The organism is Microbacterium sp. KUDC0406 (assembly GCF_021582875.1).
GTDB lineage: Bacteria > Actinomycetota > Actinomycetes > Actinomycetales > Microbacteriaceae > Microbacterium.
Map to the genome: position 1 here is coordinate 1139151 of NZ_CP091138.1, position 114178 is coordinate 1253328.

The following is a 114178-nucleotide window of genomic DNA, read 5'->3' on the forward strand; positions in this document are numbered from 1 at the left end:
GACGCATCCAGACGTCGATGCCGTCGTCCTCCTCGACCATGAAGCCGTGACGGGCGTAGAGCCGCTGAGCCGGTGAGCCGACCAGCACCTGCAGACGCAGTGGCGCAGCCGTCTCGGCCAGTACCGTCGTCAGGACAGAGGTGCCGAGGCCGCGTCCCTGGTGATCGACATCGAGATAGAACATCTCGAGCCAGACGTCCTCGCCCTCCGGGCGAAGGGTGATCGTGCCTGCGGTCCGCCCGTCGACCAGGATCATCCGGGTGTGCGCGGGCGAGAAGTGCTCGAGCACGCGCGACCGGGACTTCTCCGCATTCCAGCCGAGCAGGCGTTCCAGGTCGGCGCGCAGCACCCGCTCCTTGAGCGCGATGACCGTCTCGAGGTCGTCCTGCGTCGCCGGGCGCAGGCGCACCTCCTCAGGCATCACGCGTCGATCGACTCGCGGCTCAGCCTGTCGCTGGAGCTCATGATGAACTCACGACGCGGTGCCACGTCGTTGCCCATCAGCAGCTCGAAGGTGCGCACCGCGGCATCCGCCGCCTCGGCATCCTCGACCGTGACGCGACGCAGCAGCCGGCCGGACTTCTCCATCGTCGTGTTCGCCAGCTGATCGGCATCCATCTCGCCGAGGCCCTTGTACCGCTGGATAGGGTCCTGCCAGCGCTTGCCGGCCTTCTGCAGCTTCGTCAGGAGTGCGTGCAGCTCCGCCTCGGAATAGGTGTAGATCGTCTCGTTCGGCTTCGACCCGGGATTCATGACGATCACCCGGTGCAGCGGCGGCACCGCCGAGAACACCCGCCCGGCCTCGACGAGCGGGCGCATGTACCGGAAGAACAGGGTGAGCAGCAGGGTGCGGATGTGCGCGCCGTCGACGTCGGCGTCGCTCATCAGGATGATCTTGCCGTAGCGGGCCTGGCTCAGGTCGAAGCTGCGCCCGGAGCCGGCCCCGATCGTCGTGATGATCGCGGCGCACTCGGCGTTGCCGAGCATGTCGCTCACCGATGCCTTCTGCACGTTCAGGATCTTGCCCCGGATCGGCAGCAGCGCCTGGAACTCGCTGTTGCGCGCGTGCCGCGCGGTGCCGAGTGCCGAGTCGCCCTCCACGATGAACAGCTCGGACTGCGTGACGTCGCTGGAACGGCAGTCCACGAGCTTCGCAGGCAGAGAGGAGGACTCCAGCGCGTTCTTACGACGCTGCGTCTCCTTGTGCGCCCGCGCGGAGACGCGGGCCTTCATCTCGGCGACGATCTTGTCGAGCAGCTGAGCCGCCTGGCTCTTGTCATCGCGCTTGGTGGAGCCGAACCGCGCGGCCAGATCCTTTCGGACGACCTGCGAGACGATCGAGCGCACGGCAGGAGTGCCCAGGACCTCCTTGGTCTGGCCCTCGAACTGCGGTTCGGGTAGGTTCACGGTGAGCACCGCGGTGAGCCCCGCCAGCACGTCGTCCTTCTCGAGCTTGTCGCTGCCGACCTTGAGCCGCCGCGCGTTCTGCTCGACCTGGCCGCGCAGCGACTTCAGCAGCTCCTGCTCGAATCCCTGCTGATGCGTGCCGCCCTTCGGCGTCGCGATGATGTTCACGAACGACCGCGTCGTGGTCTCGTATCCGGTGCCCCAGCGCAGCGCGAGATCGACGGCGCAGACGCGCTCGACCTCGGTCGCGACCATGTGCCCGTCGGGCTGCAGCACCGGCACGGTCTCCTTGAAGGTCCCCTCGCCCTGGATGCGCCAGGTGTCGGTCACCGGCGCGTCGGCGGCGAGGTACTCGACGAACTCCGAAATGCCGCCCTCGTAGTGGTAGGAGGTCTCGTTCACCTCCTCCGCCCTGTCGTCGCGGACGACGAGCTCGAGGCCAGGCACGAGGAACGCGGTCTGGCGAGCACGGGTCTCCAGCTCGCCGAGCTGGAACGCGGCATCCTCGGTGAAGATCTGGCGATCCGCCCAGTACCGGATGCGGGTGCCGGTGGCCCCCTTCGGCGCCCTGCCGACGATCCGCAGCTCGCTCTTCTCCTGGAACGGGGTGAACGGCGCATCGGGGCGCTTCTCGCCGTCGTCGGAGAACAGGCCCGGCTCACCGCGGTGGAAGGACATCGCGTAGGTCTTGCCGCCGCGATCCACCTCGACGTCGAGGCGCTCGGACAGCGCGTTCACGACGGAGGCGCCGACACCGTGCAGACCGCCGGACGCCGCGTACGAGCCGCCGCCGAACTTGCCGCCGGCGTGCAGCTTCGTGAAGACCACCTCGACTCCGGTGAGGCCGGTGCGCGGCTCGACGTCGACCGGGATGCCGCGACCGCGATCGTGCACCTCGACGCTGCCGTCGGAGTGCAGGATGATGTCGATCTTCGCGCCGTTGCCGGCGACGGCCTCGTCCACGGCGTTGTCGATGATCTCCCAGAGACAGTGCATGAGCCCCGGGGAGCCGTTCGACCCGATGTACATGCCGGGGCGCTTGCGCACCGCTTCGAGCCCCTCGAGAACCTGCAGATGGTGGGCGGAGTACTCGGCTGTCACAATCCTCGATTCTATTCGTCGTCCGGCCCGCACACCGTCCGACACTCCCCCATGCACGCGCTCCGACGCGGACCAGTACGCGCAGAGCGAAACACGCCGTCCAGCGGGCATTGCTCACAGGTCTGCGTGGTTGTATTGAGCACGACCACACAGACGTCCGAGACCGAGGAGGAACCGAGATGAACGCTACGACCGAACGTGACACGTCCACCGTCGAGTACCGCCTGACGGCCGTGGACCGGTGCGACTCCTGCGGTGCGCAGGCCTACATCGCCGCTGAGGTGAACGGATCCGAGCTGCTGTTCTGCGCGCACCACGGTCGCAAGTACGAAGAGAAGCTGCGCGCCGTCGCCACCAGCTGGCACGACGAGACCGCACGGCTCGCCGACGCGGTCTGAGCACCGGGTCGGCGTCAGTCGACTTCGACCCGCTGAACACGCGGCGTCAGCCGCAGCAGGATCTCCTCGCCCACGGTGCCGATGCGCTCGGCGAGAGAGGTTGCGTCCTGCTCCCCCTGCGAGCCGCGTCCGAACACCGTGACCCGATCCCCCTCTGAAGCACCCGGCCACGTCTCGACGAAGCTGCTCATCGCGCCGATCTCGCGCAGCATCCGCGCCCCGGCGGGCGTGCCGATGTCGGCGCCCGCCACGGTCGACGGAAGCCCGTCGAAGGCCCCGATCCCGATCTCCGCGACATCGCCGCGCACGGACAGCACGTCCGCGCACAGCTCGGCCACCGGGACGACGCCCGGGATCTGCGGTCCGTCCGCGGAGCGGATGCCGTAGCAGAACGCCCCGACCCGGCTCAGCGTCCCTCTCAGCTCAGGCCGCCACCATGATGCGGCGGAGGCTGTGAGGTGCAGCGCCTCGGGTTCTCCGCCCACGTCACGGAGCGACTGCACCGCCGCGCGGAACTCCAGCGCGGCATCATCGTCCTCCGCGTCGCTCGCCTCGGCGAGATGACTCCACACGCCGACGACGGCGAGGACCCCCCGCCGCTCCGCGGCGCGGGCCTCCGCGACGAAGGCCGCCCAGTCCTCCGGTCGCACGCCGTTGCGATGCAGCCCGGTGTCGATCTTCAGGTGCACCCGGGCCGCTGCTCCCAGCCTCTCCGCCTGCGCGATCACCCGGCGCAGGTACGGCAGCGTGCCGACGCCGAGGTCGATGCGCGCCTCGATCGCCTGAGCGGTCTCGGCATCCGTCGACGTAGCCCAGGCGTAGACCCGGGCGTCCTCGCGCCGCGCACGGATGCGCAGGGCGGAGGCGATGTCGTAGGAGCCGAACCAGCTCACGTCGGATGCCCCGTCGACGGTCCACTCCACGCCGTGCCCGTAGGCGTCGTCCTTCATCACCAGCATCAGCTCGCTCGGCGCGATCTGCGCCCGCACCGCGGCGATGTTGCTCTGCAGCACCGCGCGGGAGATCTCCAGCACCGGCACGTTCATGGCTGCCACTCCCGTCCCGAGCTCATCCCGGCCACGGTGATGAGCTCACCGACGGTGAGCCCGGTGATCCGCGTCCAGTCCGCCAAGGCATCCCTGGCCGGGCCCGTGCCGCCGAAGTAGACGACCTCGGTGCCCTCGGCCGCATCCGCGCCCTCAAGATCGACGACACAGACGTCCATGGCCACCCGCCCGATGATCGGGCGCAGCGCGCCGTCGATCTCCGCACGCCCGTGGTTGCCCAGGGCGCGCACGATGCCCTGGGCGTAACCCCCGGTGACCAGCGCGACGGTGGTGTCGGCAGTGGCGCGGTGCGTGTACCCGTAGGAGACCGCGTCGCCAGGATGCAGCTGCTTGGTCGACATGACGGTGCCGACCAGACGCATGACAGGTGTCCTGCCGGAGCCGGGCAGGCCGAAGAGCAGATACGGGTCGACGTCAGGCGCTCCAGCAGTCACCGCATCGATCCCTGTGCTCCGAAGGCCCAGCGCGATCTCCTCGTCATCGACGAGCGCCTGAGGGATGCCGGCATCCGCGATCGCATGCGCGACCTCGATCACTCCGTGCCCCCAGGCATCCCTGCGCAGGTCCGCGCAGGTGCCGCCGGCCGCGACCGCCGCCTCGGCAGCAGTCGTCAGCGCGGCGCGGGAGAGTACAGCACGCGGCAACGCGCTGTTCGTGGCGGAACTCACCGGATGCACTCCGTCACACCTTGATGGTCTTGAAGCCCTTGTCGCGGGTCGGGCGCATCAGGATCTTGGTGCGCGCGGCCTTGGCGTACTCGTCCAGAGGGCTGTGCGCCGCAGGGGCGAGCGTCACTCCTCGTCGCGCGGCCGCCGCGTCCACGAGCACGTCCGTCAGCGCGGGGTTCAGCGGCAGCACGGGGCCCTGCACATTGCTCGCGAAGGCATTGCCCACGCGCACGAACTCGCCGCCGGCCCTCTCCTCGCGCGTAACTGCCCTGACCGTCGCGGACCGTGCCGTACGCGGCATCCGCATCGGCCAGAGTCCACTCCGAGGCGTGATCCTCGAAGCCGACCACGGGGCCATCCGGGGTGTCGACGATGATGTAGCCGACGCGACGATCGCTGACACGTGCGACGCGGTAGGGCAGCACACCGATCCCGGCGAGCCTGTCACCGTCGGGAGCGTCCAGGCCCTCTCCGAGCAGCTCCGCGGAACCTCCGACCGAGAACAGGACGCCGCCGTCGGCGACGAACGCCGCGATGCGCTCCTTCCGGCCCATCAGATCGGCGTGCACGCCGCGCAGTGCGGACAGCGGGCCATTGCCGATCACGAGCACGTCGATGTCGGCGGGAAGCTCCTCGCCGGGGGTGACGAGCACGGTGGCGGTCTGCACGCCACGCGCAGCGAAGCGCGCCTCGACCGCGCGCACGTTGCCGCGGTCGCCGGTGACGCCGAGCTCGACCGGGTACAGCTGTGCGATGGTCACCTGCGTCATCGGCGCGTCTCCTGCTCTTCGCGGCCGAGTATGCGACGGCCCGTCATCATGAGCTCGTAGTTGACGAACCAGATCTGCCGGCCGGACGCCGTCTCGGGGAAGGAGCGCATGATCTGCACCGCCTTCTCCATGTCGGGCTCGACCGCGCCGATCTGCACGCCTGCATAGGCGAGCGCGAGCGCGAGCTGGTGCGCCTTCTCACCGGTGACGACGTCGACCCGCGGCAGCGCGGCGAAGTCCACGTCGTACAGCCACGAGACGTCGGGAGTGCCGTCGTCGATCGCGATGAGCGTGCGCTCGGGAGTGCCGTCGAGGGCGTCCAGGTTCATCTGCAGGCTCGGCGCGTTCTTGAACATGACGAACTCGACCTGTTCACCGGCGGTGTTCCCGCGCAGCGGGATGACCTCGCCGCGGCCGTACGCCGGCGCCATCGTGGCGAACCCGGCCGCCGCGCGACCCGGGTCGAACTCCTCGCCCAGCACGCGCGCGGCGACGGTCAGCGCCGCCGCCGCGTCGGCTGCGTAGTGCAGACCGCGCGCGGGCAGGGTGATGCGGGCATCCGTGCCGTCGACGCTCACCACGATGTCGCGGCCGGATACCTCACGCACCTCGGCGAAGGCGTCCCGCGGGGTCGTCCCGGCGGTGCCGCTGCGCGTGTCCGCCGCGTTGGACAGCCCGTGCGCTGATGCGGCGACGATCTCCTCGGAGATGCCGAAGAACGACACCGGCGCCCTCATGGCCGAGGTGTCGATCTTGGAGAGGTACGGGTCATCCCGGTTGACGACGACATGACCGGACGCACGGGTCGAGGCATCCAGCATCATGTCCGCCACGCGCTCGGTCTCGAAGAACCGGAACAGCTGATCGACCTGCACGTTCAACGACAGGATGACCGACGGCGAGAGCCGATCGGCCAGATCCGCGGCGTACCCCTCATCGATCTCGAGCACCGCGACGTCGGCCTTGATCCGGCCGGTGGGCGAGGCGTCCGCGAGCAGAGCGCTCGTCACGCCCTGCGGCAGGTTCGCCCCGGTCGGGTTCGTGAAGACCTTCAGACCGTGCGCGCGCAGCACCTCGCTGACCATGTGCGTGGTCGTCGTCTTGCCGTTCGAACCGAGCACGAAGATCACGCCGTAGCGGAACTGGTCGGCGAGCGTCGGCAGCAGGGTCGGCGCCATCCGGTTGGTGAGGTACCCCGGGAACGCCGAGCCGCCGCCGCGCAGGCGCGTCGCGAAACGCGCGAGCTTGCCCGCCAGAACCGGAACGATGTACCGGGGCCCCGCCGACCGCGCCTGAGGGGCGGCCGCCATCATTCGAGGTAGTCCCGCAGCGACTGCGAACGGCTCGGATGACGCAGCTTCGCCATCGTCTTCGACTCGATCTGACGGATGCGCTCACGCGTGACGCCGAACGTGTCGCCGATCTGGTCGAGGGTCTTGGGCTGACCGTCGCCGAGACCGAAGCGCATCCGGATCACGCCGGCCTCGCGCTCGGAGAGCGAGTCGAGCAGCTGCTCGAGCTGACGCTGCAGCATGGTGAAGCCCACGGCATCGGCAGGGACCACCGCCTCGGTGTCCTCGATGAGGTCACCGAACTCGCTGTCGCCGTCCTCGCCGAGCGGGGTGTGCAGCGAGATCGGCTCGCGGCCGTACTTCTGCACCTCGATGACCTTCTCGGGGGTCATGTCGAGCTCGCGCGACAGCTCCTCCGGAGTGGGTTCGCGGCCCAGGTCCTGCAGCATCTGGCGCTGCACACGGGCGAGCTTGTTGATGACCTCGACCATGTGCACCGGGATGCGGATGGTGCGGGCCTGGTCCGCCATGGCGCGGGTGATGGCCTGACGGATCCACCAGGTGGCGTACGTCGAGAACTTGAAGCCCTTGGTGTAGTCGAACTTCTCCACGGCGCGGATGAGACCGAGGTTGCCCTCCTGGATCAGATCCAGGAACTGCATGCCGCGGCCGGTGTAGCGCTTGGCAAGGCTGACCACGAGGCGCAGGTTGGCGCCGAGCAGGTGGCTCTTCGCGCGCTGACCGTCACGGGCGACCCATTGCAGGTCGAGACCCAGCTGGCTGGTCTTCTCGGCCGCGGTCATCGCCGACAGCTTCTCCTCGGCGAACAGACCCGCCTCGATCCGCATCGCCAGCTCGACCTCTTCGGCCGCGTTCAGCAGCGCGACCTTTCCGATCTGCTTCAGGTAGTCCTTGACCGGGTCGGCGGTGGCGCCGGTGATCTGCGTCGAGTAGACGGGGACGTCGTCCTCGTCGTTCGAGGTGATGACGATCGCTCCGGTGGGCAGCGGCTCGGTGAAGGCGGGCTTCTTGTCACCCTCCTCCTCGTCCTCGGCGGTGTCGTCGGCGTGGACGTCCTCGGCGGTGTCGTCGCCCTCGTCGGCGTCCTTCTTCTTGGCACGCTTGGCGGCGGGCTTCTTCGCAGCCGTCTTCTTGGCGGGCGCGGCCTTCTTCGCGGGGGGCTCGGTTGTCTCGACCGCGTCGACCTCTGCGGCCTCGGCCTCGGCAGGGGCCGTCTTCTTGGTCGTCCGGCTCTTCTTGGTCGTGGCTTGAGTCACGTTTCGCCTTTCACGGGGCGGTGCGCACGCCCCGGGAGATTTCGGACACTAGTAAGACCCTTGTCAAGTCCGCTCGCGGATACGATGGTTGACAACGGGTCGAATGTCCATTATCACACACCCGAGAGCATGCGGATGCCGCTGAAGGGGATTTCCGCGCTCAGCCGCGCTTTCCGTCATCCTCACCGGTGGGACGAGAAGCGAGATAGCGCTCGAGCTCCGCTGCGATCTCATCGGCGCTGGGCAGATCCCGCTCGTCGAATCCGCCCTCGTCGGCATCCTCGGGATCGCGGCCCGCCATGTACGCGTCGTACCGGCGCTCGAGCGTGTGCACCATCTGCATCAGCTCGTCGTTGCCGTGCACCTGCTCGCCGACCCGGGCGAGATAGTCCTCCCGCCCCTCCTGCACCTCATCCATGCGGAGCACCAGCCCGGTGGCGGCCATGAGCCGGTCGGCGGCGGTGATCACCGCATCCGGATACTCGGTGTCGGCGAGGTAGTGCGGCACGAGGAGGACGAACCCCGCGACGCGGCTCCCGTGCTGGGAGAACCGGTACTCGAGCAGGTGTCCCGCCGTCGAGGGCACCTGGGTGCGCGGGCGCCACACCGAGTGCGCGACGATCAGGTCGCGCCGGTTGCCGCTCACCGTCGTTCCGATGGGGCGGGTGTGCGGGACCGGCATCGCGATCGAATGCACCCAGGACACCCCGGAGACTTCGAACTCCGCCGCGAGATCGAGCACGGCATCCGAGAACGCGTTCCATGCGAAGTCGGGCTCGTAGCCGGCGAGCAGCAGGAAGCGCTGCCCGAGGGCATCGTGCGCGAGCGAGAGCTCCAGGCGCGCCGGGCGGAACTCGGTCAGATGATCCTGATCGAACGAGACGACGGGGCGACGGGCCCGGTAGTCGAGCAGCATGTCGTTGTCGAACACGACGATCGGCCGCGGATCCGTGGTCTCCTCGAGGTGATCGATCAGGCCCGACACGGCATTGCCCGCATCGGTGAAGCCGGTGAGCAGGATCACCAGCGGAAGACCGGTCGGCACGACCGGGGCGTTCGCGACGCGTTCGTGGACGTCTCCGGTGAAGGGCATGACTCCATGCTACGAGCCGGTCCCGGCACGGAGGCCGTGGGTCTCAAGCTGAGAGCGAACACCTGCGCCGTCGTGCCGCTGCCGGCCTGAATAGGATGGGGGCATGACGCTACCCGCGCTCTCGCACACGACCGAAACGTTCCCCGAAAGCGCTGCAGACGCCGCAGTGCTCGTGATCCAGGACCCGGAGGTCGCGCCAGAAGCGCTCACCGCGTACCCGGGTCTCGCGGACTTCCTCACCGGCGTCGGCTTCCGCGGCTCCGCCGGCGCGCATGCCCGGGTGCACCTGCCCGAGATCACATCCCTGCCGCTGACCGTCGTCAGCATCGGCAAGGAGCAGAGCGCCGCCGCGGTCCGCGACGCCGTCGCCACCGCCGTGCGCACGCTGACCGGCTTCGCCCGCGTCGCGATCGGCTTCGCCCCCGGCGCCGATGCGCACGCGGCTGCCGCCGCAGAGGGCGCCGTGCTCGGCGGCTACCGTTTCGACGACTACCGCAGCGACCGCGGTCCCTCGCGCGCCGAGGAGGTCGTGCTGCACGCTGAGCTCGGCGAGGGCGACATCGCCCGCGCCGTCGCCGTCGCCGAGGCAGTGGCCCTGATCAAGGATCTGGTGAACGTCCCGCGGAGTGGCAGAGTCCCGCCCGGCTCGCGGACAGCGCCGCCGAGGCTGTGAAGGATCTCGGCGTCTCGGTGGAGGTGCTGGATGAGAGGCAGCTCGAGGAGCAGGGGTACGGCGGCATCCTCGGCGTCGGCCGCGGTTCGGACCGTCCGCCGCGCCTCGTCCGCCTGGACTACTCCCCCGCCGGTGCGACCCGGCACATCGCCCTGGTCGGCAAGGGCATCACATTCGACACCGGTGGTCTCTCGCTCAAGCCGGCTGCGAGCATGGTCGGCATGAAGTTCGACATGGCCGGCGCCGCGACGGCGCTCGCCGCGGTCCGGGCGATCGCCGCGCTCGGACTGCCGGTGCGGGTCACCGCCTGGATGTGCATCGCCGACAACATGCCCTCGGGTCGCGCCACGCGTCCCGGCGACGTGCTGCGGATGCTGGACGGCCAGACCGTAGAGGTGCTGAACACCGACGCGGAGGGACGTCTGGTCATGGCCGACGGCCTGGTCGCGGCGAGCCGGGAGAACCCCGACGTCATCATCGACGTCGCCACACTCACCGGCGCGATCATCGTCGCTCTCGGCATGCGCCACACGGGCGTGATGGGCAGCGACGACGCCGTCGCGGAGTATCTCGCCGCCGCCGAGAGCGCGGATGAGCTCGCCTGGGCGCTCCCCCTTCCCGAGCACATGGAGGAGTCGCTCGAATCGCCGATCGCGGACATGATCAACTCCAATATGGGCGACCGTTCCGGCGGGTCGCTGTTCGCCGGGCTGTTCCTGCGCCGCTTCGTGGGCCGCACGTCGGATGAGGCGGATGCGCCGCGCATCCCGTGGATCCACCTCGACATCGCCGGCTCCGCGGAGCACAAGGGCTCGGCGTACGGCTTCACCGAGAAGGGCCCGACCGGGGCCGCCGTCCGTTCGCTGATCGCGTTCGCCGAAGCATCCGCAGAGGAGGCATGATGACCACGCACACCTTCGATGTCGTCATCCTGGGCGGTGGCAGCGGCGGCTACGCGGCCGCCCTGCGGGCGGCCGAGCTGGGCAAGAAGGTCGCGCTGATCGAGAAGGACAAGGTCGGCGGCACCTGCCTGCACCGGGGCTGCATCCCGACCAAGGCGCTGCTGCACGCGGCAGAGGTCGCCGAGCACGTCCGCGACGCGGCGTCGGTCGGCGTGACCGCGACACTCGAGGGCGTCGACGCCGCGGGGTTCGCGCCTACCGCGAGGGCATCGTCGCCAAGAAGTTCAAGGGACTCGAGGGACTGATCAAGGCGCGTGGCATCACCGTGGTCACCGGAGCCGGTCGTCTGGACACCGACCGCGCGGTCCTGGTCGGCGAGGACCGCTACGTCGGCGCCGACGTCGTGCTCGCCACGGGTTCTTACAGCCGCTCGCTGCCCGGCCTGGAGATCGGCGGCCGCATCCTCACCAGCGAGCAGGCGCTCGCGCTCGACGAGGTGCCGGCACGGGTGCTGGTCCTGGGGGGCGGCGTGATCGGCGTCGAGTTCGCGAGCGTATGGCGCTCGTTCGGCGCCGAGGTGACGATCGTCGAGGCACTGCCGCGTCTGGTCCCGAACGAGGACATCGCGCTGAGCAAGGGCCTGGAGCGTGCGTTCCGCCGCCGCGGCATCGCCTACTCACTCGGTGTACGGTTCCAGTCGGCCGCGCAGACGGCGGACGCCGTGACCGTGACGCTCGAAGACGGCAAGACGCTCGAGGCCGACTACCTGCTGGTCGCCGTCGGCCGAGGCCCGGCCACCTCCGAGCTCGGCTTCGAAGAGGCCGGAGTGACGACGGACCGCGGTTTCGTGATCGTCGACGAGGAGCTGCGCACCGGCGTGCCCGGGCTCTGGGCCGTCGGCGACATCGTCCCGGGGCTCCAGCTCGCGCACCGCGGGTTCCTGCAGGGCATCGCCGTCGCCGAGCGCATCGCCGGGCTGAGCCCTGCACCGATGCCTGAGGCCAACATCCCCCGCGTGACCTACTGCAGCCCGGAGGTGGCGTCGGTCGGCATCACCGAGGAGGCCGCGGTGGCCGCGCACGGCGCGGATCGCATCATGTCGTACGACTACAACCTCGCCGGAAACGGCAAGAGCGAGATCATCGGCACCGGCGGCCTGGTCAAGGTCGTCCGACTCAAGGACGGGCCCGTGCTCGGCGTGCACCTGCTCGGCGATCGCGTCGGCGAACTGATCACCGAGGGCCAACTGGCCGTCGCGTGGGAGGCGCACCCCGAGGACATCGCTCCGCTGATCCATGCCCACCCCACTCAGAGCGAGGCTCTGGGCGAGGCCTTCCTGGCTCTCGCCGGGAAGCCTTTGCACGCAATGTGAAAACTTTTTCGCGCATTGTGGAAGTCTGCTTCTGTCTCTGCGTCGTCAAGGCCACTAAGCTGAACACCACACGAACATCCTGAAGGAGACTCCGACATGAGCACATCCGTGGTCCTCCCCGCTCTCGGAGAGAGCGTCACCGAGGGTACGGTCACCCGCTGGCTCAAGCAGGTCGGCGACACCGTCGAGGCTGACGAAGGCCTCCTCGAGATCTCGACCGACAAGGTCGACACTGAGATCCCCGCACCCGTCAGCGGCGTGCTCGAGGAGATCCTGGTCGACGAGGACGAGACGGTCGAGATCGGCGCGCTGCTCGCCCGAATCGGCGACGGATCCGGCGCCGCTCCCGCTGGCGAGGCACCCGCCGCCGCAGAAGCCCCCGCCGCAACGGCGCCCGCCGCAGAGGCGCCCGCCGCAGAGGCGCCCGCCGCTCCGGCCCCTGCCGAAGCACCCGCCGCCGAGACTCCCGCAACGGCGCCGGCCGCTGAGGCACCGGCCGCGCCCGCGACCTCCGGCGATGCGACCGACATCGTGCTGCCCGAGCTCGGCGAGAGCGTCACCGAGGGCACGGTCACCCGCTGGCTCAAGCAGGTCGGCGACAGCGTCGAGGTCGATGAGGCGCTCCTCGAGATCTCGACCGACAAGGTCGACACCGAGATCCCCTCGCCGGTCGCCGGCGTGCTGCAGGAGATCGTCGCCGCAGAGGACGAGACCGTCGCCGTCGGCGCCGTGCTCGCCCGTGTCGGCTCCGGTGCTCCTGCCGCAGCCGCGCCTCAGGCCGCACCGGCACCCGAGGCCGCAGCACCGGCACCCGAGGCCGCTCCGGCGCCCACCGCAGCCGCACCGGCACCCGCACCGGCTCCGGCACCCGCCCCGGCTGCTGCGCCTGCTCCGGCTGCTGCGCCTGCTCCGGCTGCTGCGCCTGCTCCGGCTGCTGCGGCTGAGGCCCCGGGTTCGGACAACGTCTATGTCACCCCTCTCGTGCGTCGCCTGGCCGCCCAGCAGGGCGTCGACCTCGCCGCGGTGCAGGGTTCGGGCGTCGGCGGGCGCATCCGCAAGGAGGACGTCCTGAAGGCCGCCGAGGCCAAGTCGCAGGCTCCGGCCGCCGCGACCGCCGCACCGGTCGCCGCAGCACCGGCCCCGCTCGAGGTGTCGCCTCTTCGCGGCACCACGCAGAAGATGTCGCGTCTGCGCAAGGTCGTCGCCGAGCGAGCCGTGGCGTCGATGCAGCAGACCGCGCAGCTGACCACGTTCGTGGAGATCGACGTGACCGCCCTGGCCGCGTACCGCGACAGCGTGAAGGTGTCGTTCCAGCAGAAGACGGGCGACAAGCTCTCCTTCCTGCCGTTCTTCACCCTCGCCGCTGCTGAGGCTCTGCAGGCGTTCCCGATCATCAACTCGACGGTCGACGGCGACAGCATCGTCTACCCCGCCACCGAGAACATCTCGATCGCGGTCGACACCGAGCGTGGCCTGCTCACGCCGGTCGTGCGCGATGCGGCGACGAAGAACCTCGCTCAGCTGGCGCACGAGATCGCCGATCTGGCCGCCCGCACCCGCGACAACAAGCTCAAGCCGGACGAGCTCGCAGGAGGCACCTTCACGGTGACCAACACGGGTTCGCGCGGCGCGCTGTTCGACACCCCGCTGGTGTTCCTTCCGCAGTCCGCGATTCTCGGCACCGGCACGGTCTTCAAGCGCCCCGGCGTCGTGACCGTCGACGGTGCGGACGCGATCGCCGTGCGGTCGTACGTGTACTTCGCGATCTCGTACGACCACCGGATCATCGACGGCGCCGACGCAGCCCGCTTCCTCGGTGCGGTCAAGGCCCGCCTCGAGGCGGCGGACTTCGCCGCGCAGCTGGGAGCGTAACAGTCACGAAGGCCCTGGCTGGTCCGCGACGGCATAGACGTCGCGGACCAGCCATTCGTCTTTCTGGCGGAGCAGCACGAGGATCTGCTGCTCCTGATCCGGTGCGCCCAGGCGGATGACCGCGATGTCGCCATAGGAATCCACGAGTGAGGCCGAGTCACCGGCGTCGGCATCCTCGACTGCGGTGAGCACGGCCGAAGCCGACCCGTCGACGACTGCGGAGCTGCAGCGATCGTCCCGATCGCGCACGCATCGCTCGATCCGTTTCACAAGAGCCGGCGCCGCCTCGACGGGATCCTCGGTCCTCACCGTCTCCGACGGCGCCGCCGAGGCCGTCGGAACGACACTCCGCTGCGCCTCGGCGGTCTCACGAGCACCCTGAGCGGATGCGGGCGCATCGCCGTCTGCGGCCGGCCACAGCAGACCGGCGCCCAGCACGATCGCCGCGGCGGCCGCACCGATCAGGAGAGGTCGCCGTCGCGTGGGACGCCCCGTTCCGGCATCCCGTCCGACCATCCGTCGCTCACCCGTCGCGCGGCCGCGGCGTCTCCGCGACGACAGGCTTCTCCTCAGGGCGCCCACGCGCTCGGTCGCGAGGGCGAACCGCTCCGCCATCCGCGCGAGACGTCCCGCGCCGTCGTCGTCCTGCAGCTCGGCGGCCGCCGGGAACCGCTCGGCGACGACGGTCCCGGCGGCCGTCGGCGCGAACACCTCGCGCCGCAACGGCCGCGGGGCGGCGAGCTCGGTCAGCTCGGACTCCCATCGTTCGATTCGTCGAAGTGCCGCACGAGGATCCGCCAGACCCGACTCGATCTCGGCCAGCACCCGCTCCAGACCGCGATCGGCTGCACCGGCACGGACGCGTGAGATGAGCGCACTCGCTCCCTCCGCCGCCGGTCTCGCCGGCGCCGAGGACGAACACCGGCCGGCCGCCGTCTGTCACCCACCAGGAACCCGGAAGCGGGCTGCCGCCCAGCTCGACCAGACCACGCAGCAGGCTGCCGACGAGGGTGACGCTCTCGCCCGTCGTCAGCGGCTGCTCGGCGGCGGCTCGTCTTCCCAGGAAGATCCCGATGCGCTCGGTGCACCACGGCAGCAGAAGATCCGTCCCGCCGGCGCGGCGGACGAGATCGAGTGGGGCCGCGACATGCTCCGCACCGCTGTACGTCCAGATGGGATCGCCGGCGAAGCCGCCGGCGTCCGCTCTGACCCGCACCTCATCGCCGTCGGCGACCAGCTCGCCGGCGAACGGGCCCTCGGTGCCGTCCAGCATCCGTATCCGTCGATGCACGCCTGCGACCAGTTCGTCGGAGGAGCTGTTCTCGGTCATGCCCCCATCACAGCGCAGCGCCGCATCGCTCTGCCGCCGGATTCCCCGTCCTGTGGAGGGATCGCGCCTCTCCCGGGGCTGTGGACGCCGAGTGACGGCGACTGCGGAGCCCACGCGACCGGTAGGCTGGTACCCATGGCAAAGCGTGATTCCGCACCCGAGAAGCGACCCGGGTTCTTCTCCCAGCTGAAGTCCCTGTTCCGCTTCACGCGCGAGATCTACGGCTGGCTCCCCTGGGCCCAGGCCGCGATCGTCGTCGGTGGCGTGCTGATCGGTCTGATCCTCGGCTACCTGATCCCGCCGGGAGGCGTGTTCGCGATCATCCTCTGGGGCGTCACCGGCCTGATGCTCGGTCTGCTCGGCGCGATGATGCTGATGACACGGCTTTCCACGAGCGCGATGTATCAGAAGATCGACGGCATGCCCGGTGCGAGCGGCCACGTGCTCTCCACCAGCCTCGGGCGCAACTGGCAGGCCTCCGACACTCCGGCCGGAATCAACCCCAAGACCCAGGAAGCCGTCTACCGTGCAGTCGGCCGTGGCGGCGTCGTCGTCGTCGGCGAGGGCGCCCGCGGACGTCTGACGCGCCTCGTGAACGAGGAGCGCTCCAAGGCCCAGCGCGTGGCGACCGGCGTTCCTGTCACTGTGCTCTACGTCGGGCACGGCGAGGATGAGGTGCAGATCAAGGATCTCGCGAAGACCATCAAGAAGCTGCCGAAGAAGATCGACAAGGCGACCATGGCCGCCGTGATCAAGCGCATCGAATCGGTCTCGCAGTCCGTCACATCGCTGCCGATCCCGAAGGGCGTCGATCCGATGAAGGCCCGCGCGCAGCGTCCGCGCTGAGCGCTCCGTCCGCCCGCGGACGCGGAATCACGAGGAAGGCACCGTCTGCGGACGGTGCCTTCCTCGTGTCACTCTCCGAGCGGCTGCTTGGGCAGGCGGCGCACCTTCGCCCGCCGGCGGGGGCGCTCCGGGATCATGGAGCGCATCTCGTCGAGCCTGCCGAAGCACAGCAGCCGGTCCTCCGCCTCCAGCACGACGTGCTTGCGCGGATTCGGGATCACGTTCACCCCGCGGTGCAGGGTGAGTACGGTGATGTCGCGATCCCACAGTCCGAGGTCTCCGAGCGGCTTGCCGACCTGCTCCGCCCCCGAGTGCATCACCAGTTCGGCCACGCCGTAGCCGGTGGAGACGCTCAACCGCTGCCGGACGTCGATGTCCGGGAAGGCCACCTGCTCGGAGATGTAGTCGATGATGGCACCCGCGACGTCGAGCTTGGTCGCCGCCTCGATGCCCTGCAGACCGGGTGATGAATTCACCTCCATCACCAGCGGGCCGTCATCGCCCTCGAGCATGTCGACTCCGGCGACCCGCAGGCCCATGATCTGCGCGGCGCGCACAGCGGTCTGCTCGTACACGGGATCGAGGGTGACCGGCTCCACCCGCCCGCCGCGGTGCACGTTGGAGCGGAACTCGTCGCCGTCGGCGACGCGGCGCATGGCAGCGACCACGCGTCCGCCCACCACCAAGGCGCGGATGTCGCGCCCGCGCGACTCCGCGATGAACTTCTGGATCAGCACGTTCTGCTTGGTCGAGTGCAGCGTCTCGATGATCGCCTCGGCCACCTTCACCTGCGGCGCGAGGATCACGCCGATGCCCTGGGTGCCCTCCAGCAGCTTGATGACCACCGGCGCACCGCCGACCCGCTCGATCGCCGGACGCACGTCGGCACGATTGCGCACGAACGCCGTCGCCGGCATGGCGATGTTGTGCCGGGAGAGGATCTGGTTGGCGCGCAGCTTGTCCCGGGCGCTGGAGATGCCGTTCGCCGTGTTCGGCGTGTACACGTCCATCTGCTCGAACTGGCGCACCACGGCGGTGCCGAAATAAGTGATCGAATTCCCGATGCGCGGAAGGATCGCGTCGTAGTCGCTGAGCTGTCGACCCCGGTAGAACAGGTCGGGCGTCTCCGCCGTGAGGTCGATGGCGAAACGCAGGGTGTTGAGCACCTTGACGTTGTGTCCGCGCTGCTGCGCAGCCGCGCGAAGACGCTGGGTGGAGTACGACTGCGGCGCACGGGAGAGGACGGCGATCTTCAACGGGGATTCCTGCCAGGATGTAGGGATGGGTCGGTCTTCTCATTCAAACACGCTGACCGGGTGGCGTGAATGGATCGGCCTGCCCGACCTCGGAGTCGAGTGGATCAAGGCGAAGATCGACACCGGCGCGCGGACCTCGTCACTGCACGCCTTCGACGTCGAGGAGTTCCGGCGCGACGGTGCGGACTGGGTGCGGTTCCGGGTGAATCCCTGGCAGGACACCTCGGCCGACGCGGTGCTCGCCGAGTGCCCGGTGCACGACCGCCGTGAGGTGCGCAGCTCGTCGGGGCACGCCGAGACGCGTCTGGTCGTCAGACTGCGTGTGCGTCTGGTCGACCACGAGGTCACCGCTGAGGTCACGCTGACCAACCGCGATGAGATGGGCTTCCGCATGCTCATCGGCCGAGAGGCGCTGCGACGCGGGTACGTCGTCGATCCGGCACGGTCCTTCCTCGGCGGACGAGCGCCCAAGGAGACGCGCCGACGCAACCGCGGCAAGGACTGATCAGGTGCGGATGAGAACCAGGCCGGATGCCTTGTCGTGCAGACCGCGCTGATCCGCATCCCAGATCACCGCAGGGATGACCAGGACGAGCAGCACGGTGCGGACGATCGGGCGCCAGAAGCCCGGCCAGCCGCCGCCCAGCCGCATCACGCGCATGCCGAGGATGCGGTGCCCCGGGCTCCCGCCCGCGGTCGGGATGAAGACGATCTGCAGCACGGCGAACACCATCATCGGCGCGAACTGGCGCCATCCGGCCTCGGCCGGCAGCTGGAACTGGTCGTAACCGAGGAAGCCGACGGCGATGATCGTCGCGGCCGCATAGTCGATCAGCAGCGCCCCGATCCGTCGTCCGACGCGAGCGATGCTGCCATGCCCCGTCTGCGGCATTCCGAGGCGCTCGCCGGGGTACGTGTTCACAGCATCCGTCACGCTTCCAGCCTATTGCCGGCGCATCCGGCGGGACGAACCGAGGCTCAGGTGCCGCCTGTAACATGCTCGAAACACGGCAGACACGGCGGGGAAACCGCCCCTCCGTAACCTGCCTCGTGGGCCGAGTCCCCCGAAATCCCTTCCACAGGAGTGCTACATGTTCAGTGAACCGTCCGAGCTGCTCGCGTACATCAAGGAGAACGACGTCAAGTTCCTTGACATCCGCTTCACCGACCTGCCCGGTGTGCAGCAGCACTTCAACATCCCGGCCTCCACGGTCGACGAGGACTTCTTCCGGGACGGACAGCTCTTCGACGGCTCCTCGATCCGCGGCTTCGCCTCGATCCACGAGTCCGACATGCAGCTCATCCCCGACGTGACGACCGCGTACATCGATCCGTTCCGCGAGGCGAGCACCATCGTCATGGTGTTCGACATCTACAACCCGCGCACCGGCGAGATCTACAGCAAGGACCCGCGTCAGGTCGCGAAGAAGGCCGAGAAGTATCTGGCTTCCACGGGGATCGCCGACACCGCCTACTTCGCCCCCGAGGCCGAGTTCTACATCTTCGACGAGGTGCGCTACTCGGTCACCTCGGGCGAGAGCTTCTACAAGGTCGACTCCGAGGAGGCCGCGTGGAACTCCGGCCGCGAGGAAGAGGGCGGCAACCTCGGCAACAAGACACCCTTCAAGGGCGGCTACTTCCCGGTCTCCCCCGTGGACAAGACCGCCGACCTGCGCGACGACATCACGCTGCGCCTGATCGACGCGGGCTTCCACCTGGAGCGCTCGCACCACGAGGTGGGCACCGCAGGTCAGCAGGAGATCAACTACCGCTTCGACACCATGGTGCACGCGGCCGACGACATCCTGAAGTTCAAGTACATCGTCAAGAACACCGCCGAGGAGTGGGGCAAGACCGTCACGTTCATGCCGAAGCCGCTGTTCGGCGACAACGGCTCGGGCATGCACACGCACCAGTCGCTCTGGCTGGAGGGCAAGCCGCTGTTCTTCGACGAGAACGGCTACGGCCAGCTCAGCGACACGGCGCGCTGGTACATCGGCGGTCTGCTCAAGCACGCGCATGCCGTGCTCGCCTTCACCAACCCGACCCTGAACAGCTACCACCGTCTGGTGAAGCATTTCGAGGCGCCGGTGAACCTGGCCTACTCCGCCGGCAACCGCTCCGCCGCGATCCGCATCCCGCTGACCGGTTCGAACCCGAAGGCCAAGCGCATCGAATTCCGCGTTCCGGATGCCTCAGGCAACCCGTACCTCGCGTTCGCCGCGCAGCTGATGGCCGGCCTGGACGGCATCCGCAACCGCATCGAGCCGATGGAGCCGATCGACAAGGACCTCTACGAGCTGCCGCCGGAGGAGGCCAAGAACATCCCGCAGGTGCCGAACTCGCTGCTGGACTCGCTCGAGGCGCTCCGCGCCGACCACGACTTCCTGCTCGAGGGCGGCGTGTTCACCCAGGAGCTCATCGACACCTGGATCGACTACAAGTACAACAACGAGATCCTGCCGATGGCCCAGCGCCCGCACCCGTACGAGTTCGAGCTCTACTACGGCGTCTGAACGCCGCTCGGATCACGCGAATGCCCTGCCTCCCGCTCGGAGGCGGGGCATTCCCATAGGGTCGTCTAGGAGGAACATATGACAGCTGAACACCGTCCCGTGCGCATCGGCGTGCAGATCCAGCCGCAGCACGCCACCTACGAGAAGTTCCGCGACACAGCGGCCGCGCTCGAAGTCCTCGGCGTCGACGTGCTGTTCAACTGGGACCACTTCTTCCCGCTCCGCGGCGAGCCGAACGGTCTGCACTTCGAATCGTGGACGATGCTGGCGGCGCTGGCCGAGCAGACCAGCCGCGTCGAGATCGGCGCCCTGGTGAACTGCAACAGCTACCGGAACGCGAACCTGCAGGCCGACATGGCCCGCACGATCGACCACATCAGCGCGAAGGGCGGTCAGGGGCGATTCATCTTCGGCACCGGATCGGGATGGTTCGAGCGGGACTACGACGAGTACGGCTACGAGTTCGGCACCGCGGGTAGTCGCCTGGACGCCCTCGCCCGCGACCTTCCGGTGATCGAGGACAGATGGGCCAGGCTCAATCCTCCGCCCACCAGGCGCATCCCCGTCCTCATCGGCGGCGGCGGCGAGAAGAAGACGCTGCGGATCGTCGCGCAGCACGCCGACATCTGGCACTCGTTCAGCGATGCGGCCACTCTGGAGCGGAAACTCGGCATCCTGGCTGAGCACGGCCGTGCCGTCGGTCGCGACACGACTCAGATCGAGATCTCCACCGAGATCGGCAACCGCAGTCTCGACGAAGTCGAGCAGCAGTACGCCCTCGGGGCGAGCCTCTTCACCGTCGGCATCTCCGGGCCGGACTACGACATCAGTCGTGTGAAGGACTGGCTCGCGTGGCGCGACGAGAAGAACCGCTGAGCATCGCAGGGGCCGGGCATCGCGATGCGTCCGGCCACTGCGCTCACGTCGGCTCGCTCCGGTGGTAGACGCCGGCCACAAGCGGCTGCAGGTCGCCGTCGCCGGATGCTGCGGACAGGCGCATCGTCAGCACCTCGCCGTCGGATGCCAGGACCATGACGTTGCGGCCGCGCTCCGAACTCCGCTCCAGGATGAGCTCTCCGTCGATCCACGCAGCCGTACCCGGCGCCGTCGGCACGAACCCGTAGGAGTCGAACCACCACCAGCCCTCGCCGAGAACGACGCCGTGGCCCGCCATCGCGCTATCCGTGCGCGTCTCGGCGTAGTCGACGATCAACGCCCCGCCGGGGCCGGAGGAGAGCGCCAGGTCGGCGTGCGCGCGCCCGGCCGGTGTCCAGGCCGTCGCGAACACCTCCTCCTCCCCGCCCAGCGGCCGTGGAGCGCCTCCAGCGCGGTCACCACGGCATCGGGCGCTCAGGAGCGCGTGTGCCGTCGTTCGGCATGTGCGGCAGCTCGGTGCCACCGGCGCGGATGCAGAGCCACCGCAGCTCCCCCGGGCTGTCCGGCAGCGCGCGCCAGGTGCGCCAGACGTTCTGGCCGACCCGCACGACCGTGCCGGGCCCGACATCGACGACATCGTCGTCCAGACCCATCTGACCGCGCCCCTCCAGGAAGACGTAGAGCTCCTCCACGCTGGCGTGGGAGTGCCAGTACCCGGCCTGCTCCCCCGGCACCAGCGCGTTGGCCGTCATGCCGATGTACTGCATGGTGAGCTCATGATCGACGACGCGGCGCCCGTCCCTCGACCTGTTCTCGTCGAACCCGCCGTAGTGGCCTCGCCAGTCTTCGAGGCCGCCGACCTGCGTAACCTGATATCCCTCAGTCATCCTGCATCCTCTCTCGGTTCACCGCTCAGCACGGCGTGCGACCATCCGTCGCCCTGCCGCTCGTACACCAGCCGCAGGTGACGACGGTCCGCCGATCCCTGCCAGAACTCGATCCGCTCGGGCACGACGCGCCAGAGCGCCCAATCGCCCTCCGTCACGCCATCCCGCGCCGCGGCCGACCGCGCGGCGAGGTCCGCGGCGGACTCGGCCTCGGTTCCCTGCAGGACAGGCCCGCGCACGCGCACCGCGCGCACCTGAGACGGCCACCAGAAGCTCAGTGCAGCGGACGGATGTACGGCGAGCTGATGCCCCTTCGCCGAGGAGCGGGGGCTGGCGAAGGCCCAGCCCAGCCTGTCGACGTCCTTGAGGATCAGGGTGCGAGCATCCGGCCGCCCCTCGGCGTCGACGGTCGACAGAGTCATCGCGTGCGGCTCCACGACGCCGGCCGCCAGCGCCTCGTCGAACCAGGTGAGGAAGAGCGTCACAGGGTCGTCGGGCACCGCACGCGGATCGAACGGCGGCGCCGATCCGGTGAGCGCGGGCACAGCACGCAGCAGGTAGCGGATGGATCTCGTCATGCGATCCTCTCGGTCAGCCGTAGAAGTGCTTCTCGAACACGCGGCGGGCACGGCGCGTGACCCTCAGGTACTCCTCGTCGAGGTGCGTCGCGGAGCGATCAGGGTAGCCGAGCAGGCGGGCGACGGCGTCGAGTTCCCTGCGGTCCGCAGGCAGGATGTCGGTCGACTTGCCGGTGTACAGCGTGATCGCCGAGCGAAGCCGGCTGGAGAGCAGCCATGCCGCGCGCAGACGGGTGACGGCCGAGGCCGGCAGCAGCCCGGCATCCGCAGCGGCCGACAGCGCGCCCAGGGTCGACGTCGTGCGCAGCGCCGGGATGCGGGAGGCGTGCTGCAGCTGCAGCAGCTGCGCCATCCACTCCGCGTCGCTGAGCGTCCCCGGTCCGAGCTTGAGATGCCGGCGCGGATCGACGCCCTGCGGAAGCCGCTCCCCCTCGACCCTGGCCTTGATCCTCTTGATCTCGCGGATCTCCTGCAGCTCGATCGACGCCGGAAAGCGGATGCTGTCGGCGAGGTCCATGAACCGGGTGATGAGCTTCGCACTTCCCGCGACGCCCCGCGCCCGCAGCAGCGCCTGAGCCTCCCAGGAGAGGGACCAGCGCCGGTAGTACTCGGTGTACGCGTCGAACGACCGCGCCAGCGGACCGTTGCGCCCCTCCGGGCGGAGGTCGGCGTCGAGCTCGAGCGGCAGCCGGTGGTCCGTGAGGTGCTCGCGCAGGCCCGCGACGATCTTCGCGGACAGCTGCTGGGCGATGTGCGGCTCCACGCCGTTCGCATCGTAGACGAACAGCACGTCCGCATCTGACCCGAACCCGAGCTCCGCTCCGCCGAACCGCCCCATGCCGATCACTGAGAAGTCCAGCGCGTCGTGCTCGAGCGGCACGACCTCGCGCCGCACCGCGCGGAGCGCCGCCTGGATCGCCGCTTCGGTGATGTCCGTGAGCGCCTGCGCGACCTGCCCGATCGTGAGCACGTCCAGCACCGCGCCCATCGCCGTGCGGAGAAGCTCCCGGCGACGCATTGCGCGCACCGCCTTGGCCGCATCGGCGACCGTGTCGTGCCGGGTCTGTATGGCCCTCGCCTCGTCATCGAGCGCCTTCGCCGAGCGCGGACGCAGCTGCCCCTCGCTGTCGAGCCAGGCGACCGACTCGGGAATCCACTCCATGAGCTCGCCGATGTACCGTGATCCCGACAGCACCCGGGTCAGGCGCTCCGCGGCGCCCGCCGAATCGCGCAGCATGCGCAGGAACCAGGGTGTGTCTCCCAGCCGCTCGCTGATCCGGCGGAACGCGATCAGGCCGTAGTCGGGATCGCTGCCGTCGGCGAACCAGCGCACCATGATCGGCATCAGCGAGCGCTGCACGACCGCCTTGCGGCTGAGCCCGCCGGTGAGCGCGCCGATATGCCGCAGCGCACCGGCCGGATCGCGGAATCCGATAGCGGCGAGACGGTCGTGCGCCTGTGCGGCCGACAGCGTCCGCTCCTCCTCGGGAAGGGCGGCGACAGCGCTGAGCAGGGGCCGGTAGAACAGGCGTACGTGGATCTCGCGCACCTCGCGACGGATCGCCTCCCAGCGCTGCCACACGCCCTCGCCGGTGTCCGCCAGGCCCGTCGCACGGGCCAGCACGCGCAGCCCCGCATCCGTGCGGGGCATGAGGTGCGTGCGACGCAGTTCGCGCAGCTGCAGGCGGTGCTCGAGCAGGCGCAGCATCCGGTAGTCGGCCCCGAAAGTCGCGGCATCCGAGCGGCCGATGTAGCCGCGGTCCCGCAGCGCGTCGAGGGCTTCGAGCGTGCCGCGCACGCGCAGCGACTCGTCCGCGAGACCGTGCACGAGTTGCAGCAGCTGCACCGTGAACTCGATGTCGCGCAGTCCGCCCTCGCCGAGCTTCAGCTGGTAGGCCGCATCGGCGGGGTCGATGTGCGCGGTGACGCGCTCCCGCATCTGCTGCACGCTGTCGACGAAGTCCTCGCGCGCGGCACTCGACCAGATCAGCGGCTGCACGGCGGCGAGATACTCGTCGCCCAGCACCGGATCCCCGGCCAGCGGTCGCGCCTTCAGCAGTGCCTGGAACTCCCAGCTCTTCGCCCAGCGCTCGTAGTAAGCGAGATGCGACGCGAGCGAACGCACCAGAGCGCCCTGCTTGCCCTCCGGGCGCAGTGCGGCGTCGACCTCCCACAGCGGAGGCTCGACCTCCGGGCCTGCGAGGATGCTCATGGCCTCGCGGGCGAGCCGGGTGGCATGGTCGAGAGCCCGGGACTCGGCGAGCACGTCCTCGTCGGTCGTGCCCGCGACGAAGATCACGTCGACGTCGCTGATGTAGTTCAGCTCCCGCGCACCGGCCTTGCCCATGCCGATGATCGAGAGCCGCGTGGCCTGCACCTCGACGAGCGGGACCGTCTCCGCCAGGCGCGTCCGTGCGACGGCGAGGGCGCCCTCGAGCGCGGCCCCGCGGCATCCGCCAGCGCGGCGGAGGTCGCGTCGATGAGACCGGCCGGATCGGCGGACATCACGTCGATGAGGGCGATCTCGCTGAGCAGCCGGCGGTACGCGACGCGCAGCGCCACCACGGCCTCCGAGCCCCCGTCGGATGCGGCTCCGTCCTGGGCGTGCACCGACTGCAGCATCCGCTCGCGCATCGTCTGTCCGTCCGGCAGCGCACCGGGCTGACTCTGCAGCACCGCGAGATGGTCGGGATGACGCAACAGGAACTCGGCGACTCCGGCGGATGCCCCGAGGAGCCGCCAGGCGCGCGTGCGCGCCGCAGCATCCGCCAGCACGGCGGAGACCTCATCGGGAACGCGCCGGGCGATCCGGACCATCCCCTCGAGCGCGCCGTCGGGGTCCGCGGCGCGAGCGCCCTCCAGCAGCTCCGCCCGTGACGAGCCGGTCAGCCCTGCAAGCTCCTGCAGAGCCGCCGACGCCGCGCTCAACTCGGCGAAGCCGAGCCGGGCGAGCGCCGACAGCGAGACGGTCTCGTCCTGGCGGGCCATGGAATCAGAGCAGCTCGAGATTGCTCTTGAGCTCGAACGGCGTCACCTGACCGCGGTACGCCTCCCACTCCTTGCGCTTGTTCAGCAGCACGTAGTTGAACACCTGCTCGCCGAGCGTCTCGGCCACCAGCTCGGAATCCTCCATGAGCTCCAGCGCATGATCCAGGCTCGCCGGGAGAGGCGCGTAGCCCAGCGCCCGGCGCTCCGCATCGCTGAGCGTCCAGACGTTGTCCTCGGCCTCGGGCGGCAGATCGTACTCCTCCTCGATGCCCTTCAGCCCGGCAGCGAGCACCAGCGCGTACGCCAGATACGGGTTCGTCGCGGAGTCGAGGCCGCCGGTACTCGACGCGCGACGACTGGCCCTTGTTCGGCTTGTACATCGGCACCCGGACGAGCGCCGACCTGTTCTGGTGCCCCCAGGTCACGAAGCTCGGCGCCTCGCCGCCGCTCCAGAGCCGCTTGTACGAGTTCACGAACTGATTGGTCACCGCGGCGATCTCGTTCGCGTGCCGCAGCAGGCCGGCGATGAAGTGCCGGCCGGTGCGGGAGAGCTGATACTGCGCGCCCTCCTCGTAGAACGCGTTCACGTCGCCCTCGAACAGCGACATGTGCGTGTGCATGCCGCTGCCGGGGTGGTCGCTGAGCGGCTTGGGCATGAACGTGGCGTACACGCCCTGCTCGATCGCGACCTCCTTCACGACGGTGCGGAACGTCATGATGTTGTCCGCCGTGGTGAGGGCGTCCGCGTAGCGCAGGTCGATCTCGTTCTGGCCCGGCCCGCCCTCGTGGTGGCTGTACTCCACCGAGATGCCGAGGTCCTCCAGCATCCGCACCGCGCGCCGGCGGAAATCGTGCGCGGTGCCGCCGGGCACGTTGTCGAAGTAGCCGGCGGAGTCGGCCGGGATCGGCCCCTCCGGACCGATCTGCGAGGACTTCAGCAGGTAGAACTCGATCTCGGGATGCGTGTAGAACGTGAAGCCGGCATCCGCGGCCTTCGCCAGCGTGCGGCGCAGCACATGCCGCGGATCGGACACCGCGGGCTGCCCGTCGGGCGTGGTGAGGTCGCAGAACATGCGAGCGGTGGGGTCGATCTCACCGCGCCAGGGCAGGATCTGGAAGGTGGTCGGATCGGGCTGCGCGAGCAGATCGGACTCGAACGAGCGGGTCAGCCCCTCGATCGCCGATCCGTCGAAGCCGATGCCCTCGGCGAAAGCGCCCTCGACCTCGGCCGGCGCGATCGCCACCGACTTCAGGGTGCCGATCACGTCGGTGAACCACAGACGCACGAACTTGACGCCGCGCTCCTCGATGGTCCGCAGCACGAAATCCCGCTGTTTGTCCATAGGTGTCAGTCCCAGCCGTTCTCGGCCGCTTCCTCCTCGGCCCACTTGTTGGAGCGCTCCGTCATGACCTGCGGCGCACGAGCAGCCTCAGCGGCCGTGTCGAACGGACCCACGCGGTCGTACGACGTCGAGACCATACCGTGCTCGACCTGCTTGGTCGTGAGGTTGTACCAGTACTTGTCGTCGCCTTCGGGCATGGCCCCATCCCTTCATCAGCCGTTGTCACGATCCTAACGTCGTCGTGTGCTCTCGCTAGGCTAATGCCCATGGCACAAGCGATCGGCGTCGACATCGGCGGCACAGGCATCAAGGCGGGAATCGTCAACCTCTCGCACGGAACACTCGACTCCGACCGCATTCGGGTCCCCACGCCGAAGGGCGCCTCCCCGGCCGACGTGCTGGGCGCCGTCAAGGAGGTGCTCGACACCCTCGGCGTCGCCGACTCGGACCTGCCGCTCGGCGTCGCCTTCCCGGCGATCGTCAAGTACGGCAAGACGCTGTCCGCCGCGAATGTCTCGGACGACTGGATCGGGTTCGAGGCCGAGAAGTTCTTCGAGGACGGCCTCGGGCGAGACATCCACTTCGTGAACGACGCGGATGCCGCCGGCGTCGCCGAGGCGCGCCATGGCGCCGCCCGCGACGCACAGGGGCTCACGATCCTCGCGACGCTCGGAACCGGCATCGGCTCGGCGTTCCTCTACGACGGCGTGCTCGTCCCCAACACCGAGCTCGGCCACCTGCTGTACGACGGCACCTCGGTGGACACGGCCTCGATCGAGAAGTGGACGGCGTACTCCGCGATGGAGCGCGAGAACCTCTCCTGGGAGGACTGGTCGGCCAGGCTGCAGGTGTTCTTCCGTCATGTCGAGTTCCTGTTCAGCCCCGACCTGTTCGTCGTCGGCGGCGGCGTCTCGAAGCACCCGGAGAAGTTCATCCCGCTGCTGGAGCTGAACACGCCGATCGTGCCGGCGATCCACCGCAACTCGTCAGGCATCATCGGCGCGGCATCTCTCGCCGCCGACTGATACCGGCCTCTGCGCAGAAGGACCGGCCCCGATGGGGCCGGTCCTTCTGCGCGGCGTGGATCGATCAGGCCACGTCGTCGGGCACGTCGTCCTCGATGGGTTCGTCCTTCTCGTAGGGACCTCCGGTGGCGCCGGGATCGTCGGCGACAGGATCATCGGACCTCTGCCGTCCGACGAGCTCTTCGGGGATCATCGGCTTCTCGTCGTCGTGCTCTCGCTGGTCGGACATGTTCTCCTCCGTGGGTTGGAGTCTCCACACCATCACGCCGAGACGCCGTGCGCTGCCCCATTGACATGGCGCGGCGGTGGGCTGTGAACGGGCCGGCCTGTACGCCGGGTTCTGTCCGGGGGCATGCGCCCCGTGGACGGTCATCTCTCTCGGCGACACGTTGCCGTGCCGCTCCAGCGGCCTACCCGAGGACTCGGCGAGCCGCGTCAGCATCCTCTGTCTGGCCTTGCTCCGGGCGAGGTTTACCTGGCAGGCCGTGTCACCACGGCCCCCGGTGGTCTCTTACACCACCCTTTCACCCTTACCCCTCCGGGACCCTTCGACAAGCTCAGGGGCCCAGCGAGGCGGTCTGCTCTCTGTGGCACTGTCTCGCGGATTGCTCCGGGTGGGTGTTACCCACCGCCCTGCCCTGTGGAGCCCGGACGTTCCTCGGTGCGGTCACCCGCAACGCGACCGTCCAGCCGACCCGTTCACTCTTCGATTCTAGGCGTCTTTGCCCGCGTCGTCCGCGATGCGCAGATCGAGCGGGATGTCGATGTCGAACCCTGGGAACAGCCGGGCGGTCGCCGCGACGGCCGCCGCCTGCACGGCCTCGGCCGCTGCATCCGCCTGCTCCGCAGGACAGTGCACGATCACCTCGTCGTGCAGGAAGAACGCCAGGTGCGCACCGCCGGCGAAGACCGGACCGGATGCCGGTGCCGGCGACACCGCGGCAGGCAGCGCCGAGAGCCTGTGCCGGATCTCGGCCAGCCACAGCAGTGACCACTCCGCCGCCGTTCCCTGCACGACGAAGTTGCGCGTGAACCGGCCACGATCCCTCGCCCTGCTGCGCGCGCGACGCTCCTCGACGCCGCCTGCGGCGGGGTCGCTCGCACGGGACTGCGCGTCGCGCCAGGCGCCGTCCGGCGGCGGTGAGCTGCGGCCGAGCAGTGTCGACACGACGCCGCCCTCCTCCCCTGTGCGGGCCGCACGATCGACCAGCCCCATCGCCCGCGGGAACACCTTGCGCAGCCGCGGCATCAGACGACCGCTCTCGCCTGTGGTCGCGCCGTACATCGCGCCCAGCACCGCGTACTTCGCCTCCGATCGCGTGGAGACCGCACCGGAGCGCACCACGCCCTCGTAGAGGTCGGCGCCGCGAGCGGCATCCGCCATCGCGCGGTCCTGCGACATCGCTGCGAGCACCCGAGGCTCCAGCTGAGCGACATCCGCGAGCACGAATCGCCATCCCGCATCCGCGCGCACCGCCGGACGCAGGCTGCGCGGGATCTGCAGCGCTCCCCCGCCGCTGGACGCCCAGCGCCCGGTGACGACCCCGCCGGTGAGGTAGATCGGGCGGAACCGGCCGTCGCGCACCCACTCCCGCAGCCAGGTCCAGCCGTTCGCCGTGTGCAGCCGTGCGAGCTTCTTGTACTCCAGGAGCGGCGCGACGGCCGGATGCTCCTGCTCGGCGAGCTCCCACCGCGACGTGGACTCGACGAGGATGCCCGCCCTGTGCAGCGATCGCAGCAGCCGCGGCGGACTGTCGATCGGCACGTCACGTTCGCCCAGCTGCTCCCCGACCCGCGCCGCCAGCTGCGCCATCTTCGCGGGGCGCGCTCCGGTGAGCGGCCGGGGCCCGAGCGCGCCCTCGAGGATGCCCTCGTGCACGGCGACGTCCCAGGGCAGCCCCGCCGCCGTCATCTCCTCGGCGACCAGCGCGCCGGTCGACTCGGCCCGGCAGAGCAGGTCGAGCCGAGCATCCGGCGCGCGCCGGAGCGCGGCGCGCTGACGCGCCCACTCCGCGAGCAGCTCGTCGATCTCATCATCAGGAGCCGCGCCGGCGTCCACCTCGAACAGCGCCTGAGGCCGCGGCTCGGCCGACGCGGCTCGGATCCAGCGCCGAGAAGCGGGCAGCGGCTCGGCCAGGGACGCCGTGTCGCGCAGGATCGCGTGGCAGAGCAGCAGGTCGTGCGCCCTGCGCAGGCGGATGCCGGCCGCCAGAAGCGGCGGGTAGGCGTCGCGCAGGGTGCGGACGACCCACAACGGGCTCGTGCGCTCCCATCGTGCGACCGCGGCCGCCAGGTCGTCGGGCACGCAGACCTCGCGCCCCAGCTCTTCGCCGGCCCCGTCGCAGAGGACCAGCACGCACCCGCCGTCGGTGTGCCGGCCGAGCACGACGGCCGCGGGCCGCGGACTCGTCGCATCCGTTCGGTTCACGTCTCGACGTTACGCCAGACCTGCGACACCGCTCCGCCAGCGTCTACCGTGGAGGGACACGACAGAGGGAGCCATCGTCATGACCGACTCGACCGTCTTCACCGCCCACAACGGGTTCAGCCTGCCTCCGCAGGGTCTCGGCACCTACAACCTCCGCGGTGAATCCGGTGCCGATGCCGTGCGGCAGGGCATCGAGCTCGGATATCGGCTGATCGACACCGCTTTCAACTACGAGAACGAGGGCGCCGTGGGCTGGGGTGCCGCCGGCGCGGCGGTCGATCGGGGCGAGCTCATCCTGACCACGAAGCTCGCCGGCCGGCACCATGCCGCAGACCGCGCCCGCACGGCACTCGAGGAGAGCAGGTTCCGCCTCGGCGTGGAATCGATCGATCTCGCGCTCATCCACTGGCCGAACCCGAGCGTCGACCGCTACGTCGAGGCATGGCAGGCACTCGTCGATGCCAGGGAGCGCGGACTGGTCCGGCAGATCGGCGTGTCGAACTTCCTTCCCGAGCACCTCGCACGGATCGAGGAGGCCACCGGCGTGCGACCGGTGGTGAACCAGATCGAACTGCATCCGCACTTCCCGCAGCGGGACGCGCTCGACTTCCACCGCGAGCACGGCATCCTCACAGAGGCGTGGAGCCCGATCGGACGGGCCCGTGACGTCATCGACGAGCCGACGATCCTGGAGATCGCCCGGACGCACGGCACGACGCCGGTGCAGACCGTGCTCGCGTGGCATCGCGCGCGCGGCGTCGTGGCCATCCCCAAGGCGGCCGATCCGGCGCACCAGCGTCAGAACCTCGCGGCGAACGACATCACGCTGGCTCCGGACGAGGTCGATCGGATCACCGCGCTCGGGCGGCCGGACGGGCGTCTCTTCGACGCCGACCCGCGCACGCACGAGGAGCAGTGACGGTCTCGTCTCAGTGCCCTGATTCCTCCGTGCGCACCAGGATCGCGCCGCACTCGGGGCAGGACACCACGACGTCGGACGGCTCGCGGCGGATGGCGGTGAGGTCGGTGCCCGACAGCACCATCCGGCATCCCTCGCAGGTGCCGGCACGCAGCAGCGCGGCGGCCGGCACAGTGCGCACAGCCCGACGGTCGTAGTCGGCGAGAAGCTCGGCGGGGATGCCGCCGGCGACGGCCGCCCGGTCTCGGGCGAGCTGTTCGCCCTCCGCCTCCGCGGCGGCGATGTCGGCCTTGGCCCGGCGGGTGAGCTCGCCTCCCTCGGCGCTGGTCTCGTCGATGAGCGCCTGCTGGGCGGCCACTGCGGCCTCCGCCTCCTCGACGGCTCCCATCCGCTCGAGCTGTACGTCTTCGAGCGTGCTGAGGCGCTGGCCGAGGCTGGCGATCTCCTGCTCGAGGGCGACGGCGTCCTTCGGACTGGTCACGGTCGCGAGTCGCGCCGCGTCGCGGTCACGGCGCTGCTCGGCGAGCGCCACGTCCGACTCGACGCGCGCGAGCTCCGCCTGCGCATCGTCCCGGGCTCCCGCCAGTGCGGTCAGCTCGCGCAGCTGCTCCTGCCGCTGCGCGGCCAGCTCGGAGATGCGGGCGCCCTGCGCCGGATTCTTCGCGGCTTTCGAGGCGCGCGCGATACGCAGGTCGAGATCGGCGATGTCGAGCAGGGCGCGCTGGCTTTCGGGATTCGCGTTCACGGGGTCCAATCTATCCCGCGAGGTCAGCCGACGTCGCCGTCGAGGTAGAGCCAGTCCCTGCCCTCCCGGACGAACCTGCTGCGCTCACGCAGCTCGCCGCGTCCGGACTCGTCGCGATAGGCGGCGACGAACGAGACGGTGCCCTCGGTGTCGAACGGTCCGCCTCCCGCCGTCGAGACGATCTCGAGCCACAGCCAGCGGGTCGTCTGGTGCAGATCGAGCACGGCTGGCCTGGTGGACGGATGCCAGGAGCGCAGCAGGTGCGCCGTGTCTCCGGTCGCGAACGCGGTGAACCGCGAGCGCATCAGGCGCTCGGCGGTCGGAGCGGGCAGACCCGCGATGATCGGACCGCAGCACTCCCCGAAGCGCGCACCGCTCGAGCAGGGGCAGCGGGCGGAGTCGTCGAGCGCGGCGGGCATGGCTCCATCGTGGCATCCTCGGCTCGCTAGAGTGGTGGATACGCGCCTATAGCTCAGTCGGCTAGAGCGCCACGCTTACACCGTGGATGTCGGGAGTTCGAGTCTCTCTGGGCGCACTTCGGAACCGTCGGCGATGTGCGACGCGCCTGAGGATGAGGGATAGGCTGAGCACAGTGCGCGTTGTGTGAAGCCGACAAGGCTCACCGATGCGGCGTCCCGTTCCCTTGGCATGATCTGCCATCACGACGAAAGGTCGACCGTGACCGTTCACGATCAGGATCCGTACTCGCAGGGCCCGCTCGACAGCGACCCGGAGGAGACCGGCGAGTGGCAGCAGTCCCTCGATGAACTCGTCGAGGCGAAGGGCCACGGCCGCGGGCGAGAGATCATGCTCAGCCTGCTGAAGCGCTCCAAGGATCTGCACCTGGGCGTGCCGATGGTTCCCACCACCGACTACATCAACACGATCGCCCCCGAGAACGAGCCCGCGTTCCCCGGCGACGAGGAGCTCGAGCGCCGTTACCGGCACTGGATCCGCTGGAACGCCGCGATCACGGTGCACCGCGCCCAGCGCCCCGGCATCGGCGTCGGCGGGCACATCTCCACCTACGCCTCCGCCGCCTCGCTGTACGAGGTCGGCCACAACCACTTCTTCCGCGGCCGTGACGACGCGAACGGCGGGGATCAGATCTTCTACCAGGGCCATGCCTCCCCCGGCATGTACGCCCGCGCCTTCCTCGAGGGGCGGCTCACCGAGACGCAGCTGGACGCGTTCCGCCAGGAGAAGTCCGGCGCCCCGAACGGACTGCCCTCGTACCCGCACCCGCGGATGATGCCGGAGTTCTGGCAGTTCCCGACCGTGTCGATGGGCATCGGCCCGATCAACGCGATCTACCAGGCGATGACGAACAAGTACCTCGCAAACCGCGGCATCAAGGACGTCTCGGACTCGCACGTCTGGGCGTTCCTGGGCGACGGCGAGATGGACGAGGTCGAGTCCCGCGGCCAGCTGCAGGTCGCCGCGAACGAGGGCCTCGACAACCTCACCTTCGTGATCAACTGCAACCTGCAGCGCCTGGACGGGCCCGTCCGCGGTAACGGCAAGATCATCCAGGAGCTGGAGAGCTTCTTCCGCGGCGCGGGCTGGAACGTCATCAAGGTGGTCTGGGGCCGGGAGTGGGACGACCTGCTCGCCCGAGACACCGAGGGCGCGCTGCTGAACCTCATGAACATCACGCCCGACGGCGACTACCAGACGTACAAGGCCGAGAACGGCGCCTACGTCCGGGAGAACTTCTTCGGACGCGACGAACGCGCCGCCGCCCTGGTCAAGGACCTCACCGATGACCAGATCTGGCAGCTGCGCCGCGGCGGCCACGACTACCGCAAGGTGTACGCCGCGTACAAGGCCGCCATGGAGCACAAGGGCCAGCCCACCGTCATCCTCGCGAAGACGGTGAAGGGATACGGCCTCGGACCGCACTTCGAGGGCCGCAACGCGACCCACCAGATGAAGAAGATGACGCTGGACGACCTCAAGCTGTTCCGCGACACCATGCACATTCCGATCACGGACGCGCAGCTCGAGGCCGACCCGTACCGGCCGCCGTACTACCACCCGGGGCAGAACGACGAGACCATCCAGTACATGCTGGAGCGACGTCACGACCTGGGCGGATTCCTGCCGGAGCGCCGCACCACGCACGTGGGCCTGCAGCTTCCGCAGGACAAGGACTACGCGCTGCCGAAGAAGGGCTCGGGCAACCAGGAGGTCGCCACGACCATGGCGTTCGTGCGCATGGTCAAGGACCTCATGCGCGTGAAGGGCTTCGGCGAGCGGATCGTCCCGGTCATCCCGGACGAGGCGCGCACCTTCGGCATGGACGCCTACTTCCCCACCGCGAAGATCTACAACCCGAACGGCCAGAACTACACCTCGGTCGACCGGGAGCTGCTCCTCGCCTACAAGGAGAGCCCGCAGGGTCAGCTGATGCACGTCGGCATCAACGAGGCCGGCGCGACCGCCGCCTTCACGGCGACGGGCACGTCGTACGCCACGCACGGCGAGCCGCTGATCCCGATCTACATCTTCTACTCGATGTTCGGCTACCAGCGCACCGGCGACGCCTTCTGGGCCGCCGGCGATCAGATGACGCGCGGCTTCGTGATCGGCGCCACCGCCGGCCGCACCACGCTGACCGGAGAGGGCACCCAGCACGCTGACGGACACTCGCCCCTGCTCGCCTCGACCAACCCGGCGACGCTTGTGTACGACGCCGCCTACGGCTACGAGGTCGCGCACATCGTGCAGGCCGGCATCGAGCGCATGTACGGCGGCACGCACCCCGACCCGGATGTCATGTACTACCTCACCGTGTACAACGAGCCGATGCGTCAGCCGGCCGAGCCGGAGGACGTCGACGTCGAGGGCATCCTCAAGGGCCTGCACCGCATTGCGCCGGGCTCCGGCGAGGGCCACCGCGTGCAGCTGATGGCATCCGGCGTCGGCGTGCCGTGGGCGCTCGAGGCGCAGCAGCTGCTGCGCGAGGACTGGGGCGTCTCGGCGGATGTCTGGTCGGTGACCTCGTGGAACGAGCTGCGCCGCGACGGACTGGCCGCCGACGAGCACAACTTCCTGCACCCCGAGCAGGAGCCGCGCACCGCGTACCTCACCGAGAAGCTGCGGAGCGCCGAGGGCCCGGTCATCGCGACGAGCGATTACATGCACGCCGTCCAGGACCAGATCCGCCAGTGGGTGCCCGGCTCGTACTACACGCTGGGAGCCGACGGTTTCGGCTTCGCCGACACCCGTGCCGCGGCGCGCCGATTCTTCAAGATCGACGGCCCCTCGATGGTGGTCCGCACCCTCCAGGCAATGGCCGACGAGGGCAAGGTCGAGCGCTCGATCGTCGCTCAGGCCATCGCGAAGTACGACCTGTACAACGTGAACGCGGGCACCAGCGGGAACGCGGGCGGCGAGAGCTGAGCACCAGGTGACAGCGACTCCCGCGCCGGCCGTCGACAAGGCAGCGACGCTCGCCTGGCTGCGCCGGATCTCCGGCGATCTGGCCACGGCGACGATCAAGCGCCTCGAGGAGACGCTGCCCTGGTACGCCGACATGCCACCGGCCCGACGGTCCTCCGTCGGGCTGGTGGCCCAGGCCGGCATCACCTCGTTCATCCAGTGGTACGAGGATCCGAGTTCCACGCCGTGGATCGGTGCGGACTTCTTCGCCGCGGCGCCCCGTGAACTGCTGCGCAGCGTCAGTCTGCAGCAGACGCTGCAGCTGATCCGCGCGACGGTCGACGTCACCGAGGAGCGTGTCGCCGGCAAGGACGAGAGCGTCCGTGAGGCGATCCTGCTGTACTCCCGCGATGTCGCGTTCGCCGCCGCGGACGTGTACGCCCGCGCCGCGGAGTCGCGCGGGCTGTGGGATGCCCGTCTCGAGGCGCTCGTCGTCGACTCGATCCTCACCGGCGAGGCGGACGAGGAGCTGCCCAGTCGCATCGCCGCCCTCGGCTGGCACGGGCATGGCGAGGTGAGCGTGATCGTCGGCACGACTCCGGCGCAGTTCGACGTCGACACCGTGCGCCGCACCGCCCGTAAGCTCGCCGTCGACGTGCTGATCGGCGTTCAGGGCTCGCGTCTGGTGCTCGTCGTCGGTCGTGCCCGGCTCCCCGGACGCGAGGAGCCCACCGACGAGCTGCCGTTCGAGGAGATCGCCAGCCGCCTCGAGCCGTCCTTCGGCCCCGGCTACGTCGTGCTGGGTCCTCCGGTTGCCGCGCTGGTGGACGCCGGGCAGAGTGCCAGAGCGGCACTGGCGGGTTTCGCCGTCGCACGCGCCTGGCGCGGCGCACCGCGCCCCGTCGAAGCCGACGACCTGCTGCCGGAGCGCGCTCTCGCCGGCGACGCGCTGGCGAAGCAGACCCTCATCGAGCGGATCTACCGCCCGCTGCAGGCGCACTCCCCGATCTGGTCACCACGCTGTGGAGCTACCTGGACAACGGGCGATCGCTGGAGGCCACGGCGCGCGAGCTGTTCGTGCATCCGAACACGGTGCGCTACCGCCTCAAGAGGGTCAGCGAGGTGATCGGCTGGGATGCCACGGGCCCGCGTGAGGCGCTCATCCTTCAGACCGCCCTCATCCTCGGCTCGATCGGCACGGCGGAGCCGGTCCGTCGACGTCCGCTGGGACGCCGACCGCGCTGACAGGTGTGCGCCACGCACAAAGGAAACACGGATTGTTGTGAGAGATCATCCACCGCGTCATCCGGATCGTTGGCAGAATGGGTGAGTGATCGTCGTCGCCTGCCCTGGACAGGGCTCTCAGACCCCCGGCTTCCTCTCCCCTGGCTCGAACTCGACGGTGTCGCCGAGCAGCTGGCGGCGTACTCCGAGGCCGCCGGCGTCGACCTGGTGCGACACGGCACCGAGTCCGACGCCGACACCATCCGCGACACGCAGATCGCGCAGCCGCTGATCGTCGCGGCCTCGCTCGTCGCCGCGACGCAGCTCGAGAAGGCGGCGGGCCGACGCGCTGAGGCTCTCGCGGGTCACTCCGTCGGCGAGTTCGCCGCCGTCGCGATCGCGGGTGTGCTCGCCGACGCCGACGCCATGCGGCTCGTCGGCGTCCGTGGACGTGCGATGGCGGATGCCGCGGCGCAGACACCCACAGGCATGAGCGCGGTCCTTCGCGGCGACGAGGAAGCCGTGCTCGCGCGCCTCGCCGACCTCGACCTGACGGCCGCCAACTACAACGTCGCCGGTCAGATCGTGGCGGCCGGCGCGCTCACCGCACTGGCGCAGCTCGCAGAGCAGCCCGTCGCGGGCACGCGGGTCATGCCGCTGCAGGTGGCCGGGGCCTTTCACACCGCATACATGGAGCCGGCCGTCGAGACTCTGCGCTCCGCCGTCGCCGACGTCACCGTCTCCGACCCGCGCGCGACCCTGTGGTCGAATCGTGACGGTGCCGTGGTCGCCTCCGGCGCGGATGCCGTGGATCGCCTCGTCACACAGGTGTCCTCGCCGGTGCGCTGGGACCTCTGCATGGCATCGTTCGCCGAGCACGGCGCGACGGGCTTCATCGAGCTCGCCCCCGCGGGCGCACTCGCGGGGCTCGCCAAACGCGGGCTGCCCGGCGTGCCGAGCGTCGCGGTGAAGACCCCGGAAGACCTCGACGCGGCGGTGGCGCTGCTGAACGGAGAAGCAGTATGAACCGCATCCTCGCCCAGGCGACCGGCCCGGCGCACACCCGCATCTACTCGTACGGTGCGGCGCGCGGCGAGAACGCGGTACCGAACGACGATCTGATCGGCCCGATCGACTCCAGCGACGAGTGGATCCGCCAGCGCACCGGCATCGTCACCCGCACACGCGCCGTGCCGGAGACCGATGCGATCGACCTGTCCACCGCCGCCGCCGCGGAGGCGATCGAGAAGTCCGGCATCGCGCCCACCGACATCGATCTGGTCATCGTCGCCACCATCAGCAATCCCAAGCAGTCGCCGTCGGTCTCGGCGATCGTGGCGGACCGCGTGGGCGCGAATCCGGCCGCAGCCTATGACATCAATGCCGCCTGCGCCGGCTACGCCTACGCGATCACGCAGGCCGATGCCCTCATCCGCAGCGGTGCGGCCCATTACGCGCTGGTCATCGGCGCGGAGAAGCTCTCCGACATCGTCGACCCGACCGATCGCAGCATCTCGTTCCTGCTGGGCGACGGCGCGGGCGCCGCGGTGGTCGGGCCCAGCGACACCCCCGCCATCTCTCCGGCCGTGTGGGGCTCGGACGGCAGCAACGCCGAGGCCGTGGGCATGAACCACACGCTCACCGAGTTCCGCGACGGCGCCGCCCCCTGGCCGACGCTGCGCCAGGAGGGTCCGAAGGTGTTCCGCTGGGCCGTCTGGGAGATGGCCAAGGTCGCCCGCGAGGCTCTGGATCGCGCCGGGATCGAGGCCTCCGACCTCGCCGCGTTCATCCCGCACCAGGCCAACATGCGCATCATCGACGAGTTCGCGAAGCAGCTGAAGCTGCCCGAGACCACGATCATCGCCCGCGACATCGAGACCACGGGCAACACCTCCGCGGCGTCCATCCCGCTCGCGACGCACCGTCTGCTGCAGGAGCACCCGGAGCTCTCCGGCGGCCTGGCGCTGCAGATCGGCTTCGGCGCCGGCCTGGTCTTCGCCGCCCAGGTGGTCGTGCTCCCCTGAGACGTCCCGCCGTTCCCTAGACTGTTCCCCGGTTCCTAAACCATCCCAAGAAAGAGGAAAGAAATGGCTCTCACCAACGACGAGGTCCTCGCGGGCCTGGCTGAGCTCATCACCGACGAGACCGGCATCGACGCGTCCGAGGTCGCCCTGGAGAAGTCGTTCACCGACGACCTCGACATCGACTCGATCTCGATGATGACGATCGTCGTCAACGCCGAGGAGAAGTTCGGCGTGACCATCCCCGACGACGAGGTCAAGAACCTCAAGACCGTGGGCGACGCCGTCAGCTTCATCGTCGCCGGCGCGGAGTAAGACCCGTGGATGCCACCCCCGCTCGTCTGCGGGGCGTGGCATCCGCCGTCCCTGAACGATCCCCACGAAGGAACCATCAATGACCAAGCGCATCGTCGTGACCGGCATCGGCGCCACGTCCGCCCTCGGAGGAACCGCACCGGAGAACTGGGCGAACCTGCTCGCCGGCGTCCCCGGGGCGCACACCCTGCCCCACGAGTGGATCGAGAAGTATCAGATCCCCGTGAAGTTCGCCGCCGAGGCATCCGTCCGTCCCGAAGAGGTGCTGCCGCGTCACGAGGCGAAGCGCCTCGACCCGTCCACCCAGTTCGCTCTGATCGCCGCACGCGAGGCGTGGGAGGACGCCGGAGCACCGGAGGTCGCCCCGGAGCGCCTCGGCATCGACTGGGCCACCGGGATCGGCGGCGTATGGACCCTTCTGGACGCCTGGGACACCCTGCGTGAGAAGGGCCCCCGTCGGGTGATGCCCCTCACGGTGCCGATGCTGATGCCGAATGCCGGTGCGGGCAATCTGTCGCTGCAGTTCGGCGCGAAGGCCTTCGCACGCACGGTCGTGAGCGCCTGCGCCTCGAGCACCGAATCGATCGCCAACGCCTACGAGCACCTGCAGGACGGTCTCGCGGACGTGGTCATCGCCGGCGGTGCGGAGTCCGCCATCCACCCGATCACGATGGCCTCCTTCGCCTCGGCACAGGCCCTGTCCCGCCGCAACGACGACCCCGAGGGCGCCTCCCGCCCCGGTGCGATCGACCGCGACGGCTTCGTGATGGGAGAGGGCGGTGCCGCGCTCGTCCTCGAGACCGAGGAGCACGCCAAGGCTCGCGGTGCGAAGATCTACGCCTACCTCGTGGGCGGCGGAGTGACGGCCGATTCCTACCACATCACGGGGAACGACCCCGAGGGCGCCGGTGCGGCCCGCGCCGTCGAGCAGGCGCTCGCCCAGGCGGGGGCGACGGCCGACGAGGTCACCCACATCAACGCGCACGCCACCTCGACGCCGGTCGGCGACCCGAACGAGTACGAGGCGCTCAAGCGCGTCTTCGGCGAGCGGATCGACGAGATCCCGGTGTCGGCGACCAAGGCGTCCACCGGACACCTGCTGGGCGGCACGGGAGCGCTCGAAGCGGTGTTCACCATCCTGGCGCTGCGCGACCGCATCGCGCCGCCGACGATCAACATGACCGAGCCCGACCCGGCAGTGCCGTTCAGGCTCTCCGGCGAGCCTCAGCCCCTCGGTGAGGGCCCGCAGCTGGCGATCAGCAACTCCTTCGGCTTCGGCGGTCACAACGCCGTCGTGGTGTTCCGCAGCGCGGACTGACGCCAGGCGGTGCAGAGGGGGCTTCCGGAGTCATCCGGAAGCCCCCTCTGCGCGACCCGCTGGTCATCCGTGTGACGGCAGCGTTGCCGAACGCACGGCGCGGCGCCGCGTGAAGAATCCCAGGAACACCCCGATCAGCGGCCCCACTCCGAACGCGAACGCCACTGTGCCGACGCCGACCGGTCCGCCGAGCAGGAATCCGATCAGCAGGACGCCGCCCTCCAGGAACGTCCGCACCAGCCACACCGGCCGGCCGGTGCGCGCCACGAGCCCTGTCATCAGACCGTCGCGCGGTCCGGGGCCGAAGTCGGCGGATATGTACAGCCCGGTCGCGAACGCGAGCAGCACCAGTCCGGCGATGAACATCGGAACGGCGATCCACAGCGACGACGCGCGCGGCACGAGGGCGAGTGTCAGGTCGGCACTCGGCCCGACCACCACGGCGTTGAGCAGAGTGCCCACTCCGATGCGCTGGCGCAGGGGGATCCACAGCAGCAGGACCACGGCCGCCACCAGGCAGGTGATCACGCCGAAGCCGAGATGCGTGGTCGCGGCCAGCCCCAGCGCGAGCACATCCCAGGGTGCCACTCCGATGCCCGCCCGCACCATCAGCGCCATTCCGGCCCCGAACAGGAACAGCCCGATCAGCAGCTGCGCCGCCCGCTCGGCGAGGTCCCTGGGGCCGCTGGCGGAGATGGGGAGGAAGATCGAACGGAGCCTCATGTCCTCATCCTGGCCTCCTCGACGTCGACGGCATGAGGACCACTCGATGAAAAGTGGTCTGTCGTTCTCAGACCACTCTGCGGCATGCTGGAGGCATGGCCTCCCGGTTGGTGACACAGCTCGGCACGCACAGCGTCGCCGGCGCGAGTGCCGGCGATCTCGCCGACCAGATCCGCGCGCTCATCCTCGACGGCCGCCTCACCGTGGGAGAGCGGCTGCCCAGCGAACGCGCGCTCGCGGCTGAGCTGCGCCGCTCGCGCTCGACGATCACCCGGGCGTACGACGCTCTGGAGTCCGATCGCTACGTGACCCGCCTGCACGGTGGCGGCACCCGTGTCGCGCTGCCGAACTCTCCTGGCACCGTCACCGAGCTCGACGACGACGCATCGATCGACCTGTCCATCGCGTCGATGGATTCGACGCCCGGACTCTACGACGCCACGGTGCGCTCCCTGCCCCGCCTGGCCGCCTTGCGCGGCACCAGCGGATACTCGCTGCAGGGCCTGCCGGAGCTGCGGGATGCGGTCGCGGCACGGTTCTCTCAGCGCGGCGCACCCACGTCGGCGGAGGAGATCATGATCACCTCCGGCGCCCTGAACGCCGTGAATCTCATCCTCACCGCTTTCGGACGGCGAGGAGAGCGCGCGGTGGTCGAGCAGCCGACCTTCCCACATGCCCTCGACGCGCTGCAGCTGCACGGATACCGGATGCTTCCGACACCGGTCGACGTGCAGGGATGGGACGCCGGGCATCTGCTGGACCTGCTCCTGCGCGCCCGCCCGCACGTGGGGTATCTGATCCCGGACTTCCACAACCCCACCGGCGCCACACTGTCGGACGAGGACCGGTCCCGCATCGCCGCCACCGCTCGCAGCTCCGGGACGCGCCTGATCATCGACGAGACGACGGCCGAGCTCGACATCGATCGGGGCTGGACCCCCACGCCGATGGGCGCCTTCGGCCCGCACGTGATCACCGTCGGGTCGATGTCGAAGATCGCCTGGGAGGAATGCGAGTGGGCTGGATCCGTGCGGAGCGAGCCCACATCGAGCGTCTGCTCGCCATACGGCCGGCGTTCGAGCTCGGCACGGCTCTGCTCGAGCAGTGCATCGCCGTCGAGCTGCTCGCCGACATGCCCGCACTCCTGGCCCATGTGCGCGAGCGTCTGCGAGCCGGACGTGACGCGGTCGCGACCGGGCTGGGCGACATCGAGGGCCTCACGATGCCCGCGACATCCGGAGGCCTCTCCGCGTGGGTGGACCTCGGCCGGCCTGCATCCACACGACTCGCCCTCACCGCTCGCGAGCACGGGCTCATCGTGCCGCCGGGACCCCGCTTCGCGACCGGCGGCGTGCTGGAGAGACGGCTGAGGGTGCCGATCACCCTGCCACCCGCACGCACGGCAGAGGCGCTGGCCCGTCTCCGGCGGGCCTGGGAGGACATCGGCGAAGGAACGGATCCGCCCTCGGGCATCCCGCTCACGAGCGCGGTGATCTGACCGGGACAGGACGAAGCCCCCTGCTTCCCCGCAGGGGGCTTCGATCCTTGTGCGGAGGATTCGCCTTCTCGTCTTCCGGGAGCTGGTCACCGGACTCCGGTACTCGCGCCTCCTCCGCAGGTCGTTGCCGTCGGCCGGTCAGCCGACCTTGTGGAGCCACACGACATGTGCATCGTCGCTGGCGTGCCGGAACGGCTCCAGCTCCTCGTCCCAGGCCGCACCGAGCGCCACGTCGAGTTCGCGCTGCAGCTCGACGACGCTGCCGGCCGCGATCTCGATCGCATACCGGATGCGATCCTCGCCGATGACGATGTTGCCCGCGGCATCCGTCTGCGCGTAGTGGATGCCGAGATCCGGCGTGTGCAGCCAGCGGCCGCCGTCGCTGCGGGGTGTGGGGTCCTCCGAGACCTCGAAGCGCAGGTGCTCCCATCCGCGCATCGCCGTCGCGAGAGCGGCGCCGGTGCCCACCGGGCCGTCCCAGTAGAACTCCGCGCGGCGCGTGCCCTGCTGCACCGGCTGATCGCTCCAGTCGAAGTTGACGGCACGACCGAGAGCGCGTCCCACCGCCCATTCGAGGTGCGGGCAGAGCGCGCGAGGCGAGGAGTGGATGTACACCACTCCCCGTGCGTATCCCGTCGCCATGATCTCTCCGTTTCATCAGGTGCGTCTTCCCCTACGACCTGAACCACGGATGGTGGCGGACTATGCGGTTATACGGCGATTATCGCCGAGATTTGGAGGAATGACAAGCATGTAACACAGAACGGCCCCGAGTCCTGGGACCGGGGCCGTTCCGACGTGCTCGGCGAAGGATCAGGCCTCGCTCATCGCGAGCTTCTCCTGCTGGCCCTTGGCCGCGTAGTAGGCGGCGCGAGCGGCGTCCTTGCGGGCCTGTTCGGCGTAACCCGCCTCGAGGACGTCCTGCGGGACCTCGACCTGGCTGTGCTGGTCGGTGCCGTGGTACTTCTCGATGTAGGCGTCGAGCTCGGGGCCCGAGGTCCACGAGGTGATCAGGCAGTAGCGCGGCTCGGTGCCGTTGTGGGTAGTCGCGTGCCACAGACGCTGCGTGTCGACGATCAGCTGGGCACCGGCCGGCAGGGCGATGCGGTACTCGATGCTCGGGTCGGTGCGGTTCTCACGAAGGACGAAGAAGCTGTCCTTGTCATCGGTGAGGTTGAAGAAGCCGCGCACGACCCAGCCGGTGCCGTCCGGGTTCAGACGGTTGTTGTCGTCCTGGTGCAGGTTGTAGAGGCAGTCGCCGTACGGGGTCGGCTGCAGCTCGATGACGCGGCAGCGTCCCACGTTCGCGCCCGGCTCCTGCGCACGCGCGGTGAGCGTCGGGGCGATGGCCGTCTGCGAGTCGATCCAGACGCCGTCCTTGTCGGTGCGCGGCGGCTTGTGGTTCCAGAAGCCGTTGCACTCGATGTCGCCCTTGGCGCTGGCCAGCGGCGCGAAGCGGGTGTCCCCGAGGACTTCCAGTCGACGTACTCGATGTCGAGCCATTCCTTCGGGTCCATTTCCCCGCCGTAGCTGTCGAGGATGACGAAACCCTTGTCCTCAAGGGCTGCGGACTTGATGTATCCCATGATCGAGTCATGTCCTTTCGTAATGGGCCAGCGAAGTTTTAACAGGCCCTACTTAGGTAAGCCTACCTCGGCCTCCCGGACGCGCCCGCGAGACCGGCCGGGGAAAGTCGCGCCCGGTTAGACTCGTGCCGGCGGGGTCCGTCTTCCCGCCGCATGGAGGCATCACCCCGTCATGGCCACGGCAACCAACGTCGAAGCGACCGCAACGAGCACGATCGAATGGCTGTCGGCACCGTCGACGAACATCGTCGTACCGGTGTATCAGCGTCAATACCGCTGGGACATCGGAGGATGCGAGCGACTGCTCTCCGACATCCGCGCGGTGGCCGCGGAGGATGCCGCACATCGGCACTTCATCGGATCGATCCTGTCGGCGGAGGACGCCTCGGCGGAAGACGCCGACCTGATCCTCATCGACGGGCAGCAGCGCGTGACCACGCTGATGCTGCTGGTCGCAGCGCTGCACCACACGGTGCGCGACGCCGACCCGCTGATGGCCGCAGAGCTGGAGCGTGTCCTCGTCCGTGCCGACGATCCGAGCCGCACCAAGCTGCGCCCCCACCATGCCTGGGCCGATCTCTACGACTCGGTCGTGCTGGACCGGCGCGACGATGCCGACCGCGAGTCGCGCTTCGACGACAACTACGCCTTCTTCCGCAGCCAGGTGCACGCCGACGAGGCGCCGGCGGATCTGGGAGGGCCTGAAGAAGCTCGAGCACGTGTCGATCACCCTCGGGGCCGCGGCGAACGCTCAGCAGATCTTCGAGAGCCTGAACTCCACGGGCGAGCCACTCCGCGACCACGAGCTCATCCACAACTACATCCTGATGGGGCTCTCGCACGGCGAGCAGGTCGAGATCGAAGAGGAGTACTGGCTGCCGATCGAGCGCCTCACCGGCGAGACCATCGGCGCGTTCTGGCGGCACTACCTCGTCATGACGACCGGCCGCGAGGTCGAGGTCGCCGGTGAGCGCGGGGTGTACAGCGCGTTCCGCGCGACGTTCCCGCGACTCGACGTCGAGCGTCTGCGGTCGGATGCCGGCGCCTGGCGCGAGTACGCCGGGATCTACGGCGTCCTGCTGGACCCGTCGCTCGAGCAGGATGCCGGCATCCGGCGCCAGCTCGGCTTCGTGAACACGTTCGGCCGCGCCGCCTATCCGCTGGTGATGAGCGCGTATCACGACCATGCCCACGGCCTGATCTCGCGCGATGAGCTGATCCGCACCATGGAGTGGGTGCAGGCGCTGCTGCTGCGGCGCACGGTGGTGGGTCTGCCGACCGACCGTCTGATCGCACGCCTGTGCCGCGCCCGCGCCGAGGGCGAGGACGCCCTGATGCGCGCCATCGCCCGGATCACCCCGTCGGACGAGCGCGTCAGCGCGGTGCTCAAGTACAGCGAGCTGCCCTACGCGTCGTACGTGCTGGGTCGGCTGCTCGATGTGGACGACGTGAGCGACTACGACGTGGAGCACATCGTGCCCGCGGCCCCTGGCGATGCCTGGTCGGGCGACGGAAGCCGTCCGTGGAGCGACTACAGCGAGGACGAGCAGAACAGTCACCGCGCGCTGGCCCCCACGCTCGGCAACCTCACCCTGCTCGAGACCCGGCTCACCGAGCGCGTGTTCGGCGCGTCGTTCCCCGACAAGCGCGATGACGCCTACGCGCGCAGCGCCGTGACGGGCACGCGCGCCCTCGCCGAGCTGCCGTCCTGGGGCACGGCGGCGATCGCAGAGCGCACTGTGCGTCTCACCGACGCCTTCGTCCGGATCTGGGCGCGTCCCGATCTGCCCGAGATCGACGACGACGGCCTCACGCCCATCCTCGATGCCGTGCGCCGTCGCGGCTGGCCTGCGGGATGGGAGCGCGAGTTCGCCTACGTCGAGTACCGCGGTGAGCACTGGGAGGTCAAGGACGTCCGGTATCTGTTCAACCGCGTCTTCCGGCGCGCCTGGACCGATGACCGGCGAGCCGCACTCGCGTACAGCGCCGCGCACGGCGGTCCGCTCTACGAAGAGATGGCCTGGAAGGGGCATTGGGACGACTTCGGCGGCATCCACATCTACATGGGCTGGGACTCGAACTACATGATGGGAGCCGTGCAGGGCGTGCTGGAGGAGTCCGGCATCGCCTCCGAGGTCTTCGTGAAGTACTCCTACATCGGGAACGTGATGTGATGGCCGCTCTCGTGCGACGCATGCAGGATCTCACCGTCACCGAGCACACCATCACGGTGCCGCTGGTCTGGGACGACGGAGCCGACACACGGACGATCGACGTGTTCGCGGCGGTCGTCGCCAGGGACGGCGGCGAGGACCTCCCGTATCTGGTCTTCCTGCAGGGCGGACCGGGCTTCGAGGCCCCACGGCCGTTCCACTCCCCGCCTCACCCTCCTGGCTCGATGTCGCGCTCGAGGATCACCGCGTCGTCATGCTCGATCAGCGCGGCACCGGCAGGTCCACTCCCGTCGGCGACAGGCTGCTCGATGATCTCGGCTCCGCCATGGCGGCCGAGTACCTCACGCACCTGCGCGCCGATTCGATCGTGCGGGATGCCGAGGCGCTGCGCGCAGAACTGGGTGCGGACCGCTGGAGCCTGCTCGGGCAGTCGTTCGGCGGCTTCACCGTGCTGACCTATCTGTCGACGAACGCCGCCGCTCTGGACCGGGTCTACACCACCGGCGGGCTGAGCACCGTCGAGCGGACCGTCGACGAGGTCTACGCGCTCAGCTACGACAAGATGCGCACGGCGTCGGAGAGGTACTACCGGCGCTTCCCGGAGCATCGTGAACGGATGCGCCGACTCGTCGATCTCGCCGCAGCCGGGAACCTGGTGCTCCCGGACGGCGAGGTCGTCTCGGTCTCGCGGCTGCGGTCGGTCGGCTCCGCGCTGGGCACGAACGACGGCTGGCAGACGGTCTGGTCGCTGCTCGAGCTCGATCCCGGCACGAACGCGTTCCGCTACGACCTGGCTGCAGCGATGCCGTTCGGCGGGCGCAACCCGCTGTACTTCGCGTTCCACGAGTCCTGCTACGCCGACGGCGGGGCCACCCGATGGTCGGCGGAGCGCGTGGAGCCGGCGGACTTCGCCGCCGATCCCACGCTGTTCACCGGCGAGCACATCAGGCGGGAGTGGAGCGAGACCGTCCCCGCACTCCGTCCGTGGCGGGATGTCGCGCTCACTCTCGCCGAGCACGAGTGGCCGAGGCTCTACGACCGGGCAGCACTCGCGGCATCCGGTGCGCGCGGTGCTGCCGCGGTGTATGTGAACGACGTGTACGTTTCGCTGGAGCACTCCTTGGAGACCGCACGGCTGCTGCCCGACCTCAAGCTGTGGGTGACCAGTGAGCATGAGCACAACGGTCTGCGCGCGGGATCCGTGCTGGAGAGGCTCTTCGACCTGGCCCACGACCGGCGCGTCCGGTAGCCGGCGGCGCCCACGCGCCCGGTTGTCAACCCCGCTCGCAGCGGGTGCGAGCCGGCGTAGCCTCGTCGGGATGGACGATTCGGGGGCACGACATGCGGGGCGAATGCGAGTGGGCACCTCCGGGTGGCGATACTCCTCCTGGCGGGGCGACTTCGACCCGCGCGGGTTGGTTCAGCGCGACGAGCTGCGATACATCGGCACTCACTTCTCGACGGTCGAGCTGAACGGATCCTTCTACTCCCTGCAGCGCCCGGAGAGCTATCTGCGCTGGCGCAGCAGCGTGCCGGAGGGCTTCCTGTTCGCGGTGAAGGGGTCCCGCTACATCACCCACATGCTGCGTCTCCGGAACACCGAGCAGGCGCTGGCGAACTTCTTCGCCTCCGGTGTGCTCGCCCTCGACGACGCCCTGGGTCCGATCCTGTGGCAGCTGCCCGCCCGCCTCGACTTCGATGGGGACGCGCTCGCGGGCTTCCTCGGCTCCCTTCCCCGAACGACGGCGCAGGCGCTCGCGCTGGCTCGCCAGCACGACGAGCGGCTGGAGGGCAGATCGTGGCTTCGGGGAGGACACGACCGACCCCTGCGGCACGCGCTGGAGCCCCGATCGGAGAGCTTCCGCACCGAGCGACTCCATGACCTGCTCAAGGAGCACGGCGTCGCGCTCGCCGTGGCCGACACCGCGGGCCGCTGGCCGCGGTTCGACGCCAGGACCGCCGACTTCGCATACCTGCGCCTGCACGGGTCCCGAGAGCTCTACGCGAGCGGGTACTCCACGGATGAGCTGCGCGAATGGGCGGCGCTCTGTCGTGAGCGGGCGGGCGACGGCGAAGATGTGCACGTGTACTTCGACAACGATGCGCGAGGGCACGCGCCGCACGACGCGCGCGCCCTCGCCGATCTCGTCGGCGATGAGCCGGAGAGCTCGTCATGAGACGGCGGTCGGTCCGCTCCTCCGCCATCGCCTCGGTCGGTTACGACCCCGGCACGGCGGTGCTCGAGGTGGAGTTCCACAGCGCGGAGGTCTACCGCTACTTCGCCGTCCCGCCGTCGGTGCACCGCGCGCTGCTGGAGGCGCCGAGCGTCGGCCGGTACTTCCAGGAGCACATCCGAGACCGGTATCCGGTCGAGCACCTGTAGCGCAGACGTGGACGTTGTCCACCCCCTTCACGCATCTGACCGCATGTCGTAGGTTCGCCGCAGGAGGACGAATCATGACCGATCCACGCGAAGACACCGAGCACTCCGACGCGGAGCAGGACGAGCGCTCCGAAACGGAGCAGACCAAGCGCCCTGAGACCGAGCCCGCCGCCGAGGACCTGGACGAGCCCAGCACCGAGAAGGACCCGGGAGAACAGCCGCGGACGCCGGAGCACGATGAACCCGAACCCGACCACCAGGCCGTGGGCATCGGCGTCATCGGCCGTCCGCAGACGAAGGAGTAGGGCGGGCGGGACTTGAACCCGCGATCGTCGGGTTATGAGCCCGCTGCCTTCACCAGCTTGGCCACCGCCCCGTAGGTGTTACAGCCTACCGGGCGCGTCAGAGCGGTGCGGCATCGCGATGCGTCCGCGTGTGCCGCAGATAGATCTCCGCGTTCTCGATCAGGCCGGCGCGCTCCTCGCCGGTGAGCTCGCGGCGCACCTTCGCAGGCACGCCGGCCACGAGCGAACCGTCCGGCACCTCCGTGCCACCGAGCACGACCGCTCCCCCGGCGATCAGGCACCCCTTTCCGATCACGGCACCGGACAGCACGACGGCGCCCATTCCCACGAGGGAGCCGTCGCCGATGGTGCAGCCGTGCACGACCGCGTTGTGACCGATCGAGACACGCTCGCCGACGACCACGCCGTGACCGCTGTCCACATGCACCGAGACGTTGTCCTGCACATTGCTGCCGGCCCCGATGGAGATCGGTGCGGAGTCGCCGCGCAGCACCGCGTTGTACCAGACACTGGCCCCGTCGGCGAGGAGACCTCGCCGACGATGCGTGCACCGTCGGCGACGAAGGCCCCGTCATGCAGGAAAGGGATCTTGCCCGGCAGAGCCAGGACGGATGCTGCAGTGGCGACGGTCATGTAGGTGAGACTACCCTCAGATCCGCGTGATTCCGCGGCGGTTAGCGTTGCCTCAGCTTGCTTGCGGAACCTTTCAGACTGAGTAGCGTTGAGGTCATCAGGCAGTTATCCACGACTCCGGAGGACCTCATGAACGCTTCGAAGACCATCCCCGCCACCGCAGGCGACCCCACCGTCGCGGCTGCGGCCGCACAGTTCCTCTCCCCGTCGTCCTCGGCCTGCAGGCACTGGTCGTGAACGGCAAGCAGGCGCACTGGCACGTGCGCGGCGCCAACTTCATCGGCGTGCACGAGTTCCTCGACACTGTCGTGGCCAACGCCGGTGAGTTCGCCGACACGGCTGCGGAGCGCATCGTCGCTCTCGGCCTGCCGATCGACGCCCGCGTCAGCACGGTCGCCGAGAAGGCCGGCGCCACGCAGGTCGCGGCGGGCTTCGCCGCCTCCGACGAGCTGGTCCGAGCCGTGATCGCCGACATCGACGCGATCCTCGTCGACGTGAAGGCGGCGGTCGAGGGTCTCGATGAGGTCGACCTCACCAGCCAGGACGTCGCCATCGAGATCCAGCGCGGACTCGAGAAGGACCGCTGGTTCCTGTTCTCGCACGTCGCGGCCTGACGCGCTCACGAATGCCCTCGGGGTCTCCCCGAGGGCATTCGTGTGTCCGCTTCAGCGCGTCCGTTCAGTGCGTCCGGCGTCCGGCCACGAGCGTCGCGAGGACCGGCATCGTGCGCAGTGCCGCCGCATCAGCGGCGCGGGGGTCGACGCCGCAGAGCGCAAGATCCGCGACCGCTCCCGGGGTGACCGCCGAGGTCCCGTCCGTGCCGTGGTGCGCGCTCGCGCGCAGCGCCGTGTCGATGTCGACGCGCTCCTCGGGATGCCATCTCTCGCCGTCCTCGCCCTTCCGCGTCACGGCGGCGGAGATCGCGATCCACGGATCGAGCGGAGACACGGGCGCGTCGGAGCCGAACCTGATGCCGGCACCGGCGGCGTGCAGACTCGCGATCGGATAGGCGATCGATGTCTGCGACGACCACAGCAGGTCGATCAGCGCGCGATCGTCGAGCGCATGACGCGGCTGCGTGCTCGCCGCGATCCCGAGGCGAGCGAAGCGTGCCAGGTCGGCGTGCCGCACCAGCTGGGCATGCTCGATCGTGCCCGTCTGGCCGGTGTCGGTGAACGCGTCGAGAGCTGCCGTCACGGTGACGTCGCCGATCGCGTGCACTGCGGCCTCGATGCCGGCACCCGCCGCCCGCCCCAACAGCTCGTGCAGCTGCCCCGGCGGCACCGTCAGCGCACCGTGGTTCGCGGGCAGATCGTCGTAGCCGTGGCTGCACGCCGCGGTGCGAGTGCCGAGCGAGCCGTCGGCGATCACCTTCAGCGGCCCCATCCGCACCAGGTCACCGTCGCCGAAGGGGTCTCCGGTACGGAGTCCCTCGGCGATCGCCCGATCCAGATGGTGCGGGTAGACCGCGAACTCCACCCGGTGCAGGTCGAAACCCGCCTTCAGACGACGGGTCCACGCTCCCGCGTTCCACCCCATGTCGAAGTCGACCAGCCCGACGACGCCTCGCGCGGCCGCGCGACGTGCGGCCTCCGCCACGGCGGCATCCGCCAGAGCGTCGTCGACGTCGTTCAGCCGGCGCGAGATCTCGAATGCCGGCTCCTCGCGCAGCATCCCGTCGTCGTCCCGGCCCTCGAACCCCTCGCGACGCAGGGCCGCGGAGTTCAGCCAGACGCTGTGCACGTCTGCGTTGAGCAGGTAGGTCGGCACATCGCCGGTACTGCGGTCGAGCAGTTCACGCGACGGGATGTCGGGCCAGAGCGCGTCCCGGAATCCCGTGCCGATCCGGCGTCCATCGCCCAGCGGCGCGACCACGGACATCCGCGCAGCGGCATCCGCCGCGCTCACCGCGTCGTGCAGCGGCTCGCGCTGGGCGGTGAGCGCCCACTGCACGGTGTGCACGTGGTGATCCCAGAGTCCGGGGATCACCCAGGAGCCGCCGCCGTCGAGCACGTCGACCGCCGCGCGCAGGTTGCCGGTCGGAGCGACGTCGGCGATCACGCCGCCACGGATGAGGATGTCGACCGGCTCGGTGTCGGGCAGCAGCTCCCGTCCGGCGCCCGCGACGCGCACCGCGCGCAGCAGCAGATCGGCGCTCATCCGCGGTGCGCCAGACGCGTCTCATACGCACGACGCATCTCGGCGGCGAGAGCCGGATGCGCGTACTCACCGGTGCCGTCCAATTCGGCGATGATCGTCTCCACCACCTCGTCGGGCCGGTTCTGGCTGAGCTTGCGCTTGGCGGTCACCCTGGTCGGGGTCAGCCGGAAGCCGACGGTTCCGGCTTCGAGGACGCGCACGAACTCGTCGGTGTTCGGCGCCTGCCACATCAGTCGCGGCTGCGGCAGACGTGACTCGAAGTGCTCGACCAGGTCGTCGAGGATCCTCAGGTTCGTCGTGGTGTCGACCACCTCCGGGATGCCGGCGAGGTGCACGGCCACGTAGTTCCAGGTCGGTACGGCCTTGACCTCGCCGTACCAGTTCGGCGAGATGTATCCGTTCGGGCCTTCGAACACCAGCAGCAGCTCGGTCTCGCCGAGGCGCAGCACCTGGTCATCGGGCCTGCCGACGTGGCCGACGACAGTGAGGTCGTCACGCTCCGGATCGAGCAGCACCGGATAGTGCGAGGCGACCAGACCGTCTGCGCCGGTCGCGACGACCGTCGCCCAGGGGTTCTGCGCGATCACCCGTCTCAGCTCGGTCACATCGGTCATGGCGAAGCTGGGGTTCTGGCGCATGGATCCAGATTACGGCGACGGCGGCCCCGGAAGGTCTCCGGGACCGCCGCGCATGTGCCGCTACCTCTGCGAGTCCACGACCGGGATCGCCTGCGTCTTCCACTCCTCGAAGTCGCGATCCCCGGCCATGAAGGCGTCGATCTGCTCCTTGGTCGCCACCAGCTTCGGATCGTTGTCGAGATACTTCTTCGTCTCCCTGGCGATCAGGCCGGACAGGATGAGCAGGCCGAGCAAGTTCGGGATCGCCATGAGGCCGTTCATCACGTCGGAGAACGCCCAGACCACACCGAGCTGCACGGTGCAGCCGATGAACACCACGAGCGAGAACACGACGCGGAACGGCATCACCGCACGGCGACCGAGGAGTCGCTCGATGCACCGCTCGCCGTAGTACGACCAGCCCAGGATCGTGGATCCGGCGAACATCACCAGCCCGATCGTGACGATGTAGTGCCCCCACTCGCCCGGCAGGCCGTGCGAGAACGCCTCGCCCGTCATGAGCGCAGCGCTGATCTGCTCTCCGGTCTCGGGGTCGGTCATGTTCCACACGCCTGTGGTGATGATCACGAGGCCGGTGCAGGTCACGACGATGATCGTGTCGATGAAGGTCTGGGTCATCGACACCAGGCCCTGGCGCACGGGATGCGTCGTCTTCGCGGCCGCCGCGGCGATCGCCGCGGACCCCATGCCCGACTCGTTCGAGAAGATGCCCCTGGCCACGCCGAACTGCACGGCGATGATGATCGCCGACCCGGCGAACCCGCCGACCGGTGCGGTGCCGGTGAACGCGTCGGTGAAGATCTGGGCGAAGGCGGCAGGTACGTCTGCGATGTTGGCGATGAGGATGTACAGCGCGCCGAGCACGTAGAAGATGATCATGACCGGGACCAGGCCGGCCGTGACCCGGCCGATCGACTTGATGCCGCCCACGAGCACGAGCATCGCGAACGCGGTGAGCACGAGCCCGGTGACCCAGGTCGGTACGTGGAAGCTGTTCTCCATGTTCGAGGCGATCGAATTGCCCTGCGTCATGTTGCCGATGCCGAAGCATGCGAGCACCGCCGCGATCGCGAAGAACAGGGCGAGGAATCTGCCGAACCTGTTCGGGATGCCGCGCTCCAGGTAGTACTGCGGTCCCCCGGACTTCTCACCGGCGGCATCCGTCTTGCGGAAGCGCACGCCGAGGAACGCCTCGGAGTACTTCGACGCCATGCCGAGAAGACCGGTGACCCACATCCAGAACAGGGCGCCGGGGCCGCCGATGCCGATGGCGGTCGCCACGCCCACGATGTTCCCGGTGCCGACGGTCGCCGCGAGAGCCGTCGTGAGCGCCTGGAACTGGGAGATGTCGCCGTCATCGGCGCCCGGGTCCTTGCGGGTGAAGATGCCGAGGCGCAGCGCGGCCCCGAGCCGGAGGAACTGGATGCCGCCGAGGCGGATCGTCAGATAGAGCCCTGTCCCGAGCAGCAGCGGGATGAGGACCCAGGGTCCCCAGATCCACGAGCTGATCGTCTCGAGCACGGATTGCAGGCCGGAAAGGTCCATCGGATCTCCTGTCGCGTCGTTGCAGAGGACCCGGTCATCCTTTCACAGCGTGCTCTCAGGTCTCCACCCGACCACCGCACCCGGGGATCAGCGCTGGCAGTACGGGCACCAGTACAGCTTGCGCGCGCCGATCTCCTCGAGCGCGATCTCCGTGCCGCAGACACGGCACGGGAGCCCGGCACGGTGATACACCCAGTGCCGGTCGTCACGGCTCGCCATGGCGGCACGGTACTCGTGCGGAGACAGGTCGTCCATCGTCATCATCTGACCGGTCTCCACTCCGATCGCCAGAAGCCGCACCCAGTCCCGCCAGAGGTCGCGGACGACGTCCTCGGGAACCTGCCTGCCGGGCGTGTGCGGATTCAGCCGCGCGCGGAACAGCATCTCCGCGCGGTACACGTTGCCGATCCCGCTGACGACGGCCTGGTCCATCAGCAGGAGCGCGATCGGGGTGCCCTTCTTCCGCACCGCGGCGGTGAAGCGCTCCTCGCCCTCGGCGGGATCTCCGACCAGCGGGTCGGGACCGAGCTTCGCGATCGTCGCGAGCATCTCGTCCGGCGTCTGCACCTGACACGCGGTCGGGCCGCGCAGGTCGGCGCAGGTCGCATCCGTGAGCAGGCGGACGCGCACCTGGCCGACGACGGGTGGCGGCCACTGATCACCCTCGTCTTCGAGGCCCTTCGTCTGCTCCGACATCCGCAGATGCACCCGGGTGCGCCGAGGGGCGCCGATCGAGGTCAGGGAGTTCTCGCCTGCGTCGTCGAGGATCGGGGCGTCCAGATCGGTGCCGCGCTGGTTCGTCTGCCCCATGCGGCCGTTCGCGGACGCGATCGTGGGGTCGACGAGGATCTCGCCGGCGAAGTCCCACGCCCCGTACAGACCGAGGTGCACGCGCAGCCACGCGTCGCCGTCGAACCCCAGGAACATCTGCTTTCCCACGGCCTTCGCGTCGAGCAGCTCACGACCGCTCAGGAACTCGGCCCCCTCGGCGAAGCGACCCTGCGGGCTGGACGCGGCGACCTCCCGGCCAACGAAGTTGCGGTCGAACTGACGGGCGATGCGGTGGACGGAATGACCCTCTGGCATCTCAGGCCCGCGGGTCCGGGAGGAGGGATCCGTCGCGCTCGAACTCCGCGATCTGGCCGATCCGGCGCACATGCCGCTCCTCGTCGGAGAACGGCGTCGCGAGGAAGAGGTCGATGAACGAGGTCACCTCGTCGAAGGTGTGCTGGCGCGCACCGATCGAGATGACGTTCGCGTCGTTGTGCTCTCGGGCGAGCTCGGCGGTCGACGGGTTCCACACCAGCGCGGCGCGGACGCCGGCCACCTTGTTCGCCGCGATCTGCTCGCCGTTGCCCGAACCGCCGAACACGACGCCCAGTGCCTCGACGCCTGCGGCCTGGTCCTCGACGACCGCCTGAGCGGCCCGGATGCAGAACGCCGGGTAGTCGTCGAGCGGGTCGTACGACAGCGGCCCGTGGTCGATCACCTCGTGGCCGGCCGCGCGCAGATGCTCCTGCAGGCGCGTGGAGAAGTCGAGTCCGGCGTGGTCGGTGGCGAGGTGGATGCGCATGGCATCCATCCTAGAAGCGCCGGTCAGGGCACGAGGCCGGCGGCGGCGGGCCGGAATCCGAGCCGCGCGTTCTCGCAGTCACCGGGGCGGGACACGTCGTACCAGGGACCGAGCGGGGTGACGTGGGGGCGCTCCGCCGCAGGCATCCCCGAGATGCGCTCCTCGACCAGGTCGACGAGCCCCGCGACGAAGGAGGGGTGGATGCCGGGCGTGGGCGTGCGCACCGCGCGGATGCCCGCCTCCTCGGCCGCCTGCATCGCCTCGGTGTCGAGATCCCAGAGCACCTCCATGTGGTCGCTCACGAACCCGAGCGGGACGATCACGACCGCCTGCGCGCCCCGGGACGGGAGGCCGGCGATGACATCGTTGACGTCGGGCTCGAGCCAGGGCTGAGTCGGCGGGCCGGAGCGCGACTGGAAGACGAGCTCCCACGGCAGCACTCCCCCGCCCACCGGCAGGTTGGCCATGATGTACTCCGCCACGGCACGGTGCTGCGCGCCGTACGCGCCACCCTCGCCCCAGTCGACATCGCGAGGGCCGGAGCGCTCGGCGTCGCCGGTGGGGATGCTGTGCGTCGAGAACAGCACGTGGATCTTCTCGGCGGCGATGCCGTCGGCGATCAGCTGCTGCACGGCGTCGGCGACGCCCTCCTGGAACGGCGCGACGAAGCCGGGGTGGTCGAAGAAGAGACGCACCTTGTCGGCGGTCACCTTCTGATCCAGACCGGCTTCGGTGATCGCGCGCGCGATGTCCTCGCGGTACTGGCGATCGCTGGAGTACGAGCTGTATGCGCTGGTGGCCAGCACGAGCAGCGTCCTGTGCCCGTCTGCGGCGGCCTGCGCGAACGCCTCGTCGAGGTACGGACCCCAGTTGCGGTTGCCCCAGTACACCGGCAGGTCGAGTCCCCGCCGGGCGATCTCCGCCTCGAGAGCCGCCTTCAGCTCGCGGTTCTGCCCGTTGATGGGGCTCACCCCGCCGAAGTGCCGGTAGTGGTGTGCGACCTCCTCGAGGCGCTCGTCGGGGATGCCTCGGCCGCGCGTGACGTTGCGCAGGAACGGGATCACGTCGTCCTGGCCCTCCGGACCCCCGAAGCTCGCCAGGACGAGAGCGTCATAGGCGACGGGTGTCTCCACGAACGGGGCGCCGGAGGCGGCTGCGGCAGAGGCGAACGGAACAGTATCGGAAGAGACGGTCACCGCTCCATCCTTCCACCGCTCCCTATGTCTCTCCCGATCCCCCGGCCGTCGAATTCGACGGCGCCTGCGCCTGGCGTAGGCTGTCAGGGTTGCCGTCGGCGCCAGCAGCGCCGGACCGTGGCGACGCCCCCTCACCACTGGGAGAACAGCTGTGCCTGGAGAGAACCTCACCCGCATCGAAGCGCAGGAGCGCCGCGCCGTCGTCGACACGCAGTCCTACGAGGTCACGCTCGATCTCACCAAGGGCGCCGAGGTGTTCGGATCGCGCAGCGTGGTGCGCTTCACCGCGACCCCGGGGGCCTTCACCTTCATCGACCTCATCGCCCGCGACGTCCGTGAGATCTCCCTCAACGGCGAGCAGCTCGACCCGAGCGCCGTGCTCGCGGACTCCCGTATCGCGCTGTCCGATCTGCAGGCCGAGAACGTCCTGGTCGTCGACGCCGACTGCCTGTACACCAACACCGGCGAGGGCCTGCACCGCTTCGTCGACCCCGTGGACGGCGAGGTCTACCTCTACTCCCAGTTCGAGGTGCCCGACTCCCGGCGCGTCTTCGCGGTCTTCGAGCAGCCCGATCTGAAGGCGACCTTCCAGTTCACGGTCACCGCGCCGGCGGCATGGAAGGTCGTCTCGAACTCGCCGACGCCCGAACCGATCGTGCACGACGACGACAGCGTGGCCACCTGGGGCTTCGAGCCCACCCCGCGCATCTCGTCCTACATCACCGCGCTCGTCGCCGGCCCCTACGAGGCGACCTTCTCCGAGCTGACCAGCGCCTCGGGCCGCGTCATCCCGCTCGGCGTTTACGGCCGCAAGAGCCTGTGGCAGCACCTCGACGCGGACTACATCTTCGACAAGACCCGCGAGGGCTTCGCCTACTACGAGTCGAAGTTCGGGGTGCCGTACCCGTTCGCGAAGTACGACCAGCTCTTCGTGCCCGAGTTCAACGCGGGCGCCATGGAGAATGCGGGCGCGGTCACCTTCACCGAGACGTACGTGTTCCGCAGCAAGGTGACCGATGCCGTCAAGGAGCGCCGCGTCGTCACGATCCTGCACGAGCTCGCGCACATGTGGTTCGGCGACCTGGTCACCATGAAGTGGTGGAACGACCTGTGGCTGAACGAGTCGTTCGCCGAGTGGGCGTCGACGATCGCCACTGCCGAGGCCACCGAGTGGACCGAGGCGTGGACCACGTTCAACGCGATGGAGAAGACCTGGGCGTACCGCCAGGACCAGCTGCCCTCCACGCATCCCGTCGTCGCCGAGATCAACGATCTCGAGGACGTGTTGGTCAACTTCGACGGCATCACCTACGCCAAGGGCGGTTCGGTGCTCAAGCAGCTCACCGCCTGGGTCGGCATCGACGCGTTCTTCGCCGGAGTCTCGGCCTACTTCCAGAAGCACTCCTGGGGCAACACCGAGCTCAGTGACCTGCTCGTCGAACTCGAGCGCACCAGCGGCCGCGACCTGACCACCTGGTCGAAGAAGTGGCTCGAGACCGCGGGCGTGAACACCCTCGCGCCGGTCATCGCCGAGGACTCCAGCGGAGTCATCACCCGGTTCGCCGTCACGCAGACCGCCCCCGCCGACTACCCGACCATCCGCCCGCACCGCCTGGGCATCGGGTTCTACGACCTCGACGGCGGAGCGCTGGTGCGCACGCACTACGTGGAGGTCGACGTCGACGGCGACCGCACCGAGATCCCGGAGCTGCAGGGTCTGAGGCGTCCCGCACTGGTGCTGCTGAACGACAAGGACCTCGCCTACGCGAAGATCCGGCTCGACGAGAAGTCGCTGGCCACCGCCATCGAGCACCTCTCCGACATCAGCGACCCGCTCGCCCGCTCGCTCGTCTGGGGCGCGGCCTGGGATCAGACCCGCGATGCCGAGAGCAGCGCGAGCGACTACATCGAACTGGTGCTGGGCAACATCGGGCGGGAGACCGAGTCGACCACCATCCGCACGACCCTCGCGCAGCTCACCCTCGCAGCCTCGACCTACGTCGCCCCATCGCAGCGCTCCGCCGCCCGCGAGAAGGTGGCCGACGGACTGTGGGCCCTCGCGCAGAGCGCCCAGGCCGGCAGCGACAGCCAGCTGCAGCTGGTGACCGCGTTCGCGAACATCCTGGTCACCCCGGAGCACGCCGGCATCGTCGGCCGGCTCCGCGCCGGTGAGGAGACCCTGCCCGGCCTCGAGATCGACGCCGACCTGTCATGGCAGCTCCTGGTCGGCCTCGCCGCCGCCGGTGCCACCGATGCGGCAGCGATCGACGCCGCACTCGCGGCCGACAACACGTCGAAGGGTGCCGAGTTCGCCGCTCAGGCGCGCGCTGCACTCCCCTCGCGGACGCCAAGCAGGCCGCGTGGACCTCGCTCGTGGACAACGCCGATCTGCCGAACACCATCGTGCGCGCCGCCGCGGCCGGTTTCGTGCACCCCTCCGGCGTCGACGTGCTCGGCGCGTTCGTGCCGAAGTACTTCGAGATGCTGCTGCCGATCTGGACATCGCGCACGTACCAGATCGCCGACTATCTCGTCGTGGGTCTGTACCCGCGCTCGCTCGCGAGCATCGAACTGCGGGATGCCACGCGAGCCTGGCTGTCCTCCAACCAGGAGGCCGCGCCGGCACTGCGCCGTCTCGTGCACGAGAACCTCGCAGACGTCGAGCGCGCGCTCGCCGCTCAGGCACGCGACGCCGAGGACTGATCCCCACGGCCCACTCCGACCGCCGCTTCGCGCCGCTCGAAGCCGAGGGCTGACGCTTCGCGCCCAGCGTGCGGAGAGGCCTCGTCGGTAGAATCAAGGCGATGTCACTCCTCACCCTCTTCGCAGCCGCGGCAGCCGACAAGCCCACCTTCTGGGAACAGGCGCTCGCGATCCTCAAGACCGTGGGCTGGAAGCTCCTGAACATCGCGATCATCATCGCCGTGTGCATCGTGATCGCCTTCGTGCTGCGCCTGGTGATCAGGCGGGTCGTGCACCGCATCGTCGACAACGCGAAGAACAAGGCCGACGTCGCCGACACGGTCGCCCTGGAGCGCTCTCCGCTCGCCGACATGCGTCTGGTGCAGCGCACCCGCACGCTCGGCACGATCCTGCAGAACATCGTCAACGTGGTGCTCGTCATCGTCGCCCTGGTGCTCATCGTCTCGGTGATCAGCCCGGACATCCTCGGCTCGCTGACGCTCCTCACCGCCGCGGTCGGCGCAGGCCTCGGTTTCGGTGCCCAGAACATCGTCAAGGACGTGCTGAACGGCATGTTCATCGTCGCGGAGGACCAGATCGGCATCGGCGACGTCGTCGACCTCGGCCTCGCCAGCGGAGTGGTCGAGTACGTCAGCGTCCGCATCACCCAGGTGCGCGATGTGAACGGCACCCTCTGGTACGTGCGCAACGGCGAGGTGACGCGCATCGGCAACATGTCGCAGGGCTGGGCCCGCGCGATCATCGACCTCGGACTGCCCGCCCAGAGCGATCTCGACGAGGTGGAGCAGCTCATGCTCGAGACCGCGCAGGCCCTTGCGAAGGATCCGAAGTGGCGCACCAGGATCATCGAGAAGCCCGAGATCTGGGGCCTCGAGTCCATCGACGGCGATGCGCTGGTCGTCCGCGTCGTGATCAAGACCAGGGCGAACGCGATGGACGACGTCGCGCAGGAGCTGCGTGCCCGGTTGAAGAAGGCCTTCGACGAGAAGGAGATCGCCGTTCCGACCCTGGCGGCGGTCATCCCGGTCGGGCCGGAGGGCGCCCGCCGCGTGCGCGGCGCCAACCCGCCGAAGACCAGGCCCACCCCGGTGACCGGTGTGCCGACGATCGAACGCGGCATCTGGCGGCGCAAGAAGACCGGCGGATCCTCGAACGGCGGGGGCACGGAAGGCGGGAAGAAGTGACGTTCTACGACGAGATCGGCGGACACGAGACCTTCGAGAGGATCGCGAGCGTGTTCTATCGCGAGGTCGCGCTCGACCCGGTGCTGCGCCCGATGTATCCGGAAGAGGACCTCGGCCCCGCGCAGGACCGGCTGCGGATGTTCCTGGAGCAGTATTGGGGCGGCCCGTCCACCTACGGCGAGCAGCGCGGCCACCCTCGTCTGCGCATGCGGCACATGTCCTTCCACGTCGATCCGGATGCGCGCGATCGCTGGCTGACCCATATGCGCACGGCGCTCGACGAGGCCCAGCTCTCGCCCCTGCACGACGCGACGTTCTGGGATTACCTGCAGCGCGCCGCGCACTCGCTCGTGAACACCTTCGAGCCCTCCGGCGTGGGGCCTGCCCAGCAGGCGCGCCCCGACCTGGGGCTCACCTCGTAGCATCCGCTCATTCATCGACGACGAAGGAGTCGCCATGGCAACCCGCACCCACGAGACGGACGTGCTCGTCATCGGCTGGGGCCTGTCCGGCCTCGTGGCCGCGACCGAGGCGGTGGCCGCAGGCCGTCGCGTGACCGTGATCGATCAGGAGCCGCGATCGAATCTCGGCGGACAGGCATGGTGGTCGTTCGGCGGGCTGTTCTTCGTGGACTCCCCCGAGCAGCGCCGGATGGGCATCCGTGACTCGATCGAGCTCGCCAGGGAGGACTGGCTCGGCAACGCCGGCTTCGATCGTCCCGAGGACGAGTGGCCACGGCGCTGGGCGGAGGCGTACCTGCAGTTCGCCGCCGGGGAGAAGCGCGCCTGGCTGCGCGAGCGCGGGGTGGGCTTCTTCCCCGTGGTCGGCTGGGCGGAGCGCGGCGGCTACGGCGCGATCGGGCCCGGCAACTCCGTGCCGCGGTTCCACATCACCTGGGGTACCGGGCCGGGGATCGTCGCACCCTTCTCCGACGCGCTGTCCGAGGCCGAGAAGTCCGGCCGGCTGACCGTCCTCCCCCGGCACCGCGTCACCGCACTGATCACTGCGGACGGCGCCGTCACCGGCGCCCACGGCGACGTGCTCGCCGACAGCCCGGCCGATCGCGGTGAGGAGAGCAGCCGTGAGGTCGTCGGCGGGTTCGAGATCACCGGCGGGAGCGACGGTCGTGGCATCCGGCGGCATCGGCGGCAATCACGACCTCGTCCGCAGAGCATGGCCGGAGCGACTCGGGACTCCCCGGGGCGGATGCTCACGGGCGTGCCCGCCTACGTGGACGGCTCCATGCACGAGGTCGCACGTTCCGCCGGTGCGCGGCTCACCAACGAGGACCGGATGTGGCATTACGTGGAGGGCATCACGAACTGGGACCCGGTGTGGCCGTCGCACGGCATCCGCATCCTCCCCGGTCCCTCTTCGCTGTGGCTCGACGCGACCGGGGCGCGGCTACCCGTCCCGCTGTTCCCCGGCTTCGACACACTCGGCACGCTCGCGCATCTGCGAACCACCGGGTACGACCACTCCTGGTTCGTCACCTCGCTGAAGATCGTCGAGAAGGAGTTCGCGCTGTCGGGCAGCGAGCAGAATCCCGATCTGACCGGGAAGGACGTCCAGCTGCTGCTGAAGTCCCGCCTGGCGAAGGGCCCCACCGGGCCGGTGCAGGCGTTCCTCGACGAAGGCCCGGACTTCGTCGTGGAGGACGACCTCGAGACGCTCCTGAGCGGCATGGCGGCGATGTCCGGTGGCGAGGCGCTCGACCTGGACCGGGTGCGTCGCGAGGTCGTCGCGCGGGATCGCGAGATCGAGAACGACTTCACGAAGGACGCGCAGATAGGGATGCTGCGGTCGATGCGCGCGTACCGCGGGGACCGGCTCATCCGCACCGCACCGCCGCACCGGCTGCAGGACCCGTCCGCGGGACCGATGGTCGCCGTCAAGCTGCACGTGCTGACCAGGAAGTCGCTGGGCGGCATCCAGACCGATCTCGACGGCCGCGCGCTCGATGGCGCCGGGAATCCCGTGCCAGGACTGTACGCCGCGGGTGAGGCCAGTGGCTTCGGCGGCGGCGGCGTGCACGGCTACCGTGCGCTCGAGGGCACGTTCCTCGGCGGATGCCTGTTCTCCGGCCGGCAGGCGGGCCGCGCCGCGGCGCGCTAGATCCGGGGCCCTGAGCCGGTCTCAGGGCCGGTCGCGCCGGTCGCGCGCACGTCCGTGAGGCCGAACGCCGCCGGACCGCGGCTCAGCACGTGACCGCGGCGGAACGCGAGACGCGTCCAGCGCCCGGAGACCGTCACGGGCACCCGCTCGTCCCCGGACAGGAAGCCGAACGCCTGCGCGGCGAAGGCGACGCCGCGCGGAAGGCCCAGCAGACCCTCGTCCGGCTCACCCCAGACGGATGCCCGCACGCTGCGCACGATCTCCTCACCGGACTGCGTACCCGCCCCGCGCGCCACAGCCGACATGCCCCACTGGGACCGTTCGACGACGGCGCCTGCCTGGAGCGCGCCGCCGGACTGCCATCCGCCCGGCGGCGGCGCCACGCCCGCCCATGCCGGCGAACGGCTGCTGTCGGGCAGCTGCAGCATCCGAGGATCGTCCGTCTCGGAGAGATCGTCCACGACGAGGTCGCACTCGAGCTCGGGGTCGGCGTGCACGATCCGCATCGCGAGCACCGTCGGCGTGCGGTCGAAGAGTCCCTGCGGCGCGAGCGCTGCCGCGGTCAGCGCCAGCACGCCGTTCGCAGCCTGGAGTCGCACCCCGTCATCCGAGATCGCTCGGGAGCGGCCGAGGAACGTCAGCACGTCCTGAGCGGTGTGGGCATCGGCGAGGACGAGACGAGGGGGCACGACATCTAGACTATCCATCGGTGCCCAGCGTCGACCCGGCTGCCTGGGCCGATCGGAGAGGCAGGCGATGGACGCGCACGAGACGGTCGACGGATTGCTGCAGGTGCTCTCGCTGGACGTGTCGGGAGCTCGCACGACCGAGGACATCTTCACCGGCATCTCGCATCCGATGCCGACCGGCCGGATCTACGGCGGCCAGGTGCTCGCGCAGTCCGTGATCGCCGCCGAGCGCACGCTTCCCGAGGACCGGCTGCTGCACTCGATGCACGGCTACTTCCTGCGACCGGGCGACGCCTCGAAGGGCATCACCATCGCCGTGGACCGCATCCACGACGGCAGGTCGTTCTCGACGCGGCGCGCGCAGGCGTACCAGAACGGCGTTCCGATCTTCTCGATGATCGCGTCCTTCCAGGACGAGGGTCCCGGCGTCGAGCATGCGGCGCCGATGCCGGAGGGCATCCCCGACCCCGACACGCTGTCCAACGACGAAGCCATCTCCCCCGGCATCCACCCGCTGTCGCAGCGGATGCTCACCGACCGCCCCGTCGACATGCGCCACGTCGAGGGGCCGATCTACGTCGAGGCCGGTGCTGAGCGCGTGGCCGCGCAGGCCGTGTGGATGCGGATGCGAGCCCCTCTGCCCGACGCGCCGAGCCTGCACCGCGCGTCACTCGCGTACCTCAGCGACATGTCGATCCAGGAGTCGATCCTGCGCGCCCACGGGCTGTCCTGGGCGGAGCACGGCCTCAAGGTCGCGAGCCTCGACCACGCGATGTGGTGGCACCGCTTCGCGCGCGTGGATGACTGGCTGCTGTACGTCCAGGAATCGCCGAACGCCCGCGGCGGTCGAGGGCTCGCCGCCGGCCGGATCTACACGCGCGAAGGTGTGCTGGTGGCCAGCGTCGCCCAGGAGATCATGATCAGAGTCCCCTCCGGCAGCTGATGGGCCGCTGAGCCCGCCCGGGTCGCTGAGCCTGTCGAAGCGCCCTCAGCGATGCGCGTAGCGGATGGGCTCGTCGACGTAGGGCCCCCACGCCTCCCGCATCTCCGGCGTGATGCGGGTGGGGCGGCCGCTCGCGGCGTCGACGAGCACGATGACGGCCGTCGACCGCGCGTACAGGGTGCGCTCGTCGGCGGCGAGCGGACTGTACACCTCGTAGCAGACCTCCATGCTGGAGCCGCCGATCTTTCCGAACCACATCTCGACGTCGAGCGGATGCCGCTGATACGGCACGGGCGCAGCGTACTCGATCTCCTGCCGGGCGACGAGCGTGAGCATGCCCTGGCTGATGCCGGGGTCGAGGATCGCCGTCGGCGGAGCGTCCTCCCCGTCGCCGGGGATCCAGAACGCGCGCACCCGCGCCTCCTCGAGCAGCTTCAGCATCGAGGTGTTGTTGACGTGGTTGTACGCGTCCAGGTCTCCCCAGCGCAGGTGCACCGAGAGGTGCAGGTGTTGTGACATCGGGGCGTGGGGATCTAGTCGCGGTGCAGCTTGCGGTGCGTGGTGCGGTGGGGACGCGCCGCCTCCGGGCCCATGCGCTCGATCTTGTTCGCCTCATAGGCCTCGAAGTTGCCCTCGAACCAGTGCCACTGCGCAGGATTCTCGTCGGTGCCCTCGTAGGCGAGGATGTGCGTGGCGATGCGGTCGAGGAACCACCGGTCGTGGGTGATGACCACGGCGCAGCCGGGGAACTCGAGCAGGGCGTTCTCGAGCGAGCTCAGGGTCTCGACGTCGAGGTCGTTGGTCGGCTCGTCGAGGAGCAGCAGGTTGCCGCCCTCCTTGAGCGTCAGCGCCAGGTTCAGGCGGTTGCGCTCGCCGCCGGAGAGCACGCCGGCCTTCTTCTGCTGGTCCGGTCCCTTGAAGCCGAACTTCGACACGTAGGCGCGCGAGGGGATCTCGATCTTGCCGACGGTGATGAAGTCGAGACCGTCCGAGACGACCTCCCACAGCGTCTTGTTCGGGTCGATGTTCGCGCGGGACTGGTCCACGTAACTGATCTTGACCGTCTCGCCGATCTTCAGGTCGCCTCCGTCGAGGGGCTCCAGGCCGACGATGGTCTTGAACAGCGTCGTCTTTCCCACGCCGTTCGGGCCGATCACGCCGACGATGCCGTTCGGCGGCAGGCTGAAGCTCAGGCCGTCGATGAGCGTGCGGTCGCCGAACCCCTTCTGCAGGTTCTTCGCCTCGATCACCACGTTGCCCAGGCGCGGGCCCGCGGGGATCTGGATCTCCTCGAAGTCGAGCTTCCTCGTCCGCTCCGCTTCGGCGGCCATCTCCTCGTAGCGGGCCAGACGGGCCTTCGACTTGGTCTGTCGGCCCTTGGCGCTGGAGCGCACCCACTCCAACTCGTCCTTGAGGCGCTTCGCGAGCTTGGCGTCCTTCTTGCCCTGGATGTCGAGGCGCTCGGCCTTCTTCTCCAGGTAGGTCGAGTAGTTGCCCTCGTAGCCGATCAGGCGTCCGCGGTCGACCTCGGCGATCCACTCCGCGACGTGGTCGAGGAAGTACCGGTCGTGGGTGACCGCGATCACCGCGCCCTTGTAGGACTGCAGGTGCTGCTCGAGCCAGAGCACGCTCTCGGCGTCGAGGTGGTTGGTGGGCTCGTCGAGCAGCAGCAGGTCGGGCTTCTGCAGCAGGAGCTTCGCGAGGGCGACACGGCGCTTCTCACCACCCGACAGCGGCGCGATCTCGGCATCCCCCGGAGGGGTGCGCAGCGCGTCCATCGCCTGCTCGAGCTGGGAGTCGAGGTCCCAGCCGTCAGCGGCGTCGATCTCCTCCTGCAGGGTGCCCATCTCGGCGAGCAGCGAGTCGAAGTCGGCGTCGGGGTCGGCCATGAGGGCGGAGATCTCGTTGAAGCGATCGAGCTTCGCCTTGATCGCGATGCCGTCCTGGATGTTCTCCAGCACGGTCTTCGACTCGTCGAGCTCCGGCTCCTGCATGAGGATGCCGACCGAGAAGCCCGGCGTGAGCTTGGCCTCGCCGTTGGACGGCGTGTCGAGGCCCGCCATGATCTTCAGGATCGTCGACTTTCCAGCGCCGTTCGGGCCGACCATGCCGATCTTCGCGCCGGGCAGGAACGCCATGGTCACGTCATCGAGGATGAGCTTGTCGCCCACGGCCTTTCGTGCGCGGACCATGGAGTAGATGTACTCGGCCACGGAGGAGCCCCTTACTGTCGGCGGGTGTGCGTGCGGGTGCGCGCCGGAGATGTCGACGCACACCGACACACCAGCCTACCGGCCTTCGTCGCCGGGCGAGCTCGGAGCAGGTGCGGCCCCGTTCACCAGTCGATCGGCCTCGTCGAGCCGATCAGGCAGCGTCCCTCGGCCAGTTGCGGCATCACTGCGGTGACCGGCTCGCCGGTGGACGGTCCGATCTGGCCGATCAGGCACTCGGCGTCGCCCCAGGCCACCGAGAACTGCAGGCTCTCGACCGGGTTGCCGACCGTCGTCTCATCCTCGGTGACCTGCATCCGGTCGCGCGGGAATCCGGCCGCGACGAGCGCGTCGATGTACGCACGGCCCTCTGCGCGATTCCCGGAGGACCACACATGATCAACCACTTGCGCGAACAGGGGCAGATTCTCGGTCGCTGTGCCTTCCGGATGCAGCGCGGGGGGCGTGGGCGCCGGTTCGGAGGGCGTCGTCGCTGCCGGCGTCATCGACGGAGTCGGTGCGGGAGCAGGGGTCGGTGCGCATCCCGTCGCGGCGAGGAGCCCGGCCAGCACGATCGCAACGGGAATCCCGCGTCGCGAAGGAGCAGAGGGACGGCGCAGCACCCTCCGATTCTAGGAGGGCGCCGACGACGGTCGGTTCCACGACCCCCGCTCATGGATGCCCCCGGGTTCGGGTCCCGGGGCATCCGGTCTCATCCACGACGGACGAGCAGAGGTGGTTCACGTCGGAATGAGTTCCGGAAAGGAGACCTCCGGCTGCTCGGCTTCGTCGTCGGAAGGCACGGACCAGGCGGCGTCGGCGTCGCCGGGCCGCTCGTCCCCGGCATCCGGTGCATCCTCGTCGGAGGGCGGCGCCGAGCGGTCCGCAGCATCCGATGCCGGTGCGCGGTGCGGCTTCACGAAAGCGCTGGCCCCGTGCTTCAGGTTGTGGCCGATCGCATCCGCCTCGATCTCGACAGAGGTGCCGGACTTGCCGTTCGCCTCCCACTTGCGCACCTTGAGTCGCCCGGTGACGATCACCGGATCGCCGCTGTGCAGCGAGGACCGCACATTCTCTGCGAGCTGCCGGAACGCCGAGACGTCATACCAGTTGGTCTCGCCCTCGTTCCACACGCCGGTGCTGCGGTCGAGCCATCGGTGCGGGGAGGCCAGGCGGAACCTGATCACGGCATCGCCGCGGTTCGTCGTGTTGCGCAGCGGATCGCTGGCCACGTTGCCCAGGATCGTCACGGTGTCGGACATGTCGTACTCCTTCGTCGGCCCGGGTCGACGCCCGGATCGCACCAGCGTGCCCGAGCTCGCGAGAGGCAGGATGCCGGAGACCCGCGATTGTGCAGAGTCCACGTGATCAGCGCGATGTGCAGGACGAGTGCACGAACAGCAGGAGTGCGGCCACCGCGATGAAGAACCACATCCCGAGGACGTCGACCAGCAGGGACAGCCAGGCGGTCCACGTCACCAGCTCAGTGTATGGATCGCCCGCATCGGGACGCATGTCGGAATGCAATGTCGGAGGCCGTCCCTATGTTCGAAGGTGAGAGGAGACGACATCATGATCACCGCCGAACGCCCCAACGGAGCCCCCGTGCTCGCACTGCCCTCGACCACACCGACCATCAGCCCCGGCAGAGAGACGCTTCAGCGCGCCGGAGACCGGCTCTGGCGGGTCGTCGATGAGCGGGGCGGCATCCGCGGTCATCTCCGCATCGTCGCCGATCCGCTCGGCATCCGCTATCGAGCGGAGCGGCTGCAGACGGCAACCGGAATCTTCCGCCTGGTCGGCGAGTTCTGGGATGCGGACGACGCCGTCGCCGCACTGCGCTTCTGAGATCCAGATGCCCAGCACCGGAGAGCGCCTGAAGCAGGTGCAGGCCGCACATCGGCAACGTCGAGCGCGTGGTGGCGTACCTCGCGTCTCACCCGTGCGTCGACTGCGGGGGAGCCTGATCCGAGTCCCGACGACATCGCGACGATCCGGATCGCTGAGTCCGGGTACTCTAGTTGTCGACCCCCAGTAGCTCAGCGGAAGAGCATCGATCTTCTAAGTCGCCGGTCGCACGTTCGAATCGTGCCTGGGGGCCAACAGCGGTGTCCCAACCCGTCATTAGGATGGACATCATGGTTTCTGCGTCTGAGAACGACCGGCTCGTCTGGATCGACTGCGAGATGACCGGTCTCGATCTCGCGGCCGACGAACTCGTCGAGATCGCCGTCGTCGTCACGGATTTCACCTTGAAGCCGCTCGATCCCGGATTCAGCGTGGTCATCAAGCCCGGCGACGTCGCGCTCGAGCACATGAACGACTTCGTCACCGAGATGCATCGCGCCTCTGGCCTCCTGGAAGAGATACCGCAGGGCGTACCGCTCGCCGAGGCGACCGCGCAGACCCTGGCGTACATCCGCCGGTTCGTGCCGCAGGAGCGCAGGGCCCCTCTCGCCGGGAACACGATCGGCACCGACAGGATGTTCCTCGCCAAGTACATGCCCGAGCTCGACCAGTACCTGCACTACCGCAACGTCGACGTGTCGAGCATCAAGGAGCTCGCCCGTCGCTGGTACCCCCGGGTGTTCTTCAACGCACCGGCGAAGGATGGCGGCCACCGCGCCCTGGCCGACATCCTCGAGTCCATCCGGGAGCTGCAGTACTACCGCCGGTGCGGTGTTCGTGGATGAGCCGGGACCCTCCACCGAGGAGGCCCGCGCGCTCTCGGAGCACACCGTGTCAGAGTTCACCTCGAACATGTAATACACTTGAGCGGTTGCCTGTTTCGGCAGGCGCATGGTGGGTATAGCTCAGCTGGTAGAGCACCGCGTTGTGGTCGCGGGGGTCGCGGGTTCAAGCCCCGTTACTCACCCCAAGAAGGAGCGGGATGCGAAAGCATCCCGCTCCTTTCTCGTCTCCCGGCACGGCGTCGGCGCACTCCCGCTGCTCCAGACCTCTCCTAAGCTTGATCCGATGGAGATGGACGCCGCAGCCTTCGAAGAGCTCGTCGTGGACGAGCTCGATCGGCTGCCCGACGACATGGTCGAGGGCCTGGAGAACGTCGTGTTCGTGGTCGAGGACTCCCCCGAGGACGGCGAGGATCTGTTCGGGCTGTACGACGGGCTCGCCCTCACCGAGCGCGGGCAGTACGGCCTGGGCGAGCTCCCGGATCGCATCATCGTCTACCGGCAGGCTCACCTCGCCGCGTGCGAGGCCGAGGACGAGCTGCGCGACGAGGTGCACACCACGCTGGTGCACGAGATCGCGCACTTCTACGGCATCGACGACGAGCAGCTGCACGAGATGGGGTGGGCGTGAGCACGCCGGTGTCCCTGCCCGATCTCGACGTCTCCGAGGAGCTCGTCGCGGCCCCGCTGGAGCCGTGGCAGTTGGTGGTCTGGGACGACCCGGTCAACCTGATGAGCTACGTCGTGCGCGTCTTCCGGCGGTACTTCGGGTACTCCGACGAACGGGCGACAGCGCTCATGCTCGCCGTGCACCACGAAGGGCAGGCCGTCGTGGCGACCGGTCCGCGCGAGACCATGGAGGTGCACGCCCAGGCCATGCACGACTTCGGGCTGTGGGCGACCGTCCGGAAGGCGCCGCTGTGAGCGAGCACACCGTCGTGCTGCCGCTGGCGGTGATCGAGGGGCAGCACCTGATCGCACTTCTCGACGAGTTCCTGCTGCTGGCCGAATCCCCCACCCGGGACGCTGATGCCGCGCTGCAGCGGCTCACCCCGAACGCCTATCCCGACGACGAGGCCGCCTCGCAGGAGTACAGCGCGCTCACCCGCGGCGACCTCCTGGACCGTCGCGTCGAGGAGGCGGCCCTGGTGCGCGCGGATCTCGCCGCCTTCGACGGCGAAGACGATCATGGTCGCGAGGACGCGATGCGTCCGCGCGACGCCGTCATCCCCGGCGACCATCTGGACGCGTGGCTGCGCACGATCACCGCGCTGCGGCTGGTGCTCGCGTCCCGCATCGGCATCGAGACTGCGGACACACACGATCCGGATGATCCGCGGTACGGCGTGTACGACTGGCTCGGCTACCGCCTGGAGGGGCTGATCCAGGCGGCTGACGAGCGTGATGCCCGGTTCTGAACCGGCTGTCAGGGCACGGTCACCACGATCGACGCGAGTGATCGCGGATCGTGTGCACGGATGTGCACCTCTTCCTGGGCCGCCCAGCGGTCCCAATGCGGGCGGTAGCCGTCGCCGTCGCGCTCGAGCGCACGGTGCTTCCGGCCCTCTGCGGGGCCGTCCACCCAGATCCCGACATCGATCACTCCGGCGGAGTCGCGCGTGAGGGCGCCGCATCCTTCCAGGATGAGCCCCTGGGCGGGAGCGACGACGTGCCTCTCAGCCTCGGAGTCCCTCTCCCAGTCCCAGCGCCTCCAGGAGCCGACATCGCCGCGTGAGTGCGGGAGCAGCACGTTCTCGAACGCGAGGCGCGCGCCCGCGGCGAGGCCGTCCCACCCGGGGTAGATCGAGTCCAGCGCGAGCAGCTGGACGGGTCGGGCGAGGGGCCAGTCCTCAGCGACCCGCCGAGCAAGCGTGGACTTGCCCGCCCCGCTGCGCCCGTCGATCACGACGACAGGCGCCACCGCGTCGAGAACACGCACCGCCTCGACGATGCGGCCTGCGGCCGCATCGAGGCACTGTCCGAACGGATCGCTACTTCTTGAGGGCACGGATGATGCGGGTGAACGCACGCCCGGCGACCCACACGAACGGGATGCCGACCGCGAGCAGGGTGATGAGGTTGGGCTCGAACCGCAGTCCCTCCTCACGGCGCACGTAGACGCCGAGCGGGATCGCCGTGCCGCCACCGGAGCCGCCCTCCATGCCCTCGCCGCTGCCACCGGCGAAACCGGAGACGGTCAGAGCGACCGGTGTCACGCTGACGCCGTCGACATCGACCGGCTCACCGTATGCGCTCTTGACCCCGAACGAGGCGGCCTGGTTCCCGAGTTCCACTGCGATGTTGGGCATGTCGTCCACGCTAGCCGACGACGGGCGTCGTGTCGCGGATCATTCCCTGCCGAAGGAGCGCGGATGTGCGCCGTCACGGGCGTCGTCCCGTCCGACATGACGGGCTCGCGTGATCATGGCACTGCCGAACCGTGCCCGAGCGTCGTCCAGGGCGCCCTCGAGCCTGCGCCGCTCCGCGTCGTCGTCCCACAGCGCGAACCCGGCCGAACCGGCGCTCTGCAGCTTCTCGGCGCGGACGCCGAGCAGGCGGATCGGGTCACGGCGCTCGAGGCCGTCGAACAGGGCCGTCGCGGTGTCGCCGATGCGCTGGCCGACATCGGTCGGCTCCGGCAGCGACTGTGCTCGCGTGATCGTGGAGAAGTCCGAGAAGCGCACCTTGATCGCGACCGTGCGCGCCTCCCAGGATGCTGCGCGCAGGCGGGCGCCGACTCGGTCCGAGAGGCGCAGCAGCTCGGCGCGCAGCACGTCGAGGTCGGTCAGGTCCACGTCGAACGTCTCCTCATGCCCGATGCTCTTCTCGACCCGCTCGGTCTCGACCTCTCGAGCATCCTCACCCCTGGCCAGTTGGCGCAGGCGACCCCCTGCCGCGGGTCCCAGGGCTCGCTCCAGCATGCCCGGAGCCGCCTCACGCACATCACGGATGGTGCGGATGCCGCGGCGCTCGAGAGCTTCGGCGGCCTTCGGACCGACCCCCCACATCGCGGCTGCCGGACGCGGATCCAGGAACTCCTGGGTGCGGGCTCCTGGCACGATGAGCAGCCCGTCGGGTTTGGACAGCGTCGACGCCATCTTCGCCACGTGCTTGGTGGCCGCGACGCCCACGCTGCAGTTGATGCCGACCTCATCGGCGACCCGGCGGCGGATGAGCGCGGCGATCTCGCCCGGACTCCCCCACAGCCGGCGCACGCCGCGTACGTCGAGGAACGCCTCGTCGATGGACAGCGGCTCGACCAGCGGGGTGAACGATTCGAAGATCGCCATCACCTGGCTCGAGACGGCCTGGTACCGCGCGAAGTCGGGCGCGACGATCCGAGCGGCGGGACACAGCCGCACCGCCTGCGACACCGGCATGGCCGAGCGGACCCCGAATCTGCGGGCCTCGTAGGATGCGCTGGAGACCACCGACCGTCCGTCGGGAGCCCCGATGATCAACGGCAGCCCGCGCAGGGATGGGTCATCGAGGGTTGCGACGGAGGCGTAGAACGCGTCCATGTCGACGTGCAGGATGCCGGTGCCGCTGTCGTCGGCGCCCGGGGACGACACCATGCGTCCCGATCCGTCGCCGCGTCCCATGAAACCATTCTCCCCGAGGCCGCGGACATCCGCTGCACATTCCTGACCGACCGGTCAGTCAGGAGGTGTACAGGGGGATGCGGGTCCCGCGTGACCTGCGCGGCGACGACATGACGGTGCCCGGGGCGATCACCGCCCCGGGCACCGGATGTCACGGCCTCCGCGACCTCACTGCGCTGCGCGCTCCAGGATGAGTTCGCGCACGCGGGCGGCATCCGCCTGCCCCTTCATGGCCTTCATCACGGCCCCGATGATCGCGCCGGCGGCCTGGACCTTGCCGTCCTTGATCTTCGCCATCACGTCGGGCTGCGCAGCCAGCGCCTCGTCGATGGCGGAGATCAGCGCGCCGTCGTCCGAGACCACCGCCAGGCCGCGGGCGTCCACGACCTCCTGCGGAGTGCCCTCTCCGGCGATGACGCCCTCGAGCACCTGGCGGGCCAGCTTGTCCGTCAGGGTGCCGGCATCGACCAGCTGCTGCAGAGCCGCGACGTTCTCGGGGCTGACCAGCTCCGTGGCATCCTTCTCCTGCGCGTTCGCGAGGCGGCTGATCTCTCCGGTCCACCACTTGCGGGCGGACGCCGGCGAGGCGCCGGCGGCGATGGTGGCCTCGACCACCTCGACCAGGCCGCTGTTGCGCGCGTCCTGGAACTCCAGGTCGGTGAAGCCCCACTCGGCCTTCAGGCGACGACGGCGGGCGACGGGCTGCTCGGGCAGAGCCGCACGCAGTTCCTCGATCAGCTCGCGGGGCGGCACCACGGGCAGCAGGTCGGGCTCCGGGAAGTACCGGTAGTCGTCGGCGTCCGACTTCGGACGCCCCGGTGAGGTGGTGCCGGTGTCCTCGTGCCAGTGCCGGGTCTCCTGCGTGATCGCGCCGCCGTCGGCGAGGATCGCCGCCTGGCGCTGGATCTCGTAGCGGACCGCGCGCTCCACGGAGCGCATCGAGTTGACGTTCTTCGTCTCGGTGCGGGTGCCCAGCTTCTCCTGCCCGCGCGGGCGCAGTGAGACGTTCGCATCGCAGCGCAGGTTGCCGCGCTCCAGACGCGCCTCCGAGATGCCGAGGGCACGGACGATGTCGCGGATCGCCGAGATGTACGCTTTCGCGTACTCCGGTGCGCGATGCTCGGCTCCGAAGATCGGCTTGGTGACGATCTCGACCAGCGGCACGCCTGCGCGGTTGTAGTCGACCAGCGAGTACTCCGCGCCCTGGATGCGTCCGGTGGAGCCCATGTGCGTGAGCTTGCCGGCATCCTCCTCCATGTGCGCGCGCTCCACGGGGATCGTCACGAGCGTGCCGTCCTCGAGCTCGACCTCGACGGAGCCCTCGTAGGCGATCGGCTCGTCGTACTGCGAGATCTGGTAGTTCTTGCCCAGGTCCGGGTAGAAGTAGTTCTTCCGTGCGAAGCGGCTGGACTCGGCGATCGAGCAGCCCAGCGCCAGGCCGAGGCTGATCGACGACCGCACCGCGGTGGCATTGACCACCGGCAGTGAGCCGGGCAGCCCGAGGTCGACCGGGGCGATGAGCGTGTTCGGCTCGGCACCGTGGAACTCGTCGTTCGCCGGGTTCGGGGCGTCCGAGAACATCTTCGTGCGCGTGTTCAGCTCGACGTGCACCTCGAAGCCGAGCACCGGCTCGAACAGCTCGAGGGCCTTGTCGTAATCCATGAGCTTGACGGTGGCCATCAGCGGGTTCCTCCCAGCACGGGTGCCTTCTCCAGCAGAGGGGCGCCCCACGAATCGAGCAGCGCGGCCTCCAGAGCGGCGCCGACGCGGTACAGACGGGCGTCCTCGTGCGCCGGCGCGAGGAACTGGATGCCGACCGGAAGGCCGTCGTCGGCGGCGAGGCCGGACGGGATCGAGATGCCGGGCACACCGGCGAGGTTCGCCGGGATCGTGGTCAGGTCGTTCAGGTACATCTGCAGCGGGTCGTCGATCTTCTCGCCGAGCGTGAACGCCGTGGTCGGCGCCGACGGCGTGGCGATGACGTCGACCTGCGCGAACGCCTGGTCGAAGTCGCGCTGGATCAGCGTGCGCACCTTCTGCGCGCTGCCGTAGTAGGCGTCGTAGTAGCCCGCCGAGAGTGCGTAGGTGCCCAGGATGATGCGGCGCTTGACCTCGGGTCCGAAACCGGCCTCGCGGGTGGCGGACATCACGTCCTCGACCGTCGCGCCGCCCTCGGGAGTGACTCGCAGGCCGAAGCGCACCGAGTCGAACTTGGCCAGGTTGCTGGATGCCTCGGCGGGGAGGATCAGATAGTAGGCGGCGACGCCGTATTCGAAGTGCGGGGCCGAGATCTCGACGATCTCCGCGCCCTGGGCCTCCATCAGGGCCACGGACTCATGGAACGACGCCGCGACACCGGGCTGGAAGCCGGAGTCGGGCAGCTCCTTGATGACACCGACCTTCAGACCCTTGAGCACGGCACCGGTCGCGCCCTCGCGGGCGGCCTCGGCGAATGACGGCCACTCCTGCGGCAGCGAGGTCGAGTCCTTCGGGTCGTGGCCGCCGATCACGTCGTGCAGCAGGCCCGCGTCGAGCACCGTGCGGGTGACGGGACCGACCTGGTCGAGGCTGGATGCCAGGGCGATCGAGCCGTAGCGGCTGACGCCGCCGTAGGTGGGCTTGGTGCCGACGGTGCCGGTGACGTGCGCGGGCTGACGGATCGAGCCGCCGGTGTCCGAGCCCAGTGCCAGCGGTGCCTCGAAGGCGGCCACGGCAGCGGCCGAGCCACCGCCCGACCCGCCGGGGATGCGCTCCAGATCCCACGGATTGCGGGTGGGACCGTAGGCGGAGTGCTCGGTGGAGGAACCCATCGCGAACTCGTCCATGTTCGTCTTGCCGAGCGGGATCAGCCCCGCCGCGCGCGAGCGCGCCACGACCGTGGCGTCGAAGGGCGACATGTAGCCCTCGAGGATCTTCGATCCGCTGGTGGACGGCATGTCGGTGGTGACCAGCACGTCCTTGACCGCCAGCGGGACACCGGCGATCGGACCGAGCTGCTCGCCCGCCGCGCGACGCGCATCGATATCGGCTGCGGCGGAGAGGGCGTTCTGGTTGACGTGCAGGAAGGCGTGCACATCACCGTCGACGGCGGCGATGCGGTCGAGGTGGGCCTGCGTGGCCTCCACGCTCGAGATCTCGCCGGCGGCGAGCTTCTCGCCCAGCTCGGCGGCTGTCAGTCGGATGATTTCGTTCACGGCTCTTCCCTGAGTCACTGTTCTTCACCGAGGATCGCGGTCACACGGAAGCGGCCGTCTGCGGCATCCGGGGCGTTCTGCAGCACCTGCTCGTGCGTCAGCGTCTGCCCGACCTCATCGGGCCGGAAGACATTGCTCATGGGGATCGGGTGGCTGGTGGCGACGACGTCGGGGGTCGCCACCTCCGACACCTTCGCGATGTTGTCGACGATGGCGTCGAGCTGACCTGTCAGCTGCGTCACCTCGTCGTCGGACAGCTGGATGCGCGCGAGAACGCCGAGGTGGCGCACGAGATCAGGGGTGATTTCAGACACCGCACCAGTCTACGAGAGCGAAGGACGCGACACGTAAGCTGGCGTGGTGACGACGTTCGTACCCCCGCGCCCGTGGACCGCCAGCTACGCAGACGGTGTTCCCGAGGACCTCTCCCCCGTCTCCGGCTCGCTGATCGACATCGTGGCGGCATCCGCTCGCGACTATCCGGATGCCCCGGCACTGCAGTTCTTCGGCCGCGAGACCGGCTACCGCCAGCTGCAGGAGCAGATCGATCGCGCGGCCGCCGGCCTGCGCGACCTCGGCGTCGGCGCGGGCGACCCGGTCGCCATCGTCCTGCCGAACTCGCCGCAGCACATCGTCGCGTTCTACGCGGTGCTCCGTCTGGGCGCGGTCGTCGTCGAGCACAACCCGCTGTACACACCGCGCGAGCTGCGCAAGCAGTTCGAGGACCACGGTGCGAAGCACGCGATCGTGTGGAACAAGGTCGTGAAGTCGGTGCAGGAGTTCCCCGCCGACCTCGCCGTGCAGACCCTCATCTCGGTGGACGTCGTGAACGGCATGCCGTTCGGCATGCGGCTGGCGCTCAGACTGCCGGTGCAGAAGGCCCGGGAGTCGCGCGAGGCCCTCACCGAGAGGGTGCGGGGCACCATCCCCTGGGAACAGGTGCTGAGAGCCGATCCGATCCCGGCATCGCACCCACGTCCTGGCACCGACGACCTCGCCATCATCCAGTACACCTCCGGCACCACGGGCACCCCCAAGGGCGCCGCGCTCACGCACCGCAATCTGCTGGCGAACGCCGCGCAGGCGCAGGCGTGGGTGCCGCAGATCCAGCGCGGCAAGGGCTGCGTGGTCTACGCGGTGCTGCCGATGTTCCACGCCTACGGTCTGACCCTCTGCCTGACGTTCGCGATGTCGATGGGTGCGCGCCTCGTGCTGTTCCCGAAGTTCGACCCGGACCTCGTGCTCGATGTGGCGAAGAAGCATCCCGCGACGTTCCTGCCGCTGGTGCCGCCGATCGCCGATCGCCTGCTCGCCGCGGCGAAGGCGAAGGGCGTGTCGCTCGCCGGCACCGAGGTCGCGATCTCGGGCGCCATGGCGCTGCCGCACGAGCTCGTCGTACCCTTCGAGAAGGCCAGCGGCGGCTACCTCGTGGAGGGGTACGGGCTGAGCGAGTGCTCCCCCGTGCTGATGGCCAACCCGGTCGCCGAGAACCGCGTGCCGGGCACCGTCGGCCTGCCGCTGCCGGGCACCGAGTGCCGCGTGGTCGACCCCGATGAGCCGACGATGGATGTTGAGCCCGGTTCCGCCGGCGAGCTCGTCGTGCGCGGACCGCAGGTGTTCCAGGGCTACTACGGCAAGCCCGAGGAGACCGAGGCGGTCTTCGTGGACGGCTGGTTCCGCACCGGCGACATCGTCACGATCGACGAGGGCGGGTTCGTCCGCATCGTCGACCGCATCAAGGAGCTCATCATCACCGGCGGCTTCAACGTCGCCCCGACCGAGGTCGAAGGCGTGCTGCGTCAGCACCCCGATGTACTGGATGCCGCCGTCGTGGGCCTGCCGAGCAGTCATTCCGGCGAAGAGGTCGTCGCGGCGATCGTCGTCGACCCCGGATCGGATGTCGATGTCGAGGCGATCCGCGATTTCGCCCGCGGCATCCTCACGCCGTACAAGGTGCCGCGCCGGCTCTTCGTCGTCGATGAACTGCCGAAGTCGCTGATCGGCAAGGTGCTGCGACGCCAGGTCAAGGAGCGTCTGATGGAGCTCAATTCCGGGAACTGACGGGGCGATCTCCCAGCGCCGGAGGGCGCCTGCGCGCTACGGTTGGGAAGTGACTTCCCCTGAGACTGCCGAGGCCGAGACGCCCGCCACCCCCGGATTCGACGAGATCGGCATCACCGGGCCGGTGCTGAAGGCCATCCACGACCTCGGCTACGAGACTCCGTCGCCGATCCAGGCGGCGACGATCCCGCTGCTGCTGCAGGGCCGCGACGTGCTCGGCACCGCGCAGACCGGCACGGGGAAGACCGCCGCGTTCGCGCTCCCGGTGCTGGAGAACCTCGATCTCTCCCAGAAGACACCCCAGGTCCTCGTGCTGGCGCCGACCCGCGAGCTCGCCCTGCAGGTGTGCGAGGCGTTCGAGTCGTACTCCGCGCGGATGAAGGATGTCCGGGTGCTCCCGGTCTACGGCGGACAGGCCTACGGCGTGCAGCTGTCGGCGCTGCGCCGCGGCGTGCACATCGTCGTCGGCACCCCCGGCCGCATCATGGACCACCAGGCGAAGGGCACCCTCGACCTCTCCGAGCTGAAGTACCTGGTGCTCGACGAGGCTGACGAGATGCTGAAGATGGGCTTCGCCGAGGACGTCGAGCAGATCCTGGCCCAGACGCCTGAGGACAAGCAGGTCGCCCTCTTCTCGGCGACCATGCCCGCCACCATCCGCCGTCTCGCTCAGCAGTACCTGCGCGACCCCGAAGAGGTCGCGATCAAGGGCAAGACCACGACGAATCAGAACATCACCCAGCGCTACCTGGTGGTGTCCTACGCGCAGAAGGTCGACGCCCTCACCCGCATCCTCGAGGTGGAGAACTTCGACGGGATGATCGTCTTCGTCCGCACGAAGAACGAGACCGAGACACTCGCCGAGAAGCTGCGCGCACGCGGCTACTCGGCCGCCGCGATCAACGGCGACGTACCGCAGGCGCAGCGCGAGCGCTCGGTGAACCAGCTGAAGGACGGCAAGCTCGACATCCTCGTGGCGACGGATGTCGCGGCCCGCGGCCTCGACGTCGAGCGGATCAGCCACGTCGTCAACTTCGACATCCCCACCGACACCGAGTCCTACGTGCACCGCATCGGCCGCACGGGACGCGCCGGCCGGTCGGGCGACGCGATCAGCTTCATCACGCCGCGCGAGCGCTACCTTCTCAAGCACATCGAGAAGGCGACGCGCCAGCAGCCCGCACAGATGCAGCTGCCGACTCTCGAGGATGTCAACACGACCCGCCTCACGCGGTTCGACGACGCGATCACCGCGGCGCTCGAGGGGACCACGCGCATCGAGGGCTTCCGCGACATCATCGCCCACTACGTGCGCAACCACGACGTGCCGGAGGCGGATGTCGCCGCCGCCCTGGCGGTCGTCGCGCAGGGAGACACTCCCCTGCTGCTGGACCCCTCCACCGACCAACTGTCCCGCGCCGTCGAGCGCGACAACCGTCCGCCGCGCGAGCGTGCGGAGCGCGCCGACCGCGGACCGCGCGAGCCGCGCCGCAGCCAGGGAGACTACGCACCGTACCGCATCGAGGTCGGTCGCCGGCACCGTGTGGAGCCTCGGCAGATCGTCGGCGCGCTGGCGAACGAGGGCGGCCTGCGCCGCGACGACTTCGGCGCGATCGCGATCAAGCCGGACTTCTCGATCGTCGAGCTGCCGGTGAACCTGGACCCGTCGGTGCTGGACCGGCTGCGCGAGACGCGCATCTCTGGCCGCCTCATCGAGATCAAGCCGGACCGCGGCGTGCCGAACCGCCGGGCACCGCGCGACGGCGGCGGATACAAGGGCAACCGCGACAGCCGTGGCGACCGCGAGAGCCGGTACGGCCATGACTCGCGCCCTGCGCGCAAGCCGCGGCACAAGAGCTGACCTGGCCTCTCCCGAGCACTCCGTGCGGAGTTGTGCTGCTCCCGCGGACGCATCCGCACACGTCATCCGCGGGAAGTGCACTGTCCCGCGGGAGCAGGACGGCGCGGACCTGTCGCCGCCGGGGCCCAGGGGCCGCGCACCCGGAACAGCACAGCAGCGCCGCTGTCGCCACAGCGACCAGGACCGTCACGCCGGCCAGCGTCGGGATCAGATCGCTCGGTGCGCTCACGTCCGTGAGCCCAGTCGGGTGCGACGCGCGGCTCCGGTCGTGGATGCTGGAGGCATGAGATCGGTTCGGGTCGTGGCGCACGGGCGCGTGCAGGGTGTCGGCTATCGCTGGTTCGTACGGGACGCCGCGGAGTCGGAGGGCGTCACCGGCTGGGTGCGCAATCGCCGTGACGGCACGGTCGAAGCGACGCTTCACGGCGACGAGGTCGCCGTGAAGTCGGTCTTGGAAGAACTGCGAAGGGGACCTCTCGCTTCGGACGTGAGGACACTCGACGTCGAGGAGTGCGCGGACGAATCCTCCGCCGAATTCGACATCCGGCCTACTGAGTAGACGCCAGCTCCCCGAGGATGCTCCGGGCGAGCGTGGAGACGTCGACGGATCCGGCGGTGTCCACGGCGATCACCGGAAAGCCGGTCATCGGACGCGCAGCATCCGCCGCGGCCTCCCATTCCGCGAGACGTCCCGTGTCGTCGTGCACGGCGTGCCGAGCACGGGTCAGGTAGCGCTCGCGCATGACGTCGCGTGGCGCCTCGCACCAGACCTCGACGCCCTCGGGCGACCCCACGGACTCCCAGCCACGGCGGAACCACTCCTCATCGCGTCCGGCGAGCCAGACGGACTCGATCAGCACCATGCCCTCCAGCATCCCGACGATCCGCCACAGCGCATCGGCCGCCAGCGCGCCGACGGCGCGCGTCGGCAGCGGCGCGTCGACGGCATCGCCCAGGGCCTCCTTGAGGGCATCCTTCGAGACCAGCGGGACTCCGAGTTCAGCGGTGAGCGGCCTCGCTAGCGTCGTCTTGCCCGCGCCCGCCATGCCGTTCAGGACGACGAGCCGGTCAGGCATCCAGCGCCGCCGGCCCCTCAGTGACGAGGACGTGGAACTGCGCGGCATCCAGAACGCGGATACCGAGATCCTCCGCCTTCGTGAGCTTGGAACCTGCGCCCGGACCTGCGGCGACGAAGTCGGTCTTCTTCGAGACCGAGGATGCGGCCTTGCCGCCGGCTTTGATGATCGCCTCCTGCGCGCCCTCGCGGGTGTACCCGTCGAGCGATCCGGTCGCGACCACGGTCAGACCGTCCAGCACACCGCCTTCGGAGACAGCAGCACCCGGCCCAGGATGCCCCGGAGTGGCCCACTGCACGCCGGCCGCCGCCCATTGCCGCACGATGTCCTGATGCCAGTCGATCTCGAACCAGCTCAGCAGCGAGTCGGCGATGATGCCGCCCACGCCCTCGACCGCCGCGAGCTCTTCACGACTGGCGGCGCGGATCGCGTCCAGCGACCCGAACCACTGCGCGAGCGCTCTGGCCGCCACCGGGCCCACGTGACGGATGTTCAGCGACACGAGCAGTCGCCACAACTCCTTGGTCTTGGCCCTGTCGAGTTCGGCGATGAGCTTGATCGCGGCTGAGGAGGGCTGCGGTCCGTCGATCCCGTCCTTCTTCTCGGCCGCGGTCGGGTTGCGCCGGAACGGCGATCGCGTCTTGACGATGCCGTCGTCATCCTCCTTCGGCAGGCCGGTCTCGGAGTCGCGCACCACCACGGAGATCGGGACGAGATCTTCCAGCACCAGCGAGAACAGGCCGGCCTCGGTGTCGAGCGGCGGTTCGGCGGGATGGCTGGGCTGCGTGAGCGCGGCGGCGGTGACCTCGCCGAGCACCTCGATGTCGAGGGCTCCGCGCGACCCGATGTGCTCTACGCGCCCGCGCACCTGCGCCGGGCAGGAGCGGGTGTTGGGGCACCGCAGGTCGATGTCGCCCTCCTTGGCCGGGGCCAGGGTCGAACCGCACTCCGGGCAGCGCTCCGGCATGACGAACTCGCGCTCCGTGCCGTCGCGCTTCTCGACCACGGGGCCGAGCACCTCGGGGATCACATCTCCGGCCTTGCGCAGCACGACGGTGTCGCCGATCAGCACGCCTTTGGCCTTCACCACATCCTTGTTGTGCAGGGTCGCCTGTCGCACGACGGAGCCCGCGACATGCGCCGGGGCCATGACGGCGAACGGTGTCGCACGGCCGGTTCGTCCTACGGAGACGACGATGTCGAGCAGCTTCGTCTGCACCTCTTCCGGCGGGTACTTGTAGGCGATCGCCCATCGCGGGGCCCTGCTGGTCTGGCCGAGCTCGGCATGCAGCGCCAGCTCGTCGACTTTCACGACGATGCCGTCCAGCTCGTGCTCGATGTCGTGCCGGTGCTCGCCGAAGTAGGCGACGAAGTCGGCGACCTCGTCGATCGTGTGGCACACCCTCGTGTGCGGGCTGGTCGGCAGCCCCCATTCAGCGAGCAGATCGTAGACCTGGCTCTGCGCCGCCACGGGAGGGTTCTCCCACGCACCGATGCCGTGGACGTACAGAGACAGCGAGTCCACCCGGAGCAGCCCGGCCTCGTGCTCGAGCCCCTGCTTCTTGTCGAGCTGCTGGCGGAGGCCGCCACTCGCGGCGTTGCGCGGGTTGGCGAACGACGGGAAGCGCCGCGCCGCGGCGGCCCGCGCCTTCTCCTCATCGAAGGGTTTCTTCGCACCGGCACGCGCCTCCCAGCGTGCGAGCGCATCGGCGTAGGCGCGGTCGCGGAACTCCGCCTGCGCGGCGTTGAGCCGCTCGAACGCGGCGACGGGGATGAACACCTCGCCGCGCACCTCGACGATCGGCGGATGCCCGGTGCCGCTCAGTCGCGGAGGGATGTCGGCCAGCCGCAGCGCGTTCTCGGTGACGATCTCGCCCACGCGCCCGTCACCCCGCGTCGCCGCAGAGGTCAGCACGCCGTTCTCATAGCGCAGGTTGATCGCGAGTCCGTCGATCTTGAGCTCGGTGAGCCACGAGATCTCACGGCCGGCCGCGGCCTTCGTCTTGACCTCCCAGTCGCGCAGCTCATCGAGCGAGAAGACGTTGTCGAGACTCAGCATCCGCTCGGCGTGCTCGAACGTGTCGAGTCCGGTCGACTCGGCGGCACCGACCATCTGGGTGGGCGAATCCTGGCCCTGCAGCTCGGGATGCAGTCGCTCGAGCTCCTCCAGCCGCCGCATCCACCCGTCATAGGTGGCGTCGTCGACGATCGAGGTGTCGCGCCCGTAGTAGGCGTCCTTCGCATCGAGGATGCGGGTCGTCAGCTCCTCGGCCTCGTTGCGGGCGTCTTCCAGCGAGATGTTCTCCGGCACGGATCGAGTCTACGAGCGCCCGCCGACATCCGCCGGGCGCGTCGCGCAACCGAACAGGCGCCGTCCGGCACTGACTCGGAGATCTGCAGAATCGCGGAGCCGACCCCCAGATCAGCACCGAGATTCTGCAGATCTCCGAAATGCTGCGGGGCGACAACTACGCTGAGCCACGTGACACGTGTGATGACGACGGTGTTCCTCCACGACGACGAACGCGTCCTCCTTCTGCACCGCGAGGGATCCCGCGTCATCGAAGATTCCTGGGTCGGCATCGGTGGACACGTCGAGCCCGGCGAGGACGTCCAGGATGCCGCGCTGCGCGAGCTCACGGAAGAAGTCGGCCTGCGCGGGCCCGACCTGCGCGATCTCCGTCTGCGCTACGCGGCGACCAGGGAGGCCGACGCTGAGACGAGGGTCGTGCACTACTTCACCGCACGACTCGCCGACGGTGTCGCCGCCCCGACGCGCTGCACGGAGGGCACGCTGCGCTGGTTCGCTCTCGACGCTGATCTGTCGGAGCTCGCCATGCCGCCGACGGGCCGCGTGGTCCTCGACCACTGGCAGCGCATCGGCCGCTTCGACGCGAAGACCCGTGATGTGCGCATGGAACGCTCAGGCGGCGTCTCCGTCGTCCCCGGTTGAGGCGAGCGCGCGGTTCGGGTGAAGACTGCACCTACTGTGGAGGCGTGATCACGCACACCCACGATCTGACGTTCTCCGAGACCGAGGTGCGGAAGCGATTCACCAGCTGGGACGAGGGCGAGCCGGACCGGGAATGGATGTGCCTCCTCCTCCTCGCCCAGCATGCGCCGGAGCTGGCGCCCCGGCCTCTCCGCCGAGAGACGGCGGAGGGCGACCCGGTGATCGTGATGGAGCGACTTCCGGGCACGCCGCTGGAGACCGGGGCCCTCACCACTCGGCAGACCGCCGCGCTCGGCGCCGCACTGCGGCGACTCTTCGACGTGCCGTTCGACGACGCCCGGGCGACCGGCATCGGTGAGCGGCGCCTCGGCCCTTCGACGCTGCGCCCGCATCTCATCGGATGGGCGGCCGCACCGCACGATCTCAGCGCGCTACACGAGCCGAGACTCGGCGAGCGGGCGTTGAGCGGCGCACGCGAGTTCCTCGCGACGTCCCCGACGCCCGCATTCGAGCTCTCCGTCATCGGCATCGCCGACCTCAATCCCGCCAACGTGCTGTGGGATGGCAGCGTCTGTAGGCTCGTCGACTTTGAGGACGGCGGGCTCTCCGACCCGGCGTTCGAGCTCGCCGATCATGTGGAGCACCTCGCCGGACGCGGCGTGTACGACGCCGACGCCCTCATCCGGGCCGTCAGCCTCTCCACCGCTGAGCGGGAGCGGCTCTCCGAGTGGCGCACGCACTGGGCCGTCTTCTGGCTGATCATGCTGCTGCCGGGCAACGGCGGCTTCCGGCGCAATCCGCCGGGAACGACGGAGCAACAGGCCGAGCGCGTGCTGCGCATGCTCGACGGATGAGGGCCATCGGCCTCACCGGATCCGTTTGTCCGACGGGCAGCATCCGTCGCGCTGCTCTTCTCCGTTCGTGCGGCGCGCATCTGCGCAGCGCAGACCGAAACGTGCAGCGTGAGCCTGCGCAACCGTAGGAAAGCGCAGCGCAAGCCGCGAACTGCAGCGCAGGCGACGAAGCTGGGGCAGGAGGCGGTTCAAGCGCCCACGGGCACAGCCGAGATGGTGGTGTCGATCGTGAACTGGCCGAGCACGCGGGTGCCGACGTAGAGCACGGCGCTCTGCCCCGGAGCGACGCCGTCGAGCGGCTCATCGGGCACGACTCGCACGCCGGCATCCGTCACGAATGCCCGCGCGGGCACCGGCTCGGCGTGCGCGCGGATCTGCACCTCGCAGTCGAGCTCGGATGCCTCGGGCGCGGCGCCCGCCCAGGAGAACCGCTCCCCCGAGATCTCGGCGATCGCCAGGGCCTCCTTCGGGCCGACCACGACCGTGTTGGTCACCGGGCGCACCTCGAGCACGAACCGCGGCTTGCCGTCCGGCGCGGGCACGCCGAGGCGCAGGCCCTTGCGCTGCCCGACGGTGAACGCGTGCGCACCGTCGTGCGTGCCGACGACCTCGCCCTCGCGGTCGAGGATCTCGCCCTGCTCAGCACCGACCTTCTCGGCCAGCCAGCCTCGGGTGTCCCCGTCGGGGATGAAGCAGATGTCATGGCTGTCGGGCTTCTGCGCAACGCTCAGGCCGCGCTCGGCGGCCTCGGCGCGCACCAGCGCCTTCGACGGCGTGGAGCCGAGCGGGAAGTAGGTGTGCGCGAGCTGCTCGGCGTTGAGCACGCCCAGCACGTAGGACTGGTCCTTGGCGTTGTCCGAGGCGCGGTGCAGCTCGAGCCCCTCCGAGCCGTCCACCAGCGTCGCGTAATGCCCGGTGCAGACCGCGTCGAAACCGAGCTCGATCGCGCGCTCCAGCAGGGCGGCGAACTTGATCTTCTCGTTGCACCGCAGGCAGGGGTTCGGGGTGCGTCCGGCCTTGTACTCCGAGATGAAATCCTCGATCACGTCGTCGCGGAAGCGCTCCGAGAAGTCCCAGACGTAGAACGGGATGCCGAGCAGGTCGGCGGCGCGACGCGCATCCATCGCGTCCTCGATCGTGCAGCAGCCCCGGCTGCCGGTGCGCAGCGTGCCGCCGGCGCGCGACAGCGCCAAGTGCACGCCGACCACGTCGTGGCCGGCCTCGACCGCGCGGGCAGCCGCCACCGCGGAGTCGACCCCTCCGCTCATCGCCGCCAGAATACGCATGGGTTCCAGTCTACGAGCGGGCGGCTGTGAGGGCTCCGCAGCGCGTTTCGTCTCGCTCCTCCGTCGCTCGCTCAACGACCGGAGGCGTGCGACGCCCGGGCGTACGCGTCGCCGATCGTCGCCAGCACGGCATCGACATCGGCATCGGTCGAGGTGCGCCCGAGTGTGAACCGCAGCACGCTCCGGGCATCCTGCTCACTCCGGCCGAGCGCCATCACCACGTGCGACGGCTCCGCGACGCCGGCCTGGCAGGCCGAGCCGGTGGATGCCGCGACACCGGCCATGTCGAGCAGGAAGAGCAGGCTCTCCCCCACGGCGCCGGGGAACAGCACGTGCGCATTGCCGGAGAGTCTGTCCACGGGATCTCCGAGCAGCTCCGCCTGCGGCACCGTCGCGCGGATGCCGCAGACCAGACGGTCGCGCAGCACGGCGAGCCGCTCGCACTCGGTGACGCGCTCGGCCTCGGCGAGCTCGAGCGCGACGGCGAAGGCCGCAGCGCCCGCGACATCCTGCGTGCCGGCGCGCAGTCCGCGCTGCTGTGCTCCGCCGTGCAGCAGCGGCCCCAGCCGAGCCGTCCTGGCCACGACCAGCGCACCGACGCCCACCGGCGCACCGAGTTTGTGCCCGGTCACGGTCATCGCCACCAGTCCGACACCCGAGTCGGCATCCCCGCGCAGCTCCCGGAACGACAGCGGCACGTGCCCCAGGCCGCGACGGCGTCCAGGTGGAACGGCACTCCGGCATCCGCCGCGACCGACGCCAGGGCGGCGCTGTCGTTGATGGTGCCGACCTCGTTGTTCGCCGCCAGCGCGGTGGCCAGCGCGGCACCCGGGAGCGCGTCTGCGAAGGCTCGCGCGGGGATCCGACCGACGGCATCCAGTGGCACCGGACGCACACGCGCTCCCTCCGCCGCCAGCGCGGACACCGTGTCCATCGTCGCGTGATGCTCGCCGTCCGGCAGCACGATCGCATCCGCTTCCGGAGCCCTCGATGCCCAGAGACCGTGCAGCGCCGTGTTGATCGACTCGGTGCCGCCCGAGGTGAACACCACTTCGATCGGGTCGCAGCCCAGCACCGCGGCGGCGCGCTCACGCGACTCCTCGAGCAGCCGCCGCGCATCCTGTCCGGCACCGTGCGTGGACGACGCGTTGCCCACGACGGCGGACGCCTCGAGCCAGGCGTCCCGCGCCTCCGCGCGCAGCGGCGCGGTGGCGGCGTGGTCGAGGTAGAAGCGCATTCCTCCATCCTCCCAGCCGCACACCGTCGGCGGGCGGAATCGAGGATCACGCGACGCGGCATCCGGATTCATTCCCGGGCGTCATCGGCATCTAGGCTGTCCCCATGCTCCCGACGTCCCGCACGCCTCTCGGAGGCGCCGCGCTCGACGACCTCGGCATCCGGCTCCACGACGGTGTGGGCACGCTCCGGATCTGGTCGCAGAACGCCTCCTCGATCGAGCTCGTGATCTTCGACGCCACCGACCTCGACTGGGAGACCGCGCAGCTGCCACTGGAGCGCCGGCCCGGCGGGGTGTGGGAGGTCACCACCGACCTCCTGCAGCCGGGCGTCCGCTATGCGATCCGCGTAGACGGACCGCACGGTCGCGGCAACACGTTCAACTCCGAGACGCTGCTGCTCGATCCGTACTCGAGGGGCCTCGCGCAGGGCGACGGATACGAGGAGTGGCGCTCGGTCGTCATCGCCGACGGCTTCGACTGGGGCGGCATCCCGAAACCGAACACCCCGCTCGATCAGACGGTGATCTACGAGGGCCACCTCAAGGGCATGACCAAGCGTCATCCCGGCGTGCCGCCGGCCCTGCACGGCACCTACGCCGGCCTCGCGCATCCCGCCATGATCGAGTACTTCCACTCGCTCGGGATCACGGCGATCGAGCTGCTCCCCGTGCACGCGTTCGTGCCCGAGCCCCGCCTGCTCGAGAAGGGCCTCACCAACTACTGGGGCTACAACACGCTGAGCTTCTTCGCCCCGCACACCGCCTATGCGACCGAGGACTCGCGCAAGGGCGGCCCCGAGGCCGTGCTCGCCGAGTTCAAGGGCATGGTCCGGCTGCTGCACGAGGCAGGCCTCGAGGTCATCCTCGACGTGGTCTACAACCACACCAGCGAGGAGGGCCTCGGTGGACCCCGCTCCAGCTTCCGCGGCATCGACAACGCCCTCTACTACCGGCAGACCGCCGACGGCGCATACGTCGACACCACCGGCGTCGGCAACACCGTGAACACCGCGACGGATGCCGACGGCGCGGCTGGTGCTCGACTCGTTGCGGTACTGGGCCCAGGAGATGCAGATCGACGGCTTCCGCTTCGATCTGGCCGCTGCGCTCGGCCGCGACGAGAACCACGAGTACACCCGGGAGCATCCGCTGCTGCAGGCGATCGCCGACGACCCCGCACTGCAGGACGTCAAGCTCATCGCCGAGCCGTGGGATGTCGGGATGGGCGGGTGGCAGACCGGCAACTTCCCGACCGGCTGGAGCGAATGGAACGACCGTTACCGCGACCGCGCTCGCAACTTCTGGCTCAGCGACATCGACTATGCGCGCCGTGCCTCCGCCCCCGTCGGCATCGGCGGGTTCGCGAACAGGCTCGCCGGTTCGGCCAACACCTACAGCGAGGAGCGCGGTCCGCTCGCCAGCATCAACTTCGTGACCGCGCACGACGGGTTCACGCTGAACGACCTGGTGTCGTACGACGTGAAGCACAACGAGGCCAACGGCGAGAACAACCACGACGGCGCCGACATGAACCGCTCCTTCAACCACGGCGCGGAGGGCCCCACCGACGATCCCTCCATCCTGGCCGCGCGTCGCAAGGCCATGCGCAACCTGCTGGGAACACTGCTGCTGTCGGCGGGCATCCCGATGATCACCGCGGGCGATGAGTTCGGCCGCACCCAGCGCGGAAACAACAACGCCTACTGCCATGACTCGGCGCTGACCTGGCTGAACTGGGAGCACGAGCCCTGGCAGCGCGACCTGCGCGAGCACGTCGCGCTGCTCACCCGGCTCCGCGCCGAGAACCCCGCGCTGCGCCCCGCACGCTACGCCCGGCTCGGTGAGCACGTGCCGGAGGCGTCGGTGATGGACTGGTTCGACCAGGACGGCGGGACCATGGAGGTCGAGCAGTGGAACGACCCCCGCAACCGCACGCTGCAGTACGTCGCCGCCACGGGTCCGCAAAACGGCGACACCAACCGCATCCTGCTCATCGTGCACGGCACGGAGGCGCCGATCGACGTGCGGCTGCCGGAATCGATCGAGGGCGCCGCCGCATTCGTCTCGCTGTGGTCGAGCGCCGATGAGCGTCCCGACGGCGACCTCCGCAGATACGCGCCGGGCGACGTCCTCCCCGTCGTGGGCACATCGATGCAGCTCTTCCGCATCGAGTGATCGGGGCCGTCCGGACGCCCGTCGTCACGCGACCGGGGAAAGCTACCCGCTTCCCGGGGCGCGCGGTACATTCAAGGTGTGGCTGCTCGTTCTGTCTCGAATCCGGCGGTGCTCCGAAGCCCCGCACAGATCCCCGTGCGGCCCGCCGCCGAACAGGAGGATGCCGCACCCGGGACCCTGACCGGGCGCATCCCGCTCGCCGATCCGACGCCTGCGGCTCCCGGAGGCTTCTCGCCGAAGGCCTTCGCCGGTGAGGTGGTCCCGTTCCGCATCGTCGCATTCCGCGAGGGGCATGATCTCATCGGCGCGCGTGTGCGCCTGCGGTCGCCCGACGGCGTGGAGACCCTGCACCGGCTGAGCCCGCAGAACGACGGCACAGACGGCTGGCTCGTGCCGATCGCCCTGGACCTGCCGGGTACCTGGTCCTTCCGGTTCGAGGGGTTCACCGACGACTTCGCCACCTGGGCGCATGCCGCCGAGGTGAAGGCCGCGGCCGATGTCGACCTCGAGGTCATGAGCATCGCCGGTGCGCAACTGCTCACCCGCGCCGCCGGCCAGCAGGACCGTCCCGCTGCCGAACGGCGCGCGCTCAAGGCGGCGGCCAAGCGACTGCAGGACGCTGATGCCGCCATCCTCGCGTCCGTCGCCACGGACGAGACCCTCGCGGAGTCGATGACGGCGCGCCCGTTGACCACGATGTCCTCCGCGACCGCATGGCGCACGCTCCTCGTCGAGCGCACCGTCGCCGGCGTGGGCGCCTGGTACGAGTTCTTCCCGCGCTCGGAGGGCGCGAAGCGCCGCAGGGACGGCAGCATCGCGAGCGGCACCTTCCGCACCGCGGCGAAGCGCCTGCCGGCCGTCGCCGACATGGGGTTCGACGTGCTGTACCTGCCACCGATCCATCCGATCGGACGCGCGCATCGCAAGGGGCCGAACAACACCCTCGTGGCGGGGCCGCAGGATCCCGGCTCGCCCTGGGCGATCGGGGCAGCCGAAGGCGGACACGACACCGTGCATCCGGATCTCGGCACTCTCGCCGACTTCCGCGCCTTCGTCCGCGCCGCGGGCAAGGCCGGCCTGGAGGTGGCACTCGACCTCGCCCTGCAGGCCTCCCCCGACCATCCCTGGGTCGAGGCGCACCCGGAGTGGTTCACGACGCTGCCCGACGGCACGATCGCGTATGCCGAGAACCCGCCGAAGAAGTACCAGGACATCTATCCGCTGAACTTCGACAACGACCCGGAGGGCCTCTACGCCGAAGTGCTGCGGATCGTGGAGCACTGGATCGCGCAGGGCGTGCGGATCTTCAGAGTCGACAACCCGCACACCAAGCCGCTGCGGTTCTGGGAGTGGCTGATCGGCACGGTGAACGCCGCCCACCCCGAGGTCGTGTTCCTCGCCGAGGCCTTCACCCGCCCCGCGCCGATGCGCGGGCTCGCCGCCGCGGGGTTCCAGCAGAGCTACTCCTATTTCACCTGGCGCAACACCAAGGCCGAGCTCGAGGAGTTCCTCACCTCTGTGTCCACGACCACCGCGGACTACATGCGTCCGAACCTGTTCGTGAACACCCCCGACATCCTCACCGAGTACCTGCAGTACGGCGGACGCGCGGCCTACCGGATCCGCGCCTGCATCGCCGCGACCGCGGCGCCGCTGTACGGCGTGTACGCCGGGTACGAACTGTTCGAAAACGTCGCCCGGCCGGGATCCGAGGAGAACATCGACAACGAGAAGTACGAGTACAAGCTGCGCGACTGGCAGGGAGCAGAGGAACGCGGAGACTCGCTCGCCCCGCTCCTGCGTCGTCTGAACGACATCCGGCGCGAGCATCCTGCGCTGCGCCAGTTGCGGAACATCTCGTTCCACTGGAGCGACGACGACGCCATCCTGGTCTACTCGAAACACCTCGACGCAGCCTTCACCGGCACCGGAGCCGACGACACGATCATCGTCGTCGCCAACGTCGATCCGCACTCCGTGCGGGAGACCACCGTGCACCTCGACACCACGCTCTGGGGCGTCACACCCGGCGATCCGTTCGAGGTCGAGGATCTGCTGACCGGCGAGGTCTGGACCTGGACCGACCACGACTACGTGCGACTCGACGCCTTCGCCGAGCCGGTGCACATCCTGAGGGTGAAGGAGCGATCATGAGCCACATCGAGGACGTCTCCGTCTCTGCGGACTGGGAGGACATCGCGCACGGCGCACATCACGATCCCCACGCAGTGCTCGGCGCACATCCGGGCACGGATGCCGTGGGCCGAACCACCACCGTCGTGCGGGTGCTCCGTCCGCTCGCCGAATCGGTCGCCGCCGTGTTCACGGACGGGAGCCGGATGGAGCTCGAGCACGTCGTGCACGGCATCTGGGAGGGCAGCCACGACGGCCCTCCGGTGCCCTACCGCGTGGCCACGGTCTACCAGGGGCAGGACGAGGTCGTCGGCGGAGACCCGTACCGCCACCTGCCGGCCCTGGGCGAGATCGACCTGCATCTGATCGGGGAAGGGCGCCATGAGCGGCTCTGGGAGGCGCTCGGCGCGCACCTCCGCGTCCTCGACGGGGAGACCGGTGTCGACTTCGCCGTCTGGGCCCCGAACGCTCGGGCAGTCCGCGTGGCGGGCGACTTCAACGGCTGGAACGGCGAGGGGCATGCGATGCGCTCGATGGGGTCGAGCGGCGTGTGGGAGCTCTTCATCCCCGACGTGACGGTCGGCACCGCGTACAAGTTCCAGCTGCTCACCCCGGACGGACGCTGGATCTTCAAGGCCGACCCGATGGCCCAGGCGGCCGAGGTGCCGCCCGCCACGGCGTCGGTGGTCACCCTCGATGCGTACTCCTGGGCGGACGGCGCCTGGATGACCAGACGTGCGGCCACGCACGCCGTCGCGCAGCCGATGTCGGTCTACGAGGTGCACCTCGGCTCCTGGCGAGGGGGAATGGGGTATCGCGACATCGCACAGCCGCTGATCGAGCACGTCGCCGCCACCGGATTCACCCACGTCGAGCTCATGCCCGTCGCGGAGCATCCGTTCGGCGGATCGTGGGGCTATCAGGTGACCGGCTACTACGCACCCACCAGCCGCTTCGGCACGCCCGACGACCTGCGCTACCTCATCGATCAGCTGCACCAGGCCGGTATCGGAGTGATCCTGGACTGGGTACCCGGCCACTTCCCGAAGGACGACTTCGCCCTGGCCAGATTCGACGGCCGTCCGCTCTACGAGCATCCCGACCCGCGCAGAGGCGAGCACCAGGACTGGGGAACCCTGATCTTCGACTACGGCCGCAACGAGGTGCGCGGGTTCCTCGTCGCCAACGCGCTGTACTGGCTGTCCGAGTTCCACATCGACGGACTGCGCGTCGACGCGGTCGCATCGATGCTCTATCTGGACTACTCCCGGCGAGACGGCGAATGGGAGCCGAACGTGCACGGCGGGCGGGAGAACCTCGAGGCGATCCGCTTCCTGCAGGAGGTCAACGCGACGGCGTACCGCAGCTTCCCCGGCATCGTGATGATCGCCGAGGAGTCCACCGCGTTCCCCGGCGTCACCGCGCAGACCACGGCCGCCGGCCTGGGGTTCGGATTCAAATGGAACATGGGCTGGATGAACGACTCGCTGGAGTACATGAAGCGGGATCCGATCCACCGCTCCCACCACGAGGGCGAGATCACCTTCTCGTTCGTGTACGCGTTCGGCGAGAACTACGTGCTCCCGATCAGCCACGACGAGGTCGTGCACGGCAAGGGCACGCTGGTCTCGCGGATGCCGGGCGATCACGCCCGCAAGCTCGCCAACGTCCGCGCCTACCTGGCCTACATGTGGGGGCATCCAGGCAAGAAGCTGCTGTTCATGGGACAGGAGTTCGGTCAGATCGGCGAGTGGTCGCCCGACCGCGAACTGGACTGGTGGCTGCTCGATCAGCCCTCGCATCAGCAGCTGCTGGGCTTCGTCCGCGCCCTGAACAGCACCTACCGCACGCAGGCTCCGCTGTGGGAGCGGGACAACGACGGGTCGTCGTTCGCCCGGCTCGGCGCCCCCTCCTGGGATCCCAGCGTCGTGGCATTCGAGCGACGCGACGCGCACGGCGGCCGCCTGGTCGTCGTGACCAACTTCGCCGGTGCGCAGCGCACCGGCTACCGTCTCGACCTGCCGCTCGAGGGCGTCTGGCAGGAAGTCCTCAACTCGGATGCCGACGGAGTTCGGCGGAACGGGGTCCGGAAACCTCGGACTGGTCAGCGCGCATCCGGTGGGCGAGAGCACCGTGCCGGTCGCCACGATGACACTGCCCGCACTGTCGACGATCTGGCTCCGGCATCAAGTGGATCCGCACGTGCCGTCGGCCACGTTCAGCTGAGACGACGATGGCCGGGGACCTTCGTCCCCGGCCCCTTCGACAGGCTCAGGGACCCGGTGATTCAGTTCAGAACAGCAGCGACGCGAGCCTGGTGCGTGCGGCGGCGACCCGCGGGTCCCCGGCGCCGATGAGGTCGAACAGCTCCACGAGACGCTCGCGCACCGGCATCCGCTGATCAGCGGGAAGGGTGGCGAACAGGTCGAGCAGCCGGCCGAACGCATCGTCGACGTGACCGCCGGCGATGTCGAGGTCGGCCACGGCGAACTGCGCGTCCGGGTCGAGAGGCGCCTCGGCGGCCGCAGCCCGGGCGGCCTGCAGGTCGAGGTTCTGCACCCGGGCGAGCAGCCGCACCTGGCCGAGACCGGCCTTGGCGTCGTCGTCGCGGGGATTCTCCGCGAGCGCCTTCTCGTAGGCGGTGATCGCACGCTGGTAGTCACCGGCCTCGATAGCCTCGAAGGCCTCGGCGTGCAGTGGGGGCAGCGGCTGCTCCTCCGGCTCCGCCGGCGCCTCGCCGGTCTCGCCCGCGGCCACGGATCCGCTCACGCCGTTCTGCGCGGCGAGCTCCAGCAGACGCCCGAACACCTCACGCACCTGCTCCTCGGGGACCGCGCCGGTGAACATCGGAACAGGCTGCCCGCCGACAAGCGCGACGACCATCGGGATCGACTGGGCACGGAAGCCCTGCGCGATCTGCGGATTCGCATCGACATCGACCTTGGCGAGCACGACCCGGCCGCCCAGCTCCCGAGTGACCTTCTCGATGATGGGGCTCAGCTGCTTGCACGGTCCGCACCACTCGGCCCAGAGATCGACGACGACGGGAACCGTGCGGGACAGCTCCAGGATCTGGCCGAAGGTCTCGTCGGTCACGTCCACGACGACGTCCGCGACGCCGGACTGGGCCGCGGCGGCACCGGATGCGTCGGCCTGCGGCCGGTCCCGCAGCGTGGACAGGTCGACGGCGCCGCGCAATGCCGCGGCTGAGATGTCACTCATTTGATGATCTCCACCTTCAGGATGTTCTGATGGAAGGCGAGCAGCTGGATCTGTGCGCTCGCGCCCTGGGCAGGAACCGCGAAGAACAGCTGCATGCCATAGGTGGTGCGCACACCCTTCTTCGCCTCCTTCGCGCCGGTGAGGGCCTCTGCCTCGGGGTTGCCGTCGAACTTGATGACGGCGTCAGGGGTCGTCGGCGTGACCGTCTGGGTGTCGACCACCGAGACCGACACGATGGCTCCGCTGTCCAGGGTGGCCAGTGACACCGGCGCGAACGTCGAGGGGGTCATGTCGAAGGCGACCTTGGTCGTCTTCGCCGCTCCCTTGTCGGCGATGCCCTTCACCAGAGCGGCGCGACTCGCGACGATCGCCTCGGCCTGCTTCTGGGAGGCTTCGTCGAACTCACCCAGGTGCGGACTCTTCGCTCCTTCGTCCACGACCGACGAGAAGGCCGCTGCCACCTCGTTCGGCGGCATCATCAGGAACGTGGAGTCCGGCGGAACCAGGGTGGTCCCGAGCCACGCGGGTGCGAGCTTGGGCAGCTGGGCCGACGCCTGCATGTCCGACATCGTGCCGATGCGGTAGTTCGACCAGGGATCGGCCTGGGTCATCGTGAAGATCACCGGCGGCACCTTCTCGTCGTTCGCCTTCGTCAGCATCAGCACTGTGCGGGGCCAGGCGTCGGCGGCCTGCGGCAGCACGACCTCGACCTTGTCGGCGGGCAGCGGCGCGGGGATGCCGAGCTTCGCGTTCTTCGCGCCGAGTGCGTAGTCGGTGGCGCGTGCCTGGAGCACCGCACCGTCGAGCCGCGTGGTGGCGAGTTCGACGTCGCGGGCCTCGTCGGCCTCCGTCACCGTCTTCGCGATGTCCTTCAGGATCCGAGAGGCCTGCGCCTCGGTCACGGCCGGCGGCTTCTGGTTGTCGGGGGCGACCACGGTCGGCGTCGGCGTCGGACTCGACGAGGCGTCGAACTGCGGCCAGGAGTCGGCGGTGCAGCCGGTCGCGAGCACGGCGGTGAGACCGATCGCGGGGATCGCCACGGCGAGCCTGCGCAGCAGCGGCTGCGCCGTGCGCGGGGCCCTGCCGTCGTCGGCGGAGTCTCCCTCGGCCTCGCGGGAGCCGTCCTCGGTCTGCACCGGTCCGGTCGCGATCGACTCGCGTTCGGGAACGGCGTCGACGGCGAGGTCGATCGGCTCGGTCGGCGGGAGCGGCCCCGGTCCCTTGCGGCGCGGCCCCCTGCCGCGGCGCTGGTGACGGATGCCGAGCACGTAGAGCACCAGGCCGATCAGCAGCATGAGCCCGCCGAGGACGATCAGCGGGCCGGCCCACGGGGTCGTCGTCTTCAGCGGCCAGGTGACGAGGATGTCGGAGGGGGCGTCCTCGACACCGTCACGCGAGACGAGAACGCTCATGCCCTCGGGGAGCTGCAGGTCGGCGATCAGGGCGTCCTTGTCGGAGAACGAGTCCAGCCAGAGGTCGGAGCCCGCCGGGTTGCGACCCGTCTCGCTGGTGGACTCGACCTCGGCGTCCACCGCCTTCGCGCGGGGCTCACCCTTCTTATTCAGCGTGATGCTCTCGTACTCGGCGTCCGAGAGCCACGCCTTCATGTCGGCTGTGCGGCCGTAGGCGACGAAGAGGTCGCCCTCGCCGCGGACCATGAGGGTCTGCTGTCCTGGATGGGCGCGCAGCACGTCGCTGGAGATCAGGACGTACGGCTTCGACTCTCCGGTGGGAAGCTCCATCTGAACCTCGGACGGGCCCATGAAGACGGTACGCTGAGCGACCCCAGCACCGATCAGGACCGCAGCCAGGATGAAGGCCACGACGGCCCATACGAATCGCACGAGAAGACTCCTTACGTGACCCCGGCATCCGCCAGAGGTCTCCGCTCGACATTCCAGGGTAGCGAAAAGCGCCTGTGCGTTTTCCACACGAAGGCAGGAGCGCGCGGATGGCGCCACTCCCCTGCAGCGTTCCGGCATCACGGCGCCGAACGCCTAAGCTGTCGTTCACCGTCCGAGAGGAGAATCGATGAAGATCGTCAACCCGTTCCGCACCGCGCTCGTCGCGACGCTCGGCGTGGGCTTGGGGATCGTGCTCATCGGCAGCGTCCAGACGCTCTCCACCGTCCTGCTCTACATCGGCACGGCACTGTTCATCAGCCTCGGACTCGATCCGCTGGTGACGTTCCTGGAGCGCTGGCTGCCACGCTGGGCAGCGGTGCTGGTGACGATCATCGCCGTGCTCGCGACGATCACGGGCGTCGTCCTCATCGTGCTGCCGGTGTTCGTGCAGCAGATCGGGCAGCTGGTGCAGCAGGTCACGACGCTCGTCCAGCGTCCCACGCCGTTCGAGGATCTCAAGGAGTGGATGAAGCAGACCTTCCCGCTGCTGAAGGTCGACGACGTGTTCGTCTACGTCGAGGACTGGCTGAACACGAACGTCGGGGAGATCAGCAGCCAGATCGGCCAGGGCGTCCTGGTGTTCGGCGGCGCCGTGGCCGCGGGTCTCTTCGGCACGTTCATCGTGCTGGTCCTCACGATCTACATGACGGCGTCGACGCCCTCGCTGAAGCGCTCGGTGTACCAGCTCGTGCCTGCCTCGAAGCGGGAGCGGTTCATCGATCTCGCCGATCAGATCACCGACTCCGTGGGCTACTACGTCATGGGCCAGGTAGCCCTCGGCGTGATCAACGGCATCCTCAGCATGATCTTCCTGTCGATCATCAACGCGCCGTTCCCCGCAGTGCTCGCGGTGATCGCGTTCTTCTTCTCGCTGATCCCGCTGGTGGGGACCCTCACCGGCTCGACGATCATCGTGCTCACCTGCCTGATCCCGGGCCTCGCCTCGCCGGCGACCGCGATCGCCGCGGCGATCTACTACCTGATCTACATGCAGATCGAGGCCTACTTCATCTCGCCGCGCATCATGAGCAGGGCGGTGTCGGTGCCCGGTGCCGTCGTCGTCATCGCCGCACTGGCGGGCGGATCGCTGCTCGGTCTGCTGGGGGCGCTCATCGCCATTCCGGTCGCGGCCAGCATCCTGATCATCTACCGCCAGGTCATCATCCCCAGGATGAACGAGAGATAGCCCTCAGGCGATGCTCCAGCAGCGCGTGTGCCAGTGCCGCCGCGCCGCCAGGTCGGCGACATCCCCGAGGACCCCGTCCGCGCGCCACACGACGAGATGCGCGGTGCCGGGAGAGATCGTGCCGCGACATCCGGGGCACGTGTAGTCCTTCTGCGCCTGAGCGGCGTTCACCGGCTGCACGGTCCACTCCTGCCCGCGACGGGTCTCAGAGCGCTTCCAGCCCGCTATCAGGCGGTCGAGCGAGTCATCGGCGGCGCGGGGATCCGGGCGCCGTCTGCGGGAGCGAGCCATGCCGCACGCTCACCACCAGTGGTTGCGCGACCAGAACGCGTACGCTCCCGCCCATCCGCCGTAGCGGCCCGAGGCGTACCCGGTGCCCCAGCGGAGGTTGTCCACCGGGTTGTACCCGTTGCCGGGGACCTTGCTGCACGGGAGGGCCTGGACCAGGCCGCACGCGCCGGAGGACTTGTTCGTCGCGTTCGGATTCCAGCCGCTCTCGCGCGAGACGATGTAGTCGACATACGGCCAGTCGCTCTTCGCGATGCCCGCTGCCGACATCCACTGCTCCTTCGAGCCGCCGCCGGTGTACTTCGGCGTCCCGACGGAACCGCCGCCCGACTTCCCGGAGCTCTCGCTGCTCGCCACGACGGGCTTCGGTTTCGGCTTGGGCTTCGGCTTGATGTAGACCTCGAAGGTCCCGCGCGCGGCCGGAGCGATGTCCGCGCCGGCGACGGTCACGGTGAGGTTCTGACCCTCCTGCTCCGCGAGGGAGTAGACCGTGACGGCGTCCTCCCCGGCGACCGACGGGTCGGCGACGGCCATCCCGGTCGGAGCCAGCAGAGCGGCGGAGAAGCCGACGACGGCCACGCTCGCGACGACGGCGGCGATGGGACGACGGGTCCGGCTGCGACGGCCACGCGGAGATGCGGATGCCGCGCTCGCAGGGCGCAGTTCAGGCGTAATCGATTCGTTATCGGGAGTCACGATGCCGGCCAGTCTATGCGATCCGGCCTGAAACATCCATGAGAACGCGCGGTGAGCACTCAGCGGACGGCGGTCCGGTGAGCACTCAGCGGACGGCGAGGATGACCTCGACGGTCGTATCCAGGAGCGCGTCGACCTGCTCCTCCCGGTATCCGCCGCGCTGCATCCGGAACGCGGCGTTGCGCACCTGCTCGGCGCTGAGCGCATCGCCGTCACGGAGGAAGGCGGTGATCCGATCGGCGACGTGGTCGACCTCGTCGATCCGATAGCCGAAGGTGAGGACCCCGGTGCGCGCGAAGCGGTGCTTGGGTGCCCGTGCGAGGTGGTCGAGGATCACCTGCGCGTCGACCCGGGCCTCTGCGACCCAGGCCTCGACGCCCTTCTCCCTGACGGTGCGCTCGCGGGCACGGGCCGCGAAGGCGTCCTCGATGCGCCCGAGGGCCGAGTCCACGTCGGCGACCTGGTAGCCCTCCTTGACGAGCGGGAACGACGCCACCCGCACGTCTTCCGACGTGAGCGTGTCATCGCCGCTCTCGAAGGCGCGTCGAGCGGCATCCAGGAACGTGTCGACGGCCGCGCGATGATATCCGCGCTGCCGGCCCGAGGTGAGCGGGAACGCCGGCGGCGCGGCATCCTCGGTGGCGTGCGAGGCGGGGACGTCGGCGGTCATCAGGACACCATCCAGGGTGAGAGCAGGACGTACAGGGTGAGCGCGGGCACCGTGGAGGGCAGGATGCTGTCGAGTCGGTCCAGCAGACCGCCGTGCCCGGGCAGCCAGGAGCTCATGTCCTTGATGCCCAAGTCGCGCTTCAGCATCGACTCCCCCAGGTCGCCCAGCGTGGCGGAGGCGAGGACCGCCGCGCCGAGGATGAGGCCGCCCCAGACGGGGATGCCCAGCAGGAAGACTCCGAGCAGGGCGCCAGCGAGGAGCGAGCCCGCCACCGCGCCGCCGAAGCCCTCCCAGGTCTTCTTGGGGCTGATGCGCGGGGCCATCGGATGCTTGCCGAAGGCGAGCCCCGAAGCGTACGCGGCGGTGTCCGCCACCACCGCGACGACGATGAACGAGAGCACCCACCACTCACCGTGCTCGCGACGCAGGAGCATCAGTGCGAACGCCGCGAGGAACGGCACGTAGATCTGCACGAACCCGCCGACGAGGACGTCGGCGAGCACATCGCCGTAGGTCCGGCCGTCGCCGGCGGCCATCTGCGCGAGCATGCGCCAGACGCAGACGAACGTCACCGAGACGAAGAGCATCACCCAGCACAGCCAGAGGGGGCGAAGAAGCCGGTGGGGATCAGCAGCGCCGCGGCGACGAGTTGCGGGACGATGTCGATCCTGCGCCCGCCTGCTCTGAGCGCACGGGACAGCTCGTAGGTGCCGAGCAGACCTGCGGCCAGCGCGATCGGGACGAACAGCCACTTCACGAACAGCAGCGACACCAGCAGCACTGCGCCGAACGCGACGCCGATGAGGATGGCGACGAGCAGATCCCGGCCGGTGCGCTGCTTGATGCGCTCGTTCGCCTGGTCGAACTGATCACGCGCGTGCGAGACGTGCGTACCCAGCTCGTCGCGCGCGGCGCGCCACTGCTCGCGGATCGCGCCGAGGTCACCGGTGCCGGACGCATCGCCGACTGCCGGTTCGCCGGACTCGGATGCCGGTTCGCCGGACTCGACTGCCGTGTCCGGCGACCGGTCGGTCTCGCCGCCCTCCGGGCCGACCGGGGCCGCCGGAGCGGACGGACGCGGTGGCACTGCAGCCGCGTCGAACGCGGGGAAAGCCGCATCGGCGAGCGGGGTCGGCTCGGCGGGCGGCCGCGCTGTGCTCGGCGGGATGACGGGCTCGTCGGGCTTCTCCGACTGCGAGCCGGCGACGGGCACGCCGCGCACCGGCGTCACCGCATCCGCGGCATCCGCCTGCGGGGTGCCCTGCGCCGGTGTCGCCGCCGCTGCCCGAGCCTCTCGTCGGGTGAGCGGACGATCCTGCGAGGAAGAATCGTCAGACATCCCGGTCACACCTCGAGAAGTTCAGCCTCTTTGCGCTTGAGAGCGTCATCGATCAGGTCGACGTGCTGGCGGGTGAGCCCGTCGAGCTCCTTCTCGCCGCGTGCGATCTCGTCCTCGCCGACCTCGGCCTTGAGAGCGTCCAGCCCGTCCTTCGCCTTGCGACGGATGCCGCCGGATCTGCACCTTGGCGTCCTCACCCTTGGAGCGGACCAGCTTGACGTACTCCTTGCGGCGCTCTGCAGTCAGCTCTGGCATCGTCACCCGCACGATGTTGCCGTCGTTGGTCGGGTTGGCACCGAGGTTCGGCATATCGCGGATCGCCTGCTCGATGGCCTTCAGCGCGGACTTGTCATAGGGGGTGATGACGAGCGTGCGCGCCTCGGGGTTGGCCAGCGAGGCCAGCTGAGCCAGCGGCGTCGGCGAGCCGTAGTAGTCGACGAGCACCTTCTGGAACATCTGCGGGTTCGCGCGACCGGTGCGGACCGTGGCGAAGTCCTCCTTGGCGGCGTCGACCGCTCGCGTCATGCGAGAGGTGGTATCTGCGAGGACATCCGCGATCACGGGTTCTCCAATCGTCGAGTGGTTCTGGCAATTCTACCGGCGGGGCGCTTCCCGACGCGCCGCAGGCGGTGGTTCAGGAGGTGACCAGTGTGCCGATCGGCTCGCCGAGCAGCGCCTTGGTGACGCTGCCGGCCGGTTCCATTCCGAACACCCGCATGTCCATGTCGTTGTCCATGCACAGGCTGAACGCGGTCGAATCGACCACCTTCAGACCGCGCTGCAGGGCATCGCGGTAGGTCACGCGCTCGATGCGCTCGGCATCGGCATGCTTGTTCGGGTCGGCGGTGTAGATCGCGTCGACGCCGTTCTTGGCGACGAGAACCTCCTGCGCGCCGATCTCGAGGGCGCGCTGCGCGGCCACGGTGTCGGTGGAGAAGTAGGGCAGTCCGGCACCGGCGCCGAAGATCACGACGCGCCCCTTCTCCATGTGGCGCTCCGCGCGCAGCGGGATGTAGGGCTCTGCGACCTGGGTCATCGAGATGGCCGACTGCACCCGCGTGGGTGCACCGGCCTGCTCCAGGAAGTCCTGCAGCGCGAGGGCGTTCATGACCGTTCCCAGCATGCCCATGTAGTCGGCGCGGCCACGGTCCATACCGCGCTGGCTGAGCTCCGCTCCGCGGAAGAAGTTGCCGCCGCCGACGACGATCGCGACCTCCACGCGGTCGGTGGCTGCGGCGATGTCGCGGGCGATCGCGCTCACCACGTCGGGGTTGACGCCCAGCTGCCCGCCGCCGAAGGCCTCTCCGGAGAGCTTGAGAAGGACGCGACGGCGTCCGGTGCGTTCAGTCATGGGGAGGGTCCTCTCATCCGGTATCACGATAGTGGCAAATCTCCTGCGGGCATGAAGAAGGGGTTCGGACCCTGTGCGGATCCGAACCCCTTCCCGTGGCTTACGCGCCGACCTTGAAGCGCGCGAAGTCGGTCACCGTGATGCCGGCGTCCTTCGCGACCTGGCCGACGGACAGCTTGTTGTCCTTGGCGTAGTCCTGGTCGAGCAGCGCGACCTGCTTGAAGAACGCGGACACGCGGCCCTCGACGATCTTCGGCAGGGCGGCCTCGGGCTTGCCCTCGTTGCGGGAGATCTCGGTGACGATCTCGCGCTCCTTCTCGACCACGTCCGTCGGGACGTCCTCACGGGTGAGGTAGATCGGGTCGGCGAACGAGATGTGCTGCGCGATGCTGCGAGCGGTCTCCGCGTCGCTGCCGCTGTACGCGACGACGACGCCGATCTGCGGCGGCAGGTCCTTGCTGGTGCGGTGCAGGTAGACCTCGAAGGCGTCGCCCTGGATGCGGCGGACGCGACGGAGCTCGACCTTCTCGCCGAGGATCGCGGCCTCGTCGGAGATGAGCTGCTCGACGGTCTGGTCACCGGCCGGAGCGGCCAGGACGGCCTCGACCGAGTCGGCCGATGCCGGCGGCGGCCGCATCGGCGACCTTCTCGGCGAGGGCGATGAACTTCTCGTTCTTCGCGACGAAGTCGGTCTCGCAGGTGAGCTCGATCAGCGTCACGGCGCCGTCCTGCTCGCGAGCGACGACGAGGCCCTCGCTGGTGGAGCGGTCAGCGCGCTTGGCGTTGCCCTTGGCTCCCTTGAGACGCAGGATCTCGGTCGCCTTCGCGACGTCGCCGTCAGCCTCCTCGAGCGCCTTCTTGGTGTCGACCATTCCGGTGCCGAGCTGCTCACGCAGCGCCTTGATGTCGGCGATGGTGAAGTTGGCCATGTGTGGTGGCTCCTTGCTTCGTTATGTGTGCGTGGGGGTGCTTACTTGGTGTCGCCTTCGGCGCCCTCGGCGACGACGGCCTCCTCGACGGCGACCTCAGCCTCGGAGGCGACCTCGGTCTCAGCCTCGGCGGTGACCTCGGACTCAGCCTCGGCGGCGACCTCGGGCTCAGCGGCAGCCTCGGAGGTGTTCGCCTCGAGCAGCTCCTTCTCCCACTCGGCAAGCGGCTCGGCGTCGCCCGACTCCGGGTTGTGCTTCTGCTGCAGGCCCTCGGCCGCGGCGTCGGCGATGATGCGGGTCAGCAGCGAGACGGAGCGGATCGCGTCGTCGTTGCCGGGGATCGGGTACTGGAAGTCGTCCGGGTCGGCGTTGGTGTCGAGGATGCCGATCACCGGGATGCCGAGCTTCTTGGCCTCGTCGATCGCGAGGTGCTCGCGCTTGGCGTCGACGACCCACAGAGCCGACGGCGTCTTGGTGAGGTTGCGGATGCCGCCCAGCGACTTGTGCAGCTTGTCGAGCTCGCGCTTCTTGAGCAGCAGCTCCTTCTTGGTGAAGCCGGAGGCGGCCGGGTCGTCGTAGTCGAGCTCCTCGAGCTCCTTCATGCGGGCGAGGCGCTTCGAGACGGTCGAGAAGTTGGTCAGCAGGCCACCCAGCCAGCGCTGGTTGACGTAGGGCTGGCCGACGCGGGTCGCCTGCTCGGCGAGCACTTCCTGCGCCTGCTTCTTGGTGCCGACGAAGAGGATGGTGCCGCCGGCGGGCGACAGTCTCCTTGACGAAGTCGTAGGCGCTGTCGATGTAGCCCAGCGACTGCTGCAGGTCGATGATGTGGATGCCGCTGCGCTCGGTGAGGATGAAGCGCTTCACCTTCGGGTTCCACCGACGGGTCTGGTGTCCGAAGTGCACGCCGCTGTCGAGCAGCTGGCGGATGGTGACCACAGCCATGGTCGTCTCCTGGTTCTGACGCTCTCGCGTCGTTGAGGTTGTCGTCCGGCCGGACGGCCGGATGCCTGGCGCCCGGCGCACCCCCACCCGCCTCGTGAGAGACAGGACCTGTGGGAGTGGATGCCGCGACCGTGGTCGCTCTGGGCACGCGTAGTCATCCCCGTGAGGGGATGCGGGTTCCAGTGTACAGGATGCGGACGCCCGCAACCCGCCTCCACAGACCGAGACCGGACACTGCTTCTCCCCACCCCGGTGTTCGCCGCGTCGGGCGCGGAGTCCTGTCGATCAGGCTGGACGCATGGACATCGCACTCGACCGCCCGGTCGCCGGGTCGGGACTCCGCGGGACAGCACATCGCGGGTCCGGCACGCCCCGCGCGGCGCGCGCCGGGCTGATCCTGCTCCTCGCGCTCTCGAGCCTCTGCTGGCCCTTCCCGCAGCCGGTCGCAGCCGGAGGCGACCTCCCCGTGGAGCACGGCGTCGCGCTTCCCGCGGATGCGCCATGGGTCTGGCCCGTGGACGGGGCCCGCGAGGTGACGGCGCCGTTCCGAGCCCCCGCTCACCGCTACGGCCCGGGACACCGTGGCATGGACATCACCGCGACCGGCCCGATCCGCGCTCCGGCATCCGGTGTCGTCGCGTTCCGCGGGATCGTGGCCGACCGCGGCGTGCTCACGATCGACCACGGCGACGGCTACGTGATCACGCTGGAGCCGGTGTCCTCCGATCTCGCCCCCGGTGACGCCGTCGAAGCGGGGCAGCTCGTGGCGACGGCATCGGCGGGCGGACACGCCGCACGGGGAACCGTGCACGTCGGGGTGCGCCTGGACGACGAGTACGTCAATCCGCGGCCCCTGTTCGGCGACGTGCCGCGGGCGATCCTCTACCCGTGCTGCGACGACGGTTGACGATCTCAGGCGCGCGGATGGGCGAGACTGTATGCGGCCGTGAGGCGCTCTGCGGACACGTGGGTGTAGATCTGGGTCGTGCCCAGGCTCGCGTGGCCCAGGATCTCCTGCACCGCGCGCAGATCGGCGCCACCGTCGAGGAGGTGCGTCGCGGCGGTGTGGCGCAGCGCGTGCGGGCCGACGGTCTCGGCGCCGACCACGGGGGCGAGCACACGGGCCACGAGGGCATAGACGGAGCGCGGGCCGATCCTGCCCCACGGGTTCCCAGCAGGAGCGCGGGCGACGGAGCGTCGGAGCGGGTCAGAAGCGCCGGACGAGCTCGGGTGAGGTAGGCGGTCACCGCGGCCCTGGCGGGCATCCCGTACGGCACCACCCGCTCCTTCGCCCCCTTGCCGAGCACGCGCGCCGTGCCTCGGTCGAGATCGAGGTCGTCGACATCGAGGCCGCACAGCTCGGACACCCGCATGCCCGACCCGTACAGCAGCTCCAGGACGGCATGGTCGCGCAGCGCGATCGGATCTCCCTGCGCCGCGGCGGCCTTCTCGGCATCCAGCAGTTCGCGCATGCCCTCCTGTGACGCGACGACCGGAAGCGTCCTGGCCCGCTTCGGCGTCACCAGCCGCAGGCTGGGGTCGACGACGATCCGCTCCTCGTCCTTCGCCCAGCGGAAGAACGAGCGAGCGGCCGCGGCCCGCCGGGCCAGGGTCGACCGGGCATCCCCTCGCTGCGTCGCGTGCCAGAGCCACTCGCGCAGGAGCTCCAGGTCGATCTCCTCCAGCTCTCGCTCCCCCGCGATCGCACCGAGGTCGGCCAGGTCGGCGCGATAGGCGCGGACGGTCGCCGGCGACAGCCGTCGCACCCGCTCCAGGTGCGCGGCGAACGCCTGCACCGCCTCGTCGTATCTCACCCTCCCAGTCTGGCCCGCCGCCTGCCGCGCGGTCAGTACGCCATGCCCATGGCGGCGCGCACCTCGGCGAGTGTGGCTGCGGCGATCTCCCTCGCCCGGGCGTTCCCGTCGTGGAGCACCTCCGAGACAGTCGCGGGGTCGATCGCGGCTCGGCGCTCCCGATGCTCGGCGAGGAAATCGTTGACGGCTGTGGCCGTGAGTCGTTTCAGTGCACCGCTGCCGCCGTTCCCGATCTCCTCCGCGACGTCTGCCGGAGTCCGCCCCAGGCACACTGCTGCGGTGTCCAGCAGGGCCGAGACCCCGGGGCGCCGATCCGGTTCGTAGGTGATGCTGCGCTCTGAGTCGGTCTGCGAGCGCCGGATGACGGCGGCGGTCTCCTCCGCAGTCATGCGGAGCGAGATCGCGTTGCCGTAGCTCTTCGACATCTTGCGTCCGTCCAGCCCGGGCAGCTCGGGAGCGGTGGTGATCAGCCCGGCGGGTTCCGGGAACACCGCCCCGTACCTTTCGCCGAAGCGGCGGGCGATCTGCCTGGCGACCTCCACATGGGGCAGGTTGTCCTTGCCGACCGGTACGAGCGTCCCCTTGCAGAACAGGATGTCGGCCGCCTGGTGCACGGGATAGGTGAGGAGCAGACCGCTGAGGGAGCGACCGGCGGCGGCCGCCTCAGCCTTCACCGTCGGGTTGCGGTGCAGCTCCGCCTCGGACACCAGGCTGAGGAAGGGGAGCAGGAGCTGGTTCAGCTCCGGAACGGCGGAGTGCGTGAAGATCGTCGTCCGCTCCGGATCCAGCCCCGCGGCGAGGTTGTCCCTGACGACCTCGCGCACGTTCGTCGCGATGTCGCCCACCGAGTCGCGATCGGTGATCACTTGGTAGTCGGCGACGACGACGAACGTCTCGACTCCCATCTGCTGCAGCCGCACCCGTTCGAGGATCGTGCCGAACAGGTGCCCGAGATGGAGTGCCCCGGTCGGTCGTTCGCCGGTGAGGATGCGGTGCCGTTCCGGGTGCGCGGTGATCTCGGCCCGCAACGCGGGCATCCGTGCGGTGATGGCGGAGAAGGAATCCATGTGCTGCTCCTGGGGACAGGGCTGCACGGATGGATCTGTCCGCGATCGCGCGGGCTGCCGTGCAGCGCGCGCGAGTGAATGCGTTCGGCTGCTAGAGCAGCCACCACCACGAAGAGGAGGACGAGAAGCGCATGGCTACAGCATACGCCGCGGCGCAGCTACTCCGCCCGGATCCACCCCGTCTCCCGCCGCACCGCGCCGCCCTCGAGATCGAGCATCCCCAGGATGCTGTGCACTCGCTCCGCCGAGAGTCCGCTGCGCTTCGAGAGCTCCATGGCGTCCCGCGGCGCGCGGGTGCTCAGCGCGTCCATCAGCCTCACGCGATCGGGATCGGCCGGTGGCTGCGCGCGGCTCTCCCCTGCCGCGTCCGCCCACAGCTCCCGCACCTCGGCAGCGGAGGTGACGCAGATCGCGGCGTACTCGCGGAGCAGCCGGTGGCATCCTGCGGACGCCGCTGAGCTCACCGGACCGGGCACCGCGCCGAGCGGTCGCCCGAGCGCCGCGGCGTGCCCGGCGGTGTTCAGTGTCCCGCTGCGCCACCCCGCTTCGACGACGACGGTGGCGAGTCCGGCGGCGCTGATGAGCCTGTTCCGCTGCAGGAACCTCCATTTGGTCGGCGCTGCACCGCAGGGAACCTCGCTCACCACTGCTCCCCCGGCGCGGATCCGCTCGAAGAGCTGCTGATGACCGGCCGGATAGCTGCGGTCGACGCCGCCGGCCAGGAACGCGACCGTGATGCCGCCGACGCCGAGAGCCGCGCGATGTGCCATGCCATCGATGCCGTACGCCCCGCCGGACACGATCGAGACCCCGGAGGCCGCCAGGTCGCCGGCGATCTCCGCGGCGATGCGCTCGCCGTACCCGGTCGAGGCTCGTGCACCGACGACCGACACCGATTCGTCGGCGATGAGCGCCTCGGTCGACCCGCGCACCCAGAGCATCAGAGGCGCGTGCGGTCCGAGGTCGGCGAGACCGGCCGGCCACTCGGGATCCTCGGGGAGGAGGATCCGCGCACCGACCGCCTCAGCATCGCGGAGCGCGGCGCCCACGGCCCGCGGGTCCGCACGCGGCGCCCAGCGCGCCACTGCCTCGTTCATCGCCCTCGCTTCGACCACCTCCAGCGGCGCGCGCAGCGTGGCGTCGGACAGCGCCTGGTCGAGCGCGCCCTGCGGGCCGAAGGCGTCCACGAGCGCACCGGCGATCCCGTCGCCGGGCTCCGTCAGCACCGACCATGCCGCGCGCGCCGCGACCTCGGCGGGGTCCGCGTCCGGTCGCATCCGCTCGACAGTGCGCAGCAGGTGCTTGTCGGCGAGCAGGTGCGCCGTCGTGATCGACCTCATGCCAGGAGTCCTCTCTTCAGGAAGAGTGCGCGACCGACATCGTCGGAGTCCGGAGATCCTCGTCCGGACAGGTCCGCGATGGACCACGCGAGTCGCAGGGTGCGGTCGTAGCCGCGGAGGGTCAGGCCGCCGCGCTCCAGGGCCCGGTCCAGCGGCATCCGCACCGGGGCCGGCAGACGCAGCGGCCCCTGTCGCATCCGCTCGCCGGGGACCTCCGCGTTGCGCCGCCACGGGGTGCCGGCCCACCGCGCGGATGCCGCGCCTCGGGCCTGGACGACTCGCTCCCGCGCCCGCTGCGTCGTGATGGGTGAGCGCTCGGTCGTGGTCACCCGTGATGCCGCGACCCTCGCGACCTGCAGTTCGATGTCGATACGATCGCGCAGCGGTCCTGAGAGCTTCGCCGCATAGCGTCTGATCGCGATCGGAGGGCAGATGCACTCCGCACCCCGCACGCCGTAGTTGCCGCAGGGACAAGGGTTCATCGCCATGACCAGCTGGAACCGCGCCGGGAAACTCGCCGTGAATCCGGCACGATGCACCTCGATGCGTCCCGCCTCCAGCGGCTGCCGCAGCGCGTCGAGCGCAGCCCTCTGGAACTCCGGCGCCTCGTCGAGGAACAGGCCTCCCCGATGCGCCCGCACGATCGCGCCGGGGCGCGCCTGACGGGAGCCGCCACCGACCAGCGAGGCCATCGATGCGGAGTGATGCGGCGTCTCGAGCGGCGGCGTGCGATCGAGCGCGCGCACCGGATCTCCGCACAGCGACCTGATGGCGGCCACCTCGAGAGCCTCCTCGTCGGACAGCTCGGGAAGGATGCCGGGCAGCCGCCGTGCGAGCATCGTCTTGCCCGCTCCCGGAGGACCGCTCAGGAGCAGGTGGTGCCCGCCGGCGGCGGCGACGATGAGTGCCTCGACCGCCTCGTCCTGCCCGATCACATCGGCGAGGTCGAGCGGTTCCCGCTGCGCGTCGACCACTTCGTCGACCGTCACCGGCTCCAGCTCGGGGACCTCGATGTCGGCGCCATGCAGCACCGCGACCTCGGCGAGCGACGCCGCCCCGCGCACCTCGATGCCGGGGACCAGACGGGCCTCCTCGAGGTTGGCGATCGGAACCACGACGTGCGCGAAACCGGCCTGCACGGCCGAGTACACCGCCGGGAGCACGCCCGCCACCGGGCGAAGTCGTCCGTCGAGTCCGAGCTCGCCGATGTGCACGACCTGCCGGATCGATCGCGCGGGCAGAGAACGGCTGGCGGCCAACGTCGCCACGGCGATGCTCAGATCGAAGCCGGAGCCGTGCTTGGGCAGACTCGCCGGCGACAGGTTCACCGTCATGCGGCGCCGGGGCAGGTCGAGTCCTACGTTCGCGCAGGCGTTGTGAACACGCTGCACCGCCTCGGCCAGGGCCTTGTCGGGAAGCCCGATGATCTTGAACTCCGGCGTCTGATTCGAGACGTCCGCCTCGACCTCGACGAGGTGCCCGTCGACGCCGGTCAGGGCCACCGCCCAGGTGCGTGCCGTGCTCACAGCAGATCCGTGAGGTGCTCGAGCGACGCGGTCGCGGCCTCGTCGCCGATGAGGCCGATCGCGTCGAGCTGAACCGTGCGGCGGCGGGCGATCTCCGGGTGAGCCTGCACCCAGGCGAACGCCAGCCGCCAGAGCCGGCGCCGTTTGCGGTCGTCGATCGCCTCGAAGGGATGCCCGAAGCGATCGCTCCGACGCGTCTTGACCTCGACGACGACCACCCGGTCACGGCGCACCGCGACGATGTCGATCTCGCCCTGGTCACACCGCCAGTTGCGGTCCACCACGTCATAGCCGCGCTCCCGCAGATACGCGGCCGCCCGCTCTTCACCCGCTCTGCCGAGCTCGTCCTTCGCTGCCATGCCGACAGCTTCCCGGAACGCCGGTGGCCGGTGAGGGACGGGATCCGCGCTGTCCACGGCGAGCACGGACAAGTCCTCTGCCATCGGGACCTGTGGAGTACTACTTGCCGTCGAGCGAGAGCTCCTCCGGAAGCTCGAACTCACGCCGCTGCAGCTCCTCGACGTTGACGTCCTTGAACGTCAGCACACGTACGGCCTTCACGAAGCGATCGGCGCGGTAGATGTCCCAGACCCACACGTCCGTCATGGAGATCTCGAAGTAGAAGTCGTGCTCGGTGTCGCGGCGGACCACGCTCACCTCGTTGGCCAGGTAGAACCGGCGCTCGGTCTCGACGACGTACTGGAACTGCGAGACGACGTCACGGTACTCGCGGAAAAGTGCGACCTCGAGCTCGCGGTCGTAGTCGTCGAATGCTTCGTCATCCATGATGCATCCATCCTATGAGGCCTTCGCCCCGGGTGCGTTCCGGGGTCGCCTAGAACAGCGTGGGAGCGTCGGCGATCGCCCACGACGCCCGATGCCATGAGGAAAGCCCGAGTTCCCGGATCGCTGCGCGGTGCTCAGGACTCGCGTAGCCCTTGTTGCGCTCCCACTGGTAGGCCGGCTGCTGCTCGTGCAGCTCGACCATGTGCGCATCCCTCGCCACCTTCGCGATCACGGATGCCGCAGACACCGAGGCGCAGTCCCGGTCGGCCTTGATCACCGGCCGCACCTGCAGCCCGGACGGATGCACGGCGGAGACGTAGTCGTGGTTGCCGTCCAGGATCACCAGCGTGCGTTCGCCCACGACGTCAGTGCCGATCGCGCCGACGATCGCTCGGGAGGCAGCGAGTCCCAGAGCACGCATGATGCCGAGCTCGTCGACCTCCGCGGCGCTGGCCCAGCCCACGGCAGAGGCGAGCACCCACGCGGCGGCGCGGGACGCGACATCCGGGCGGCGTCGCACGGTGACGAGCTTCGAGTCGCGCAGCCCCTCCGGCACCCTCCGGCGCGAGCCCGCGGCATCCATGACCGCCGCTCCGACCGCGACCGGCCCGGCCAGCGCGCCGCGCCCGACCTCGTCCAGGGCGATGATGAGGTCGTACTGCTTGAGCAGCGACCTCTCCAGGCTGAGCCGGGGCGCGACGACGGTCATCTCTTCGGCTCGGGCACCCCGACGTAGACCTCGTCGTGGGTGTCGATCAGGCCGAAGCGGTCCAGCGGCCAGGTGAGCAGGAAGGCCCGCCCCACGACGTTGTCGAGCGGCACGAATCCGCCACCCGGAAGGTCCTGGTGCGCACGAGAGTCCTGTGAACGGGTGCGGTTGTCGCCCATGACCCACAGCGAGCCCTCCGGCACGGTGACATCGAACGGCGTGTCGGACGCCTTCGTGTCTCCGGAGGGCAGGTTCAGATACGACAGTTCATCGATCGGAGCTCCGTTGATCGTGATCTGCCCCACGGCGTTGCAGCACACGACGTGATCACCGGGGAGGCCGATGAGGCGCTTGACCAGGTGGTCCTGAGAGTCCGACGCCGAGAGCCCGATGAAGGTGAGGACGCCGTCGATCGCCTTGAGGAGCGGCGGCTGCGGCGCCTCCGCGGGCAGCGGCGGCAGCCATCCGCCCGGGTCTTTGAAGACGACGACGTCGCCGTGGTCGTACCCGGTCCACCGCGGAGTGAGCTCGTCGACCAGGATGCGGTCGTCGATCATCAGCGTGCGCTCCATCGAGCCGGACGGGATGTAGAACGAGCGGATCACGAACGACTTGACGACGAAGGACACCAGCGCGGCGATGACGATGATCACCAGCAGGTCGCGCAGGAAGACGAGGAAGCCGCGACGCCGCTTCGAGGTGGCGGCAGCAGGAGCGGCTTCGGTCGTCATTTCCATCCTTCGCGTCGGGCGCACCGTGCGCAGACGGCACTACCAAGGGTCGCACATCCTGACAGAGCAGAAGCACCCCGGGACGACGTGTCCCGGGTGCTTCCAGAAGAGCTGCGCTCAGTTGTCGCGCTTCTCCTTGATCTTCGCCTTCTTGCCACGCAGGTTGCGCAGGTAGTACAGCTTGGCGCGGCGCACGTCACCGCGGGTGACGACCTCGATGTGGTCGATCACCGGCGAGTGCACCGGGAAGGTGCGCTCCACGCCCACCTGGAAGCTGATCTTGCGGACCGTGAAGGTCTCGCGCACACCATCGCCCTGACGGCCGATGACGACGCCCTTGAAGACCTGGACGCGAGAGCGGGTGCCCTCGGTGATGTTCACGTGCACGTTGACTGTGTCACCGGGGAAGAATTCGGGAATGTCGCTGCGGAGCGAAGCCGCGTCGACGACGTCGAGGATCTGCATGATCGTCTCTCTCTGCACTCGCCACAGGTCGGATGCATTTCAGGAAGGAATACGGTGATGTGTGCCGAACGGCGCACAAGGCGTCCGCGGGCTCCCCTGAGGCAGAACCTGGTCACGGCACAAGCATCCATTCTGCCATGGATCCCCGGCCTCGCAAAAACGGATCAGTCGCGCGACTCGGTCTCCTGCACGATGATCACGTCCGGTTCGCTCGTCTTCGGGGCGCCTGGCGAGACCGACGACCAGGTCGCCGTCTCGCGGATGCTGAATCCACTGCCCCTGGCCTCGCTCCACAGCTGCCACAGCTGCAGCCAGAACAGCGCGAGCCAGGCGGCGATCGCGCCGGTCAGCAGCCATCCGAATCCGCCATCCGGGAAGAACCCGACCGCGATGGTGAGCGCGTGCCACACGCCGAAGCCGAGCACGTCCCACCACGACACCGCTCGTTCCGCCCGCACCGACGGCCGCGCCCGGGTGAGCAGCGTCAGCACCAGCTGGCCGAGCACCACGGACGGCACGGCGATGAGGATCACCCAGAGGAACGCCCATCCGCCGGACTGGAAGACTCCCCAGCCGATCAGCAGCCAGAGCGGCAGCACCAGCGCCGCCGGGAAGAGCCACCGGAAGAACGCGCTGCGCAACCACATACTCCGATGGTACGGCCGTCAGCCGCCCCGGGGTCATCCGTTCGCTGTGAGCATCGTGACTGCGCATCGGGGAGAATGGTCTCCGGGCATCCTGACGAGGCCCGGAGAAGGGACACCCGATGATCGAACTGCGCACCCCTGCCGAGATCGATGAGATGCGCGCGGCCGGACGCTTCGTGGCCGAGACGCTCGCGACGCTGCGCGACGAGACGAAGGTCGGCACCAACCTGCTGGCCATCGACCACCGTGCCCACGACCTCATCCGCAAGGCCGGTGCGGAGTCCTGCTACATCGACTACGCCCCCTCGTTCGGGAACGGCCCGTTCGGCAAGGTCATCTGCACCTCGATCAACGACGCCGTGCTGCACGGGCTGCCACACGACTACGTCCTCCGCGACGGCGACCTCGTCTCGCTCGACTTCGCCGTGTCCGTCGACGGCTGGGTCGCCGACTCCGGCGGTCTCCTTCGTCGTCGGCACCGCACGCGACGAGGACCTGCGCCTGATCGACACGACGGAGCGCGCGCTGGATGCGGCGATCGCGGCCGCCACGGTCGGGAATCGCATCGGCGACATCTCGGCGTCCATCGCTGAGGTCGCGCATGGCGAGGGCTTCTCGATCAACACCGACTTCGGCGGTCACGGCGTCGGTCGCGTCATGCACGGCGACCCGCATGTGCCGAACGACGGCCGAGCCGGCCGCGGGTTCCCTCTGCGCGACGGCCTTGTCATGGCGCTCGAGCCGTGGTTCCTCGCGACGACGGACGAGTTGATCACGGATCCGGACGGCTGGACGCTGCGCAGCGCGGACGGATCGCGCGGCGCGCACTCCGAGCACACCGTCGCGATCACGGCCGACGGTCCGATCGTCCTCACCGACCGCAGCTTCCTCGGCGTCGACTGAACCGGCGGCACTTCTCCGCTCGCGCTGCGCTTCCACGCTCGCGCTGCGCTTCTCGTCGCCCCGAGCGCTTCGCGCTGCTGTTCCTGGCTCGCGCTGCGCACATCTGCGCCGCGCGAGCAGAAGTCAGTAGCGCGACCGATCGGGCGGTCCCTCTCAGTTCGCGCGGTCCTTCTCGGTTCGCGCCGCGCGAGCGGAGATCAGGAGCGCGGCGGCGCAGGAAAACGCCGGCCCGTGACGGCCGCAGTTCATACGAAGCGGATCTCGAGTCCGTCGAAGCGGGTGAATCCGCGATCGGCAGTGATCAGCGGCACGCCCGCCGCGATGGCATGCGCCGCGATGAAGGCATCCTTGGAGCGGACCGCGGCCTCGCTCGCTGCCGCGAGACGTGAATA

94 protein-coding genes, 4 tRNA genes, 1 other RNA gene and 21 pseudogenes (2 of these 120 only partly in view) are annotated in these 114178 nt (G+C 69.5%); 50 read left to right on the top strand and 70 right to left on the bottom strand.

Features of this window, described 5'->3' with window-relative positions:
* Both L2X99_RS05790 and L2X99_RS05795 read right to left on the bottom strand, forming a co-directional pair.
* Positions 1-421: the 5' portion of a GNAT family N-acetyltransferase gene (locus L2X99_RS05790; RefSeq protein WP_236126899.1), read on the bottom strand. Its footprint begins 68 nt before the window's first position; the window shows 421 of its 489 coding nt (coding positions 1-421); the start codon lies at positions 419-421; the stop codon falls past the left edge of the window.
* On the bottom strand, positions 421-2508 hold the full coding sequence (locus L2X99_RS05795; RefSeq protein WP_236124622.1) for a DNA gyrase/topoisomerase IV subunit B: 2088 nt from the start codon (positions 2506-2508) through the stop codon (positions 421-423). The genes L2X99_RS05790 and L2X99_RS05795 overlap by 1 nt, the downstream gene beginning before the upstream one ends.
* 179 nt (positions 2509-2687) lie before the next feature.
* Here L2X99_RS05795 and L2X99_RS05800 point away from each other — a divergent pair, with 179 nt between their 5' ends.
* Positions 2688-2906, top strand: coding sequence for a DUF7455 domain-containing protein (locus tag L2X99_RS05800; RefSeq protein WP_236124621.1), 219 nt, complete (start codon positions 2688-2690; stop codon positions 2904-2906).
* Positions 2907-2920: 14 nt separating this feature from the next.
* Here the strand turns inward: L2X99_RS05800 and L2X99_RS05805 are convergent, their stop codons facing one another.
* From L2X99_RS05805 to L2X99_RS05830, 6 genes are all read right to left on the bottom strand, one after another.
* Positions 2921-3952: an alanine racemase gene (locus tag L2X99_RS05805; protein WP_236135745.1), complete on the bottom strand. Its 1032-nt coding sequence runs from the start codon at positions 3950-3952 to the stop codon at positions 2921-2923.
* Positions 3949-4641, bottom strand: coding sequence for an alanine racemase C-terminal domain-containing protein (locus L2X99_RS05810; protein ID WP_236124619.1), 693 nt, complete (start codon positions 4639-4641; stop codon positions 3949-3951). Before L2X99_RS05810 ends, L2X99_RS05805 begins: the two co-directional genes overlap by 4 nt.
* Positions 4638-5411: a hypothetical protein gene (locus tag L2X99_RS05815; RefSeq protein ID WP_236135746.1), complete on the bottom strand. Its 774-nt coding sequence runs from the start codon at positions 5409-5411 to the stop codon at positions 4638-4640. Before L2X99_RS05815 ends, L2X99_RS05810 begins: the two co-directional genes overlap by 4 nt.
* Positions 5408-6721 (bottom strand): MurT ligase domain-containing protein, encoded by a 1314-nt coding sequence (locus L2X99_RS05820; RefSeq protein ID WP_236124617.1) that lies wholly within the window; start codon positions 6719-6721, stop codon positions 5408-5410. Before L2X99_RS05820 ends, L2X99_RS05815 begins: the two co-directional genes overlap by 4 nt.
* Entirely contained in the window at positions 6721-7980 is a 1260-nt protein-coding gene (locus tag L2X99_RS05825) for an RNA polymerase sigma factor (RefSeq protein ID WP_236124616.1), read from the bottom strand. Before L2X99_RS05825 ends, L2X99_RS05820 begins: the two co-directional genes overlap by 1 nt.
* A 160-nt stretch (positions 7981-8140) precedes the next feature.
* Positions 8141-9073 carry a proteasome assembly chaperone family protein gene (locus tag L2X99_RS05830; protein WP_236124615.1) on the bottom strand — a complete coding sequence of 311 codons (933 nt, stop codon included), beginning with the start codon at positions 9071-9073 and terminating at the stop codon, positions 8141-8143.
* A gap of 103 nt (positions 9074-9176) precedes the next feature.
* Between L2X99_RS05830 and L2X99_RS05835 the strand changes: the two are divergent.
* From L2X99_RS05835 to sucB, 3 genes and pseudogenes are all read left to right on the top strand, one after another.
* Positions 9177-10648, top strand: a pseudogene (locus L2X99_RS05835) (leucyl aminopeptidase).
* Positions 10648-12020 (top strand): annotated as a pseudogene (gene lpdA, locus L2X99_RS05840) (dihydrolipoyl dehydrogenase). Before L2X99_RS05835 ends, lpdA begins: the two co-directional pseudogenes overlap by 1 nt.
* A gap of 96 nt (positions 12021-12116) precedes the next feature.
* Entirely contained in the window at positions 12117-13892 is a 1776-nt protein-coding gene (gene sucB / locus L2X99_RS05845; RefSeq protein ID WP_236124614.1) for a 2-oxoglutarate dehydrogenase, E2 component, dihydrolipoamide succinyltransferase, read from the top strand.
* Positions 13893-13895: 3 nt separating this feature from the next.
* Here sucB and L2X99_RS05850 read toward each other — a convergent pair whose 3' ends face one another.
* A complete protein-coding gene (locus L2X99_RS05850) occupies positions 13896-14717 on the bottom strand; it encodes a hypothetical protein (protein WP_236135747.1) in 822 nt (273 codons plus the stop codon).
* A 43-nt stretch (positions 14718-14760) separates the two neighbouring features.
* Here L2X99_RS05850 and L2X99_RS05855 point away from each other — a divergent pair, with 43 nt between their 5' ends.
* On the top strand, positions 14761-16068 hold the full coding sequence (locus tag L2X99_RS05855; RefSeq protein WP_236135748.1) for a DUF4191 family protein: 1308 nt from the start codon (positions 14761-14763) through the stop codon (positions 16066-16068).
* Between the two features lie 68 nt (positions 16069-16136).
* Here L2X99_RS05855 and L2X99_RS05860 read toward each other — a convergent pair whose 3' ends face one another.
* Positions 16137-17324, bottom strand: a complete 1188-nt coding sequence (locus L2X99_RS05860) for a RimK family alpha-L-glutamate ligase (RefSeq protein ID WP_236124608.1) — start codon at positions 17322-17324, stop codon at positions 16137-16139.
* A 25-nt stretch (positions 17325-17349) separates the two neighbouring features.
* Between L2X99_RS05860 and L2X99_RS05865 the strand changes: the two genes are divergently transcribed.
* The gene (locus L2X99_RS05865) at positions 17350-17829 is read left to right on the top strand and encodes an ATP-dependent zinc protease family protein (RefSeq protein WP_236124607.1); all 480 of its coding nucleotides are present in this window, start codon (positions 17350-17352) and stop codon (positions 17827-17829) included.
* On the opposite strand, the gene L2X99_RS05870 is transcribed toward L2X99_RS05865, so the two are convergent.
* A complete protein-coding gene (locus tag L2X99_RS05870; protein WP_236135913.1) occupies positions 17830-18216 on the bottom strand; it encodes an RDD family protein in 387 nt (128 codons plus the stop codon).
* 199 nt (positions 18217-18415) lie between these two features.
* Between L2X99_RS05870 and glnA the strand changes: the two genes are divergently transcribed.
* Positions 18416-19840, top strand: coding sequence for a type I glutamate--ammonia ligase (gene glnA / locus L2X99_RS05875; RefSeq protein WP_236124606.1), 1425 nt, complete (start codon positions 18416-18418; stop codon positions 19838-19840).
* A gap of 78 nt (positions 19841-19918) precedes the next feature.
* Positions 19919-20716 (top strand): LLM class F420-dependent oxidoreductase, encoded by a 798-nt coding sequence (locus tag L2X99_RS05880; protein ID WP_236124605.1) that lies wholly within the window; start codon positions 19919-19921, stop codon positions 20714-20716.
* A 43-nt stretch (positions 20717-20759) separates the two neighbouring features.
* Here L2X99_RS05880 and L2X99_RS05885 read toward each other — a convergent pair whose 3' ends face one another.
* The 6 genes and pseudogenes from L2X99_RS05885 to L2X99_RS05910 form a co-directional block, all read right to left on the bottom strand.
* Entirely contained in the window at positions 20760-21128 is a 369-nt protein-coding gene (locus tag L2X99_RS05885) for a hypothetical protein (RefSeq protein WP_236135749.1), read from the bottom strand.
* Between the two features lie 43 nt (positions 21129-21171).
* On the bottom strand, positions 21172-21603 hold the full coding sequence (locus tag L2X99_RS05890) for a cupin domain-containing protein (RefSeq protein WP_236135750.1): 432 nt from the start codon (positions 21601-21603) through the stop codon (positions 21172-21174).
* The gene (locus tag L2X99_RS05895) at positions 21600-22181 is read right to left on the bottom strand and encodes a pyridoxine/pyridoxamine 5'-phosphate oxidase (protein ID WP_236124603.1); all 582 of its coding nucleotides are present in this window, start codon (positions 22179-22181) and stop codon (positions 21600-21602) included. Before L2X99_RS05895 ends, L2X99_RS05890 begins: the two co-directional genes overlap by 4 nt.
* A 13-nt stretch (positions 22182-22194) precedes the next feature.
* Positions 22195-25169, bottom strand: a pseudogene (locus tag L2X99_RS05900) (bifunctional [glutamine synthetase] adenylyltransferase/[glutamine synthetase]-adenylyl-L-tyrosine phosphorylase).
* A 4-nt stretch (positions 25170-25173) separates the two neighbouring features.
* Positions 25174-26512: pseudogene (locus tag L2X99_RS05905) on the bottom strand (glutamine synthetase family protein).
* A 5-nt stretch (positions 26513-26517) separates the two neighbouring features.
* The gene (locus L2X99_RS05910; RefSeq protein ID WP_236124601.1) at positions 26518-26709 is read right to left on the bottom strand and encodes an SPOR domain-containing protein; all 192 of its coding nucleotides are present in this window, start codon (positions 26707-26709) and stop codon (positions 26518-26520) included.
* 69 nt (positions 26710-26778) lie between these two features.
* Here L2X99_RS05910 and ppgK point away from each other — a divergent pair, with 69 nt between their 5' ends.
* Positions 26779-27537, top strand: coding sequence for a polyphosphate--glucose phosphotransferase (ppgK, locus tag L2X99_RS05915; protein WP_236124600.1), 759 nt, complete (start codon positions 26779-26781; stop codon positions 27535-27537).
* Between the two features lie 64 nt (positions 27538-27601).
* On the opposite strand, the gene L2X99_RS05920 is transcribed toward ppgK, so the two are convergent.
* From L2X99_RS05920 to L2X99_RS05930, 3 genes are all read right to left on the bottom strand, one after another.
* Positions 27602-27766, bottom strand: coding sequence for a hypothetical protein (locus L2X99_RS05920; protein ID WP_236124599.1), 165 nt, complete (start codon positions 27764-27766; stop codon positions 27602-27604).
* Between the two features lie 84 nt (positions 27767-27850).
* Positions 27851-28235, bottom strand: an RNA gene (gene rnpB, locus L2X99_RS05925) — RNase P RNA component class A.
* 14 nt (positions 28236-28249) lie between these two features.
* Entirely contained in the window at positions 28250-29965 is a 1716-nt protein-coding gene (locus tag L2X99_RS05930) for a bifunctional 3'-5' exonuclease/DNA polymerase (protein ID WP_236124598.1), read from the bottom strand.
* Between the two features lie 79 nt (positions 29966-30044).
* On the opposite strand from L2X99_RS05930, the gene L2X99_RS05935 reads away from it, so the two are divergent.
* Positions 30045-30884, top strand: coding sequence for an aldo/keto reductase (locus tag L2X99_RS05935; RefSeq protein ID WP_236124597.1), 840 nt, complete (start codon positions 30045-30047; stop codon positions 30882-30884).
* A 10-nt stretch (positions 30885-30894) separates the two neighbouring features.
* On the opposite strand, the gene L2X99_RS05940 is transcribed toward L2X99_RS05935, so the two are convergent.
* Entirely contained in the window at positions 30895-31629 is a 735-nt protein-coding gene (locus L2X99_RS05940; protein ID WP_236124596.1) for a zinc ribbon domain-containing protein, read from the bottom strand.
* 23 nt (positions 31630-31652) lie between these two features.
* Positions 31653-32048, bottom strand: a complete 396-nt coding sequence (locus L2X99_RS05945) for a YchJ family protein (RefSeq protein WP_236124595.1) — start codon at positions 32046-32048, stop codon at positions 31653-31655.
* A gap of 42 nt (positions 32049-32090) precedes the next feature.
* On the opposite strand from L2X99_RS05945, the gene L2X99_RS05950 reads away from it, so the two are divergent.
* The 7 genes and pseudogenes from L2X99_RS05950 to L2X99_RS05980 all read left to right on the top strand — a co-directional run bounded on the left by L2X99_RS05950 (position 32091) and on the right by L2X99_RS05980 (position 39891).
* A tRNA-Val gene (locus L2X99_RS05950) sits at positions 32091-32164 on the top strand.
* A gap of 143 nt (positions 32165-32307) precedes the next feature.
* Positions 32308-35034: a pyruvate dehydrogenase (acetyl-transferring), homodimeric type gene (gene aceE, locus L2X99_RS05955; protein WP_236124594.1), complete on the top strand. Its 2727-nt coding sequence runs from the start codon at positions 32308-32310 to the stop codon at positions 35032-35034.
* Positions 35035-35041: 7 nt separating this feature from the next.
* Positions 35042-36258, top strand: a pseudogene (locus L2X99_RS05960) (PucR family transcriptional regulator).
* A gap of 85 nt (positions 36259-36343) precedes the next feature.
* Positions 36344-37263, top strand: a pseudogene (locus tag L2X99_RS05965) (ACP S-malonyltransferase).
* The gene (locus L2X99_RS05970) at positions 37260-38261 is read left to right on the top strand and encodes a beta-ketoacyl-ACP synthase III (protein WP_236135751.1); all 1002 of its coding nucleotides are present in this window, start codon (positions 37260-37262) and stop codon (positions 38259-38261) included. The pseudogene L2X99_RS05965 and the gene L2X99_RS05970 overlap by 4 nt, the downstream one beginning before the upstream one ends.
* A 63-nt stretch (positions 38262-38324) precedes the next feature.
* Positions 38325-38573: an acyl carrier protein gene (locus L2X99_RS05975; protein WP_116242207.1), complete on the top strand. Its 249-nt coding sequence runs from the start codon at positions 38325-38327 to the stop codon at positions 38571-38573.
* Between the two features lie 79 nt (positions 38574-38652).
* The gene (locus L2X99_RS05980) at positions 38653-39891 is read left to right on the top strand and encodes a beta-ketoacyl-[acyl-carrier-protein] synthase family protein (protein ID WP_236135752.1); all 1239 of its coding nucleotides are present in this window, start codon (positions 38653-38655) and stop codon (positions 39889-39891) included.
* Positions 39892-39954: 63 nt separating this feature from the next.
* Here L2X99_RS05980 and yczE read toward each other — a convergent pair whose 3' ends face one another.
* Positions 39955-40614, bottom strand: a complete 660-nt coding sequence (yczE, locus tag L2X99_RS05985; RefSeq protein ID WP_236124593.1) for a membrane protein YczE — start codon at positions 40612-40614, stop codon at positions 39955-39957.
* Between the two features lie 95 nt (positions 40615-40709).
* Between yczE and L2X99_RS05990 the strand changes: the two are divergent.
* The 3 genes and pseudogenes from L2X99_RS05990 to L2X99_RS17835 form a co-directional block, all read left to right on the top strand.
* Positions 40710-41549 (top strand): annotated as a pseudogene (locus L2X99_RS05990) (aminotransferase-like domain-containing protein); the annotation flags it as partial.
* 74 nt (positions 41550-41623) lie between these two features.
* A pseudogene (locus L2X99_RS18215) lies at positions 41624-41977 on the top strand (PLP-dependent aminotransferase family protein); the annotation flags it as partial.
* Positions 41978-41986: 9 nt separating this feature from the next.
* On the top strand, positions 41987-42112 hold the full coding sequence (locus L2X99_RS17835; RefSeq protein ID WP_268928557.1) for a hypothetical protein: 126 nt from the start codon (positions 41987-41989) through the stop codon (positions 42110-42112).
* Between the two features lie 138 nt (positions 42113-42250).
* On the opposite strand, the gene L2X99_RS05995 is transcribed toward L2X99_RS17835, so the two are convergent.
* Both L2X99_RS05995 and L2X99_RS06000 read right to left on the bottom strand, forming a co-directional pair.
* Entirely contained in the window at positions 42251-42754 is a 504-nt protein-coding gene (locus tag L2X99_RS05995) for a DUF3145 domain-containing protein (RefSeq protein WP_236124591.1), read from the bottom strand.
* Between the two features lie 171 nt (positions 42755-42925).
* A pseudogene (locus tag L2X99_RS06000) lies at positions 42926-43698 on the bottom strand (hypothetical protein).
* A 172-nt stretch (positions 43699-43870) separates the two neighbouring features.
* Here L2X99_RS06000 and L2X99_RS06005 point away from each other — a divergent pair.
* From L2X99_RS06005 to L2X99_RS06030, 6 genes are all read left to right on the top strand, one after another.
* Positions 43871-44668 (top strand): DUF262 domain-containing protein, encoded by a 798-nt coding sequence (locus L2X99_RS06005; protein ID WP_236135754.1) that lies wholly within the window; start codon positions 43871-43873, stop codon positions 44666-44668.
* A gap of 364 nt (positions 44669-45032) precedes the next feature.
* The gene (locus tag L2X99_RS06010) at positions 45033-45872 is read left to right on the top strand and encodes an HNH endonuclease family protein (RefSeq protein WP_236135914.1); all 840 of its coding nucleotides are present in this window, start codon (positions 45033-45035) and stop codon (positions 45870-45872) included.
* Between the two features lie 253 nt (positions 45873-46125).
* Entirely contained in the window at positions 46126-47121 is a 996-nt protein-coding gene (locus tag L2X99_RS06015; protein ID WP_236124588.1) for an alpha/beta fold hydrolase, read from the top strand.
* Positions 47122-47191: 70 nt separating this feature from the next.
* On the top strand, positions 47192-48049 hold the full coding sequence (locus L2X99_RS06020) for a DUF72 domain-containing protein (protein ID WP_236135755.1): 858 nt from the start codon (positions 47192-47194) through the stop codon (positions 48047-48049).
* Positions 48046-48255, top strand: a complete 210-nt coding sequence (locus L2X99_RS06025; RefSeq protein WP_236124586.1) for a KTSC domain-containing protein — start codon at positions 48046-48048, stop codon at positions 48253-48255. Before L2X99_RS06020 ends, L2X99_RS06025 begins: the two co-directional genes overlap by 4 nt.
* Before the next feature lie 74 nt (positions 48256-48329).
* Positions 48330-48560, top strand: a complete 231-nt coding sequence (locus L2X99_RS06030; protein WP_236124585.1) for a hypothetical protein — start codon at positions 48330-48332, stop codon at positions 48558-48560.
* On the opposite strand, the gene L2X99_RS06035 is transcribed toward L2X99_RS06030, so the two are convergent.
* Both L2X99_RS06035 and L2X99_RS06040 read right to left on the bottom strand, forming a co-directional pair.
* Positions 48558-48631: transfer RNA gene (locus L2X99_RS06035), tRNA-Ile, on the bottom strand. The genes L2X99_RS06030 and L2X99_RS06035 overlap by 3 nt on opposite strands.
* Positions 48632-48657: 26 nt before the next feature.
* Positions 48658-49193: pseudogene (locus L2X99_RS06040) on the bottom strand (gamma carbonic anhydrase family protein).
* Between the two features lie 129 nt (positions 49194-49322).
* Here L2X99_RS06040 and L2X99_RS06045 point away from each other — a divergent pair.
* Positions 49323-49807, top strand: a pseudogene (locus L2X99_RS06045) (Dps family protein).
* Between the two features lie 64 nt (positions 49808-49871).
* Here the strand turns inward: L2X99_RS06045 and L2X99_RS06050 are convergent.
* The 6 genes from L2X99_RS06050 to L2X99_RS06075 form a co-directional block, all read right to left on the bottom strand.
* Positions 49872-51353, bottom strand: coding sequence for an amidohydrolase (locus L2X99_RS06050; protein WP_236124584.1), 1482 nt, complete (start codon positions 51351-51353; stop codon positions 49872-49874).
* Positions 51350-51991 (bottom strand): FMN-binding negative transcriptional regulator, encoded by a 642-nt coding sequence (locus L2X99_RS06055; protein ID WP_236124583.1) that lies wholly within the window; start codon positions 51989-51991, stop codon positions 51350-51352. The genes L2X99_RS06050 and L2X99_RS06055 overlap by 4 nt, the downstream gene beginning before the upstream one ends.
* Before the next feature lie 60 nt (positions 51992-52051).
* Positions 52052-53536, bottom strand: a complete 1485-nt coding sequence (locus tag L2X99_RS06060) for an alanine/glycine:cation symporter family protein (RefSeq protein WP_236124582.1) — start codon at positions 53534-53536, stop codon at positions 52052-52054.
* Between the two features lie 87 nt (positions 53537-53623).
* Positions 53624-54622: an Fpg/Nei family DNA glycosylase gene (locus L2X99_RS06065; RefSeq protein WP_236124581.1), complete on the bottom strand. Its 999-nt coding sequence runs from the start codon at positions 54620-54622 to the stop codon at positions 53624-53626.
* Position 54623: 1 nt separating this feature from the next.
* Positions 54624-55109, bottom strand: coding sequence for a ribose-5-phosphate isomerase (locus L2X99_RS06070; RefSeq protein WP_236124580.1), 486 nt, complete (start codon positions 55107-55109; stop codon positions 54624-54626).
* Between the two features lie 23 nt (positions 55110-55132).
* The gene (locus L2X99_RS06075) at positions 55133-56305 is read right to left on the bottom strand and encodes a ferrochelatase (protein WP_236124579.1); all 1173 of its coding nucleotides are present in this window, start codon (positions 56303-56305) and stop codon (positions 55133-55135) included.
* Between the two features lie 151 nt (positions 56306-56456).
* Between L2X99_RS06075 and pepN the strand changes: the two are divergent.
* From pepN to L2X99_RS06095, 4 genes and pseudogenes are all read left to right on the top strand, one after another.
* Positions 56457-59008: pseudogene (gene pepN, locus L2X99_RS06080) on the top strand (aminopeptidase N).
* A gap of 101 nt (positions 59009-59109) precedes the next feature.
* The gene (locus L2X99_RS06085) at positions 59110-60192 is read left to right on the top strand and encodes a mechanosensitive ion channel family protein (RefSeq protein ID WP_236124578.1); all 1083 of its coding nucleotides are present in this window, start codon (positions 59110-59112) and stop codon (positions 60190-60192) included.
* Positions 60189-60614, top strand: coding sequence for a globin (locus L2X99_RS06090; RefSeq protein WP_236135756.1), 426 nt, complete (start codon positions 60189-60191; stop codon positions 60612-60614). Before L2X99_RS06085 ends, L2X99_RS06090 begins: the two co-directional genes overlap by 4 nt.
* Before the next feature lie 34 nt (positions 60615-60648).
* Positions 60649-62307, top strand: coding sequence for an FAD-binding dehydrogenase (locus L2X99_RS06095; RefSeq protein ID WP_236135757.1), 1659 nt, complete (start codon positions 60649-60651; stop codon positions 62305-62307).
* Here L2X99_RS06095 and L2X99_RS06100 read toward each other — a convergent pair.
* Positions 62304-63014, bottom strand: a complete 711-nt coding sequence (locus tag L2X99_RS06100; RefSeq protein ID WP_236135758.1) for a hypothetical protein — start codon at positions 63012-63014, stop codon at positions 62304-62306. The genes L2X99_RS06095 and L2X99_RS06100 overlap by 4 nt on opposite strands.
* Positions 63015-63063: 49 nt before the next feature.
* On the opposite strand from L2X99_RS06100, the gene L2X99_RS06105 reads away from it, so the two are divergent.
* Positions 63064-63939 (top strand): acyl-CoA thioesterase, encoded by an 876-nt coding sequence (locus L2X99_RS06105; protein ID WP_236135759.1) that lies wholly within the window; start codon positions 63064-63066, stop codon positions 63937-63939.
* A 45-nt stretch (positions 63940-63984) separates the two neighbouring features.
* Here the strand turns inward: L2X99_RS06105 and L2X99_RS06110 are convergent, their stop codons facing one another.
* The 4 genes from L2X99_RS06110 to L2X99_RS06125 form a co-directional block, all read right to left on the bottom strand.
* Complete coding sequence (locus L2X99_RS06110; RefSeq protein WP_236124574.1) at positions 63985-64458, bottom strand: acyl-CoA thioesterase; 474 nt, start codon at positions 64456-64458, stop codon at positions 63985-63987.
* A 14-nt stretch (positions 64459-64472) separates the two neighbouring features.
* On the bottom strand, positions 64473-66152 hold the full coding sequence (gene ettA / locus L2X99_RS06115) for an energy-dependent translational throttle protein EttA (protein WP_236135760.1): 1680 nt from the start codon (positions 66150-66152) through the stop codon (positions 64473-64475).
* 122 nt (positions 66153-66274) lie between these two features.
* Positions 66275-66655 carry a DUF6993 domain-containing protein gene (locus tag L2X99_RS06120; protein WP_236135761.1) on the bottom strand — a complete coding sequence of 127 codons (381 nt, stop codon included), beginning with the start codon at positions 66653-66655 and terminating at the stop codon, positions 66275-66277.
* 234 nt (positions 66656-66889) lie between these two features.
* Positions 66890-67411, bottom strand: a complete 522-nt coding sequence (locus tag L2X99_RS06125; RefSeq protein ID WP_236124572.1) for a single-stranded DNA-binding protein — start codon at positions 67409-67411, stop codon at positions 66890-66892.
* Positions 67412-67721: 310 nt separating this feature from the next.
* On the opposite strand from L2X99_RS06125, the gene L2X99_RS06130 reads away from it, so the two are divergent.
* The 7 genes and pseudogenes from L2X99_RS06130 to L2X99_RS06160 all read left to right on the top strand — a co-directional run bounded on the left by L2X99_RS06130 (position 67722) and on the right by L2X99_RS06160 (position 70257).
* Positions 67722-67997 (top strand): hypothetical protein, encoded by a 276-nt coding sequence (locus tag L2X99_RS06130; protein ID WP_236124571.1) that lies wholly within the window; start codon positions 67722-67724, stop codon positions 67995-67997.
* Between the two features lie 180 nt (positions 67998-68177).
* Positions 68178-68249, top strand: a tRNA-Arg gene (locus tag L2X99_RS06135).
* 38 nt (positions 68250-68287) lie between these two features.
* Positions 68288-68915, top strand: a pseudogene (orn, locus tag L2X99_RS06140) (oligoribonuclease).
* Between the two features lie 36 nt (positions 68916-68951).
* A tRNA-His gene (locus L2X99_RS06145) sits at positions 68952-69027 on the top strand.
* 98 nt (positions 69028-69125) lie between these two features.
* Positions 69126-69470 (top strand): metallopeptidase family protein, encoded by a 345-nt coding sequence (locus tag L2X99_RS06150; RefSeq protein ID WP_236124569.1) that lies wholly within the window; start codon positions 69126-69128, stop codon positions 69468-69470.
* 8 nt (positions 69471-69478) lie between these two features.
* A complete protein-coding gene (clpS, locus tag L2X99_RS06155) occupies positions 69479-69763 on the top strand; it encodes an ATP-dependent Clp protease adapter ClpS (RefSeq protein WP_442923519.1) in 285 nt (94 codons plus the stop codon).
* Complete coding sequence (locus L2X99_RS06160; protein ID WP_236124567.1) at positions 69760-70257, top strand: DUF2017 family protein; 498 nt, start codon at positions 69760-69762, stop codon at positions 70255-70257. The genes clpS and L2X99_RS06160 overlap by 4 nt, the downstream gene beginning before the upstream one ends.
* A gap of 8 nt (positions 70258-70265) precedes the next feature.
* Here L2X99_RS06160 and L2X99_RS06165 read toward each other — a convergent pair whose 3' ends face one another.
* The 6 genes from L2X99_RS06165 to gatC form a co-directional block, all read right to left on the bottom strand.
* Positions 70266-70847: a hypothetical protein gene (locus L2X99_RS06165; RefSeq protein ID WP_236135762.1), complete on the bottom strand. Its 582-nt coding sequence runs from the start codon at positions 70845-70847 to the stop codon at positions 70266-70268.
* Complete coding sequence (locus L2X99_RS06170) at positions 70831-71148, bottom strand: hypothetical protein (protein WP_236124565.1); 318 nt, start codon at positions 71146-71148, stop codon at positions 70831-70833. Before L2X99_RS06170 ends, L2X99_RS06165 begins: the two co-directional genes overlap by 17 nt.
* Positions 71149-71187: 39 nt before the next feature.
* Positions 71188-72441 (bottom strand): DNA polymerase IV, encoded by a 1254-nt coding sequence (gene dinB, locus L2X99_RS06175; protein WP_236135763.1) that lies wholly within the window; start codon positions 72439-72441, stop codon positions 71188-71190.
* A gap of 168 nt (positions 72442-72609) precedes the next feature.
* Positions 72610-74121 (bottom strand): Asp-tRNA(Asn)/Glu-tRNA(Gln) amidotransferase subunit GatB, encoded by a 1512-nt coding sequence (gene gatB / locus L2X99_RS06180; protein ID WP_236124563.1) that lies wholly within the window; start codon positions 74119-74121, stop codon positions 72610-72612.
* The gene (gatA, locus tag L2X99_RS06185) at positions 74121-75635 is read right to left on the bottom strand and encodes an Asp-tRNA(Asn)/Glu-tRNA(Gln) amidotransferase subunit GatA (RefSeq protein ID WP_236124562.1); all 1515 of its coding nucleotides are present in this window, start codon (positions 75633-75635) and stop codon (positions 74121-74123) included. The genes gatB and gatA overlap by 1 nt, the downstream gene beginning before the upstream one ends.
* Before the next feature lie 14 nt (positions 75636-75649).
* The gene (gene gatC, locus L2X99_RS06190; RefSeq protein ID WP_236124561.1) at positions 75650-75949 is read right to left on the bottom strand and encodes an Asp-tRNA(Asn)/Glu-tRNA(Gln) amidotransferase subunit GatC; all 300 of its coding nucleotides are present in this window, start codon (positions 75947-75949) and stop codon (positions 75650-75652) included.
* Positions 75950-75995: 46 nt separating this feature from the next.
* Here gatC and L2X99_RS06195 point away from each other — a divergent pair, with 46 nt between their 5' ends.
* The 3 genes from L2X99_RS06195 (at position 75996) to L2X99_RS06205 (ending at position 80116) form a co-directional block, all read left to right on the top strand.
* Positions 75996-77696, top strand: coding sequence for a long-chain-fatty-acid--CoA ligase (locus L2X99_RS06195; RefSeq protein WP_236135764.1), 1701 nt, complete (start codon positions 75996-75998; stop codon positions 77694-77696).
* 49 nt (positions 77697-77745) lie between these two features.
* The gene (locus L2X99_RS06200) at positions 77746-79557 is read left to right on the top strand and encodes a DEAD/DEAH box helicase (RefSeq protein ID WP_236124560.1); all 1812 of its coding nucleotides are present in this window, start codon (positions 77746-77748) and stop codon (positions 79555-79557) included.
* A gap of 283 nt (positions 79558-79840) precedes the next feature.
* Complete coding sequence (locus L2X99_RS06205; RefSeq protein ID WP_236124559.1) at positions 79841-80116, top strand: acylphosphatase; 276 nt, start codon at positions 79841-79843, stop codon at positions 80114-80116.
* Here the strand turns inward: L2X99_RS06205 and L2X99_RS06210 are convergent.
* Together L2X99_RS06210 and ligA are read right to left on the bottom strand one after the other, a co-directional pair.
* Positions 80106-80633, bottom strand: a complete 528-nt coding sequence (locus tag L2X99_RS06210) for an AAA family ATPase (protein ID WP_236124558.1) — start codon at positions 80631-80633, stop codon at positions 80106-80108. The two genes, L2X99_RS06205 and L2X99_RS06210, sit on opposite strands and share 11 nt — an antisense overlap.
* A complete protein-coding gene (gene ligA, locus L2X99_RS06215) occupies positions 80626-82944 on the bottom strand; it encodes an NAD-dependent DNA ligase LigA (RefSeq protein WP_236124557.1) in 2319 nt (772 codons plus the stop codon). Before ligA ends, L2X99_RS06210 begins: the two co-directional genes overlap by 8 nt.
* Before the next feature lie 171 nt (positions 82945-83115).
* On the opposite strand from ligA, the gene L2X99_RS06220 reads away from it, so the two are divergent.
* Together L2X99_RS06220 and L2X99_RS06225 are read left to right on the top strand one after the other, a co-directional pair.
* The gene (locus tag L2X99_RS06220) at positions 83116-83586 is read left to right on the top strand and encodes an NUDIX domain-containing protein (protein ID WP_236124556.1); all 471 of its coding nucleotides are present in this window, start codon (positions 83116-83118) and stop codon (positions 83584-83586) included.
* A gap of 44 nt (positions 83587-83630) precedes the next feature.
* The gene (locus tag L2X99_RS06225) at positions 83631-84440 is read left to right on the top strand and encodes an aminoglycoside phosphotransferase family protein (protein ID WP_236124555.1); all 810 of its coding nucleotides are present in this window, start codon (positions 83631-83633) and stop codon (positions 84438-84440) included.
* A gap of 188 nt (positions 84441-84628) precedes the next feature.
* On the opposite strand, the gene mnmA is transcribed toward L2X99_RS06225, so the two are convergent.
* Complete coding sequence (gene mnmA / locus L2X99_RS06230) at positions 84629-85726, bottom strand: tRNA 2-thiouridine(34) synthase MnmA (RefSeq protein ID WP_236124554.1); 1098 nt, start codon at positions 85724-85726, stop codon at positions 84629-84631.
* 71 nt (positions 85727-85797) lie between these two features.
* Positions 85798-86963 (bottom strand): annotated as a pseudogene (locus tag L2X99_RS06235) (cysteine desulfurase family protein).
* A 104-nt stretch (positions 86964-87067) separates the two neighbouring features.
* Here L2X99_RS06235 and glgX point away from each other — a divergent pair.
* From glgX to glgB, 3 genes and pseudogenes are all read left to right on the top strand, one after another.
* Positions 87068-89138 (top strand): annotated as a pseudogene (glgX, locus tag L2X99_RS06240) (glycogen debranching protein GlgX).
* Between the two features lie 108 nt (positions 89139-89246).
* On the top strand, positions 89247-91292 hold the full coding sequence (locus L2X99_RS06245; RefSeq protein ID WP_236124551.1) for an alpha-1,4-glucan--maltose-1-phosphate maltosyltransferase: 2046 nt from the start codon (positions 89247-89249) through the stop codon (positions 91290-91292).
* A pseudogene (gene glgB / locus L2X99_RS06250) lies at positions 91289-93497 on the top strand (1,4-alpha-glucan branching protein GlgB). The gene L2X99_RS06245 and the pseudogene glgB overlap by 4 nt, the downstream one beginning before the upstream one ends.
* 66 nt (positions 93498-93563) lie before the next feature.
* Here the strand turns inward: glgB and L2X99_RS06255 are convergent.
* Both L2X99_RS06255 and L2X99_RS06260 read right to left on the bottom strand, forming a co-directional pair.
* Positions 93564-94493 (bottom strand): tetratricopeptide repeat protein, encoded by a 930-nt coding sequence (locus tag L2X99_RS06255; RefSeq protein ID WP_236124550.1) that lies wholly within the window; start codon positions 94491-94493, stop codon positions 93564-93566.
* Positions 94490-96337, bottom strand: coding sequence for a glycosyl transferase (locus tag L2X99_RS06260; protein WP_236124549.1), 1848 nt, complete (start codon positions 96335-96337; stop codon positions 94490-94492). Before L2X99_RS06260 ends, L2X99_RS06255 begins: the two co-directional genes overlap by 4 nt.
* Before the next feature lie 187 nt (positions 96338-96524).
* On the opposite strand from L2X99_RS06260, the gene L2X99_RS06265 reads away from it, so the two are divergent.
* Entirely contained in the window at positions 96525-97583 is a 1059-nt protein-coding gene (locus L2X99_RS06265; protein WP_236124548.1) for an AI-2E family transporter, read from the top strand.
* A 3-nt stretch (positions 97584-97586) separates the two neighbouring features.
* Here the strand turns inward: L2X99_RS06265 and L2X99_RS06270 are convergent, their stop codons facing one another.
* From L2X99_RS06270 to rpsB, 9 genes and pseudogenes are all read right to left on the bottom strand, one after another.
* Positions 97587-97874, bottom strand: a complete 288-nt coding sequence (locus tag L2X99_RS06270) for a hypothetical protein (protein WP_236124547.1) — start codon at positions 97872-97874, stop codon at positions 97587-97589.
* A gap of 9 nt (positions 97875-97883) precedes the next feature.
* Positions 97884-98450 (bottom strand): transglycosylase SLT domain-containing protein, encoded by a 567-nt coding sequence (locus L2X99_RS06275; protein WP_236124546.1) that lies wholly within the window; start codon positions 98448-98450, stop codon positions 97884-97886.
* Between the two features lie 202 nt (positions 98451-98652).
* Positions 98653-99237, bottom strand: a complete 585-nt coding sequence (locus tag L2X99_RS06280) for a DivIVA domain-containing protein (RefSeq protein ID WP_236124545.1) — start codon at positions 99235-99237, stop codon at positions 98653-98655.
* Positions 99237-99824: a phosphatidate cytidylyltransferase gene (locus tag L2X99_RS18220; protein WP_329608172.1), complete on the bottom strand. Its 588-nt coding sequence runs from the start codon at positions 99822-99824 to the stop codon at positions 99237-99239. The genes L2X99_RS06280 and L2X99_RS18220 overlap by 1 nt, the downstream gene beginning before the upstream one ends.
* Complete coding sequence (locus tag L2X99_RS18225; protein ID WP_329608137.1) at positions 99824-100576, bottom strand: hypothetical protein; 753 nt, start codon at positions 100574-100576, stop codon at positions 99824-99826. Before L2X99_RS18225 ends, L2X99_RS18220 begins: the two co-directional genes overlap by 1 nt.
* 5 nt (positions 100577-100581) lie before the next feature.
* A pseudogene (gene frr / locus L2X99_RS06290) lies at positions 100582-101137 on the bottom strand (ribosome recycling factor).
* A gap of 73 nt (positions 101138-101210) precedes the next feature.
* Positions 101211-101927 (bottom strand): UMP kinase, encoded by a 717-nt coding sequence (gene pyrH / locus L2X99_RS06295; RefSeq protein ID WP_236124543.1) that lies wholly within the window; start codon positions 101925-101927, stop codon positions 101211-101213.
* A gap of 100 nt (positions 101928-102027) precedes the next feature.
* Positions 102028-102856: pseudogene (gene tsf, locus L2X99_RS06300) on the bottom strand (translation elongation factor Ts).
* 41 nt (positions 102857-102897) lie between these two features.
* Positions 102898-103798, bottom strand: a pseudogene (gene rpsB, locus L2X99_RS06305) (30S ribosomal protein S2).
* 298 nt (positions 103799-104096) lie between these two features.
* Between rpsB and L2X99_RS06310 the strand changes: the two are divergent.
* Entirely contained in the window at positions 104097-104705 is a 609-nt protein-coding gene (locus L2X99_RS06310; RefSeq protein WP_236124540.1) for a murein hydrolase activator EnvC family protein, read from the top strand.
* Positions 104706-104710: 5 nt separating this feature from the next.
* On the opposite strand, the pseudogene L2X99_RS06315 reads toward L2X99_RS06310, so the two are convergent.
* The 10 genes and pseudogenes from L2X99_RS06315 to L2X99_RS06360 all read right to left on the bottom strand — a co-directional run bounded on the left by L2X99_RS06315 (position 104711) and on the right by L2X99_RS06360 (position 112883).
* Positions 104711-105612: pseudogene (locus L2X99_RS06315) on the bottom strand (tyrosine-type recombinase/integrase).
* 32 nt (positions 105613-105644) lie between these two features.
* Complete coding sequence (gene trpS, locus L2X99_RS06320) at positions 105645-106679, bottom strand: tryptophan--tRNA ligase (protein ID WP_236124539.1); 1035 nt, start codon at positions 106677-106679, stop codon at positions 105645-105647.
* A gap of 158 nt (positions 106680-106837) precedes the next feature.
* Complete coding sequence (gene dprA / locus L2X99_RS06325) at positions 106838-108019, bottom strand: DNA-processing protein DprA (RefSeq protein ID WP_236135765.1); 1182 nt, start codon at positions 108017-108019, stop codon at positions 106838-106840.
* Complete coding sequence (locus L2X99_RS06330) at positions 108016-109545, bottom strand: YifB family Mg chelatase-like AAA ATPase (RefSeq protein ID WP_236124537.1); 1530 nt, start codon at positions 109543-109545, stop codon at positions 108016-108018. Before L2X99_RS06330 ends, dprA begins: the two co-directional genes overlap by 4 nt.
* Positions 109542-109904 (bottom strand): YraN family protein, encoded by a 363-nt coding sequence (locus L2X99_RS06335; RefSeq protein ID WP_236124536.1) that lies wholly within the window; start codon positions 109902-109904, stop codon positions 109542-109544. The genes L2X99_RS06330 and L2X99_RS06335 overlap by 4 nt, the downstream gene beginning before the upstream one ends.
* Positions 109905-110004: 100 nt before the next feature.
* Positions 110005-110331 carry a DUF2469 family protein gene (locus L2X99_RS06340; protein WP_236124535.1) on the bottom strand — a complete coding sequence of 109 codons (327 nt, stop codon included), beginning with the start codon at positions 110329-110331 and terminating at the stop codon, positions 110005-110007.
* Positions 110332-110380: 49 nt separating this feature from the next.
* Positions 110381-111040, bottom strand: a complete 660-nt coding sequence (locus L2X99_RS06345; RefSeq protein ID WP_236124534.1) for a ribonuclease HII — start codon at positions 111038-111040, stop codon at positions 110381-110383.
* Entirely contained in the window at positions 111037-111771 is a 735-nt protein-coding gene (gene lepB, locus L2X99_RS06350; protein WP_236124533.1) for a signal peptidase I, read from the bottom strand. The genes L2X99_RS06345 and lepB overlap by 4 nt, the downstream gene beginning before the upstream one ends.
* 117 nt (positions 111772-111888) lie before the next feature.
* Positions 111889-112236 carry a 50S ribosomal protein L19 gene (gene rplS, locus L2X99_RS06355; RefSeq protein WP_236124532.1) on the bottom strand — a complete coding sequence of 116 codons (348 nt, stop codon included), beginning with the start codon at positions 112234-112236 and terminating at the stop codon, positions 111889-111891.
* Positions 112237-112400: 164 nt separating this feature from the next.
* Positions 112401-112883: an MFS transporter permease gene (locus L2X99_RS06360; protein WP_236124531.1), complete on the bottom strand. Its 483-nt coding sequence runs from the start codon at positions 112881-112883 to the stop codon at positions 112401-112403.
* A gap of 119 nt (positions 112884-113002) precedes the next feature.
* Here L2X99_RS06360 and map point away from each other — a divergent pair.
* A pseudogene (gene map, locus L2X99_RS06365) lies at positions 113003-113786 on the top strand (type I methionyl aminopeptidase).
* Positions 113787-114031: 245 nt separating this feature from the next.
* Here map and L2X99_RS06370 read toward each other — a convergent pair.
* Positions 114032-114178: the 3' portion of a type II toxin-antitoxin system VapC family toxin gene (locus L2X99_RS06370; protein WP_236124529.1), read on the bottom strand. It continues 228 nt past the right edge of the window; 147 of the gene's 375 nt are visible here — the last part of the coding sequence; its start codon lies beyond the right edge, outside the window; the stop codon is at positions 114032-114034.

Excerpts from the sequence above, each read along its gene's own strand:
- L2X99_RS05800 (WP_236124621.1), top strand. The coding sequence starts at position 2,688 with ATGAACGCTACGACCGAACGTGACACGTCCACCGTCGAGTACCGCCTG.
- L2X99_RS05805 (WP_236135745.1), bottom strand. The coding sequence starts at position 3,952 with ATGAACGTGCCGGTGCTGGAGATCTCCCGCGCGGTGCTGCAGAGCAAC.
- L2X99_RS05815 (WP_236135746.1), bottom strand. The coding sequence starts at position 5,411 with ATGACGCAGGTGACCATCGCACAGCTGTACCCGGTCGAGCTCGGCGTC.
- L2X99_RS05820 (WP_236124617.1), bottom strand. The coding sequence starts at position 6,721 with ATGGCGGCCGCCCCTCAGGCGCGGTCGGCGGGGCCCCGGTACATCGTT.
- L2X99_RS05830 (WP_236124615.1), bottom strand. The coding sequence starts at position 9,073 with ATGCCCTTCACCGGAGACGTCCACGAACGCGTCGCGAACGCCCCGGTC.
- sucB (WP_236124614.1), top strand. The coding sequence starts at position 12,117 with ATGAGCACATCCGTGGTCCTCCCCGCTCTCGGAGAGAGCGTCACCGAG.
- L2X99_RS05855 (WP_236135748.1), top strand. The coding sequence starts at position 14,761 with ATGAGCGCACTCGCTCCCTCCGCCGCCGGTCTCGCCGGCGCCGAGGAC.
- L2X99_RS05865 (WP_236124607.1), top strand. The coding sequence starts at position 17,350 with ATGGGTCGGTCTTCTCATTCAAACACGCTGACCGGGTGGCGTGAATGG.
- L2X99_RS05870 (WP_236135913.1), bottom strand. The coding sequence starts at position 18,216 with ATGCCGCAGACGGGGCATGGCAGCATCGCTCGCGTCGGACGACGGATC.
- glnA (WP_236124606.1), top strand. The coding sequence starts at position 18,416 with ATGTTCAGTGAACCGTCCGAGCTGCTCGCGTACATCAAGGAGAACGAC.
- L2X99_RS05880 (WP_236124605.1), top strand. The coding sequence starts at position 19,919 with ATGACAGCTGAACACCGTCCCGTGCGCATCGGCGTGCAGATCCAGCCG.
- L2X99_RS05890 (WP_236135750.1), bottom strand. The coding sequence starts at position 21,603 with ATGACTGAGGGATATCAGGTTACGCAGGTCGGCGGCCTCGAAGACTGG.
- L2X99_RS05895 (WP_236124603.1), bottom strand. The coding sequence starts at position 22,181 with ATGACGAGATCCATCCGCTACCTGCTGCGTGCTGTGCCCGCGCTCACC.
- L2X99_RS05910 (WP_236124601.1), bottom strand. The coding sequence starts at position 26,709 with ATGCCCGAAGGCGACGACAAGTACTGGTACAACCTCACGACCAAGCAG.
- ppgK (WP_236124600.1), top strand. The coding sequence starts at position 26,779 with ATGGCACAAGCGATCGGCGTCGACATCGGCGGCACAGGCATCAAGGCG.
- L2X99_RS05920 (WP_236124599.1), bottom strand. The coding sequence starts at position 27,766 with ATGTCCGACCAGCGAGAGCACGACGACGAGAAGCCGATGATCCCCGAA.
- L2X99_RS05935 (WP_236124597.1), top strand. The coding sequence starts at position 30,045 with ATGACCGACTCGACCGTCTTCACCGCCCACAACGGGTTCAGCCTGCCT.
- L2X99_RS05945 (WP_236124595.1), bottom strand. The coding sequence starts at position 32,048 with ATGCCCGCCGCGCTCGACGACTCCGCCCGCTGCCCCTGCTCGAGCGGT.
- L2X99_RS05970 (WP_236135751.1), top strand. The coding sequence starts at position 37,260 with ATGAACCGCATCCTCGCCCAGGCGACCGGCCCGGCGCACACCCGCATC.
- L2X99_RS05975 (WP_116242207.1), top strand. The coding sequence starts at position 38,325 with ATGGCTCTCACCAACGACGAGGTCCTCGCGGGCCTGGCTGAGCTCATC.
- L2X99_RS05980 (WP_236135752.1), top strand. The coding sequence starts at position 38,653 with ATGACCAAGCGCATCGTCGTGACCGGCATCGGCGCCACGTCCGCCCTC.
- yczE (WP_236124593.1), bottom strand. The coding sequence starts at position 40,614 with ATGAGGCTCCGTTCGATCTTCCTCCCCATCTCCGCCAGCGGCCCCAGG.
- L2X99_RS05995 (WP_236124591.1), bottom strand. The coding sequence starts at position 42,754 with ATGGCGACGGGATACGCACGGGGAGTGGTGTACATCCACTCCTCGCCT.
- L2X99_RS06005 (WP_236135754.1), top strand. The coding sequence starts at position 43,871 with ATGGCCACGGCAACCAACGTCGAAGCGACCGCAACGAGCACGATCGAA.
- L2X99_RS06010 (WP_236135914.1), top strand. The coding sequence starts at position 45,033 with ATGCGCGCCATCGCCCGGATCACCCCGTCGGACGAGCGCGTCAGCGCG.
- L2X99_RS06015 (WP_236124588.1), top strand. The coding sequence starts at position 46,126 with ATGCTCGATCAGCGCGGCACCGGCAGGTCCACTCCCGTCGGCGACAGG.
- L2X99_RS06020 (WP_236135755.1), top strand. The coding sequence starts at position 47,192 with ATGGACGATTCGGGGGCACGACATGCGGGGCGAATGCGAGTGGGCACC.
- L2X99_RS06025 (WP_236124586.1), top strand. The coding sequence starts at position 48,046 with ATGAGACGGCGGTCGGTCCGCTCCTCCGCCATCGCCTCGGTCGGTTAC.
- L2X99_RS06030 (WP_236124585.1), top strand. The coding sequence starts at position 48,330 with ATGACCGATCCACGCGAAGACACCGAGCACTCCGACGCGGAGCAGGAC.
- L2X99_RS06050 (WP_236124584.1), bottom strand. The coding sequence starts at position 51,353 with ATGAGCGCCGATCTGCTGCTGCGCGCGGTGCGCGTCGCGGGCGCCGGA.
- L2X99_RS06055 (WP_236124583.1), bottom strand. The coding sequence starts at position 51,991 with ATGCGCCAGAACCCCAGCTTCGCCATGACCGATGTGACCGAGCTGAGA.
- L2X99_RS06060 (WP_236124582.1), bottom strand. The coding sequence starts at position 53,536 with ATGGACCTTTCCGGCCTGCAATCCGTGCTCGAGACGATCAGCTCGTGG.
- L2X99_RS06065 (WP_236124581.1), bottom strand. The coding sequence starts at position 54,622 with ATGCCAGAGGGTCATTCCGTCCACCGCATCGCCCGTCAGTTCGACCGC.
- L2X99_RS06070 (WP_236124580.1), bottom strand. The coding sequence starts at position 55,109 with ATGCGCATCCACCTCGCCACCGACCACGCCGGACTCGACTTCTCCACG.
- L2X99_RS06085 (WP_236124578.1), top strand. The coding sequence starts at position 59,110 with ATGTCACTCCTCACCCTCTTCGCAGCCGCGGCAGCCGACAAGCCCACC.
- L2X99_RS06095 (WP_236135757.1), top strand. The coding sequence starts at position 60,649 with ATGGCAACCCGCACCCACGAGACGGACGTGCTCGTCATCGGCTGGGGC.
- L2X99_RS06100 (WP_236135758.1), bottom strand. The coding sequence starts at position 63,014 with ATGGATAGTCTAGATGTCGTGCCCCCTCGTCTCGTCCTCGCCGATGCC.
- L2X99_RS06105 (WP_236135759.1), top strand. The coding sequence starts at position 63,064 with ATGGACGCGCACGAGACGGTCGACGGATTGCTGCAGGTGCTCTCGCTG.
- L2X99_RS06110 (WP_236124574.1), bottom strand. The coding sequence starts at position 64,458 with ATGTCACAACACCTGCACCTCTCGGTGCACCTGCGCTGGGGAGACCTG.
- L2X99_RS06120 (WP_236135761.1), bottom strand. The coding sequence starts at position 66,655 with ATGACGCCGGCAGCGACGACGCCCTCCGAACCGGCGCCCACGCCCCCC.
- L2X99_RS06125 (WP_236124572.1), bottom strand. The coding sequence starts at position 67,411 with ATGTCCGACACCGTGACGATCCTGGGCAACGTGGCCAGCGATCCGCTG.
- L2X99_RS06130 (WP_236124571.1), top strand. The coding sequence starts at position 67,722 with ATGATCACCGCCGAACGCCCCAACGGAGCCCCCGTGCTCGCACTGCCC.
- L2X99_RS06150 (WP_236124569.1), top strand. The coding sequence starts at position 69,126 with ATGGAGATGGACGCCGCAGCCTTCGAAGAGCTCGTCGTGGACGAGCTC.
- L2X99_RS06170 (WP_236124565.1), bottom strand. The coding sequence starts at position 71,148 with ATGCCCAACATCGCAGTGGAACTCGGGAACCAGGCCGCCTCGTTCGGG.
- dinB (WP_236135763.1), bottom strand. The coding sequence starts at position 72,441 with ATGGGACGCGGCGACGGATCGGGACGCATGGTGTCGTCCCCGGGCGCC.
- gatB (WP_236124563.1), bottom strand. The coding sequence starts at position 74,121 with ATGGCCACCGTCAAGCTCATGGATTACGACAAGGCCCTCGAGCTGTTC.
- L2X99_RS06205 (WP_236124559.1), top strand. The coding sequence starts at position 79,841 with ATGAGATCGGTTCGGGTCGTGGCGCACGGGCGCGTGCAGGGTGTCGGC.
- L2X99_RS06210 (WP_236124558.1), bottom strand. The coding sequence starts at position 80,633 with ATGCCTGACCGGCTCGTCGTCCTGAACGGCATGGCGGGCGCGGGCAAG.
- mnmA (WP_236124554.1), bottom strand. The coding sequence starts at position 85,726 with ATGCGTATTCTGGCGGCGATGAGCGGAGGGGTCGACTCCGCGGTGGCG.
- L2X99_RS06255 (WP_236124550.1), bottom strand. The coding sequence starts at position 94,493 with ATGAGTGACATCTCAGCCGCGGCATTGCGCGGCGCCGTCGACCTGTCC.
- L2X99_RS06265 (WP_236124548.1), top strand. The coding sequence starts at position 96,525 with ATGAAGATCGTCAACCCGTTCCGCACCGCGCTCGTCGCGACGCTCGGC.
- L2X99_RS06270 (WP_236124547.1), bottom strand. The coding sequence starts at position 97,874 with ATGGCTCGCTCCCGCAGACGGCGCCCGGATCCCCGCGCCGCCGATGAC.
- L2X99_RS06280 (WP_236124545.1), bottom strand. The coding sequence starts at position 99,237 with ATGACCGCCGACGTCCCCGCCTCGCACGCCACCGAGGATGCCGCGCCG.
- L2X99_RS18220 (WP_329608172.1), bottom strand. The coding sequence starts at position 99,824 with ATGCTCTTCGTCTCGGTGACGTTCGTCTGCGTCTGGCGCATGCTCGCG.
- L2X99_RS18225 (WP_329608137.1), bottom strand. The coding sequence starts at position 100,576 with ATGTCTGACGATTCTTCCTCGCAGGATCGTCCGCTCACCCGACGAGAG.
- pyrH (WP_236124543.1), bottom strand. The coding sequence starts at position 101,927 with ATGACTGAACGCACCGGACGCCGTCGCGTCCTTCTCAAGCTCTCCGGA.
- L2X99_RS06310 (WP_236124540.1), top strand. The coding sequence starts at position 104,097 with ATGGACATCGCACTCGACCGCCCGGTCGCCGGGTCGGGACTCCGCGGG.
- trpS (WP_236124539.1), bottom strand. The coding sequence starts at position 106,679 with ATGGATTCCTTCTCCGCCATCACCGCACGGATGCCCGCGTTGCGGGCC.
- dprA (WP_236135765.1), bottom strand. The coding sequence starts at position 108,019 with ATGAGGTCGATCACGACGGCGCACCTGCTCGCCGACAAGCACCTGCTG.
- L2X99_RS06335 (WP_236124536.1), bottom strand. The coding sequence starts at position 109,904 with ATGGCAGCGAAGGACGAGCTCGGCAGAGCGGGTGAAGAGCGGGCGGCC.
- L2X99_RS06340 (WP_236124535.1), bottom strand. The coding sequence starts at position 110,331 with ATGGATGACGAAGCATTCGACGACTACGACCGCGAGCTCGAGGTCGCA.
- L2X99_RS06345 (WP_236124534.1), bottom strand. The coding sequence starts at position 111,040 with ATGACCGTCGTCGCGCCCCGGCTCAGCCTGGAGAGGTCGCTGCTCAAG.
- lepB (WP_236124533.1), bottom strand. The coding sequence starts at position 111,771 with ATGACGACCGAAGCCGCTCCTGCTGCCGCCACCTCGAAGCGGCGTCGC.
- rplS (WP_236124532.1), bottom strand. The coding sequence starts at position 112,236 with ATGCAGATCCTCGACGTCGTCGACGCGGCTTCGCTCCGCAGCGACATT.
- L2X99_RS06360 (WP_236124531.1), bottom strand. The coding sequence starts at position 112,883 with ATGTGGTTGCGCAGCGCGTTCTTCCGGTGGCTCTTCCCGGCGGCGCTG.